At 73.2% G+C, this 114,033-nt stretch carries 98 protein-coding genes, 1 tRNA gene and 1 pseudogene (1 of these 100 only partly in view); 41 read left to right on the forward strand and 59 right to left on the reverse strand.

The window, feature by feature from the left end; genetic code table 11:
- A partial coding sequence (locus tag OP86_RS00950) for a cytochrome P450 (RefSeq protein ID WP_209440320.1) occupies positions 1–1,278 on the forward strand: 1,278 nt, incomplete at its 5' end.
- Positions 1,279–1,443: 165 nt separating this feature from the next.
- The gene (locus OP86_RS00955) at positions 1,444–1,686 is read left to right on the forward strand and encodes a hypothetical protein (RefSeq protein ID WP_033330535.1); all 243 of its coding nucleotides are present in this window, start codon (positions 1,444–1,446) and stop codon (positions 1,684–1,686) included.
- Positions 1,687–1,756: 70 nt separating this feature from the next.
- Here the strand turns inward: OP86_RS00955 and OP86_RS00960 are convergent, their stop codons facing one another.
- Together OP86_RS00960 and OP86_RS00965 are read right to left on the reverse strand one after the other, a co-directional pair.
- The gene (locus OP86_RS00960) at positions 1,757–4,744 is read right to left on the reverse strand and encodes an AfsR/SARP family transcriptional regulator (protein ID WP_051829521.1); all 2,988 of its coding nucleotides are present in this window, start codon (positions 4,742–4,744) and stop codon (positions 1,757–1,759) included.
- 224 nt (positions 4,745–4,968) lie between these two features.
- A complete protein-coding gene (locus OP86_RS00965) occupies positions 4,969–5,481 on the reverse strand; it encodes a MarR family winged helix-turn-helix transcriptional regulator (protein WP_051829522.1) in 513 nt (170 codons plus the stop codon).
- Between the two features lie 251 nt (positions 5,482–5,732).
- Here OP86_RS00965 and OP86_RS00970 point away from each other — a divergent pair, with 251 nt between their 5' ends.
- The 4 genes from OP86_RS00970 (at position 5,733) to OP86_RS00985 (ending at position 10,027) form a co-directional block, all read left to right on the forward strand.
- Positions 5,733–6,932: a cytochrome P450 gene (locus OP86_RS00970; RefSeq protein ID WP_033330537.1), complete on the forward strand. Its 1,200-nt coding sequence runs from the start codon at positions 5,733–5,735 to the stop codon at positions 6,930–6,932.
- A gap of 120 nt (positions 6,933–7,052) precedes the next feature.
- On the forward strand, positions 7,053–7,250 hold the full coding sequence (locus OP86_RS00975; RefSeq protein WP_030060725.1) for a ferredoxin: 198 nt from the start codon (positions 7,053–7,055) through the stop codon (positions 7,248–7,250).
- Positions 7,247–8,446 (forward strand): NAD(P)/FAD-dependent oxidoreductase, encoded by a 1,200-nt coding sequence (locus OP86_RS00980; protein ID WP_030060726.1) that lies wholly within the window; start codon positions 7,247–7,249, stop codon positions 8,444–8,446. The genes OP86_RS00975 and OP86_RS00980 overlap by 4 nt, the downstream gene beginning before the upstream one ends.
- A gap of 258 nt (positions 8,447–8,704) precedes the next feature.
- The gene (locus OP86_RS00985) at positions 8,705–10,027 is read left to right on the forward strand and encodes a cation:proton antiporter (RefSeq protein WP_245231756.1); all 1,323 of its coding nucleotides are present in this window, start codon (positions 8,705–8,707) and stop codon (positions 10,025–10,027) included.
- A 147-nt stretch (positions 10,028–10,174) separates the two neighbouring features.
- Here OP86_RS00985 and OP86_RS00990 read toward each other — a convergent pair whose 3' ends face one another.
- The 3 genes from OP86_RS00990 to OP86_RS01000 form a co-directional block, all read right to left on the reverse strand.
- Positions 10,175–11,338: an agmatine deiminase family protein gene (locus tag OP86_RS00990; protein ID WP_030060728.1), complete on the reverse strand. Its 1,164-nt coding sequence runs from the start codon at positions 11,336–11,338 to the stop codon at positions 10,175–10,177.
- Between the two features lie 54 nt (positions 11,339–11,392).
- Positions 11,393–12,430 carry an agmatine deiminase family protein gene (locus tag OP86_RS00995; RefSeq protein ID WP_051829523.1) on the reverse strand — a complete coding sequence of 346 codons (1,038 nt, stop codon included), beginning with the start codon at positions 12,428–12,430 and terminating at the stop codon, positions 11,393–11,395.
- 182 nt (positions 12,431–12,612) lie between these two features.
- Entirely contained in the window at positions 12,613–13,191 is a 579-nt protein-coding gene (locus OP86_RS01000) for a TetR/AcrR family transcriptional regulator (RefSeq protein WP_033330544.1), read from the reverse strand.
- Between the two features lie 186 nt (positions 13,192–13,377).
- On the opposite strand from OP86_RS01000, the gene OP86_RS01005 reads away from it, so the two are divergent.
- Together OP86_RS01005 and OP86_RS01010 are read left to right on the forward strand one after the other, a co-directional pair.
- Complete coding sequence (locus tag OP86_RS01005; protein WP_030060731.1) at positions 13,378–15,174, forward strand: acyl-CoA dehydrogenase; 1,797 nt, start codon at positions 13,378–13,380, stop codon at positions 15,172–15,174.
- Between the two features lie 73 nt (positions 15,175–15,247).
- Positions 15,248–15,321: transfer RNA gene (locus OP86_RS01010), tRNA-Met, on the forward strand.
- A gap of 773 nt (positions 15,322–16,094) precedes the next feature.
- Here OP86_RS01010 and OP86_RS01015 read toward each other — a convergent pair.
- Positions 16,095–16,322, reverse strand: a complete 228-nt coding sequence (locus OP86_RS01015) for a hypothetical protein (RefSeq protein ID WP_030060732.1) — start codon at positions 16,320–16,322, stop codon at positions 16,095–16,097.
- Positions 16,323–16,693: 371 nt separating this feature from the next.
- Between OP86_RS01015 and OP86_RS01020 the strand changes: the two genes are divergently transcribed.
- Complete coding sequence (locus OP86_RS01020; protein WP_030060733.1) at positions 16,694–16,900, forward strand: cold-shock protein; 207 nt, start codon at positions 16,694–16,696, stop codon at positions 16,898–16,900.
- A gap of 139 nt (positions 16,901–17,039) precedes the next feature.
- Here OP86_RS01020 and OP86_RS01025 read toward each other — a convergent pair whose 3' ends face one another.
- Together OP86_RS01025 and OP86_RS01030 are read right to left on the reverse strand one after the other, a co-directional pair.
- A complete protein-coding gene (locus OP86_RS01025; RefSeq protein ID WP_342447776.1) occupies positions 17,040–18,506 on the reverse strand; it encodes a sensor histidine kinase in 1,467 nt (488 codons plus the stop codon).
- Entirely contained in the window at positions 18,499–19,176 is a 678-nt protein-coding gene (locus OP86_RS01030) for a response regulator transcription factor (protein ID WP_030060735.1), read from the reverse strand. The genes OP86_RS01025 and OP86_RS01030 overlap by 8 nt, the downstream gene beginning before the upstream one ends.
- A 148-nt stretch (positions 19,177–19,324) precedes the next feature.
- Here OP86_RS01030 and OP86_RS01035 point away from each other — a divergent pair, with 148 nt between their 5' ends.
- Both OP86_RS01035 and OP86_RS01040 read left to right on the forward strand, forming a co-directional pair.
- Complete coding sequence (locus tag OP86_RS01035; RefSeq protein WP_157849634.1) at positions 19,325–19,975, forward strand: hypothetical protein; 651 nt, start codon at positions 19,325–19,327, stop codon at positions 19,973–19,975.
- A gap of 105 nt (positions 19,976–20,080) precedes the next feature.
- Positions 20,081–20,830, forward strand: coding sequence for a COG4705 family protein (locus OP86_RS01040; RefSeq protein ID WP_245231757.1), 750 nt, complete (start codon positions 20,081–20,083; stop codon positions 20,828–20,830).
- A 13-nt stretch (positions 20,831–20,843) separates the two neighbouring features.
- On the opposite strand, the gene uppS is transcribed toward OP86_RS01040, so the two are convergent.
- The 3 genes from uppS to OP86_RS01055 form a co-directional block, all read right to left on the reverse strand.
- Entirely contained in the window at positions 20,844–21,614 is a 771-nt protein-coding gene (gene uppS, locus OP86_RS01045) for a polyprenyl diphosphate synthase (RefSeq protein WP_033330617.1), read from the reverse strand.
- A gap of 69 nt (positions 21,615–21,683) precedes the next feature.
- The gene (locus OP86_RS01050; protein ID WP_030060739.1) at positions 21,684–22,469 is read right to left on the reverse strand and encodes a hypothetical protein; all 786 of its coding nucleotides are present in this window, start codon (positions 22,467–22,469) and stop codon (positions 21,684–21,686) included.
- A gap of 227 nt (positions 22,470–22,696) precedes the next feature.
- Positions 22,697–22,996, reverse strand: coding sequence for a PadR family transcriptional regulator (locus OP86_RS01055; protein WP_033330549.1), 300 nt, complete (start codon positions 22,994–22,996; stop codon positions 22,697–22,699).
- Positions 22,997–23,080: 84 nt separating this feature from the next.
- Here OP86_RS01055 and OP86_RS01060 point away from each other — a divergent pair, with 84 nt between their 5' ends.
- Positions 23,081–24,160, forward strand: a complete 1,080-nt coding sequence (locus OP86_RS01060) for a hypothetical protein (protein WP_157849635.1) — start codon at positions 23,081–23,083, stop codon at positions 24,158–24,160.
- A gap of 114 nt (positions 24,161–24,274) precedes the next feature.
- Positions 24,275–24,571, forward strand: coding sequence for a hypothetical protein (locus OP86_RS01065; RefSeq protein WP_030060742.1), 297 nt, complete (start codon positions 24,275–24,277; stop codon positions 24,569–24,571).
- A gap of 95 nt (positions 24,572–24,666) precedes the next feature.
- Here the strand turns inward: OP86_RS01065 and OP86_RS01070 are convergent, their stop codons facing one another.
- Entirely contained in the window at positions 24,667–25,392 is a 726-nt protein-coding gene (locus tag OP86_RS01070; RefSeq protein ID WP_033330618.1) for a helix-turn-helix transcriptional regulator, read from the reverse strand.
- A 432-nt stretch (positions 25,393–25,824) separates the two neighbouring features.
- Complete coding sequence (locus OP86_RS01075; protein WP_033330552.1) at positions 25,825–26,499, reverse strand: TetR/AcrR family transcriptional regulator; 675 nt, start codon at positions 26,497–26,499, stop codon at positions 25,825–25,827.
- Between the two features lie 211 nt (positions 26,500–26,710).
- Here OP86_RS01075 and OP86_RS01080 point away from each other — a divergent pair, with 211 nt between their 5' ends.
- From OP86_RS01080 to OP86_RS01105, 6 genes are all read left to right on the forward strand, one after another.
- A complete protein-coding gene (locus tag OP86_RS01080) occupies positions 26,711–28,195 on the forward strand; it encodes an MFS transporter (RefSeq protein WP_051829524.1) in 1,485 nt (494 codons plus the stop codon).
- 207 nt (positions 28,196–28,402) lie between these two features.
- Positions 28,403–29,197, forward strand: coding sequence for a TIGR03084 family metal-binding protein (locus OP86_RS01085; protein WP_030060747.1), 795 nt, complete (start codon positions 28,403–28,405; stop codon positions 29,195–29,197).
- A gap of 75 nt (positions 29,198–29,272) precedes the next feature.
- The gene (locus tag OP86_RS01090) at positions 29,273–30,643 is read left to right on the forward strand and encodes an FAD-dependent oxidoreductase (protein WP_030060748.1); all 1,371 of its coding nucleotides are present in this window, start codon (positions 29,273–29,275) and stop codon (positions 30,641–30,643) included.
- A gap of 179 nt (positions 30,644–30,822) precedes the next feature.
- Positions 30,823–31,191: a YciI family protein gene (locus OP86_RS01095; RefSeq protein WP_030060749.1), complete on the forward strand. Its 369-nt coding sequence runs from the start codon at positions 30,823–30,825 to the stop codon at positions 31,189–31,191.
- An 82-nt stretch (positions 31,192–31,273) separates the two neighbouring features.
- A complete protein-coding gene (locus tag OP86_RS01100; RefSeq protein ID WP_245231758.1) occupies positions 31,274–32,086 on the forward strand; it encodes an SDR family oxidoreductase in 813 nt (270 codons plus the stop codon).
- Positions 32,087–32,280: 194 nt separating this feature from the next.
- Positions 32,281–33,813, forward strand: a complete 1,533-nt coding sequence (locus OP86_RS01105; protein ID WP_051829525.1) for an MFS transporter — start codon at positions 32,281–32,283, stop codon at positions 33,811–33,813.
- 70 nt (positions 33,814–33,883) lie between these two features.
- Here OP86_RS01105 and OP86_RS01110 read toward each other — a convergent pair whose 3' ends face one another.
- The 5 genes from OP86_RS01110 to OP86_RS01130 all read right to left on the reverse strand — a co-directional run bounded on the left by OP86_RS01110 (position 33,884) and on the right by OP86_RS01130 (position 39,134).
- Positions 33,884–34,081: a ferredoxin gene (locus tag OP86_RS01110; RefSeq protein ID WP_030060752.1), complete on the reverse strand. Its 198-nt coding sequence runs from the start codon at positions 34,079–34,081 to the stop codon at positions 33,884–33,886.
- 11 nt (positions 34,082–34,092) lie between these two features.
- Complete coding sequence (locus OP86_RS01115) at positions 34,093–35,307, reverse strand: cytochrome P450 (protein ID WP_033330554.1); 1,215 nt, start codon at positions 35,305–35,307, stop codon at positions 34,093–34,095.
- Between the two features lie 25 nt (positions 35,308–35,332).
- Positions 35,333–36,523 carry an acyltransferase family protein gene (locus OP86_RS01120; RefSeq protein ID WP_030060754.1) on the reverse strand — a complete coding sequence of 397 codons (1,191 nt, stop codon included), beginning with the start codon at positions 36,521–36,523 and terminating at the stop codon, positions 35,333–35,335.
- Positions 36,524–36,749: 226 nt separating this feature from the next.
- Positions 36,750–37,394 (reverse strand): dihydrofolate reductase family protein, encoded by a 645-nt coding sequence (locus OP86_RS01125; RefSeq protein ID WP_030060755.1) that lies wholly within the window; start codon positions 37,392–37,394, stop codon positions 36,750–36,752.
- Between the two features lie 153 nt (positions 37,395–37,547).
- Entirely contained in the window at positions 37,548–39,134 is a 1,587-nt protein-coding gene (locus OP86_RS01130; protein ID WP_051829526.1) for an MFS transporter, read from the reverse strand.
- A gap of 210 nt (positions 39,135–39,344) precedes the next feature.
- On the opposite strand from OP86_RS01130, the gene OP86_RS01135 reads away from it, so the two are divergent.
- Together OP86_RS01135 and OP86_RS01140 are read left to right on the forward strand one after the other, a co-directional pair.
- The gene (locus OP86_RS01135) at positions 39,345–39,707 is read left to right on the forward strand and encodes a YciI family protein (protein ID WP_030060757.1); all 363 of its coding nucleotides are present in this window, start codon (positions 39,345–39,347) and stop codon (positions 39,705–39,707) included.
- A gap of 4 nt (positions 39,708–39,711) precedes the next feature.
- Positions 39,712–40,962, forward strand: a complete 1,251-nt coding sequence (locus tag OP86_RS01140) for an RNA polymerase sigma factor (protein ID WP_030060758.1) — start codon at positions 39,712–39,714, stop codon at positions 40,960–40,962.
- A gap of 21 nt (positions 40,963–40,983) precedes the next feature.
- Here OP86_RS01140 and OP86_RS01145 read toward each other — a convergent pair whose 3' ends face one another.
- From OP86_RS01145 to OP86_RS01195, 11 genes are all read right to left on the reverse strand, one after another.
- Positions 40,984–42,372, reverse strand: coding sequence for an alkaline phosphatase family protein (locus OP86_RS01145; protein WP_033330556.1), 1,389 nt, complete (start codon positions 42,370–42,372; stop codon positions 40,984–40,986).
- On the reverse strand, positions 42,369–43,535 hold the full coding sequence (eboE, locus tag OP86_RS01150) for a metabolite traffic protein EboE (RefSeq protein WP_033330558.1): 1,167 nt from the start codon (positions 43,533–43,535) through the stop codon (positions 42,369–42,371). The genes OP86_RS01145 and eboE overlap by 4 nt, the downstream gene beginning before the upstream one ends.
- Entirely contained in the window at positions 43,532–44,392 is an 861-nt protein-coding gene (locus tag OP86_RS01155) for a TatD family hydrolase (RefSeq protein WP_030057264.1), read from the reverse strand. The genes eboE and OP86_RS01155 overlap by 4 nt, the downstream gene beginning before the upstream one ends.
- Positions 44,389–45,126, reverse strand: a complete 738-nt coding sequence (locus OP86_RS01160; protein ID WP_030057265.1) for an EboA domain-containing protein — start codon at positions 45,124–45,126, stop codon at positions 44,389–44,391. Before OP86_RS01160 ends, OP86_RS01155 begins: the two co-directional genes overlap by 4 nt.
- Entirely contained in the window at positions 45,126–46,022 is an 897-nt protein-coding gene (locus OP86_RS01165) for a sugar phosphate isomerase/epimerase family protein (protein ID WP_078653537.1), read from the reverse strand. Before OP86_RS01165 ends, OP86_RS01160 begins: the two co-directional genes overlap by 1 nt.
- On the reverse strand, positions 46,019–46,879 hold the full coding sequence (locus tag OP86_RS01170; RefSeq protein WP_033330562.1) for an SCO3242 family prenyltransferase: 861 nt from the start codon (positions 46,877–46,879) through the stop codon (positions 46,019–46,021). The genes OP86_RS01165 and OP86_RS01170 overlap by 4 nt, the downstream gene beginning before the upstream one ends.
- Positions 46,876–48,039 carry an inositol-3-phosphate synthase gene (locus OP86_RS01175; RefSeq protein ID WP_033330564.1) on the reverse strand — a complete coding sequence of 388 codons (1,164 nt, stop codon included), beginning with the start codon at positions 48,037–48,039 and terminating at the stop codon, positions 46,876–46,878. The genes OP86_RS01170 and OP86_RS01175 overlap by 4 nt, the downstream gene beginning before the upstream one ends.
- 44 nt (positions 48,040–48,083) lie before the next feature.
- The gene (locus tag OP86_RS01180; protein WP_209440321.1) at positions 48,084–49,361 is read right to left on the reverse strand and encodes a PQQ-dependent sugar dehydrogenase; all 1,278 of its coding nucleotides are present in this window, start codon (positions 49,359–49,361) and stop codon (positions 48,084–48,086) included.
- A 698-nt stretch (positions 49,362–50,059) separates the two neighbouring features.
- Positions 50,060–51,652: an outer membrane protein assembly factor BamB family protein gene (locus OP86_RS01185; protein ID WP_033330566.1), complete on the reverse strand. Its 1,593-nt coding sequence runs from the start codon at positions 51,650–51,652 to the stop codon at positions 50,060–50,062.
- Positions 51,653–51,706: 54 nt separating this feature from the next.
- Positions 51,707–52,864: an epoxide hydrolase family protein gene (locus OP86_RS01190; protein WP_030057273.1), complete on the reverse strand. Its 1,158-nt coding sequence runs from the start codon at positions 52,862–52,864 to the stop codon at positions 51,707–51,709.
- A 123-nt stretch (positions 52,865–52,987) separates the two neighbouring features.
- The gene (locus tag OP86_RS01195; RefSeq protein WP_030057274.1) at positions 52,988–53,401 is read right to left on the reverse strand and encodes an SgcJ/EcaC family oxidoreductase; all 414 of its coding nucleotides are present in this window, start codon (positions 53,399–53,401) and stop codon (positions 52,988–52,990) included.
- A 276-nt stretch (positions 53,402–53,677) separates the two neighbouring features.
- Here OP86_RS01195 and OP86_RS01200 point away from each other — a divergent pair, with 276 nt between their 5' ends.
- From OP86_RS01200 to OP86_RS01215, 4 genes are all read left to right on the forward strand, one after another.
- Entirely contained in the window at positions 53,678–54,856 is a 1,179-nt protein-coding gene (locus OP86_RS01200; protein WP_030057275.1) for an acyl-CoA dehydrogenase family protein, read from the forward strand.
- Positions 54,857–55,023: 167 nt separating this feature from the next.
- Positions 55,024–56,256, forward strand: a complete 1,233-nt coding sequence (locus OP86_RS01205) for a cytochrome P450 family protein (protein ID WP_030057276.1) — start codon at positions 55,024–55,026, stop codon at positions 56,254–56,256.
- Between the two features lie 20 nt (positions 56,257–56,276).
- On the forward strand, positions 56,277–57,296 hold the full coding sequence (locus OP86_RS01210) for an alcohol dehydrogenase catalytic domain-containing protein (RefSeq protein ID WP_033330569.1): 1,020 nt from the start codon (positions 56,277–56,279) through the stop codon (positions 57,294–57,296).
- A 128-nt stretch (positions 57,297–57,424) separates the two neighbouring features.
- Positions 57,425–58,816 carry a multicopper oxidase family protein gene (locus OP86_RS01215; RefSeq protein ID WP_209440322.1) on the forward strand — a complete coding sequence of 464 codons (1,392 nt, stop codon included), beginning with the start codon at positions 57,425–57,427 and terminating at the stop codon, positions 58,814–58,816.
- A gap of 83 nt (positions 58,817–58,899) precedes the next feature.
- Here the strand turns inward: OP86_RS01215 and OP86_RS01220 are convergent, their stop codons facing one another.
- The 10 genes from OP86_RS01220 to OP86_RS01265 all read right to left on the reverse strand — a co-directional run bounded on the left by OP86_RS01220 (position 58,900) and on the right by OP86_RS01265 (position 69,378).
- Positions 58,900–59,262: a YciI family protein gene (locus OP86_RS01220; protein WP_030057277.1), complete on the reverse strand. Its 363-nt coding sequence runs from the start codon at positions 59,260–59,262 to the stop codon at positions 58,900–58,902.
- 170 nt (positions 59,263–59,432) lie between these two features.
- Positions 59,433–60,146, reverse strand: coding sequence for a DUF2306 domain-containing protein (locus OP86_RS01225; RefSeq protein WP_063832267.1), 714 nt, complete (start codon positions 60,144–60,146; stop codon positions 59,433–59,435).
- Positions 60,147–60,191: 45 nt separating this feature from the next.
- Positions 60,192–60,965 (reverse strand): SDR family oxidoreductase, encoded by a 774-nt coding sequence (locus OP86_RS01230; protein ID WP_030057278.1) that lies wholly within the window; start codon positions 60,963–60,965, stop codon positions 60,192–60,194.
- The gene (locus OP86_RS01235; protein ID WP_051829530.1) at positions 60,958–62,508 is read right to left on the reverse strand and encodes an FAD-binding oxidoreductase; all 1,551 of its coding nucleotides are present in this window, start codon (positions 62,506–62,508) and stop codon (positions 60,958–60,960) included. The genes OP86_RS01230 and OP86_RS01235 overlap by 8 nt, the downstream gene beginning before the upstream one ends.
- Positions 62,509–62,520: 12 nt before the next feature.
- Positions 62,521–63,687 (reverse strand): LLM class flavin-dependent oxidoreductase, encoded by a 1,167-nt coding sequence (locus tag OP86_RS01240; RefSeq protein ID WP_030057280.1) that lies wholly within the window; start codon positions 63,685–63,687, stop codon positions 62,521–62,523.
- 128 nt (positions 63,688–63,815) lie between these two features.
- Positions 63,816–64,658 carry a class I SAM-dependent methyltransferase gene (locus tag OP86_RS01245; RefSeq protein ID WP_209440323.1) on the reverse strand — a complete coding sequence of 281 codons (843 nt, stop codon included), beginning with the start codon at positions 64,656–64,658 and terminating at the stop codon, positions 63,816–63,818.
- The gene (gene hppD / locus OP86_RS01250) at positions 64,648–65,730 is read right to left on the reverse strand and encodes a 4-hydroxyphenylpyruvate dioxygenase (RefSeq protein WP_030057282.1); all 1,083 of its coding nucleotides are present in this window, start codon (positions 65,728–65,730) and stop codon (positions 64,648–64,650) included. The genes OP86_RS01245 and hppD overlap by 11 nt, the downstream gene beginning before the upstream one ends.
- A gap of 14 nt (positions 65,731–65,744) precedes the next feature.
- Positions 65,745–66,002 carry an MbtH family protein gene (locus OP86_RS01255; protein WP_051829531.1) on the reverse strand — a complete coding sequence of 86 codons (258 nt, stop codon included), beginning with the start codon at positions 66,000–66,002 and terminating at the stop codon, positions 65,745–65,747.
- Positions 65,999–67,753, reverse strand: coding sequence for a non-ribosomal peptide synthetase (locus tag OP86_RS01260; protein ID WP_209440324.1), 1,755 nt, complete (start codon positions 67,751–67,753; stop codon positions 65,999–66,001). The genes OP86_RS01255 and OP86_RS01260 overlap by 4 nt, the downstream gene beginning before the upstream one ends.
- A 50-nt stretch (positions 67,754–67,803) precedes the next feature.
- Positions 67,804–69,378 carry a 4-hydroxyphenylacetate 3-hydroxylase family protein gene (locus OP86_RS01265; protein WP_030057285.1) on the reverse strand — a complete coding sequence of 525 codons (1,575 nt, stop codon included), beginning with the start codon at positions 69,376–69,378 and terminating at the stop codon, positions 67,804–67,806.
- Between the two features lie 200 nt (positions 69,379–69,578).
- On the opposite strand from OP86_RS01265, the gene OP86_RS01270 reads away from it, so the two are divergent.
- Positions 69,579–70,916: an extracellular solute-binding protein gene (locus OP86_RS01270; protein WP_030057286.1), complete on the forward strand. Its 1,338-nt coding sequence runs from the start codon at positions 69,579–69,581 to the stop codon at positions 70,914–70,916.
- An 8-nt stretch (positions 70,917–70,924) separates the two neighbouring features.
- Here OP86_RS01270 and OP86_RS01275 read toward each other — a convergent pair whose 3' ends face one another.
- Positions 70,925–72,322: a condensation domain-containing protein gene (locus OP86_RS01275; protein ID WP_033330571.1), complete on the reverse strand. Its 1,398-nt coding sequence runs from the start codon at positions 72,320–72,322 to the stop codon at positions 70,925–70,927.
- Between the two features lie 178 nt (positions 72,323–72,500).
- On the opposite strand from OP86_RS01275, the gene OP86_RS01280 reads away from it, so the two are divergent.
- The 4 genes from OP86_RS01280 to OP86_RS01295 all read left to right on the forward strand — a co-directional run bounded on the left by OP86_RS01280 (position 72,501) and on the right by OP86_RS01295 (position 78,573).
- Positions 72,501–73,742 (forward strand): acyl-CoA dehydrogenase family protein, encoded by a 1,242-nt coding sequence (locus OP86_RS01280; protein ID WP_030057288.1) that lies wholly within the window; start codon positions 72,501–72,503, stop codon positions 73,740–73,742.
- Between the two features lie 97 nt (positions 73,743–73,839).
- Positions 73,840–75,216, forward strand: coding sequence for an FAD-binding oxidoreductase (locus tag OP86_RS01285; protein WP_030057289.1), 1,377 nt, complete (start codon positions 73,840–73,842; stop codon positions 75,214–75,216).
- A gap of 379 nt (positions 75,217–75,595) precedes the next feature.
- Positions 75,596–77,530: a CRTAC1 family protein gene (locus OP86_RS01290; protein ID WP_033330633.1), complete on the forward strand. Its 1,935-nt coding sequence runs from the start codon at positions 75,596–75,598 to the stop codon at positions 77,528–77,530.
- Positions 77,527–78,573, forward strand: a complete 1,047-nt coding sequence (locus OP86_RS01295; RefSeq protein ID WP_051829532.1) for a hypothetical protein — start codon at positions 77,527–77,529, stop codon at positions 78,571–78,573. The genes OP86_RS01290 and OP86_RS01295 overlap by 4 nt, the downstream gene beginning before the upstream one ends.
- Before the next feature lie 70 nt (positions 78,574–78,643).
- Here the strand turns inward: OP86_RS01295 and OP86_RS01300 are convergent, their stop codons facing one another.
- Positions 78,644–79,378: a maleylpyruvate isomerase family mycothiol-dependent enzyme gene (locus tag OP86_RS01300; protein WP_030057293.1), complete on the reverse strand. Its 735-nt coding sequence runs from the start codon at positions 79,376–79,378 to the stop codon at positions 78,644–78,646.
- Between the two features lie 251 nt (positions 79,379–79,629).
- On the opposite strand from OP86_RS01300, the gene OP86_RS01305 reads away from it, so the two are divergent.
- From OP86_RS01305 to OP86_RS01315, 3 genes are all read left to right on the forward strand, one after another.
- Entirely contained in the window at positions 79,630–80,703 is a 1,074-nt protein-coding gene (locus OP86_RS01305; RefSeq protein WP_078653545.1) for a DUF1702 family protein, read from the forward strand.
- Between the two features lie 89 nt (positions 80,704–80,792).
- On the forward strand, positions 80,793–81,770 hold the full coding sequence (locus OP86_RS01310; RefSeq protein WP_078653538.1) for a DUF1702 family protein: 978 nt from the start codon (positions 80,793–80,795) through the stop codon (positions 81,768–81,770).
- A 2-nt stretch (positions 81,771–81,772) separates the two neighbouring features.
- Complete coding sequence (locus tag OP86_RS01315; protein ID WP_209440326.1) at positions 81,773–83,128, forward strand: cytochrome P450; 1,356 nt, start codon at positions 81,773–81,775, stop codon at positions 83,126–83,128.
- Between the two features lie 104 nt (positions 83,129–83,232).
- Here OP86_RS01315 and OP86_RS01320 read toward each other — a convergent pair whose 3' ends face one another.
- Positions 83,233–84,009, reverse strand: a complete 777-nt coding sequence (locus OP86_RS01320; RefSeq protein WP_030057298.1) for a helix-turn-helix transcriptional regulator — start codon at positions 84,007–84,009, stop codon at positions 83,233–83,235.
- 419 nt (positions 84,010–84,428) lie between these two features.
- Here OP86_RS01320 and OP86_RS01325 point away from each other — a divergent pair, with 419 nt between their 5' ends.
- The 7 genes from OP86_RS01325 (at position 84,429) to OP86_RS01355 (ending at position 96,113) form a co-directional block, all read left to right on the forward strand.
- The gene (locus tag OP86_RS01325) at positions 84,429–84,998 is read left to right on the forward strand and encodes a DUF5987 family protein (RefSeq protein ID WP_030057299.1); all 570 of its coding nucleotides are present in this window, start codon (positions 84,429–84,431) and stop codon (positions 84,996–84,998) included.
- Complete coding sequence (locus OP86_RS01330) at positions 84,995–86,650, forward strand: FAD-dependent oxidoreductase (RefSeq protein ID WP_030057300.1); 1,656 nt, start codon at positions 84,995–84,997, stop codon at positions 86,648–86,650. The genes OP86_RS01325 and OP86_RS01330 overlap by 4 nt, the downstream gene beginning before the upstream one ends.
- A 37-nt stretch (positions 86,651–86,687) precedes the next feature.
- Positions 86,688–87,761 (forward strand): carboxymuconolactone decarboxylase family protein, encoded by a 1,074-nt coding sequence (locus tag OP86_RS01335; RefSeq protein ID WP_033330577.1) that lies wholly within the window; start codon positions 86,688–86,690, stop codon positions 87,759–87,761.
- Positions 87,762–88,104: 343 nt separating this feature from the next.
- Entirely contained in the window at positions 88,105–93,966 is a 5,862-nt protein-coding gene (locus OP86_RS01340; protein ID WP_033330579.1) for a type I polyketide synthase, read from the forward strand.
- On the forward strand, positions 93,966–94,460 hold the full coding sequence (locus tag OP86_RS01345; protein WP_051829533.1) for an acyl-CoA thioesterase: 495 nt from the start codon (positions 93,966–93,968) through the stop codon (positions 94,458–94,460). The genes OP86_RS01340 and OP86_RS01345 overlap by 1 nt, the downstream gene beginning before the upstream one ends.
- Positions 94,457–95,077 carry a flavin reductase family protein gene (locus tag OP86_RS01350; RefSeq protein WP_425337747.1) on the forward strand — a complete coding sequence of 207 codons (621 nt, stop codon included), beginning with the start codon at positions 94,457–94,459 and terminating at the stop codon, positions 95,075–95,077. The genes OP86_RS01345 and OP86_RS01350 overlap by 4 nt, the downstream gene beginning before the upstream one ends.
- A gap of 4 nt (positions 95,078–95,081) precedes the next feature.
- Positions 95,082–96,113 carry an NAD-dependent epimerase/dehydratase family protein gene (locus OP86_RS01355; protein WP_033330582.1) on the forward strand — a complete coding sequence of 344 codons (1,032 nt, stop codon included), beginning with the start codon at positions 95,082–95,084 and terminating at the stop codon, positions 96,111–96,113.
- A gap of 107 nt (positions 96,114–96,220) precedes the next feature.
- On the opposite strand, the gene OP86_RS01360 is transcribed toward OP86_RS01355, so the two are convergent.
- From OP86_RS01360 to OP86_RS38980, 5 genes and pseudogenes are all read right to left on the reverse strand, one after another.
- Positions 96,221–98,284 (reverse strand): SpoIIE family protein phosphatase, encoded by a 2,064-nt coding sequence (locus OP86_RS01360; protein WP_030057306.1) that lies wholly within the window; start codon positions 98,282–98,284, stop codon positions 96,221–96,223.
- Between the two features lie 128 nt (positions 98,285–98,412).
- On the reverse strand, positions 98,413–99,783 hold the full coding sequence (locus tag OP86_RS01365; RefSeq protein WP_033330584.1) for an MFS transporter: 1,371 nt from the start codon (positions 99,781–99,783) through the stop codon (positions 98,413–98,415).
- Between the two features lie 111 nt (positions 99,784–99,894).
- Complete coding sequence (locus tag OP86_RS01370) at positions 99,895–100,248, reverse strand: ArsR/SmtB family transcription factor (RefSeq protein WP_033330586.1); 354 nt, start codon at positions 100,246–100,248, stop codon at positions 99,895–99,897.
- Positions 100,249–100,301: 53 nt separating this feature from the next.
- Positions 100,302–100,545: pseudogene (locus OP86_RS34445) on the reverse strand (ABC transporter ATP-binding protein); the annotation flags it as partial.
- Between the two features lie 107 nt (positions 100,546–100,652).
- Positions 100,653–100,745, reverse strand: coding sequence for an Ms4533A family Cys-rich leader peptide (locus OP86_RS38980; protein ID WP_342447777.1), 93 nt, complete (start codon positions 100,743–100,745; stop codon positions 100,653–100,655).
- 156 nt (positions 100,746–100,901) lie between these two features.
- Between OP86_RS38980 and OP86_RS01375 the strand changes: the two genes are divergently transcribed.
- Positions 100,902–101,564: a phosphatase PAP2 family protein gene (locus OP86_RS01375; protein ID WP_030057310.1), complete on the forward strand. Its 663-nt coding sequence runs from the start codon at positions 100,902–100,904 to the stop codon at positions 101,562–101,564.
- A 13-nt stretch (positions 101,565–101,577) separates the two neighbouring features.
- On the opposite strand, the gene OP86_RS01380 is transcribed toward OP86_RS01375, so the two are convergent.
- The 12 genes in view from OP86_RS01380 to OP86_RS01435 are tightly spaced (at most 7 nt apart) and all read right to left on the reverse strand, a layout consistent with a single transcriptional unit that may run on beyond the window.
- Positions 101,578–102,921: a glutamate-1-semialdehyde 2,1-aminomutase gene (locus OP86_RS01380; RefSeq protein ID WP_030057311.1), complete on the reverse strand. Its 1,344-nt coding sequence runs from the start codon at positions 102,919–102,921 to the stop codon at positions 101,578–101,580.
- 7 nt (positions 102,922–102,928) lie between these two features.
- Entirely contained in the window at positions 102,929–103,480 is a 552-nt protein-coding gene (locus OP86_RS01385) for a dTDP-4-dehydrorhamnose 3,5-epimerase family protein (protein ID WP_030057312.1), read from the reverse strand.
- On the reverse strand, positions 103,477–104,697 hold the full coding sequence (locus tag OP86_RS01390; RefSeq protein WP_030057313.1) for a polysaccharide pyruvyl transferase family protein: 1,221 nt from the start codon (positions 104,695–104,697) through the stop codon (positions 103,477–103,479). Before OP86_RS01390 ends, OP86_RS01385 begins: the two co-directional genes overlap by 4 nt.
- Positions 104,694–105,641, reverse strand: a complete 948-nt coding sequence (locus OP86_RS01395) for a glycosyltransferase family 2 protein (RefSeq protein ID WP_030057314.1) — start codon at positions 105,639–105,641, stop codon at positions 104,694–104,696. Before OP86_RS01395 ends, OP86_RS01390 begins: the two co-directional genes overlap by 4 nt.
- Positions 105,638–106,966, reverse strand: coding sequence for an MATE family efflux transporter (locus OP86_RS01400; RefSeq protein ID WP_033330588.1), 1,329 nt, complete (start codon positions 106,964–106,966; stop codon positions 105,638–105,640). Before OP86_RS01400 ends, OP86_RS01395 begins: the two co-directional genes overlap by 4 nt.
- Before the next feature lie 5 nt (positions 106,967–106,971).
- Entirely contained in the window at positions 106,972–108,255 is a 1,284-nt protein-coding gene (locus OP86_RS01405; protein ID WP_030057316.1) for a DUF4910 domain-containing protein, read from the reverse strand.
- Complete coding sequence (locus tag OP86_RS01410; protein ID WP_030057317.1) at positions 108,243–109,268, reverse strand: NAD-dependent epimerase/dehydratase family protein; 1,026 nt, start codon at positions 109,266–109,268, stop codon at positions 108,243–108,245. The genes OP86_RS01405 and OP86_RS01410 overlap by 13 nt, the downstream gene beginning before the upstream one ends.
- A gap of 3 nt (positions 109,269–109,271) precedes the next feature.
- Positions 109,272–109,919, reverse strand: a complete 648-nt coding sequence (locus OP86_RS01415; protein ID WP_030057318.1) for a PIG-L deacetylase family protein — start codon at positions 109,917–109,919, stop codon at positions 109,272–109,274.
- Complete coding sequence (locus tag OP86_RS01420) at positions 109,916–110,728, reverse strand: glycosyltransferase family protein (RefSeq protein WP_030057319.1); 813 nt, start codon at positions 110,726–110,728, stop codon at positions 109,916–109,918. Before OP86_RS01420 ends, OP86_RS01415 begins: the two co-directional genes overlap by 4 nt.
- Positions 110,725–111,960 carry a class I SAM-dependent methyltransferase gene (locus tag OP86_RS01425; RefSeq protein WP_030057320.1) on the reverse strand — a complete coding sequence of 412 codons (1,236 nt, stop codon included), beginning with the start codon at positions 111,958–111,960 and terminating at the stop codon, positions 110,725–110,727. The genes OP86_RS01420 and OP86_RS01425 overlap by 4 nt, the downstream gene beginning before the upstream one ends.
- Positions 111,961–113,232, reverse strand: coding sequence for a glycosyltransferase (locus tag OP86_RS01430; RefSeq protein ID WP_033330591.1), 1,272 nt, complete (start codon positions 113,230–113,232; stop codon positions 111,961–111,963).
- 2 nt (positions 113,233–113,234) lie between these two features.
- Positions 113,235–114,033, reverse strand: the 3' portion of a protein-coding gene (locus OP86_RS01435; RefSeq protein ID WP_051829535.1) for a hypothetical protein. It continues 437 nt past the right edge of the window; only the last 799 of its 1,236 coding nucleotides appear in the window; the start codon falls outside the window, past its right edge — the gene reads right to left on this strand; it ends in the stop codon at positions 113,235–113,237.

Raw genomic sequence — 114,033 nt, forward strand, 5'->3', positions numbered from 1 at the left:
CTCCGCCACCGCCCGTCCCCGCCGCACCGACCGGAGACCAGGACACCCACCATGCAGACCACGAAGACCGCGAAGACCACCCCCGCCCCCACGCTGATGGACGGCTTCCGTCCCGAGTGGACCCAGGACCCGTACGGCCTCTACCGGATCCTCCGCGAGCGCGGCCCGGTCTACTGGGACGACATGATGCGCGCCTGGGTGGTCCTCGACCACGCCGACATCAGCAAGCTGGGCCGCGACGAGCGGCTGTCCGGCGCCCGGGTGGGCGACTTCCACGCCTCGCTGCCGCCCGCCGCCCAGGCCGAGATGGCGCCGCTGGCGCACACCCTCTCGGACATGATGCTGTTCAACGAGCCGCCCCGGCACACCCGGCTGCGCGGCCTGATCAAGCCCGGGCTCACCCCGCGTTTCATCCGCTCCATGCGGCCAGTCATCCAGGACCTCGCCGACTCCCTGCTCGACCGGGTGATGGCGCAGGGCCGCTTCGACGTCGTCGCCGACTACTCCGAGCCGCTGGCCCGAGGCATGATCGCCTCGCTGGCCGGCGTCCCAAACGACGCGGCGCACCTGCTGGAGGACTGGCAGAGCCTGCTGCACGAGCTGTTCAGCCAGTCCACCCGCGAGTTCGGCCGGCTGGAGGGCCTGCGTACCGCCTTCGACCTGGTCGCCGAGAGCCGCCGGGCCGGCCTCGCCACCGACCGCTTCAGCGAGATGATCGCCGGCCAGGTCGCCAAGGAGGACTTCACCGACGACGAGGTGTACGCCAACTTCCTGCTCCTCATCGACGCCGGACAGGCCACCACCACCCACCTGATCGCCAACGCCGTCCTCGCCCTGATCCGCAACCCCGACCAGGCGGAGCGGCTGCGCCGCGAGCCCGAGCTGTCCGCCAACGCCGCGCACGAGTTCCTGCGCTACGACAGCTCGGTGCAGTTCACCACCCGGATCGCCACCGAGCCGATCGAGGTGGGCGGCGCGCGGATCGAGGAGAACCAGGCGGTCATCCTGGTCCTCGGCGCCGGCAACCGCGACCCGCTGCGCTACGAGGACCCGGACACCCTGGACGTCGGCCGCCGGGCCAACGACCAGCTGTCCTTCGGGCACGGGATCCACTACTGCCTGGGCGCGGCGCTGTCGCTCGCGGAGATCGACATCGCGATCTCCACGCTGCTGCGCCGCACCGAGGACCTGCGGCTGGTGAACCCCGAGGTGGACTGGCTCGACAGCATCAACTTCCGCTTCCTGCGCAACCTCCCGGTGGAGTTCCGGCAGGTCTAGGACTGCCGGAGGGCGTGCTGGGGGCGGCCTGGTGGGGGCCTGGTGCGGGTGCCGCTATCCGCGCCCCGGTGAGCGCCGGTTATCGGGCGGATATCGGCGACTGCGACGCTCATCGCACCGCAGGACACCGCAGCAAACCGCAGCACACCGACCGGGGAGATTGACATGAAGAGCGTCCGCAACCGCATCGCCGTCCGCCTGAGCGTCGCCGCGCTGACCGTGCTCGGCGGTGCGGCGGCCGTCGCGGCGGTGTCGGGCACCGGGGCGGCCGCCCCCGCCGGGGTGACGGTCTCCGTCGCCGACGGTGCCACCGGCGGGGGCACCCCGGCGCCCACCACCCCGCCGAGCACCCCCGGCGACGTCTGGAACAACACCTCGTCGGTCACCCCGCCGAAGACCACCTCCTGACCCGGACCCAGGGCGTGTCTTACGGACCCTTGCCGGGCCCGCTGATCCGACAAAATCCACAAGACGCGCCCTAACCGGCGGCCGACTCCGCGGACTCCGCCGCGTCCAGGCCGGCCAGCAGGCCGCGGACCAGCTCGCCGTCGGGCAGCGCGAGCCGGTCGAACAGCGCCTCGGCCCGGGCCAGGTGCTCCCGGGCCTCCGAGGCCCGGCCGCGGGCGGCCAGCGCCCGCGCCAGCACCACCAGGGCGTGCCCCTGGTCCCGGTCGGCGGTCAGCGCCTCGCACTCGGCCACCGCCTGCCGGGCGCCCGTCACCGCCTCGGCGCCGCGGCCCAGCCGGCGCAGGGTGTCCGCCAGCCGGTAGCGGGCCTGGGCCTCGCGCAGCGCGAGGCCGGTGGAGCGGCAGAGCTCCAGGCACTCCCGGAAGGTGGCCGCCGCCTCCTGGTAGGACTCGGACTCGTGGGCGGCGAGGCCCAGCACGAAGAGCGCGTACGACACCCCCGGCAGGTCCCCCTCGGCGCGCAGGGCGGGCAGCAGGTCCCGGCAGACCCGCGCCCCCTCGGCGGGCGAGCCGCCGCGCACCCGGGCCATCGCCGCGTTCAGCAGGGTGACGGTCCGCCCGGTGTGGTGGCCCAGCGCGACCGCCAGTTCGTGGGCCTCCTCGCTCAGCCGCACCGCCTCCTCGAAGCGGTGCTGGAACTGGGCGAGGAGGCCGAGGTCGTTGAGCACCTGCTGGAGGATCACCCGGTCGCCGACCTCGCGGCAGGCCTCGGCCGCCCGGCGGCAGTGCTCGGCGGCCTCGCCCAGCCGGGTCGCCTGGACGGCGAGGTTGCCCCGGATGAACTCGGCCCGGCCCAGCGAGTGCCGGTCGGCCCGCCCGGTGGCGGCCGCGGAGACCGCCGCCGCGGCCACCGCCAGCCGCTCGTAGCGCGGGTCGGCGTCGAACGGGCAGAGCGCGATCAGCAGGTCGGCGGCGGTCCGCAGGTCCTGCGCCGAGCTGCCGGGCGCCGTCGCGGCCTGCATCGCGGCGATCGCCGTGTCGAACTCCTCGCCCACCCAGCGGGCGGCCGCGTGCGGGGTGTCGAAGCGCAGCCCGGGCAGTTCCGGGGTGCGCAGCGCGGAGCCGATCGGGTCGCCGGGCACCAGCTGCTGGAAGGCGGCGGTCGCGGTGGCGAGCAGGAAGTCCAGCTGCCGGCTCAGCGCCGTCCCGGAGTCCACCGCGTCGTCCGGCTCGGTGAGTTGGGAGGCGAACACGCGCAGCAGCTCGTGGTAGCGGTAGCGGCCGGCGTGGGTCTCGCTGACCATGCCCGCGTCGACCAGGGCCTCCAGCAGGTCCTCCGCCCGGCGCTGCTCCACGCCCAGCACGACGGCCGCGACCGGCACCCCGATGTCCGGCCGGCTCACCGCGGCGACCACCCGGAACGCCGTCGCCTGCTCGGGCGTCAGCTGCCGGTACCCCCATTCGAAGGCGCTGGCCACCGCGAGGTCGCCGAGCTGCAGTTCGGTCATCCGGTGCTGCTCGGCGGCCAGCCGGTCGGCCAGCCGGGCCACCGACCAGGACGGGCGGGAGGCGAGCCGGGAGGCGACGATCCGGATGGCCAGCGGGAGGCGGCCGCAGTAGCGGATCAGCTCGCCGGCGGCCGCCGGGTCGGCGTCGATCCGGTCGTCGCCGGCGGCCTGCGCCAGCATGCCGGTGGCCTCGTCCACACTGAAGACGTCCAGGTCGACCTGGACGGCCGTGGCCAGCCCGAACAGCCGGGTCCGGCTGGTGACCAGGACGGCGCAGCGGGCCGAGCCGGGCAGCAGCGGGCGGACCTGGGCCGCGTCCCGGGCGTTGTCCAGCAGGATCAGCACCCGCCGCCCGTCCAGCAGCGAGCGGAACAGTCTGGAGCGGTCCTCCAGGGTCTCGGGCACGGCGCCGGGGGCGACGCCGAGCGCGGTGAGGAAGCTGACGAGGAGCACGCCGGGCTGGGCGGGCTTCGGCTGGTCGCCGCGCAGGTCGACGTAGAGCTGGCCGTCCGGGAACCCGGCGCGCAGCCGGTGCGCGACGCGCAGGGCGACGGTGGTCTTGCCGACCCCGCCCATGCCGGAGATGGCTGCGATCGGCAGCACGGTGTGGTCGTCGGTGTCCTGTACGGCCTTGCAGAGCGCCGTGTGCAGCGCCTCCAGCTCGTCCGCACGGCCGGTGAAGTCGGCGATGTCGGCGGGCAGTTGGGCCGGAACCGGGACGGCCGGGGCACTCGCGGCGGCGGCCCGGCCGGTGGCCGGGGGCTCCGGTTCGGGTGCGGCGGCGGGCAGCAGGGAGGGGTCGTTGCGCAGGATGCGCTGGTGCATCGCCCGCAGCTCCGGCCCCGGGTCGATGCCGAGTTCGGCCGCGAGCAGCCGGCGGACCCGTTCGAACACCGCCAGCGCGTCGGCCTGCCGCCCGCTCTGGTAGAGGCCGCGCATCAGCAGCACGTACGGGCGTTCGCGCAGCGGGTGGTCGGCGTTCAGCTCGCGCAGCACCGGGACGGCGCGGCCCTGGTCGCCCAGCTCCAGGTCCAGGCCGCACTTCTCCTCCAGCAGGCTGATCCGCAGGTCCTCCAGGCGGGCGCGGTGCTGCTCGGCGAGCGGGCCGGGTATGCCGGCCAGCGGCTCGCCGTACCAGAGGTCCAGTGCCTCGTCGAGCAGCTGCCGGGCCCGCGGGTGCTCCTCGGCCTTCCTGGTCGCGGCGAGCGCGGCGGCGGCCAGCGACTCCACCCGGACGGCGTCCACGTTGTCGGCGGGCAGCACCGTCCGGTAGCCGTCGCCCACCGAGGTGAGGATCGCCGGTGCGCTGCGGTCGCGTTCGAGCGCCTTGCGCCAGCGCCAGGCGTAGGTGCGCAGCATGGCCGAGGCGCTGGCGGGCGCGGTCGGCCCCCAGACGGCCTCGATCAGCTCGCCCGCGCTGGCGGCCCGGCCGTCCCGCAGCAGCAGCGCGGCCATCATGGCCTGCTGCAGCGGTGAGCCGACCACCAGGGCCTCGTCGTCCCGGTGCGCCGCCATCGGTCCGAGCAGGCGGAAGCGGATGGGCTGGGTCATGAGCGACAGTCCCCCCTAGAACTGAATCCCCTAGAACTGAATCCCCTGAGCGGCGCGCATCCCCCGGTCGTCCTGACCTGCGCGATTTCTCCCCTGCGACAGCTGCTGCTGCGCATGAGGAAGATAGTCGCTGCAAGCACCCGCGGACCGGAAGGGGTTCGGGGCCAGTGGTTCGGTGACGCTCGTTCGGGCAGCGGTGAGGGCGGCGGGGATCCGGAAGCCGGTCAGGCCTGGCGGGGCGGGTCCGCGTCGTCCTCGGACAGTGCCGTGGCGCGGACCCCGTGGACGTACCGTTCCACCAGATGGCGCAGGACGGAGACGGTGGCGGCGACGTCCGGCTCCGGGATGCCGTCCAGCGCGGCGGTGAGGCCGGTGATGTTGGCCTGTTTCAGGCGGTCGAGCATCGCGCGCCCCTCGGCGGTCAGCGCGACCTGACGGGCCCGCCGGTCCGCCGCGTCCGGGGTGCGCTCCACCAGCTGCTGGTTCTGCAGCCGGTCGATCTGCCGGGTGACGTGGGAGGACTTGACCAGCAGTCGGGAGGCCAGGTCGCCGACCCGGCTGGCGCCCTCCGTCTCGGCGAGCGCGCGCAGCAGGTAGACGTCCGAGCGGGCTGCGGTGATGCCCGCCCGGGCGGTCTGGCGTTCGTGCTCCTGGGAGCGGGTCAGCAGGTAGGCCAGCGAGGCCAGCACGGCCTCCAGGTCGGAGGTGGCGGTCCGATGATCGGTGGCGTCCGGCATGGAGGAACTGTAGCGATCCGGTGCGGGGTGCGGCCCCGGTACCGGCCGGTGACCGGTTTTCGGACAGATTGGGCCGTCATCCGGTAGGCCCTTTCGTCACCACGGACCGCGAGTTAGCGTGACGGTGAGTTAGTTGCTTAGGGCATGTAAATGGTCCGGAACTGCTCCGCGACGCCGCGGCGCCAACCGCCCGGCACCGCCGGCACCCGGTTCCGAGACCGACACCCCCAGCTCCGAGAAGGGAGCCCCTGATGGCCACTGCCGCTCAGACCCCCCGATTCGTCCACCCCGCCGCCCGCGGCGGCTGCCCCTTCGACCCGCCGCCCGCCTACCGGCAGGCTCAGCAGGACGAACCGATCAGCCGCGTGTCCCTGTGGGACGGCACCCCCACCTGGCTGGTCACCCGCCACGAGGACGTCAAAGCGGTGCTCGGCGACGCCCGCTTCAGCTCGGACGCCACCCGCGCCGGCTTCCCGTTCATCAGCGCCGGCGCCCGGCAGCTGAGCACCGGTCAGCCCACCTTCATCCGGATGGACGACCCGGAGCACGCCCGGCTGCGCCGGATGCTCACCGGCGAATTCATGATCAAGAAGGTCGAGGCGCTGCGCCCCGAGATCCAGCGCATCGCCGACGACCTGCTGGACCGGATGACCGCCGGACGCACCTCCGGCGACCTGGTCCGCGAGTTCGCGCTCCCGCTGCCGTCCCTCGTCATCTGCCTGCTGCTCGGAGTCCCCTACCAGGACCACGACTTCTTCCAGGAGTGCAGCCGCGTCCTGCTCCGCCGCGACGCCTCCGCCGAGGAGGTGAACGCCGCCCAGCGCAGACTGGCCGACTACCTGGTCGGGCTCACCGAGGCCAAACGGGCCGAGCCCGACGACGGCATCCTCAGCCGCCTGGTCGCCCGCGGCGAGCTGGACACCCAGGAGATCGGCGCGATGGGCCGGCTGCTGCTGATCGCCGGACACGAGACCACCGCGAACATGACCGCGCTCTCCGTCCTCGCCCTGCTGCGCAACCCCGACCAGCTCGCCCGCCTGCGCGCGCACCCGGAGTCCGTCGTCGGCGCCGTCGAGGAACTCCTGCGCTACCTGACCATCGTGCACTCCGGACTGACCCGGGTCGCCACCGAGGACGTCACCCTCGGCGGGGTCCGGATCGGCGCCGGAGAAGGCGTGACCTGCATGGTCAACACCGCCAACCGGGACGAGCGGGAGTTCCCGGACGGCGACGCCCTCGACCTGACCCGCGACGCCCGCCGGCACCTGGCCTTCGGCTTCGGCGTCCACCAGTGCCTGGGGCAGCCGCTCGCCCGCCTGGAACTGCAGATCGCGCTGAACACCGTCCTGCGGCGGCTGCCCGAACTGCGCCTGGCCGTACCGTTCGAGTCCATCCGCTACCGCGGCGAGATGCTCGTCTACGGCGTCCACGAGCTGCCCGTCGCCTGGTGACCGCCGCCTGGTGACCGCCGGCACCGCGACCGGCCCCGTCCGGTCGCGGTGCCGACGGAGTCCCCCCACATACCCAAGACCCCTGCACGGCCCACCCGGCCGTGTGGCGAAAGGAAACCCATGCTCGTCCACATCGACCAGGAGAAGTGCTGCGGCGCCGGCAGCTGCGTGCTCGCCGCCCCCGAGGTCTTCGACCAGCGGGACGAGGACGGCATCGTCGTCCTCCTCGACGCCGAACCCCCGGCCGACTCCCACCAGGCCGTCCGGGACGCAGCCGCCGTCTGCCCGGCCGCCGCGATCCGGCTGGAACAGGCGTGAGCGCACCGCGCGCGGTGGCCGTCGTCGGGGCCGGCGCGGCGGGGCTGCACACCGCCGAAGCGCTGCGCCGGGCTGGCTACGACGGCCGCCTCACCCTGATCGGCGCCGAGGACGAGCCGCCGTACGACCGTCCGCCGCTCTCCAAACACCTGCTCGGCGGGCAGTGGCCGCCCGAGCGCCTGGCCCTGCGCGGCCCGCAGGCGCTGGACGAACTCGACCTCGACCTGCGCCTGGGGGTACGGGCCGAACGCCTCGACCGGCGGGAGCGGGCGGTGCAGCTGTCCGACGGCGGGCAGGTGCGCTGCGAGGCCGTCGTCCTCGCCACCGGCGTCCGGCCCCGCCGGCTGCCGGGCGCCGAGGCGCCGACGGCCGGCGCCCACGTGCTGCGCACCCTCGCCGACGCCCTCGCCCTGCGCGCCGAACTGCAGGCGGGCGCACGGCTGTTGGTGGTCGGCGGCGGACTGCTCGGCGCCGAGGCGGCGGCCACCGCCGTCGGGCTCGGAGCCGAGGTGACCTGGCTGGTGTCCACCGCCACACCCCTGGCCGGCGTCCTGGGCGCCGAGACGGCCGCACTGCTCACCGACCTGCACCGCGAGCACGGAGTGCGGATCCGGCGGGGCGTGGCCACGGAGGTCCTCCGGCACCGGGGCCGGGCCACCGGCGTACGGCTGACGGACGGCACCGAACTGGCCGCCGACGTCGTCCTGATGGCCATCGGCTCCGTACCGGACACCGACTGGCTGGCCGGCAGCGGCGTCCGGCTGGACGACGGCGTGGTCTGCGACGCCCACTGCGCCGCGGGCCCCGGCATCTGGGCGGCCGGCGACGCCGCCGCCTGGCCCGACCCGCGCACCGGCCGCCTGCGCCGCCTCGAACAGCGCACCAACGCCACCGAACAGGCGCTGTGCGTCGCCCGCAACCTGCTGGCCGGCCCGGACGGCGCGCGCCAGGCCTACGAGCCGGTCCCGTACCTGTGGACCGACCAGTACGGGCTGCGGATCCAGGCCTTCGGCAGCCCGGGCGGCGCCGACCGCTTCGAGCCGGTCGACGGCAGCGTCGCGGAGCGCCGCTACGCCGCCGCCTGCGTACGGGACGGGCTGGTCCGCGGGGCGGTGGGCATCGCCTCCGCCCGGGCGCTGCGGCAGTTGCGCGCGCAGGTGGCGGCGCACGCACCGTGGCAGGGCGCCCCGGCCTGAGCCGGGCTGGTGGGCCCAGGGCGTCACCGAAGGCCGGTCGCGGACCGCCGCGGCCGGCCTTCGGCGCTGTGTCGGGGGCGGCGAGGCCGATCGCGCATCCGGGGTGCCCCGTCCTTCCGATGGTTCTTCCCGGTGGTTCTTCGCTCAGGACTGAAGAACCGTCACTCCCCGGGGGCGCGACGAGAGAATTCACTGCCGTGAGCGCGTTCACCATGCGCCGCTGCTCTCCCAACCCGCCTACCGACCAAGGGAGTCGCCGTGCCATTGGCCGCTGGACCGGTCGCGCCGCTCGCCGCCCACGACCTGATGGTCTTCCTCCTCCAAGTGGGCCTGCTGCTCGGGCTCGCCGTCCTGCTCGGACGCCTGTTCACCCGGCTCGGGCTCTCCGCCGTCGTCGGCGAACTGTTCGTCGGCGTGCTGCTCGGGCCGTCGCTGCTCGGACACCTCGCCCCCGGGTTCTCCGAGTGGCTGCTGCCGCACGACCCCGCCCGCTTCCACCTCCTGGACGCCTTCGGGCAGATCGGCGTCATCCTGATGGTCGGGGTGACCGGCCTGCAGATGGACCTCGGCCTGGTCCGCAAGCGCGGCGCCACCGCGGTACGGGTGAGCGTCCCCGGGATCGTCGTCCCGCTCGGCCTGGGCATCGGGCTGGCCTTCCTGCTGCCCGACTCGCTGCTCGGCAGGGTCTCCGACCGCAGTACCTTCGCCCTGTTCGTCGGCGTCGCGATGGGCGTCAGCGCGATCCCGGTGATCGCCAAGACCCTGATCGAACTGGGCCTGCTGCACCGCAACATCGGCCAGCTGACCCTCTGCGCCGTCACCGTCGACGACATCGTCGGCTGGCTGCTGCTCTCGGTCGTCTCGGCGATGGCCACCGTCGGCGTCTCCGGCGGCCAGATCCTGCACTCGGTGGCCAACCTGGTGGTCGTCGTGGTGCTCGCCCTGGTGCTGCGCCGGGTCGCCAAGGCGGCCGGGCCCCGGCTCGTGAACGGCGCGGCCGGACCGTCCGTCCTCGCCCTCCTGGTCGCCGCGCTGCTGCTGGCCGCCGCCGGCACCCAGGCGCTCGGCCTGGAGGCCGTCTTCGGCGCCTTCCTCTGCGGGCTGGCCCTGACCGGCACCCCGCTGGCCGACCCGACCCGGCTCGCCCCGGTGCGCACCGTCGTGGTCTCCGTCCTCGCCCCGGTGTTCTTCGCGACCGCCGGGCTGCGGATGGACCTCACCGCGCTCACCCGGCCCACGGTGCTGCTCGCGGGCCTCGCGGTGCTGACGATCGCCATCATCGGCAAGTTCAGCGGCGCCTACCTGGGCGCGCGGATCAGCCGGATGAGCCACTGGGAGGGCCTGGCGCTCGGCGCCGGGATGAACGCCCGCGGCGTGATCGAGGTGGTGGTCGCCATGGTCGGCCTCAAGCTCGGTGTGCTGAGCCAGGAGATGTACACCGTCGTCATCCTGGTCGCCATCGTCACCTCGCTGATGGCGCCCCCGCTGCTGCGCCGGTTCATGGCGCGGATCGAGGAGACGGCCGAGGAGCGGCTGCGCGAGGACGTGCTGAACCCGAAGGAGCTCGCCGCCCACCTGTGAGCACTCGCGGCGCCCCGGCTGACCACTCGTCATGCCCAGGCCGGGGCGTGCGTGAGCAACCGCCGGGCCCGGCACCTCTGTTGAGAGGTGCCGGGCCCGGCGCCGTGGGGCCGGCCCCGGGGTACGCCCGGGCCCGGCCCCGTTCGGTCAGCCGAGCGCGGGGACGTCGTGGGTGGCGCAGTGGATGCCGCCACCGCCGGCCGCGATCGCGTCGATCCTGACGGGGACGATCTCCCGGCCGGGGAAGTACTGCTTCATGATCTGCTGCGCCCGCTCGTCGGCCCTGGCGTCGCCGAACTTCGGCAGGTAGACGCCCTTCGTGCCGATGTAGAAGTTCATGTACGAGGAGACGAAGGCGTCACCGCGCCCGGTGATCCGGTCCGGGTCCGGCTGCGGGAGCTCCACCACCTGCAGCTTCCGGCCGGTCGCGTCGGTGGCGTCCTTCAGGACGGAGCGGGCCTGGTCGGCCGAGCGGGACCAGACGTCCGGCGGCGTGCCGGGGAAGGCCTGGTCGAGCAGGACCACGCCGGGGGCGACGAAGCGGGTCAGGCAGTCGACGTGGGCGTCGGTGATGTCCTTGCCCCGGACGCCAGCCAGCCAGATCACCTTGGTCACGCCGAGGACGCGCTTCAGCTCGGCCTCGACCTCGTCCCGGCTCATGCCCGGGTTGCGGTTCCCGTTGACGACGGAGCTCTCGGTCACCATGAGGGTGCCCTGGCCGTCGGTCTCGAACGAGCCGCCCTCGGCGACCAGCCGGGTCTCGATCCGCTCGACGCCGTACGTGGCCAGCACCGTCCGGGCGACCTTGGCATCGTTGCCGCGCTTCTGCTTGCCGCCCCAGCCGTTGAAGTTGAAGTCGACGCCCTTGACGTTGCCGCCCTCCTCGACGAACACCGGCAGGGTGTCGCGGGCCCACAGGTCGGCGACCGCGATCGGCACGACCTCGACGGCCGAGCCGCAGGCCTGCTGCGCGGCGTCCTTCTGCTCGGGGCGGGCCATCAGCACCACCGGCTCGCGGGCCGCGATGGCCTGGGCCAGGCCGGCGACGTCGCGTCGGACGTCCGGGAGCTGCTCGCCCCAGACGGTCTCGGAGGCGGGCCAGGACATCACCGTGCGCAGGTGCTTGTCCCACTCGGCGCCGAAGCGGCGCACGCCGGGGGTGCCGCCGGGCTGCGGCGGGGGCACGGCGCCGTCGACGTCGCCGACGCCGTCGGGGGCACAGGCGGTGAGGCCGAGGGTGAGGGCGCCGACACCGACGCCGACACCGGCGAGGGAGCGCATCAGGGCACGACGGGACAGGGCGTTGGTCATACGGGAACTCCGGCTGAGGGGGTCTGGGCTTCGGATGAGGGGGGGACTGCTCGGTTACGGCAGCGGCTCGTGCATGGTCGAGCAGTGGATGCCGCCGCCCCCGGCCATCAGGCGGTCGACGTCGATCTGCACCACCTCGCGGCCGGGGAAGGCCGCGGCGAGCGCCTCCTTGGCGGCCGCGTCCTTGTACGCGTCGCCGAACTGGGCGGTGATGACGCCGCCGTTGACGACGTGGAAGTTGAGGTAGGAGTCGACGAACTTCGAGCTGCGGGAGCGGACGGTGTCCGGGCCGTGCACGGGGACGACCTGCAGGCGGCGCCCCCGGGCGTCGGTGGCGGCGGACAGGATCGCGAACTGCCCGCGGGCGTCCCGGGCCCAGGCGTCGTTGCGGTCGGCCGGCGGCAGCTGCACCATCACCACGCCGGGCCGGACGAACCGGGAGGTGACGTCCACGTGGTCGTCGGTGATGTCCTGGCCCTTGATCCCGGGCAGCCAGATCATCGTGTCGGCCCCGTAGGCCTCCAGGACGGACTCCTCGATCTCGTCCCGGCTCATGCCGCGGTTGCGGTTCTTGTTGACCAGGCTGCTCTCGGTGGCCATCACGGTGCCGTCGCCGTCGGTCTCGATCGCGCCGCCCTCGCCGACGAAGTCCGCGTAGGTGTGGCGCAGGCCCCGGCGGGCGGCGATGCGCTCGGCGGCCTTGGCGTCGTCGTGGTGGACCTGCTTGTTGCCCCAGCCGTTGAAGTTGAGGACCACGGCGTCCAGGCCGCCGTACCCGTCCCGGCGGAAGACCGGCGCGATGTCGCGCATCCACAGGTCGTCGGTGGGGACGTCGGTGGTCACCTCGACCGCGGAGCCGCACCGGGACTGGGCCTTGCCCGCGGTCCAGTCGTCGGGGGCGCACATCACCACCGGCTCGAACTCGGCGATCGTCCGGGCGATCAGGGCGATGTCCTCCTGGACGCCGCCCAGGCGCAGCCCCCACACGCCCCGGCGGGACGGCCAGGACATCCAGGTCCGCGCGTGCGGGACGTCGTCCGCCGGCACCCGGGGGTACGGCTCGGAGGAGTGGTCATCGCGGTAGTGGCTCATGAGGGTCTCCAGATCGTGCGACGGTGCCCGGGGATGCACGGGGCCGCCACGTCCCACTCTGCACCTTCCTGCCCGTTCAGGCTCGCACTGACTGAAAAATCAGTCAAACCTGCGGGCGTGCCATTGACGCATCCTTGACGCCTGCGGTGCGGAGCGTGACGGCCCACCGGCCCGCGCCGGGCTCAGGAAACGAGCCGGGACACCTCGGCGTCGATCGCGTCGGCCATCAGCGTCCGGGCGTGCGCCAACGGCAGGCTGCCGCTGAGCCAGCGCGTGCTCAGCCCCTCCAGCAGCGCGGTCAGCCGCTCCGCCGCGCCGGCCAGCGCGACCGCCGAGGACATCGGCCGTACGACGCCCAGCAGCTCGGCGATCTCCTGCACCCAGATCCGGGTCGCCCGCGCCAGGTCCTCGCGCAGCGTGTCGTCGAACACCGCGCTCGCCCGCAGCTCACCCCAGGCGGTGCTGTTCTCCCGCACCTCGACGGTGTCCTGGAGCTCCAGCAGCAGCGTCTGCTCCAGCTCCTCGCGGGCCGTCAACGGCGGTGCGTCCGCCGCGCGGTCGGTCGTGTACCGCTCCGCCCGGTCGTTGATGAACTCCAGCGTCTGCCGGAGGATCCCGGTGCGGTCCTTGAAGTGGTAGTAGATGAGCGCGGTGGACACACCCGCCTCGGCCGCGAGCTCCTCCACTCGCAGCCCGCGCACCCCCCGCCGGGCGATCACCCGTGCCGCTGCTTCCAGGATCGACGTTTTTCGACTGGCCACGATCCACCACCTTACCCGGGCACCCCGGCCCGATCGGACCCGCGGTCTGAAGGGACGGTCAGCCGACGGCCGGCCGCCGGGGAGACCGGGGGGCGGTCCGGCGGGGTGTCGACGGTGCGGCGGGCGGGAAGGTCCCGGTTGCCGCCGTACCCCTGCCCACCGCCCCTCCCGATCGGATGCCCCGCCTTGGACTCCCTCCTGCTCTCCCGCCGCGACCTCGCCTTCCTGCTGCACGACTGGCTGGACGTCACCTCCCTGACCCGGCGCCCCCGCTACGCCGACCACGACCGGGACACCTTCGACGCGGTGCTGGAGCTCAGCGAGACCATCGCGACCCGGCACTTCGCCCCGCACAACAAGAAGAACGACGCCGAGGAGCCCCGCTTCGACGGCGAGCGGGTGCACATCATCCCGGAGGTGAAGGAGGCCCTGCGGGTCCACGCCGAGGCCGGCCTGGTCGGCGTCTCCATGGACCACGCGGTCGGCGGCCAGCAGCTGCCGGTCGTCGTCGCCAACGCCTGCCGGGCCTGGTTCCAGGCCGCGAACATCGCCACCTCCTCGTACCCGCTGCTCACCGTCGGCAATGCCAACCTGCTGCTGGCGCACGGCAGTCGGGAGCAGATCGACACCTACGTGCCGCCCATGGTCGAGGGCCGCTTCTTCGGGACGATGTGCCTGTCCGAGCCGCAGGCCGGCTCCTCGCTGGCCGACATCACCACCCGGGCGGTGCCCGCAGCCGACGGCACGTACCGGATCACCGGCACCAAGACGTGGATCTCCGGGGGCGACCACGAACTCGGCGAGAACATCGTCCACCTGGTGCTGGCGCGGATCCCCGGCGGCCCGGCGGGCGTGAAGGGCATATCGCTGTTCATCGTGCCCAAGTTCCTGGTGGAGCCGGACGGCACGCTCGGGGAGCGCAACGACGTCGTCCTGGCCGGCCTCAACCACAAGATGGGCTACCGCGGCACCACCAACGCCCTGCTCAACTTCGGTGAGGGCCGCCACACCCCCGGCGGCGCCCCGGGCGCCGTCGGCCACCTGGTGGGCGAGGCCCACCACGGGCTGGCCTACATGTTCCACATGATGAACGAGGCCCGGATCGGCGTCGGCCAGGGCGCCACGGCACTCGGCTACACCGGCTACCTGCACGCCCTCGACTACGCCCGCACCCGCCCGCAGGGCCGCCCGCTCGGGCACAAGGACCCGAACGCCCCGCAGGTCCCGATCATCGAGCACGCCGACGTGCGCCGGATGCTGCTGGCACAGAAGAGCTACGTGGAGGGGGCCCTGGCGCTCGGCCTGTACTGCAGCCGCCTGCTCGACGAGGAGGCCACCGCCGAGCACGAGGCCGAGCGGGCCCGCGCGCACCTGCTGCTCGACGTGCTGACGCCCATCGCCAAGAGCTGGCCCTCGCAGTGGTGCCTGGCCGCCAACGACCTCGCCATCCAGGTGCACGGCGGCTACGGCTACACCCGCGAGTACGACGTCGAGCAGTTCTACCGGGACAACCGGCTCAACCCCATCCACGAGGGCACCCACGGCATCCACGGGCTGGACCTGCTCGGCCGCAAGGTCGTCATGGACGGCGGCGCGGGGCTGGCGCTGCTCCTCGACACCCTCGGGGCGACCGCCGCCCGGGCCACCGCGGCCGGGGGAGAGGCGGCCGAGCTGGCCGGCGGCCTGGAGCGGGCCGCGGCCCGGATCCGGCGGACCACCGCCGCACTGTGGTCGACCGGGGACCCGGCGGCCGCGCTGGCCAACGCCACCGTCTACCTGGAGGCCGTCGGCCACGTGGTGCTGGCCTGGATCTGGCTGGAGCAGTTCCTCGCCCTCGGCGACGGCACGGACGCCTTCCACGAGGGCAAGCGGCAGGCCGCCCGGTACTTCTTCCGCGTCGAACTCCCGCGGACCGGCCCGCAGTTCGACCTGCTCGACAGCCTGGACCGGACGGCGGCGGAATGCCGGCCGGAGTGGTTCTGACCCTTCCCGGGCCACTGCGGCCGGAGAACCGATTTCGCGTCGGCGGATTCATCGCCTAAGGTGGAACCACCGACGCGGGGTGGAGCAGCTCGGTAGCTCGCTGGGCTCATAACCCAGAGGTCGCAGGTTCAAATCCTGTCCCCGCTACTAACGGAAGCCGGGGCTGACGCGGAATTCGCGTCAGCCCCGGCTTCGTTGTTTTCCGGGCCCCCTGACCGGCCCCGTCGGGCCCGACGGCTTCCGGCCTTTTCCGCCGGGTCAGCCGGCCGTGGCGGGGGCGGCTATCCGCCCCAGGAGAGCGGCGAGTTCCCGGGGCATGGACAGGAACGGCGAGTGGCTGCTGGGCAGTCGGTGGACGGCCCCGAGCGGGTGGCGAGCTCCTCCTGCCGGGCCGGTTCGAGGGCCCGGTCCCGGTCGCAGACGATGTAGGTGGACGGCACCGTGCGCCAACCCGCCGTCGTCACCGGCTCCATGAGGGAGCGGACGCTCTGCGGGGCCAGCCGCGCCACCGCGCGCTCGGCCTCGCCGTCGGGGACGTCGCCGAAGAGGACGTGCCGGGCGTCGTCATACGGCGGGGGCGGAGCTGGGCAGGTCGACGGCCTGCGACCGCCAGCCGTCGGCGTCGAGGGCGGCGCGGACGGCGTCCCAGCACCAGGCTCCGTGCCAGGCCCCGTGGACCAGCAGGAAGGTGGGGCGGTCGGTGTCAGCGGTCAGCGGTCATACGGGCGGACCTCCGTTGTCCGGGGCACGGGCAGCGGGGGACGGGCAGCCGGATCGGCCGCCGCGGCCGGCCCGTGCCCGCCCGACGGGGACGCCCCACCCCTCGCACGAGGGTAATCGCTCGTGCCCGCCGTGGTTCTGACGCCCCGTACGGAGGGAGCGGGAGGCGGCGTCGGGGTGCCCGGCGGGTCGTCCGTCGATCAGAGGACGAACATCGCGGCGTAGGGCGGGGTGATCCGCACCTTTCGCGCGCCGAAGTCGACGATGACCGAGGCGTTGCCCTCGTCCTCGATTTCGATGACACGGCCGAGACCGTACTTGTCATGGGTGACGCGGTCGCCCACGGCGAACCGCTTGGGCGGCGCGTCGGGCCTGGCCTTGAAGGGACTGGTGGGCAGGGGGCGCCGGACTGCCGGTGTTTTCCTCACCCTGGTCAGTATGCTCTGAAAATCGGGGGAACGGGTCGCCCTGGGGGATGGAAATCCCGACCGGGTCGAAGTGGGCCGACGGAGCGCTCAACTGCCCTACGGGGTCGGCTTGTTGCGGCCCGGGTCGGGTCGGCGGGGCCGCCTCCCGGCGTGGGGCGGAAAAAATATTCACCCGGAATATCCCTCCGGGTGGGCCTGAGCCTGCTACAGTCGAAGCAGTTGCAGTAGTGGTTCCCATGAACTTTGTGTGCGCCTGCTGATTGTTGCAGGCGCATTTTTGTTTTCCGGCTCTTTCCGGTGGGTTCTCATCGCGGCGACTCGAAAGTCTGCATGGTGCAGACATTCGAACGGTCTCTCGAAGGAGATTTCTCATGGCTACCGGCACCGTGAAGTGGTTCAACTCGGAAAAGGGCTTCGGCTTCATCGAGCAGGATGGCGGCGGCGCCGACGTCTTCGCTCACTACTCGAACATCAGCGCCAGCGGTTTCCGCGAGCTGGTCGAGGGCCAGAAGGTCGAGTTCGACGTCACCCAGGGCCAGAAGGGCCCGCAGGCGGAGAACATCCGCCCGCAGCAGTAATTGGTTTCACCCCCGGCGTTTCGTCCGGGATCGAGGGGCCCGCACCGTGCACTGCGCACGGGGCGGGCCCCTCGGCCGTGTCCGGGGCCGTTCGGCGGCGGCCCGCCCCGTGCCGCCCCGCCCTGCCCCGCCCCGGGCGTCAGGGTGCGGTGGCGAGCGGGAGCCGGGCCCGGAAGGTGGTGGGGCCGGGGGCGTCCAGGACGGTGAGGGTGCCGCCGTGGATGGTGGCGATGTCGCGGGCGATCGGCAGGCCCAGGCCGGTGCCGCCGTCGTCGCGGCTGCGGGCGTCGTCGAGGCGGGTGAAGCGTTCGAAGATCCGCTCGCGATCGGCCGGCGGGATCCCGGGGCCGTCGTTGGAGACGTCGAGGACGGCTTCGCCGGTGGCGTCGTCCCGGCGCAGCCGGACGGTGACGTCCTGCCGGGCGTGCCGCTGGGCGTTGTCCAGCAGGTTGGTCAGGAGCCGGCCGAGCCACTGGGGGTTGCCGGGCACCGTGATGTCGGCCGCCGTGTGCAGGACGACGGGAGTCTGCAGACAGGCCCTGGCGCGGACGGTGGTGTCGACGAGCTCGGCGAGGTCGACGCCTTGGCCGGGGCGTTCCTGGCCGGTGGCGTCGAGGCGGGCCAGCAGCAGCAGGTCGGTGGCCAGGGCCTGGAGGCGCTCGGTGTCCTGGAGGGCGCCGGCGACGAGGTCGGCGCGGACGGCCGGATCGGGGACGGTGAGGGCGACCTCCAGCTGGGTGCGCAGGACGGTCAGCGGGCTGCGCAGCTCGTGGGAGGCGTCGGCGATGAAGCGGCGCTGGCGGGTGCCGGCCGCTTCGAGGCGTTCGAGCATGGCGTTCATGGTGTGGGCGAGCCGGGCGATCTCGTCGTCGCTGCGCGGTTCCGGCACGCGCCGGGCGAGGTCGCGGTCCCCGATGGCGGCGACCTCGGCGCGGATGGCCTCGACGGGGCGCAGCGCGCGGCCGGTGGCACGCCAGGTGAGGGCGGCGGTGGTGAGCAGCAGGAGCCCGCTGAGCGCGGCGAGGGCCGCGGTGGTGACGTCCTCCGCGGCGTCGACGGTGCGCAGCGAGGCGCCGACGTGGATGGTGACGGGCCCGGTGGGGGAGGCCGCGGTGACGGTGGTGACGCGCTGGTGGTGTTCGGCGCCGAGGGCGTGCACGTTGTAGCTGTTGTGGCCGCCCCTGGTGCGGGTGGGGGCGAGCGGGGGCTGGCCGGCGATGTTGCCGCTGGCGGCGAGGACGCGGCCGGTGGCGTCGATGACCTGGATGAAGTCGGTGCCGTGGTCGAGCGGCAGCTGCGCGGTGAGGTGGCCGTCCGCGGCGAGACGGGCGATGGCCTGGGCCTGCTCGCGGGCGCCGGTCTCGACGGTGCGTTCCAGGTTCGCGCGCAGCAGCAGGAGGACGGCGGCGGAGGCGGCGAGGAGGACGAAGGCGACGCTGGCGCAGGCGGCGAGCGTGGTGCGGGTGCGGACCGAGCGGGGGGCGAGCCGGTGGATCAGGGCGGCGATGCGGGGGTGCCGGGTGGCCCGGCGCAGGGCGGCGCGGGCCCGGTGGCGCACCGTGCGGGGCGGCGTCGGGCGGTCGTACGGCGCGGTCCGGTCAGCCACCGTCGGCCGCCAGCCGGTAGCCGGCCCCGCGCACGGTCTGCACTGCGGCGCGCCCGAACGGGGCGTCGATCTTGCGGCGCAGCGCGCTGATGTGGACCTCGACGGTGTTGGGGTCGGCGTCGGGGCCGCTGTCCCAGACCTGGTCGAGGATCTCCCGCTTCGAGACGGCCTCGCCGGCCCGGCGGGCGAGGTGGTCCAGCAGCGCGAACTCGCGGGGGGTGAGGGGGATCGTGGTGCCGGCGCGGGTGCAGGTACGGGCGGCGGAGTCGACGACGAGGTCGCCCAGGACGGTACGGCGCGGGGCCCGGCTGCCGATCCGGCGGGCGAGGGCGTTGAGGCGGGCGACCAGGACGACGAAGGAGAAGGGCTTGGACAGGTAGTCGTCGGCACCGGTGTCCAGCGCCTCGGCCTCGTCCCACTCGCCGTCCTTGGCGGTGAGCATGAGGATGCCGACGTCGCTGCCGCTGGCGCGCAGCCGGGAGCAGACCCGGTAGCCGTTGAGGCCCGGCAGCATGATGTCGAGGACGATCACGTCGTAGGCGTGGTCGGTGGCCTTGGCGAGACCGGACAGGCCGTCGTGGGCGACGTCGACGGTGAAGCCCTCGGTGGTCAGCCCGTGCTGCAGGGCCATGGCCAGACGGCGTTCGTCCTCTACTACCAGTACGCGCATGCCCTCCAGGGTGGCAGGTCGCGGCGGGCGCAAGCTGAGGGCCCCTTCAGGTCTTCAGCTGATCTTCAGCAAGGGCCGGACATGCTGTCCCGACCATGATCCGGGCACAGGGCCCGGGCACCGGGCCGGGAAGCAAGGGGTGGGCGCAGTGAGCGAGCCCATGGAGTTCGAGCAGCCGCAGGGTCAGCCGCAGGGCCGGCCGGAGACGGAGCCCGCCGGCAAGGCGCGCGGCGCGCGGCGGTGGCTGCGCGGGCGTCCGGTGCGGTGGGTCGCGGCCGGCGCGGCGGCGGTCGTGGTGGCCGGTGGCGCGGCGGTGGCGGTGCACCACGTGGCCGAGGGCCACGGCGACCGGAGGGAGGCCTCGGCGGCCGACCACGGTCACGGTCACGGTGGGTACGGCGAGGGCGGGCGCGGCGAGTCCGGCCGGGGTGAGTCCGGCTGGGGCGAGTCCGACCGGGGTGAGAAGGGTCACGGCGGGAACGGCCAGGGCCACCGCGGCGGACACGACGGCCGGGACGGCGGCCGTGAGGACGGCGACGGCGCGCGCGGCGGGGAAGGCACCCGGGGCGCCGGCCGGACGGCTCCGGCGCCGCTGCCGTCCACCGATGCGGCGGACGCGGTGGCGAAGGCCGCGGCGGCGGTGTCCGGCGGAAAGGTGGAGTCGCTGTCCCCGGCCACCGAGCAGGGCGGCGGCCGCGCCTGGCAGGCCGTGGTCGTCGGCCCGGACGGCGTGCGGCACCTGGTGACGGTGGACGGCACCAGCGGCGCGGTCACCGGCAACACCGTCCTGGGCGGCTGAGGTCCACCCGAACCCATGTGTCCGGGCGCGGCCGAGCCGCGCGCCGGGGAAGGGAGCGCCGTGAGCGCCACAACGGCCCCCCAGGGGGCCCAGCACCGTCAGCCCGTGTCCGCCGGCCTCCTGCGGAGCAAGGTTCCGCAGGTGACGGCGGTGTTCTGGGTCGTCAAGATCCTCACCACCGGCATGGGCGAGACCACCTCCGACTACCTCGCCCGGGTGCTCGGGCCGGTACCGGCCGTCGCGTCCGCGGGCCTGCTGCTGGCCGCCGCGCTGGCGGCGCAGGCCCGGGCCCGCCGCTACGTGCCGGCCGTGTACTGGGCGGCGGTGGTGATGGTCAGCGTGTTCGGGACGATGGCCGCCGACGTCGCGCACGTCGTGATCGGCGTGCCGTACGCCGTCTCCACCGCCGCCTTCGCGGTGGCGCTGGCGGTGGTGTTCGGCCTGTGGCGGCGGCTGGAGGGCACGCTGGCGGTGGAGTCGGTGGCCGGCGGCCGCCGGGAGGTCTTCTACTGGTCGGCGGTCATGGCCACGTTCGCGCTGGGCACGGCGGTCGGCGACCTGACCGCCGCCACGCTGGGCTGGGGCTACCTGCCGTCCGCCCTGCTGTTCGCGGCCATGATCGCGGTGCCCGCCCTCGTCCACCGGCTGCTCGACGCCCCGCCGGTGCTCACCTTCTGGTGGGCCTACGTGCTCACCCGGCCGCTGGGCGCGTGCTTCGCCGACTGGGCCGGGGTCAGCCACGAGCGGGGCGGCCTCGACCTGGGCACCGGCCCGGTCAGCCTCGTCCTCGGCGTCGTGATCGTGGGCCTGGTGCTGTGGCTGAGCGCCGACGACCGGCGCCGACAGCGCGGGTGAGGGCGGGCCCGCCTCAGTGGCCGTAGCGGCGGTCCCGGGCGGCGAAGCTGCGGATGGCGCGCAGGAAGTCGAGCTCGCGGAACGCGGGCCAGTGGGCCTCGCAGAAGTACAGCTCCGAGTAGGCGCTCTGCCAGAGCAGGAAGTTCGACAGGCGCTGCTCGCCGCTGGTGCGGATGACCAGGTCCGGGTCGGGGCGGCCGGCGGTGTAGAGGTGCGGGGCGACGTCGTCGACGCTCAGGGTGTCGGCGAGTTCGGTCAGCGACACGCCGGCCTCGGCCCGGACGTACATCAGCTCGCGGAGGGCCTCGATGACCTCCTGCCGGCCGCCGTAGCCGACGGCCAGGGTGACGTGCGCCCCGGTCGTGCAGGTGCGGGTGGCCTCGACCGCCTCCTTGAGGGCACGGGCGGTGCTGTCGGGGAGGATGTCGGGCAGGCCGGCGAGGTGGACCCGCCAGCCGGCGTCCGGCCTGGTGAGCCGGCCGGCCACCACCTGCTCGATCAGCCGCATCAGGAAGGCGACCTCGGAGTCGCCGCGGCGCTGGAGGTTCTCGGTCGAGCAGAGGAAGACGGTGACGTGCCGGATCCCCAGGGCTTCGCACCAGGACAGCACTTCCTCGATGTGCTCGGCGCCCGCCTGGTGGCCGAGGCTCGGATCCGCCATGCCCTGCTCCCGGGCCCAGCGGCGGTTGCCGTCCACGATCAGGCCGACGTGCCTGGGCAGTGGGCCCGCCATGACGCGGCGGCGCAGGCGGCGGGTGTAGTGGGCGTGGAGCAGGTCAGGCATGATCACCGTCCAAAGGGATTGGTACGTCCGGGAGTTCGGGCGCCTGGGCGTTCGGGCGGGTGCGGCGGTTCAGCCGGCCGAGGGCAGCTCGCGCAGGTCGCGCAGGGTGCCCGCGCACACCGCCGTCAACAGCAGCAGACCCACACCGACGGTGGCACCGAGGACGTGCAGCGCGCCGCCGGCCACGGAGACGCCCAGGATGGTCGCGCCTCCGGTCGCGCTGGCGGCGGCCAGCGTCCACACGCCGAGGCGCAGCCGCCCGGCGTGCGGCGGTACGACCGCGTCCGCGCCGACACCGGTGAAGATCCGGGGGATCTGGATCGCCCCCAGGCCCAGGGCGGTCCACCAGCCGGCGAGCACGGCGGTGCGCAGCGTGGGCGGTGAGGCCGCCGCGTCGACGCCGTGCACCAGCACCACCACACTCGCACCGAGCGCCGCCGGAACGGCGAGCCGCCGAACGGCCCAGCGCAGCAAGGTGATTGTGGCCCCCAGGGTCGGCCTCGGCCTGGGGGCGACGAGGGCGATCCCGAGCAGCAGCAGAGTGGTGCAGCCGTGCATGATCCCGCTGCGGACGCCGTCGGCGGGCAGCGGGCCGCCCTGCTCGGCCACCAGGTGGCCGAGCAGCCAGGCGGCGAGTGCGACCGTGATGCCCATGGTCGCCACCCGCCGTTGCCGCTGGGCCGGGGAGTCGGCGGGCCAGAGCGCCGGGTGCAGCCACATGTCGGCGATGCCGGCGACCAGGTTGGGCCACGACTTCCAGCCGGCGCCCCGGGCCTCCTCCTCCACCATGGCGCCCCAGCGCTCGCGGAAGGCGTCCGGGTAGAGCCGGACCAGCGTCCGGGCGACGACACTCATGCGCCCACCTCGCTGCGCTCGCCGGTCGCTTCGCGAAACACGCACCTCTTGACGGTTCTCTCGCTGCGCTCGTTCACGTGCCCACCTCGCTGCGCTCGCCGGTCGCTTCGCGAAACACGCACCTCTTGTCGGTTCTCTCGCTGCGCTCGTTCATGCGCCCACCTCGCTGCGCTCGCCGGTCGCTTCGCGAAACACGCACCTCTTGTCGGTTCTCTCGCTGCGCTCGTTCATGCGGGGTTCACCCCCAGGCGGCGCAGGCCGGCGTCCGCGACCCGGGCCATGGTGCGCAGTTCGCGCTCCAGCACCTCCCGGCCCTGCGGTGTCAGCCGGACGGGGCGTTGGCGTCCCTGGCCGTCGAGCGGCTCGATGAGCTGCTTGGACTCCAGCCGGGTCAGCGCCCCGTACAGGCTGCCGGGCCCGAGGCGTTCCCCGGTCAGTTCCTCGATCGCCGTGTTGATGGCGTATCCGTGCAGTGGTCCGTCGGCCAGGGCGCAGAGCACCAGCGTCTGGGCATCGTTGGCTTGCATGCCGATCCCTCCGTTCTGACGCCGCACCATACTACGTGCCGTGAAGTACGTGCCACGTATTACGCGGTGTGTACCATCGCCGCCATGCATGAGAATGTGACGCACCATCACCCCGCGGTCCTACCCGTCGGGCACCGCGCTCGCCCGGCCGCCGCCGCGGCGCTGTGGACCTCCGCCGCGGGCGCCGGCGTCTTCACCGCGTTCGCCTACGCCACAACGCAGTTGCGCGCCGTACGGACGGGCAGTCCCTGGCAGGGCGACCCGTACGACACGGTCGTGACGTTCACGATGTTCTTCGTCCCGCTGCTCGGCGCGCTCGGCCCGGTGCGGGCGCTGCTGTGCCGCCGCGACGAACCGCTGCCGCTGTACCGGGTGGAGCAGATCCTGCGGGCCGCGCTGGTCTGCACGCTGCTCGTCGCGGCGACGGCGGCCACCGACTGGGCGGCCGTCGCCGCCCGCGCGGACCGCGAACTCTGGAACCGCGGTACGCCCTGGCTGATCGGCTCGCTGGTGCCGCTCACGGCGGTCGCGGTCGCGGGCCTCCTGCTGCAGCGGCGCGCGGTCCGACTGCTGCCGAGGGCGTCGGACGAGGGCCGCCGCCCTGCGGACGGGGACTGGCTCGACGACGTCCTGCCCCTGCTGGACGTCCTGGCGCGCCCCTCGCGGACGGCTCGCGGACTCGCCGTCCGGCCTGTCCGGGGCCGCGGCGGCGCGATCGGCTTCGTCCGCGCCCGCTTCACCGTGCTCGCCGCGGCGGGCGCCCTCGGTGCTGGCCTGCTGGTCGCCACCGGGCTGGCGGTGGGGGAGGGTTGGCAGGGGCCGCTGCTCTTCGCCGTCGAGACCGCCGTGTTCGCGGGCGGCACCTTCGCCTTCCTGGAGATCTGCAACGGCGTCCTCCGGTTCGCCGTGCCGAGCGCCGTGTCGGGAGTGCGGCGAGCCGCCCGGATCGGTGCCACCGCGGGGGCGGCGGCGCTACCGGTCGCGCTGGCGCTGCGGGACGCGCTGTGGCGGGCCCTGGGGCTCGGCGGCCGGGTCGACTCCATGGGCGGGTGGGCCGCCGTCGCGCTCGCCGGTGCGCTGCTGACGGGCGCGATCGCCTTCGGCGCGGCGATGACGGGGATTCCGGGCCGCTCGTTCCACCGCCGGGGTAATGGTGGGACGTAGTCGATCCGGTCGTCGAATCGGATGACCTGGGCCGAGAGGTCCCTTCCGCCGTGGCCGCCGGCGCCACGCGAGGGGGCCTCTCGGCCGTTGTGTCACACCGGATGGGGTCATCACATGCGCTTGATCGCGTGGGATCGCGAATTCAAGGTCCGGGTTTACGGGTTCGGCTATTCCGGGCTCCTGTTCCGGAACGCGCCGAGGTTCGGCGCCGAAGAGAGCATCGAGGTCCTCTTCTCCAATGTGCGGCACATGAGCATTTCGCCGGACCTGCCGAGCCTGTTGATCGACCGGGTCGAGACGCCGGAGGAATCGGGTGGACTCGGCATCGGCATAGCCGTCCCGTCCGCACCCGAGGGGTTGTTCGCACTGAATTCGGGTGCCGTCGCATTTCGGGCCGTTCCGGGGGGGTGAAGTGACGGGTGAAGTGACGGGTGAAGTGATGCGGTCGGATCACTGAACGGGGTACTGCCCCGACGAGGTGGACGCGCCCGTCGCGACGGTGGGGTTCAGCCGGTGCTGGGGACGGCGCTGCTTCCGTTGAAGGCCGCTGCCCGGACGTCCAGGAGGGCGAGGAGGACCGGGGGGTCGAGGGCGCGCACCGGGCGCAGGCGTAAGCCGAGTGGGCGTAACGGTGTGTCCAGCCGGATTTCGAGGGGGCCGAGGGAGCCGACGGAGACCTCGCCGGTGAGGACTTCGTCGAAGGAGGCGGGGACGGAGTGCGCGAGGAGGTACCAGGTCCCGGCCGGCACGCGGTCGAGGAGGAACGTGCCGGGGCGGGGGAGGACGGTGCAGGCCACCGGCCGACCCTCCGGGATGCGGGTGGGGAAGAGTCCGACGAAGACACGGCCGAGTTCCTCGGCGACGGAGGCCCGGATCTCGCCGCGGACGGTGGTGAGTTCGGTCGGTGGGGTCCGGCGCCGGGAGTCGATCTCGATGCTGGTGGTGAAGCCGCGTAACTGGCGGAACATGGTGGGGGAGGTGCCGACGCTGCTGGCGAACCGTGAGCTGAAGGTGCCGACGCTGCTGTAGCCGACGCGATGGCTGATCTCGGTCACGGTGTAGGTCGTCTCGATGAGCAGGCGTTTGGCGGCTTCGATGCGGATGGCTGAGAGGAAACGTCTCGGCGAGACGCCGGTCACCCGTTGGAATTCCCGGGAGAAGTGGAATTTGCTGTAGATTGCTGCCTGTGCCATGTCGTCTATGGTCAGTATTTCGCCGATGTTCTCGTGCATGACCTCGATGGCCCGAGCCACGGCCTGTTCGATAGCGGGCTTCAAAGCGACTCCAGGTTCTCCCGTACCGCTGGTCGACAGAGACTCCGCTCCGGTATCGAATTATGGGACGCCGAGGTTTCGGGTGCCCCTCGGGCTACCGGAGCCTGCGAGGTTTCTCACTCCCTTCCGTAATGCGATGGTGACGCAGAGTGGCGTCACAATAACTGATGACCTTAGCAGGTGGGCATGTCAAGTTCAACGGATGCCCAGTGCCTTCATTTGGCAAACTCGGGGGCGCGATACTGGCTGGTATATGTTTGAAATACTGCAGCAATTCAGGAGATGCGACGGAGGGGGGTGTTGCGGCTGGTACGTGTGGGGAGGGTCGCACCCTGAGGGAATCGGTGCGACTCCTGGGAAATGCCGACGGCGGTCAGGTGGCCGTCGCCGTCACGCGGAATCGTCCGCCACCGGGACCAGCTCCTCCTGCAGCCGTCGCGCGGACTCCGCCACCGATCCGGTGGCGGACTCCCGAAGGTCGCCGACCCCGACCATCAGCCCCACCAACTGCGCCTCCAGCAGGCGGTCGGCGTCCCAGGGCTCGGTCAGGTAGCCGCCGAGCTCCAGCACGACCAGGCCGTGCACCGCCGACCACATCTGATGGGCCACCAGCTCGGCGTCCTGCGCGTGGAACCGCCCGGCCTCGATGCAGCGGGCGGCGCACTCGGCCACGCCGGCCAGCGTGTACCGGCCGTACTGCCGGTCCTCCTCGTCGAGGGAGAATCCGGCCAGCGAGGAACCGCCGAACATCACCGCGTACAGGTGGGGGTTGGCCAGCGCGTTGCACCGGTACGCGCGGCCCAGCAGCGCCAGGTCGCTCACCGGGTCGTCGCTGAACTCGACCCCGGTGAAATAGTGCTGGAGCCGGGTGAACCCCTCGTGCACCATGGCGCGCACCAGCCCGCGCATTCCGTTGAAGTGGGTGTACAGAGCCATCGTCGAGGTGCCGACCTCGCTCGCGATGCGGCGGGCGGACAGTGCCTGTGGCCCTTCCTCCGCCAGCAATCGGGCGGCGATGTCCACCAGCGTGGGACGGGCAGTGGGATCCGAGCGACGCGGACTCATCCCCCCAGTGAAGCAAAACGCCGTTATGGCAGAGCCGTTCGCGGTGCACAACCCCCTGATCCCCGCACGATGCGAGAAGCGGCCCTCCGGGCGCCGCCCGTAGCTTTCCAGTCACCTGATGCACCATTCCAGGGTCGGGCGAGGGCCGGAGCGGGTACGTCGACGACCCATCGCGCCGGCCGTCACCCCACTGGTCAAACGGAGGCCGCCCTTGTCCACCACAGCCCCCGGCAGGGCCACCGCTGCCACCCTGCTCCTCTCCCTGGGCGGCGTGATCGTGCTGGTCTCCTCCGCAGTGGCCTTCCAGCACTCCTTCGCGATGGATCCCGCGATGCCGATGGACCACATGTCGGCCGACCCGGGACGGAAACTGCACGGCATGGCGCTCTCGGACATGCCGGAGATGTTCACCGCCGTCGCCGGCCTGCTGCTCGTCGTGGTCGGCGCGGCCCTGCGCGGGCGGCCGAAGGCCGACGCGGCCGACACCCGGACGAGCCGGCGCGGCCGGCTGCTGATCGCCGCCATCGGCACGGCCGCCCTCACCATCGACATCAGCAAGACCTCCACCCTGGGCTTCGTCATCCCCGGCATGCGGGCCGAGTACGGCCTCGACCCCCGGACGGCCTCCCTGCTGGCGGTCAGCGGACTGAGCGGGACGGCGGTCGGCGCCGTGCTGTTCGGCGTGCTCACCGACCGGATCGGCCGGCGCAGCTCCTACCTGATCGCCACCCTCGGCTTCACCGCCACCAGCATGTGCGGCTCGATGCCCACCTTCCACGGGAACCTGGTGATGTGCGCCCTGATGGGCCTGGCGGTCGGCGGCCTCGCCCCGCTGCTGATCACCCTGCTCACCGAGACGGTCGGCGGACCGGTCCGCGGATCGGTGGTGGTGGCGCTCTCCGTCGTCGCCACCGCCGTCGGCTACCTGATCGCCGCCGGCTCGGCGCTCTGGCTGGAGCCGGTGTTCGGCTGGCGGATCCTCTGGCTGATCGGCGCCCCCACCGGAGCCGCCCTGGCCCTCCTCACCCCCTTCGTCCCCAACCGCGGCTCCGCCCGCGCCCCCGCGGCCCGCCGCACACCGGTCGTCCAGCACCTCCCCAACTCCTCGCGGACCCTCACCCACGGCCTGCAGCGCGCCTTCGCCACCCTGATCGGACTGCTCACCTTCGGGCTCAGCACCTGGGTGCCGAGCCTGGCCAGGATCGGCGGGGTGCCGGTGCACACCGCCAACCTGATGCTCACCGTGGCGGCGGTCGCGATGATTCCGTGCGCCCTGCTGCTGATGGTCGGCTACCGCCGCTTCGGGCCGACGTCCATGGCGGCGGGCCTGGCCACCGCCACCGCCGTGCTGCTGGTGGCGCTCACCGCCAGCGGCGCGGTGGCCAAGGTGGGCTGGATCTGCGCGGGCGCGCTGGTGGCGGCGCTGTTCTCGGTCAACTCGATGGCCGCGATCTTCCTCCCGATCGCCGCCGACCTGGCGGACCCGGAGCGGCGCGGCCGGACCACCGGCCTGGTCTCCCTCTTCAACCGGCTGGGCGGCCTGACCGGACCGCTGCTGCTGGCGAGCCTGGTCTCCTCGGCCTCCGCCGTCCTGCTGGCGGTCTCCGTCCTCGCCCTGCTGTGCGGCGCGGCCGCCTGGTACATCAGCCGCCGCAGCCGGCTCGCCGCCGTGGCCCTCGCCCCGGCGGCCGACTGACCCGGCGGCCGACTGACCGCCGCACCCCGCCGGGGCGCCGCCGCCGTGCGTGCGCCCCGGCGGGGTGCGGGTGGGAGTGCAGAGCACGGAAGGAGAAGCTTGCCCGGCTCCGGGCGGATGATACTGGATTTGCCCCGATTGAGCGCTCTGCCTTGAGTGTTGACGGTGCATCAGATATCCGGATCCGCTCGACGGAAGGGAACAGAGATGGCCGACTCGCAGGACGTGATCTCCGCACTGGTGGCAGAGGGCGAGGCCGTCGAGGCGCTGGTGGCAGACCTGGCGGACGCCGACTGGGCGCGCCTGACACCGGCGCCCGGCTGGACCATCGCCCACCAGATCGCCCACCTCGCGGCCACGTTCAAGCTGGCCGGAACGGCGGCGGGCGACCCCGAGGCGTTCAAGGCGCTGGCCGCCGGCATCGGACCGGACTTCGACGGTGCGGTGCAGCAGGCTCTCAAGCCCTACCTGGCGGCGAGCACCCCGCAGATCCTGCTGGAGCGCTGGAACGCCGAGCGCCGCTCCGCCGAGCAGGCGCTGGCGGCCGTCCCGGCGGACCGGCCGGTGCCGTGGCTGGTCCGCCCGCTGACCGCGCCCGTCCTCGCCGCCGCCGGGATGATGGAGCTGTTCGGCCACGGCCAGGACATCGCCGACACGCTCGGGGTGCGCCGCGAGCCCACCGACCGGCTCCGCTACCTGGTCGAATTCGCCGTCCGCACCTGGGACTTCGGCTACCAGGCCCGCCAACTGGACACGCCCGAGACGGAGTTCCGCTTCGAGATCACCGCCCCCTCCGGCGCGCACTGGGAGTTCGGCCCGGCCGACGCGCAGCAGCGGATCAGCGGCCCCGCCGTCGACTTCTGCCTCCTGGTGACCCGGCGCCGGCACCGCGACGACCTCGCCCTGACGGCCCGCGGCAAGGACGCCGACGCCTGGCTCGACATCGCCCAGGCCTACCGCGGCCCGGCCGGCCCCGGCCGCACACCCGGCCAGTTCCGCTAGCCAGTTCCGCTAGACACGCCCAAGGGCGCCGAGCGCCGTGTCCGGAACCGAGAGAATCCGAGAGAAGGAGTCGTCATGGGCACCCGTACCGACGAATGTGCCGTGGTTCTCGGCGGAAGCATCGCGGGCCTGCTGGCGGCCAGGGTGCTCTCCGAGTCCTATCCCCGGGTCGTCATCGTCGAACGCGACAAGGTCCTCGGGACCCGCGGGCCGCGCCGCGGAGTCCCGCACGGCAACCACGCCCACGGGCTGGTCGCCCGGGGCCACCAGATCATGGAGTCGCTGTTCCCCGGCCTCACCGAGGAGTTGATCGCCGCCGGGGTGCGGCCGGGCGACTTCAGCGGCGACATCCGGTGGTACTTCAACGGGCTGCGGCTGCGGCAGGCCCGCACCGGCCTGCCGTCCGTGCCCGCCACCCGGCCGGTGCTCGAACACCACCTGCGCGAACGGGTGCGGGCGCTGCCGGAGGTGACGTTCCTGGAGGAGCACGACATCATCGCCCCGGTGGCCGACGCCGCCGGACGCCGGGTCACCGGGGTCAGGGTGCAGCAGCGGACCCCGGGAGCCGAGGAGCGGACGCTCTCCGCGCACCTGGTCGTCGACACCACCGGCCGCGGCTCCCGGACCCCGCTGTGGCTGGCCGAACTGGGGTACGACGCGCCGCCCGAGGAACGGATCGAGATCGACCTGGCGTACACCACCCGCCACTACCGCCTCGACAAGGACCCGTTCGGCAGCGAGATCGCCATCATCCCGGCCGCCACGCCCTCGCACCCGCGCGGAGCCTTCTTCTACCGGGTGCCCGGCGACGACAACCGGGTGGAGCTGTCGGTGACCGGGATCCTGGGCGACCACCCGCCCACCGACCCCGAAGGGTTCCACGCGTACGTCCGCTCGCTGCCCGCCCCCGAGATCCACGAGGCGATCCGCGACGCCGAACCCCTCGACGAGCCCCTGCGGTTCCGCTTCCCGGCCAGCGTCCGCAGGGACTACCACCGGCTGGAGCGCTTCCCCGAAGGCCTCGTCGTCATGGGCGACGCGGTGTGCAGCTTCAACCCCGCCTACGCCCAGGGCATGACCTCGGCCGCGTTGCAGGCCCTGGTGCTGCGCCGGCACACCGCGGGGCGGCGGCTGCCGCGCCACCAGGCCTTCTTCCGGGACGTCGCGCGGGAGATCCGCGCCCCCTGGTCCTTCGCCGCCGTGTCCGACCTGGGCTACCCCGGGGTCAAGGGCCACCGGACGGTGCAGACCGTCCTGGTCAACCGGTACGTCGCGCTGGCCCAGCGGGCCGCGGTCCGCGACGCCAGGGTCACCGACGCGCTGGTGCGGATCGCCGGGCTGGTGGCCTCCCCGCAGTCCCTGATGCGCCCGCGCACCCTGCTGCGCGTCCTGCTGGCGGCCCGGCGGCCGGTGCCGCCCTCGGCCTTCGGCGGACCGACACCGTGAAGCCCCCGGCCGACCGGCACCGTGGAAGCGGTCGGCCGGCCGGCACCGTGGAAGCGGTCGACGGCCGTCCGGTTGGGCAAGGAAAAAGTTTTTCGCGACCATGTCGAGAACGGCGCCACGGCGCCGACTGAGAAGTGGAGGGGGCGCAGCAGGCGCCTCACGTCGCTAGGAGCGGAACCATGAAGTACCTGATCATGATGTACCCGAACGCCGAGGTCCTGGACGCCCTGTCGGAGGAGGAGCGCAACGCCGTCTTCCAGGGACACGGCGGGTTCATGGAGAAGATCAAGGAGACCGGCGAGTTCGTCGGGACCCTGGCGCTGGCCGGCCCCGACCAGAGCGCCGTGGTGCGCGTTCGCGGCGGTGTGCCCGCGGTGACCGACGGCCCGTACGCCGAGGCCAAGGAGTACGTGGGCGGCGCTTACATCATCGAGGTCGCGGACCTGGCGCGTGCCCACGCCGTCGCCGCGATGATCCCGGACGCGGCGGTCGAGGGCCTGGGCATCGAGGTCCGGCCGATCGTCTACAGCGAGGGCGCGTCCGCCTGACCCGGTTGCCCGGGGGCCTCGGGGCCCCCGGGCTCCCCTCTTCTTCGGCACTCCGTACGGTCTGCATCGAGAGGACGAGCACATGGACGAGCACATGGACGAACACATCAAGGTTCCGGAGCTGCTCCGCGACAAGGTCGTCGTCGTGTCGGGCGTGGGTGCCGGGCTCGGTCGGACGCTCGCCGTGCGGTGCGCCGAGGCCGGGGCCGACGTCGTGCTCGCGGCACGTACCTCGTCCTACCTCGACGAGGTGGCCAAGGCCGTCGAGGAGACCGGGCGCCGTGCCCTGGCGGTGCCCACCGACATCACCGACCAGGCCGCGGCCGAGGCGCTCGTCGCCGCCGCGCTCGACCGGTTCGGCCGGGTCGACGCCCTGATCAACAACGCGCTGGTGGAGCCGCCGCACACGGAGCTCAACGACACCGAGACGGAGGACATCCGCCGCAGCATGGAGGTGGGCGTCTACGCGGCGCTGCGGCTGTCGAAGCTGTTCACCCCGGCGCTGCGGGACAGCCGCGGCTCGATCGTCATGGTCAACTCGTCGGTCCTGCGGCACTCCAAGCGCGCCTGCGGCGCCTACAAGATCGCCAAGGCGGGGCTGCTCGCGGCGGCCCAGGTCCTCGCCACCGAGCTGGGCCCGGAGGGCATCCGGGTCAACACCGTGGCGCCGGGGCCGATGTGGACGGAGAAGGTGAAGGACTTCATCGGCGGGCTCGCCGCCATGCGCGGCATGTCGCTGGAGGAGGGCTACCGGGAGGTGGCCGCCGACATGGACCTGCGCCGGCTGCAGACCCCGGAGGAGACCGCCGACGTGGTGATCTTCCTCGCCTCGGACCTGGCGCGCGCCGTCACGGGCCACTGTCTCGACGTCAACTGCGGCGAGTACCACCACTGATCACCACTGATCACCACTGACCGCTACTGAACACCGGCTGCCGACACCGTCGGCGGCCGGTGTTTCTCGCGTCCGGGCACCCCCGGGAAAAAAGATTCCCGAGAAAGTTCCCGGAACCGGCGCAAGAATCGGCCGGCTGTCTCGACAACGTAGTGAACGGCATTACGACATGAGCGAAGGGAAGCGACAAGGCCATGTCCGTCACTACAGCGGAGACAGACCTCCCACGCACGAGCGCACGGCCCTGGCTGGCACTCGCGATCCTCGCACTGCCGACGTTGCTGGTCGCGCTCGACTCGAACGTCCTCTTCCTGGCGCTGCCCAGGCTCACCGCCGACCTCGGCGCCAGCAGCGTCCAGCAGCTGTGGGTCACCGACGCCTACGGCTTCATGGTCGCCGGCCTGGTGATCACCATGGGCTCGATCGGTGACCGGATCGGGCGCCGCAAGCTCCTCATGGCGGGCATGGCGGTGTTCGCGCTCGCCTCGCTGGCCTGCGCCTGGGCGACCAGCCCGATCATGCTGATCGTGGCGCGCGGCGTGCAGGGCATGGCGGGTGCGACGCTGATGCCCTCCACCCTCGCCCTGATCACCAACATCTTCCGCGACGACAAGCAGCGCGGGAAGGCCATCTCGATCTGGGCCACCTGCACCTTCACGGGCGCCGCGCTCGGCCCCGTGCTCGGCGGCGTGCTGCTGGTGCCGTTCTGGTGGGGCGCGGTGTTCCTGCTGGCCGTCCCGGTCGCGGCGGTGGTCCTGATCGCCGGGCCCATCCTGCTCCCGGAGTTCCGCCCCGAGCAGGCGAAGCGCCTGGACTTCGTCAGCGTGGTGCTCTCCCTCCTGGGGATCCTGCCGGTCGTGTACGCGATCAAGGTGCTCTCGCTGGGCAACGGAAGCCCGGTGCCCGGTCTGGTGGCGCTGGCCGTGGGCCTGGTCTTCGGCACCGCGTTCGTGCGCCGGCAGCTCAAGGGCGATGACCCGCTGCTGGACCTGCGGCTCTTCGCGAACAGCTCCTTCACGATCATGCTGACCGCCCTGGCGCTGGCCGGGATGGTCCTGGCGGGCACCGCCCTGAACGTCACCCAGCTGCTGCAGACGGTGCTCGGCTTCTCCCCGCTGGCCTCGGCCCTGTGGTTCGTCCCGATGGGCCTGTGCATGGCGGTGGGGACGATGTCCACGCCGGCCCTGATGCGGTCGATCACGCCGCGGACCGCGATCACCGGCGGCATGCTCCTCTCCGCGGTCGGTGCGGCGGTGCTGATCCTCGTGAACGGTGAGCACGGCGCCTGGCCGATCGTGCTCGGCACCGCGGTCATCGGCCTGGGCGCCGGCCCGATGTTCGCGCTCGGCATCGGCCTGGTGGTGGGCTCGGTGCCGCCGGAGCGCGCGGGGTCCGCCGCGTCGATGGCGGAGACCGCGAACTACCTGGGCGGTGCGCTCGGTCTGGCCGTCCTCGGCACGATCGGCTCCGCGGTCTACAGCAGCGACATGAGCGGGGTCGGGTCCGACCAGGCGCAGGAGACCGTCGCCGGGGCGGCCGCCGAGGCGGCGCAGCTCGGGGCCGACGCCTCCGCGGCGCTGCTGAAGACGGCGCACGCGGCGTTCGTCAGCGGGCTGAACACCGTCGCCGCCGTCTCCACCGGGGTCTTCGCCCTGCTGGCCGTCCTGGCGGGGATCTACTTCCAGCGGGCCGCCCGCAGCAGCGCCGGCAGCGGCAGCAGCGACTGACCTGACGGGACCGGAGAACGACGGAGCCGGCGCGGGGCCCTCGGGCCCGGCGCCGGCTTCTTCGTTGTCGCTAGCCCTCGGTCAGGGACAGCGTGCGCGTCGGGCAGTCGTCGACCGCCGCTCGCGCGCCTTCCAGCGCGTCGCCGGTGACCTGGTCGACCAGCACCACGACCGTCCCGTCGTGGTCGTTCTGGTCGAACAGCTCGGGCGCGGCGAGGAAGCACCGGCCCGCGCCGATGCAGCGCTCCGGATCGGTACGGATCCGCATGGGTTCCCCCTTCACCAGGTGACCGGCAGCGTGTGCAGGCCGTAGTTGACGTGGTACTCCTTGAAGCGCAGCGCGTCGACGGGCTCGGCCAGGCGCAGTTCGGGGACGCGGGCGAACAGCGTCGCCAGCGTGACCTCCAGTTCGGTCCGGGCCAGGTGCTGGCCCAGGCACTGGTGCGCGCCGAACCCGAAGGCCAGGCTGCGGTCGACGCGCTCGATGTCGAAGGCGTCCGGGTCCGGGAACCGCTTCGGGTCCCGGTTGGCCGCCACCGTCAGGCCGAGCACGCCCTCGCCGGCCGCGATCGTGACCCCGCCGATCTCGACGTCCTCCAGGGCCACCCGGGAGTTGGCGATCTCCGCGATGGTGAAGTAGCGCAGCAGCTCGTCGACCGCGGCCGGCCAGCGCGACGGGTCGGCGGTCAGCGAGCGGCGCAGCTCCGGGCGTTCGAGGAGCAGCATGGCGCTCAGGCCGACGACGTTCGCGATGGTCTCGTGGCCCGCCATGAGCAGCATGAACGCCATGCCGACGAGGTCGCGGTGGTCGGGGACGCCCGGCTCACCGCGCCGCGCCGCCAGCCGGCCGAGCAGGTCGTCGGTCGGCACCCGTTCCTTGCTGGTCACCAACTCGTCCATGTAGCCCATGAGTTCGGCGGTGGCGTGAGCGCCGGCCTCGGGGGTGCCGGCGTTCATCAGGATGTAGGAGGTCCGCAGGAAGAACTCGCGGTCGGCGAAGGGGACGCCGAGGAGTTCGCAGATCACCAGCAGCGGCACCGGGTTGGCGAAGGCGTCGATGAGGTCGGCGGGGCGGGGCCCGGCCAGGAGCCGGTCGACGTACTCGTCGGTGATCTCCTGGATCCGGGGCCGCAGCCGGTTGATGCTGCGCGGGGTGAAGTCTCCGGCCACCGCGCGTCGGGCCAGCGTGTGGTCGGGCGGGTCCATCCCGACCAGTGAGGTGGAGAACTCGGGCGGGGGGACCTGGTGGTCCATCATCAGCGGGTACCCCGGGCGGCGCAGGTCGGAGCTGAAGCGGTTGTCGCCCAGCATCGCCTTGACGTCCTCGTAGCGGGTCGTGGCCCAGGCGAGCTTGCCGCTGGGCAGCTTGATCCTGCTCGGGGTCGGACGGTCGAGGAGTTCGCGGTAGCCGTCCGGCAGCGCGTACGGGCAGGTCCGGCGGATCGGGTAGGACAGGGGCTCGGGGTGCTCGGTCATCTCGGACGGGTCGGCCATGGCGGTCTCCGATGCTCGCGGGCGGTCAGGTCTGCGGCTGGGGCTCCGGTTTCGGGCGGTTGGCGGCGGGTCGGGCTGCCGGGCGGCTCCAACGGCGCATGGCCGGCAGTTCGACGGTCCTGTGCAGCACCCAGGCGAGCGCGACGATCAGGACGTAGAGGCCGATGACGAACAGGACGGCGACGGGCGTGCTGAACGCGGTCGGGGTGTACGAGTGCGCGTAGCCCACGAGTTCACCCGCGAAGGCCGCGTGCACCGCGAACATCACGGTGATGTGGATGATGTAGAAGGCGAAGGACAGCTCCCCGAGCCACACCATGGGGCGGGTGCTGAGGACCGTGCGCTTGCCGGAGAGGTCCCTGGCGGCCAGCGCGCCGATCAGCAGCGCGGCCGGGACGGGGTAGAACGCCGCGATCCCGAAGGGGATGGGCAGGTGGTACAGCAGCAGGAAGGCGGCGAGGTTGAGCAGGACGGCCGGCAGGATGCGGATCTTCGGCCACCGGCCGGAGGCGACGATCCGGGCGAGGAACATGCCGATCACGAAGTCGATGCAGCGGACGGGCGGGAAGAAGTACAGCGCCCACAGCTGGGGCCAGGAGCCCAGCGGGTAGAAGTGGCTCGGCGGGAAGCCCGACAGCAGCGGGTAGCTGATCGCCGGGAGCAGGATGGCGGTCGCGCCGAGGCCGATGATCCAGGACCACAGCGCCCGGTTGTCGAGGCGCCTGATCAGGCGGACCAGCAGCGGGAACATCGCGTAGCAGAGCATCTCCACCGCGAGCGTCCAGGTCGCGCCGTTGAACTGGTACATGATCAGGTCCTGGGAGGGCCACCAGTTCTGCACCAGGAAGAGGTTGGCGATCGCCGGCCCCCACCGGATCGTCTCGCCCGCGGCGGCGAACTGGGTCAGCGCGACGGCCGCGATCAGGACGTGGGAGGGGCCGATGCGCATCACCCTGCGCCGCCAGAAGCCGGTCGCCGTCTGGCCCGGCTTGGCCGACCAGGTGAGCACGAATCCGCTGAGGACGAAGAAGAAGGAGACGGCGAGGAATCCGATCCGGCCGTTTCCGGTCAGGGTGTTGAAGACGGAGAGGGCGTCCGGGTCCTTGAACGCGCCGAGGACGAGCGCGTGGCTGGCGAAGACGAAGACGACGGCGATGGCGCGGAGTCCCTCCAGTGACGGCAGTGTTGCCGCACGGGTGGGTGACGGTGCGTTCATGTGCAACCTCTTTCTCCCGGGGCGGGGAACGTTCGGGCGGTACCTTCCGATCTTTCGCTGGGCGGCGCGCGGCGCGGCGCCACTCGCCAGTAAGTCGGAGCCGGACGGAGGGATTCGACATCGTCTTTTCTTCCAACGTGCTGCCCGACGGGGGTTTGAACGACCGACGGCTGTGGCCGGGGCGGGAGCCCCGGCCACAGCCGTCGGTCGTCGTACGGGTCGCTGGTCACCGCCTCCAGAACAGCAGGTGGGTGACGCCGCTCGGGCTGGGCACCGTGTCGAGGTGGAAGCGGTCGAGCAGCTCGGTGTGGCTCCGCCAGAGACGCTCCCCCCGGCCGATGTCGACGGGCGCGACGGCGATGTGCAGGGTGTCGATCAGGTCGGCGTCCAGGAACTCGCGGACGGTGGTGACCCCGCCGCTGATGCGCACGTTCCGCTCCCCGGCGGCCTGCTTCGCCTGCTCCAGGGCCTCGGCGGGCTTCGCGTCGATGAAGTGGAAGGTGGTGTCGGCCAGGGTGAAGGAGGGGCGCTCGTAGTGGGTGAGCACGAACACCGGCGCGTGGAACGGCGGGTTGGCCCCCCACCAGCCCTTCCACTCGTGGTTCTCCCAGGGCCCGCGCTGGGGGCCGAACTTGTTGCGTCCCATGATCACCGCGCCGGGCGGGCGGGCGTGGTCGCGGGTCAGGTAGTCGTCCAGGCCGCGGGTGCCGCCGGGGTCGGTGCGGTTCACCCAACTCGCCGTGGCGCCGGCCCAGGAGAAGAGGGGGGACGGATCCGCATGGCCGAAGGGCCGTTCCAGCGACTGCCCCTCACCGGCGCCGAACCCGTCCCGTGACACGTTGAAGCACTGCACCGATACCAGCTGCGACATGCCGTCCACACCTCTCCTCGTGGGGCGCGTCAGGCCAGCCGTGCGGTGGTCATCCGTACGGTCGGGCGCCCGCCCTGCCAACGACCGTCGCGCAGGCGGGGCACGGCGTGGTGGTCCGTACGGGTGAGCGCCGCACGCCCGGGCCAGCCGTGGTCAGCCGGTCGCGGGGAGGGAGCCCTCGCTGTGCTCCGGGGCGGGGCCGGCCGGCGGCCGGCCGGTGGGCGGCACGTGCCGGAGCAGGGCGGTGACCAGCACGGCGGTGGCGACCAGCAGGACGCCGGCGATCGTGACCACGGTGTGGAGCTCGCCGGCGAAGGCCGCCCGGGCGGGGGTGAGGAGCGCGTCGGCGGCCGGGCCGGACAGCGATCCGGCGGCCTCCCTCGCGCCGGAGAGGGAGTCCTTCGCCGCCCGGGCGGCGTCCGCGGGCAGGCCGTCGGGGAGGCGGAGCGCGCCGCGGTAGACGGCGGCGCCGACGCTGCCGAGGGCGGCGATGCCGAGGGCGAAGCCGAGTTGGCCGCTGGTCTCGTTGAGGGCGGCCGCGGAGCCGGCCTTCTCCTGCGGCGCGGAGCCCATCACCAGGCCCATGCCGAGGGTGACCATCGGGCCGGAGCCGAGGAAGACCACGGCGAAGCCGGCGATCAGCACGGCCGGGCTCGATCCGGGCTCCGCCCTGGTGATCACCGCCATGCCGAGCGTGCAGAGGACCAGCCCGCCGCCGATGAGGTAGGCCGGGCGGTAGCGCTGGCCGAGTCTGGGGGACAGGGCGAAGCTGACGGTGTTGGAGGCGATCGCCGGCAGCATCCACAGGCCCGCGTGGAACGGGTCGAGGCCGTACAGCAGTTGCAGGGCCTGGGTGACGAAGAACATCACCGCGCCGGTGAGCATGGTGCCGAGGAACAGGCTGACCAGCGCCGCCGTGAAGGCGCGGTGGCCGAACAGGCTCAGGTCGAGGAGCGGGGCCGACAGTTGGCGCTGCCGGTGGACGAAGAGGATGCCGAAGCCGATGCCGAGCAGCACGCCCGCGATCGGCGTCGGATGCCAGCCGTCCTGGGCGATCTCCTTCAGCCCCCAGATGGCGGGGAGGACGGCGGCCAGCGACTCCAGCACGCTGATCAGGTCCAGGCGTCCGGCGTCGGGGTTGCGGAACTCGGGCAGCAGGACGGGGCCGAGCACGAGCAGCAGCACCATCGCGGGCACGCCGAGCAGGAACGCCGAGCCCCACCAGAAGTGGGCGAGCATGGTGCCGCCGACGATCGGGCCGACGACGGCGCCGCCCGAGAAGCACGCGCTCCAGATGCCGAAGGCGGCGCCGCGCTGTCTCGGGTCCCGGAACATGGTGGTGATCAGCGAGAGCGTGCCCGGCGCGAGGGTGGCGCCGGCGATGCCGAGCAGGGCGCGTGCGGCGATCAGCATGACCGGGTCGACGGCGTACGCGGCGGCGACGGAGGCGAGGCCGAACGCGCCGGCGCCGATCATCAGCAGCCGGCGCCGGCCGATGCGGTCGCCGACCGACCCCATGGTGACGAGCAGGCCGGCGAGCATGAACGGGTAGATGTCGGTGATCCACAGCTGCTGCACGCCGCCGGCCCGGAGGTCCTGCGCCAGGCTGGGCAGCGCCAGCAGCATGACGAAGACGTCGATCGAGACCAGCAGGGCGGGCAGGGCGAGGACGGCCAGCCCGATCCACTCCCGCCGTCCGGCCCGGGTCGCGGGCGTGCCGGGGGGTGTGGTGTCGCTCATCACGGGGTCCTTCCGGATTTCCGGGGCACCCGGTGTCCGCGGGCGCCGTCACACCGGTACGTCGGACCAGGCGACACGGTCTCGACGTCTGCGGCGGAAACCCGGACGGGGCGGCGCGATCTCGGCTTGGATGTCGAGGGCGGGCCGCCCGCGGCGACGTCTCAGGTAGAGAACACCTGTCGGCCGCGCGAGGGATCAAGGAATGATGAGATGAAGTACATGCTGCTGATCCACATGGACCCGGTAGTCTGGGACGGCCTGTCCGAGAGAGAGCGCAACGCCGTCTTCTCCGGACACGCCACGTTCCAGCAGAACATCCTCGACTCCGGTGAGATGGTGATGACCCAGGCGCTCGCCGATCCGTCCGGCAGCGCCACGGTCAAGGTCCGCGACGGCCGGCCCGCTGTCACCGACGGCCCGTACCTGGACGCCAAGGAATTCATCGCCGGCTACTACCTGGTCGACTGCGCCTCCAAGGAACGCGCCGTCGAACTGGCCGGCCAGATCCCCGACGCCCGGTACACCGGCATCGAGGTCCGCCAGGTCGTCTTCGAAGCCGATACGGAGAGTTGAGCAGATGAACCCTGACGCCCGGGTCGAGGACCTGCTCCGATCGCTGGCACCGCAGGTCCTCGGCGCGGTCGTCCGCCGCTACGGGCACTTCGACGCCTGCGAGGACGCCGTCCAGGACGCCATGCTGGCGGCCGCCGTCCAGTGGCCCGAACAGGGCGTCCCCGGCAACCCCCGGGCGTGGCTGATCACCGTGGCCGCCCGCCGGGTGATCGACGGGCTGCGCAGCGAGCAGGCCCGCCAGCGCCGGGAGGCCACCGCCGCCGCGCTCACCCCGACCGACGAGACGGTGACACCCGGCCCGGGCGAGGAACCCAAGGCGGCCGAGCAGGACGACATGCTCACCCTGCTCTTCCTGTGCTGCCACCCCTCGCTCACCCCGGGCTCGCAGGTCGCGCTCACCCTGCGGGCCGTCGGCGGCCTGACCACCGCGCAGATCGCGCACGCCTTCCTGGTCCCCGAATCGACCATGGCCCAGCGGATCAGCCGGGCCAAGCAGCGGATCAAGAGCACCGGGCTGCCGTTCCGGATGCCGCCCGAGAGCGAGCGCACGGAACGACTGGCGGTCGTGCTCCAGGTGCTCTACCTGATCTTCAACGAGGGCTACACCACCACCAGCGGCCCCGACCTCCAACAGCCCGAACTCGCCTGCGAGGCGATCCGGCTCAACCGCGAGCTGCACCGGCTGCTGCCCGGGGAGGGCGAGGTCGCCGGCCTGCTGGCGTTGATGCTGCTCACCGACGCCCGCCGGCCGGCCCGCACCCGGCCCGACGGCAGCCTCGTCCCGCTCGCCGAGCAGGACCGCTCCCGCTGGGACCAGGCCGCGCTCAAGGAGGGCCTGGCGCTGATCGCCGAGACCCTCCCGCGGATGGTGACCGGGCCGTACCAGGTGCAGGCGGCCATCGCGGCCGTGCACGGCGAGGCCGCGCACGCCGACGACACCGACTGGCCGCAGATCATGGCGCTGTACGAAGTGCTGGAGCGGATGTCCCCCGGCCCGATGGTGACGCTCAACTACGCGGTCGCCGCCGCGATGGTCCAGGGCCCGGAGGCCGGGCTCGAACTGCTCGCGACCCTGGAGGCCGACGGCCGGCTCGCGGGCCACCACCGGCTGTCCGCGGTCCGCGCCCACCTGCTGGAGATGAGCGGGGACCTGGAGGCGGCCCGGAAGAGCTTCCGGGAGGCCGCCAAGCGCACCGGCAGCATTCCCGAGCGCCGGTACCTGGAGAGCAGGGCCGACGGGCTGGGCGATCGCTGACTGGCCGTCAGTTCTGTTTGGTCAGTTCGCCAAGCCCTGGAGTTTCAGCAGGAGTTCGGCGACATCGGTGGCGTTGATCGCGCCGGTCGCGTCGAGGGCGGCGCTCCAGGACGGGTCGGAGCAGATCAGCACCGGGCCGTCGGCGGGCGAGTCCGGTAGCCGGCCGTGCGAACCGCGGACCCAGGAAGGGTCCAGCGGCACCACGTCCATGGCGTAGCGCAGGCCCAGCTTCTTGCGGGCCAGGCCGAGCGCGGCCCTGGCCTTGGCCAGCCGGTCCGCCGGGTCGAAGAACAGCTCGGCCGGGTCGTAGCCGGGCTTGCGGTGGATCTCGACGGACCGCGCGAAGTCGGGGGCCCGGGCGTCGTCCAGCCAGTAGTAGTAGGTGAACCAGGAGTCGGGGGCCGCCACCGCCACCAGCTCGCCGGAGCGGGGGTGGTCGAGCCCCTGGCGGGCCTGGTCGGCGCGGTCCAGCACCTCGGCCACGCCCGGCAGCCGGAGCAACTGGTCTCGCACCTTGGGCAGATCGGACTCGTCGGGGACGTAGACGTGCGCGATCTGGTGGTCGGCGACGGCGAAGGCCCGCGAGGTCCACGGGTCCAGGTACTCCATGCCGGCCTGCGTGTACACCTCCAGCAGGCCCTCCCGGCGCAGCTCGCGGTTGATGTCCACCGGGTGGCGCACCGGGGTGATGCCGTACTCGCTGAGCGCGATCACGGTGGCGCCGGCCCGTTCGGCCTGCTCCAGCAGCGGGGCCAGTTCGGCGTCCACCGCACGGGCCGCGGCCAGGGCCTGTGGGGAGTCCGGGCCGAAGCGCTGGAGGTCGTAGTCCAGGTGCGGGACGTAGACCAGCAGCAGATCGGGCCGCTCGGTGCGCAGGATCCGGCGGGCCGCCGAGACGATCCAGCGGCTGGAGGCGATCCCGGCGGTCGGGCCCCAGTACTGGAAGAGCGGGAACGGCCCGAGCGCGTCGGTGAGTTCGTCGCGCAGCGCCGGCGGCCGGGTGTAGCAGTCGGGTGATTTGCGGCCGTCGGCGTGGTAGACCGGGCGCGGGGTGACCAGCAGGTCGGTGCCGGCGCCCATCGCGTACCACCAGCAGACGTTGGCGACCCGGTAGCCGGCGTGCCGGGAGCGCGCCGTCTCCCACACGCTCGGGGCCCGGACCAGCCGGTTGTGCTGGCGCCAGAGATGGATCTCGCCCAACTCCCGGAAGTACCAGCCGTTGCCGACGATGCCGTGCTCGGCCGGCAGCCGGCCGGTGAGCAGGGTGGACTGCACGCTGCAGGTGACGGCGGGCAGCACCGTGCGCAGCGGGGCGGACCCGCCGCGCTCGGCCAGCCGGGCGAGGTTCGGCAGGTGGGGCAACAGGCGTGGGGTCAGACCGACCACGTCCAGCAGGACCACGGGTTTCAACCGTCCACCCTTTCGCTGACCAACTCGCGTTCTGCCCAGACGAGTTCGGCGGCTATCCCGGCCGGGACACCGGCCGGCACCCCGGCCAGGGCGCCCGCCGGGGCGCCGGTGCTCTCCCCGGGCAGCACCGGCCAGGTGTAGGTCTCGACCTCGATCACCGGGCGCTCCCCGACCGCCGCCACCGCCCGGCGGAGCACGTCGGTGGTGGCGCGCAGCGGCGCGGGCGGCCGGGCGTGCAGGGGCACGTGGAAGTGCACCCGCCAGGGCCCCCGGCCGGGCAGCCGGTCCAGGGCCTCCGGCAGGTCGTCGGCCGCGAGCACCCGCCCGGAGCCGTCCAGCTCCCGCACCTGGTGGAGGTAGCGCGGCTCGGCGTAGCGGGCGAGCAGCCTTCGCGCCTCCGGGGCGCCCGGGTCGTCCAGGTGCAGGGCCGCCGAAGCCTGGATCCTGACCACCCGCAGGCCCGCCCGCTCCACCTCGGCCACCGTCCGCTCCGGGTCGGCGAAGGAGACCGCCAGGTGGCAGGTGTCGAGGCAGAGGCCGACGAATTCGAGGTCCGCGCGGGGGGCGAGCCAGCGCACGGCGTCCGAGACGCTGTCCAGGACGCAGCCCGGCTCCGGCTCGACGGCCAGCCGGATCGGCCGGCCCGCCCGGCCCGACACCGTGCGCAGCACGGCCGCGGTCCGCCGCAGCGCCTCCTCGGCGGCCCGGTCCGCGGCGGCGGACCACGGCCGGCGCCAGCCGAGCGGCAGGGTGGAGATGCTGCCGCCGTCGGCGTCGTCGGGCAGCAGCCCGGCCAGTACGGTCGCGCAGTCGGCGGTGTAGCGGGCCCGGTCGGGTTCGGTCCAGTCCGGCCGGTACACCGCGTGCTTGACCACCCGCCGGTGGAAGCCCCCGTACGGGAAGGCGTTCAGGGCGAGCACCGCCAGCTCCCGGGCGTCCAGTTCGGCCCGCAGCCGCCGGAGCAGGGCCGGGTCGGCGGCCAGTTCGGCGGCGGCGTCGGCGGCCAGCCACAGGCCCAGCCCGAGCCGGTCGAACCCGGTCCGCTCGCGGACCGGGACGGCGCAGGTGTCGAGTTGGCGGAGGATGCCGGGCAGGTCCTCGGCCGGATGGACGTTGGTCGAGTAGCAGAGCCGGTCCGAGGGCCGGTCCGCGAGCCGGTTCATGAGCCGCCCCGCAGTACCGAGTTGCCCTCGAAGGAGGCCGCGCCGGTGTCGGCCCGGAGCTGCTCGTCGAGGATCAGCCGCCCGCTGCGGCCGTAGAACTCGACCGGGTTGCGCCACAGGACGGTGTCCACGTCCGCTTCGGTGAAGCCGGCCGCGAGCATCGCCCGGCCGACCAGGTGGGGCTTGAGCGGGTCCGAATTCCCCCAGTCCGCGGCCGAGTTGACCAGGATCCGGGCGGTGCCGTACTCCTTCAGGACGGCGACCATCCGCTGCTCGTCCATCTTGGTCTCCGGGTAGATCGAGAAGCCCATCCAGCAGCCGGAGTCGGCGACCATCGCCACGGTGACCTCGTTGAGGTGGTCCAGCACGACGGCGCCCGGGTCGATGCCGGACTCGCGGACGACGTCCAGGGAGCGGCGGGTGCCGGCCTGCTTGTCCCGGTGCGGCGTGTGCACCAGGGCCGGCAGGCCGTGGTCGAGGGCCAGCGCCAACTGGTGCGCGAACGCCTCGTCCTCGGCCCTGGTCATCGAGTCGTAGCCGATCTCGCCGACCGCGACCACGCCGTCCTTGCCGAGGTGGCGCGGCAGGACGTCCAGCACCTCGACGCAGCGCGGGTCGTTGGCCTCCTTGGGGTTCAGGGCGATCGTGCAGTTGTGGTTGATCCCGAACCGGGAGGCCCGGAAGCGCTCCCAGCCGAGCAGGCTGTCGAAGTAGTCGGTGAAGGAGCCGGGGCCGGTGCGGGGCTGGCCGAGCCAGAAGGCCGGCTCGACGACGGCCCGGACGCCGACCTCGTGCATGTTCCGGTAGTCGTCGGTGGTGCGGGCGGTCATGTGGATGTGGGGGTCGAAGATCCTCATGACCGGGAGCCCTCCGGTCCGCAGTGCTCCGGTCCGCAGTCCTCCGGGAGCGGGGGGACGAGGGACAGCAGGACGGTCATGCCGAGCAGCGTCCGCAGTTCGGGGTCGATCTCGCGGTCGGCCGCCCGCCGTTCCTCGGCCAGGTCGTGGGCCATCCGCAGCAGCTCGGAGTCGGTTCGGGCGACCAGGTCCGACACCGCTCCCAGCGTCACCCCGGTGAACAGGCACTTCAGCACGCCGTGGCGCCACTGGTCCTGGCTCAGGTGCCGGCCCGCGAACGGGCCCATCGCCGCCGCGACCAGCCGCGGATCGTTGGTGCGCAGGCCGTCGGCGACCAGCTCCAGGCCGACCCGGTGCACGCTGTCCGGCAGCAGCGGCAGGGCGCGCAGCACCCCGCGCCGCTCGGCGTCGTCGCCGTGCCGGTAGAGCTTCTCGACCTCGGAGGCCAGGACGGCTCCGGGCAGGGTCTCGGCCAGTACGGTGAGCAGCCGGCCCCGGGCCCGGTCGTCGACCGTGCCGTGCACCAGCCCCTGCGGGTCGGTGTCCGGTCGGACCGGCTCGCGGCCGACCATCCGGCCGGCCAGCGGGAACTCCTGGTGGATGGTGCCCGGCCACTCGCGGACCCGGCGCTCGGCGTCGGCCAGCCAGTCGTGCTGCGGCTCCGGCAGCGTCGTCGGCCGGCTTCCGCCGTAGACGCTGGTTTCGAGCCAGGGGTGTTCCTCTTTGTAGGCCATCACGGGAGGTCTCCGATCGTGGACGACGCCGGTGCACCCGTGTGCAGCGGCGGAACGGAAACGGTCTGCATGGCCCGGCGGATCGCCGCCAGGGCCGTGCGTGCGGTGTGCGGTGCGGCGTGACTGTGCCGGGGCAGCTCGACCGCCGCGACGCCGGCGTAGCCGATCCCGTCGAGGGCGGCCAGCGTGGCGGCGAGGTCGAGCTCCCCCTGCCCGAACTCCAGGTGCTCGTGGACACCCGGGAGCATGTCGTCCAGTTGGACGTTGACCAGCAGCCCGGCCGCGCGCCGGACGCACCCCGCGGCGTCCACCGGCTCCACGGCGACGCAGTGCCCCACGTCGAGGGTGATGCCGAGGCAGTCGGGCTCGCCGAGCTCGCGGCGCAGGTCGAGCGCCTGGTCGAGGTGCTGGACGACCATGCCGGGCTCGGGCTCCAGGCCGAGCCTGACCGAGCGGCGCTGCGCCTCGGCCAGGACCGGGTCGAGGTGCGCGACCAGCCGCGCGCGGTTGGTCGGTTCGTCCACCCCGGGCTCGCTCACGCCGGACCAGAAGGACAGGCAGTCGGCACCGAGGGCCTCGGTGATCCGCAGGGCGCGGAGCAGGAAGTCGATCCTCGGCCCGGCCTCCCCGGACACCAGCGTGGGGTGGTGCTTGCGGTACGGGTCCAGCAGGTAGCGCGCGCCGGTCTCGACGACGCAGCGCAGACCGGACGACGACAGCAGTGCCGCCACCCGGTCGGTCTCCCGGGCCAGGTCGGGGCCGAAGGGGTCGAGGTGGTGGTGGTCGAGGGTGAGGGCGACCGACGTGTAGCCCAGGTCGGCGATGACCCGGATCGCGTCGGGCAGCCGGTGGTTGGCGAACCCGTTGGTGCCGTATCCGATGGCGACGGCGCTCATGTCGGGCTCCGTCGGGCCGACAGCCGGCGGGCGAGCGGCAGGGCGGTCAGCACCAGCGCCGCGGCCGGCAGCGAGCCCAGCCGTGCGGCCAGCCCGGCCTGCAGCGGGACCATGCCGTGGATGCCGGCCACCGTCGCGCTCCGTACGGCCGCCGCGCCTCGTGGGGCCGCGAGTTGGGCGGCGCCGGTGGTGGCCGCGTACCCCAGCGCGCAGAGCGCCCCGGCCGAGCGGTGCCGGACCGAGGCGGCCCGGCCCGTGCCGGCCAGCAGTGCGGTGGAGGCGGTGGCGGCCAGGGCGATCCGGCGGTCGGCGGGGCGGCCGCCGTGGACCTCGCCCCGGGAGAGCGCGGTCACCCCCAGGGTGTGGGTGGCCAGGGCCAGGGCCGGGGCCCCGGCCGCCCGCCAGTGCGCGGATCCGGCGCCGAGCAGGACGTCCAGGCCGCGGCAGGCCGCCATGCCCAGCGGCGCGGCCCGGGTCGGCTTCAGCACGGTGTCGTAGGCCCACACCGCCGCGGTGAGCGGGACGGCGATCCGCAGCGCGTCGGTGCCGCCCGCGAGGCCGGCCAGGGCCAGCCCGGTGACGCCGAGGCCGGCGGCCGCCGCGAGCGCCGCCCGGGGCGCGATCCGGCCGGACGGGATGGGGCGTTCGGGACGCTCCAGCGCGTCGACCGCCCGGTCCGCCCAGTCGTTCAGCGCCATTCCCGACCAGTGGAGGGCGACCGAGGCGAGCGGCAGGGCGAGGCGCCTGCCGCGCAGCGGACGGCCCGCCGCGACCGCGCCCGCGACGGTGTCGCCGAGGACGGTGAGCGCGGCGGGTGCCCGGACCAGGTCGAGCCAGGTGCGCGCGGCGATGCTCATCGGGCCACCGCGATCCGCCGCGCCCAGGACACCAGTTCCTGCTCCTGCTGGGCGAGTCGGTGCTCCTGGCTGCCGAGCGGGTCCTTGAAGAAGAAGGCCAGCGCGCCGAGCGGCCCGGTCTGGCCGGCCGCGTGCGCCCCGGCCACCAGGCGGGCGAGGTCGAGGACCAGCGGCGCGGCCAGTGTCGAGTCGTAGCCGTCCCAGCTCAGTTGCAGGCTCATCGCGGTGCCCAGGAAGCCCTCGAAGGAGACGTGGTCCCAGGCGACCTTGCGTTCGCCGAGGTCGGGCACGTGGTCGATGTGCAGCGGCGCGGTGACCTCCTCGCCGAGCAGCGCGGCCAGACCGCGCGCCTTCGCCGCCAACTTGCCCTGCGCGCGGCCCTCCTGGCCGAGGTTGGCGCCGTCCCCGCCGCCGAGCAGGTTGGTCCCCGACCAGGAGCGCACCCGCAGCCCGCGGGCGAGGAACATCGGCGCCAGCACGCTGCGCAGCAGGGTCTCGCCGGTCTTGCCGTCGCAGCCCGCGTACGGCAGGCCGCGCCGGTCCGCCAGTTCGGTGACCGCCGGGATGCGCAGGCCGGGCGACGGGGTGAAGTCGACGTAGGGGCAGTCGGCCGAGAACGCGGCGTACGCGGCGAGGGCGGAGGGGCCGAGCACCTGCCGTCCGGCCCGGCCGAGGGCGTGTTCGAGGGAGGTGAGGTCGGCGAGTTCGGGGGCCGGGGGGAGCGGGGGTTCGGTGGAGGACACGTTGACCACCACGACCCGCTCCAGGCCGTTGGAGCGCCGGAACTCCGCGATGTCGTCGGCGAGTCGGCCGGCCGCCTCGGCCTGGGTGGCCGGCGCGTCCGCCGGGTCGTAGCCCCGGCGGATCTCCCGGTCGGCGGCGTCGAGTTCCTCGGCGACCGCCGACGGGAGCCGGCCGGGAAGCACACCCGCGGCGGCGAGCTGCTCGGCCCGCTTGCCCAGCGGCGTGGGGACGAGGTCGTGCCCGCCGGTGACCAGCTCGGACCAGCCGGGGAAGACGGCCGGATCGAGGTCGAGCCGTTCGCTGACGCTGCCGGTCGCGGGGACGAGCCCGGCCCGCAGGGCGGCGAGGCCGCAGACGGCCGTGGTGGCCACCGATCCCCTGCCGCCGATCAGCCAGAGTCCGCTTCTGCCTGCCATGGTGCAACTCCCTTGGGTTCGGACGGAGATGACGGAGCCGGGGGTCAGCGGTCCCAGCCGGTCCAGCGCCAGAGCCGGCCGGTGCCCTTCCGGGCCTCGACGCCGTGGTCGGTCATCTCGAACTCGCCGAAGTCCAGGATCAGCAGCGTGTCGTCGCCCGGGACGAAGCCGACGTCGATCGGCCGGTGCAGCGGCGGGCCGGCGGGCAGGCCCCGGGTGGACCAGTCGGTCGGGTCGACCAGCAGCAGGTCGCGGCCGAGCTGCGGACCGCCCGGCGGCAGGGTCATCGGCGCCTCGTCCCCGAACAGGGTGACCACCAGTTGCCCGGCCAATGGCGACTGCGGCGGGGCCACGGCGAACTTGGTGGCCGCGACGTGGGACTCGAAGTCGAGCACCGGCCGTTCGGGCGCGGGGAGTTCGTCGTGGTTGGCGAGCAGGAAGGTCGGCTGCGGGCCACGGGTGGGCTTGAACGCCGGGTCCGTCACCGGGATGCCGCCGACGAAGTCCGGCCAGCCGTACCAGGCGCCCTCGCGGACCTCGAACAGCAGGTCCGGGGCGTTGCCGATCGGCCGGCTGCCGCGGTCGTCGGCGCCCTGGTCGACCGCCAGCAGCCTGCCGTCCGGCAGGAAGCCCAGGCCGAAGGCGTTGCGCATCCCCCAGGCCACCAGCTCCAGGTTGCCGCCGTCGAGGTCGCAGCGGAGCACGGCCGCGCTGCACGGCAGCCCGGCCGGTATCCGCTGCCCGGGGCTGGTCGGGGTGCCGAACGGGACGAAGGCGCCGGTGGTGGTCCGCGCGCCGGGTCGGCCGGCCAGCGGGTCGTCGGTGGTGACGTTGACGCCGGTGAGCACCACGTCGAGGCCGGGGACGTCGTACGAGTGCGGAAGCCGCCCCAGCCAGCCGAGTTCGTAGGCGTCCAGCCCGATGATCCCCAGGTTGGACATCGCCCCCTGGGCGAAGTACAGCTTGCCGTCCCGGCCGGCCACGGCCATGTCGATGTGGTAGTTGCCGGGCCCCGGCATGCCGTCGACGATGACCGTCCGCCCGCCGTCCGGGCCGATCCGGGTGATCCGGCCGGCCCCGCCCTCGGAGACGTAGAGGTGGCCCTGGTGCCAGAGCAGTCCGGTCACCGGGGCGGCCAGGCCGTCGGCGAGCAGGGTGCGCGACGAGGTGTCGGCTCCCGGGCCCAGCCGCCAGACCCGGCCGCCCGGAGCGGCGCCCCCGAAGGGGAGTCCGGACTCGGCCAGGTAAACCTGGCCCTGGTCGTCGAAGGCGAGGCTGGTCGGGAAGTCCAGTCCGTCGGCCATTACGGTCGGTGATTGCACCACGGCTCCTCCACGGTCGTGCCCACAGAAGATCAGCCGCCATCGTGCGTCGGCGACGGGTCGATGTGTAGCAGCGTCCGGAAAGCATGGTCAAGAACCGTCCGAGCCCGCGGAGCAGGCCGGACGATCACCGGTTTGGTCGGGGAACGCACAGGTCGGACCGTATACGGAGGCCATCGGAAGCATGCCGGATCGGGCCGCTCGGGCCTGCTGTGCACCGCACGACGAGAGAAGGCCCGGGTGCTTCGGCGCAGCGGTGACGGGCCTCGCGCGGACACCGTCCGCAGGCGGTCCGGAGCCCTGGCTGAGGGCTTCCGGTCACTCTCGGTGGTCCCTGCTGGGCTCCTTTGCCGGGGGCGGCGGGGGACGGCGGCCGCCGGGGAGGGCGTCCACTCCATCCCCGACGGCCGCGCGGTGTCGAGGCACGGGGTCCTCGACCGCCGGGGTCCAGGCCCGGCACTTGGTAGACGGAGCCGGGCGCCGCGGATCGACATCGGGCGGGAGGAAATTTTCGGAGATCTTCCGGTGCGCCCTCGTCCGGTGCGCCGGCGTTCGGGAGGCCGGCGTTCGGGAGGGCGGCGCTCGGGGTCGGGGCACACGCACGACGGCCACCGGCGCGGCGTGGGACGCCGGGCCGGTGGCCGTCGGGGTTCAGATCAGTGCGTCAGTGCGTCAGTGCGGCGGTGTGCGGGAGGGGGTCAGAGCGAGTAGGCGATCAGCTCGAACTGCGAGGAGGCCGAGAGCCCGGGAGCGCCCGCACCGACGAACAGCGTGTTGCCGCTGATGGCCGGGAAGGAGATGATCCCGGCGGGTGTCTTGTCGCACCACAGCGTCCTGCCGGTGGCGGTGTCGAACGCGAACACCTGGCCGTCGAAGCTGGAGGTGAAGACCACGTCGTTGGCCACCGTGGCGGCGCCGAGCGCCATTTGGGGCAGGTCCCGCTTCCAGAGCACCTTGCCGGTCGACACGTCGGCGGCGGTGAGGCCGCCCCGGCCGACGCTGTAGTCGGGCAGCTGGAGCCCGCCGCGGGAGTCGAGCTTGCTGGGGGTGTCGACCCACGGCACGAACAGCCGGCCGCGGGCGAGCGCCATCGGGGTCTCGATGCCGCCGAGGATGCCCGGCATGACGGTGGTCGGGGTGTCCGGCAGTGGGCCCTCGTCGTTCAGGTGGGTGCCGACCGACAGGGTCCACAGCGGGGTGCCGTCGTCGGCCCGGTAGGCGAAGACCTTGCCCATCTTGCCCGCGGCGAGCACGACTTCCGTGCGCACCCCGTTGATCGGGGTGGTGGTGACGATCGGCGGGTCCTGGAGGTCGTAGTCACGGATGTCGTGCGGCGCGGTCTGCTGGTACCAGAGCAGCTTGCCGGTCCTGCTGTCGAGTGCCAGCAGGCAGTTGGTGTAGAGGTTGGGGCCCGGCCGGCTGCTGCCGTTGGGGTACTCGGGAGTGCCGGGGAGCGGGGCGGGGTTGGCGATGGTGAGGAAGAGCCGCCCGTGCGAGTCGAGGGCCGGTGCGTACCAGGTGCCGCCGCCGCTGTTGATCTCGGGATGGCCCCAGAGGTCGCCGTCCTTGATCGTGTTGAAGTTCCAGCGCGGCTTGCCGGTGGCGGTGTCCAGCGCCCAGATGGTGCCCATGGAGCCCGGCACGTACTTGCCGAAGGTGTTCGGGACGGTGCTGACCACGACGGTGTCCTCGTACACCTGGGGCGCGACGTCGATGCCGCCCTGGCCGGCGGCGATCAGCTCGCGCGACCAGACCGTCCGGCCGGTCGCCGGGTCGAGGGCGAAGACGCCGGTGAACGTCGTCCCGAACAGCAGGCCGTGGGAGTACGCCACGCCGTTCGGCCCGACCGTGGGGCTGTCGAACGTGTGCTTCCAGCGGACCTTCCCGGTCTCCTTGTCCACCGCGGTGACGTCCGAGTCGAGGTTGATCAGGTAGACCGTGTCGCCCACCACGACCGGATTGGAGGCCATGATGCCGGCGAAGGTCGGCTTGCCCTCCAGGGGCAGCCGCCACTTCACCTTCAGGTCCTTGACGTTGTGGGAGTCGATCCCCGTCCGGGTGACGTTCCTGGTGTTGGTCAGATCGCCGTTGGAGAGGGGCCAGTCCCGTGCGCGGTTCCCGTGGCCGTGGCTCTCCGCGACGGTCGTCGGGTCCGGCGCGGCCTCCGGGCCCGGGGCGGCCATGCCGGGCCCGATCGCCAGCACGAGCGCGGCCAGTGCCGTGAACCCGGCCCAGCCGGGTGTGCGGCGCCGGCGACGCCCGACCCCGCGGGTCTTGAGGATGATGGACAAGTCAACTCCCTTTCTGATCGGTTCGGTTGGATTCGGTGCCGGGGTGTCCGAGGATCACCGCACCTGGCGGGCGAAGGTCCGGACGTCGCCGACGAACAGCTCGGGCTGCTCCAGTGCCGCGAAGTGCCCGCCGCGGTCGAACTCGGACCAGTGGCTGAGAGTCGGGAGGATCTGTTCGGCCCACTGGCGGATCGGCCGGACGGCGTCCTCGGGGAACACGGCCACCCCGACCGGCGCGGCCAGCGGCCAGGGGCCGGCCCAGGTGCGGACGAAGTCGACGTCGAGCCGGTTGGACTCGTAGTAGAGCTGGGCGCTGGAGCCCGCGGAGGCGGTGAACCAGTAGATCGCGGCGTTGGTCAGCAGGCGGTCGCGGCTCACCGCGTCCTCCGGAACCGACTCCGCGGCCGTCCACTCCTTGAACTTCTCGACGATCCAGGCGAGTTGCCCCACCGGCGAGTCGGTCAGACCGTAGCTGAGGGTCTGCGGCCGGGTGGACTGGATCTTCCGCCAGCCGGCCCCGTCCTGCTCGAAGTTCGCGGCGAACTGCAGCCGGGCCAGGTCCGACTCGGCCAGCTTCGCCAGTTCGGCCGGGTCCTGCGGCGGGAAGGTGGCGAGCATGTTGAGGTGCACGCCCGCGACGTGCTCCGGATCGGCCAGGGCGAGCTGGAGCGAGACCGGCATGCCCCAGTCGCCGCCCTGGACGAGGTAGCGCTCGTAGCCGAGCCGCTGCATCAGCTCGGCCCAGGCCCGGCCGACCCGGGCGGTGTCCCAGCCGGTCTCCTGGGGCCGGCCGGAGAAGCCGTACCCGGGCAGGGCGGGGACGACCACGTGGAAGGCGTCGGTGGGATCGCCACCGTGCGCCCGCGGATCGGTCAACGGCCCGATGACGTCCAGGAATTCGGCCACCGAGCCGGGCCAGCCGTGGGTGATGACCAGCGGCATGGCGTCCGGCTCGGGCGAGCGCACGTGCAGGAAGTGGACGTCCACGCCGTCGATCTCGGTCAGGAACTGCGGGAACAAGTTCAGGTGCTCCTCGGCCTTGCGCCAGTCGAAACCGGTGCGCCAGTACTCGGCCAGCTCCTGCAGATAGCCGAGCGGCACCCCGCGCTCCCAGCCCACGCCCGGCAGCTCACCGGGCCAGCGGGTCGCCGCGAGCCGGCGGTTCAGATCGTCGAGGGCGTCCTGCGGGATGTCGATACGGAAGGGGCGCATACCGGGTCCTCTCGGTGGGCTGGCGGGGCTGACAGGGCTGACGGGGCTGACGGGGCTGATGCGGGCCGGCGTTTCGGCGGTACGGACGGCGTGCCGGGAGCGGCGGCTCCCGGGCTCCCGGGCTCAGCCCGCGATGGGGGTGTTCTGGTACGAGGCGATCCGCCAGTCGCCGCCCTCCTTGGCCAGCACCCAGGTCGCCCGGATCGCCCGCTCGGCCGTCACCTCGGTGTCACCGGGGGCCAGCACGCCGCCCCGGGTGACCAGCACGGCCACGTCGTCGGCCAGCGCGCGGATCGACGTCGGCTCGCCGGTGACCCGGGTGCCCTTGAACGGGCCGGCGAAGGCCTGCGTCATGAAGGCGCGGATCGCCTGACGACTCGTCAGATAGACGTCCCCGGGCAGGATCAGGGTCGCGTCCTCGGTGAAGACCTCGGCGAAGCCGTCGGCGTCGTGCTGCGCCCAGGCCGCGACGATGAGCTCGGGGACGGCGCGCAGCGCGGCGGCTTCGGAGGCGTTGGGCGAGGGAGTGGCGGACATGGTGTTCTCCTTCTCCGGTGGTCCACGGCCGCGATCGCGCGGGCCGCGGTGGCGGCCAGCCTCACACCCGGCCGAGGAGTGCGACAACTCCTTGATTGCGATGGTCCGTTGGCTCCGGTCGCCGCGAGGTGACGGCCGCGGCGGCCGCCCGGGCGCCGCAATCAGGGAGATGCGGGCACCCCGCCCGGGTGCCAGCCTCGACAGGGCCGATCAACGACCGCGGCCCGGACGGTCAGCCGTCCCCTGCCGGGCCGCCCACCTCGGAGGAGCCCCCGGATGACAGCCAAGGAATCCCCGTCGAGGGAAGAACTCGTCAGCCGTGCAGCAGAGTTGGTGCCGCTGTTGCAGAAGAACGCGGTGTGGCACGAGGAGAACCGCCGACTGTCCGACGACACCCTGGCCGCCCTGACCGAGTCCGGGCTGCTGCAGCTCCGGGTGCCGGTCCGCTACGGCGGCTACGAGTCGGACATGCGCACCGTCGTGGACGTGATCGCCGAGCTGGCCCGCGGCGACGGCTCCACCGCCTGGGTCATGTCGGTCTACGCGATCAGCTCCTGGATGGCCGGCCTGTTCCCGGACGAGGTCCAGGACGAGATCTTCACCGGCCCCGGGGTGCGCGTCAGCGGCATCCTCAGCCCGACCGCGGTGGCCGTCCCGGCCGAGGGCGGTGTGCTGCTCAACGGCAAGTGGTCCTTCAACTCCGGCGCGCTGCACAGCAGCTGGAACACCAACGCGGCCGTGCTGATGACGCCGGACGGGCCGCAGCCGATCATGGTGGCGGTCCCGCTGGCGGAGCTGGAGATCGTCGACGACTGGCACACCATCGGCCTGCGCGGCTCCGGCAGCGTGACCACCATCGCCACCGACCTGTTCGTCCCCGAGGCCCGCGTGCTGCCGATGGTCCCGGTGCTCCAGGGCCGGCACCGCTCCGTGGCGAACGCCGAATCGCCCATCTACCGGGCGCCGTTCATGCCCACCGCCTGCGCCACCGTGGCCGCGCCGGCCCTCGGGCTGGGCCGCGCCGCCAGGGAGGCGTTCTTCGAGCGGCTTCCCGGCCGGAAGATCAGCTACACCGACTACACCGACCAGGCCCAGGCCCCGATCACCCACCTCCAGGTGGCCGACGCCATCACCAGGATCGACGAGGCCGAGTTCCACGCCCACCGCGCCGCCGCCCTGATCGACACCAAGGGCCCCACCGGCGAGGAGTGGACCCTGGAGGAGCGCGCCCGGATCAGGCTCGACCTCGGCGGGGTCTGCTCGCGCACCAAGGAGGCGGTGGACATCCTCAACACCGCCAGCGGCGGGTCCTCGATCTACACCACCGTCCCGATCCAGCGCATCGAGCGGGACGTCCAGACCCTCAACCTGCACGGCATCCTCCACCCGAACACCAACCTCGAACTCTACGGGCGGATCGCCTGCGGCCTCGGGCCCAACACCCTCTACCTGTAGGCCTGTCCGGGCCTGCCCGCCGGGCAGGGCCGCAGCGACGGCGGCCCTGCCCGCACCCCTGCCCGAACGCGCGCCCGCACCCCTGCCCGAACGCGCGCCCGTACCCCAGGCCGGAACGCGCGCCCGTCCCCCTGCCCGTATCCCGTACCGACAGCCCGGAGGCCGCCATGGAAACACCCGCCCCCGTCGTCCTCGACCCCGCTGGACGTGACATCCACGCCGAGGCCGCCCGGATCCGGGCCAACGGCCCGGTCGCCCGGATCGAACTGCCGGGCGGCGTGCTCGCCTGGTCGATCGCCGACCAGGAACTCGCCCGGCAGGCCCTGTCCGACCACCGCCTCTCCAAGGACCCGCGGCAACACTGGACGGCCTTCGCCGAGGGCCGGATCGGCGAGGACTTCCCGCTCATCGGCTGGGTGCTGATGGACAACCTCACCACCCGGTACGGCGCCGACCACACCCGGCTGCGCCGGCTGACCGCCAGCGCCTTCACCCCGCGCCGCGTCGAGGCGCTGCGCCCCGAGGTCCAGAAGGCCGTCGACGAGCTGCTGGACGAACTCGACGGCTGCGCACCGGGCGAGGTGGTGGACCTCAAGGCCCGCTTCGCCCTGCCGATGCCGGCCCGGGTGATCTGCGACCTGTTCGGCGTGCCGGCCGAGGACCGCGCGCGGATGCTGCGCGGCGGCCAGGTGAACACCGACACCACCATCTCCCCGGAGGAGTCGGCCGCCAACGTCGCGCAGTGGCACCGGGAGATGGAGGAGTTCGTCGAGGACAAGCGCCGCAACCCCGGGGACGACCTGACCAGCGACCTCGTCCAGGCCCAGGAGGAGGACGGCTCCCGGCTGAACGGCTCCGAACTGGTCGGCACCCTGCACCTGTTGCTCGCCACCGGCACCGAGCCCGTGATGAACCTGCTGGCCAACGCGACCCGCGCGCTGCTCACCCACCCCGACCAGCTGGCGCTGCTGAAGAGCGGCAAGGTGAGCTGGGCGGACGTGATCGAGGAGACCCTGCGCGCCGAGGCGCCCGTCGCCCACCTGCCGTTCCGCTTCGCCGTCGAGGACATCGAGCTCGGCGGTGTCACCATCGCCAAGGGCGATCCGGTCCTGATCAACTTCGCGGCGGCGGGCCGCGACACCACCGTCCACGGCGACAGCGCGCACACCTTCGACGCCGCCCGGCCGAACAAGGAACACCTCTCCTTCGGCCACGGCATCTACCGCTGCATCGGCATGCCGCTGGCCCGGATGGAGGCCGAGATCGCCCTCTCCGCGCTGTTCCGGCGCTTCCCGGACCTCGAACTCGCCGTCCCCGCACAAGATCTGTCGCCGCAGGTCACCTTCATCATGAACGGCGTGCAGACCCTCCCGGTCCGCCTCACGCCGCAGAGCCGCTGACCGGAAGGGTGGTCCGAACCATGTGGGCAGCTGTCGTACCCGAGGTGAAGGCGCGCTGGGAACTGCGCGAGGTCCCGACCCCGAAGGCCGGGCCCGGTCAGGTGCTGATCCGGGTCCACGCCTGCGGGGTCTGCCACAACGACCTGTGGGTCAGCCAGGGGGTGTTCCCCTTCCCGCCGCTCGACCCGGTGGTGGTCGGGCACGAGGCGGCGGGGGAGGTCGTCGAGGTCGGCCCGGGCGTGGCCACCCGCCGGGTCGGCGACCGGGTGGGCACCACCTGGGTGCAGTCGACCTGCGGCCGGTGCGAGTACTGCCGGCTCAACCTCCCGCTCACCGGGCAGTCCGGAATGAACTGCCGGGAGTCGGTGATGAGCGGCCTCACCGTGCAGGGCGGCCACGCCGAGTACGTGGCGGTGTCGGCCGAGAGCACGGTGCTGCTGCCGGACACCCTCTCGTACGAGAACGCGGCGCCCGTCCTGTGCGCGGGATACACCGCGTGGAGCGCGCTGCGCGCCGCCGACCCCAAGCCGCACGAGCGGGTCGCGGTCCTCGGGATCGGCGGACTCGGCCACCTCGCCGTGCAGTTCGCCCACGCCGCCGGCTTCGAGACGGTGGCCGTCACCCGCTCGCCGGACAAGCACGCACTGGCCCGGACCCTCGGCGCGGACCACGTGGTCGCCGACGGCGAGCAGCTGCGCGCGGCGGGCGGCGCCGACGTCGTCCTGGTGACCGGCACCTCCTACCGGGCCGCCACCGAGACCCTCCAGGGGCTGCGGCCGAACGGCCGGATCGTGCTCGCCACCATCGACCCGGTGGACTCCTTCACGATCCCGCCCACCAGCCCGTTCTGGGCGCAGCGCCAGCAGGTGATCGGCTCCACCCACAACGGCCTCGACCAGCTCACCGAAGCCCTCGACCTGGTCGCCTCCGGGGCGGTCACCCCGATGGTCGAGACCTTCCCCAAGGAGCGGGTCGCCGAGGCGCTGGACCGGGTCGAGCGCGGCGAGGTCCGCTTCCGCGCTGTCATCAGCTATACCTGACGGACCGTCATCAACACTGTCACCAAAGGTTTTCCGACCGTACCGACCGATCTGGGGAGGACACCCTGTACAGGCGACGATTTCTGGGCCTCGCGGGCCTCGCGGCCGCCACCGGCGTGGCGCTGCCGGTGAGCGCACTGGCCCTGGGGGACCCGGAGCCGCCCGGGCAGCCCGGCCGGGGGAGCGCCAAGGGGCCGTTCTCCGTACGGATGCCGGTGCCACCGACCCTGCGGCCGGTGGCCCGGACGGAGGACACCGACGTCTACCGGCTCGACATCCTGCCCGCCGACCTCGAACTGCTCCCCGGCGTCCGGACCCCGTGCCTGACCTTCGGCGGCAGCTTCGTCGGCCCGACCATCCGGGCCAAGGAGGGCCGCCGCGTCCTGGTCACCTACCGCAACCGGCTGCCCGAGACCGCCAACGTGCACCTGCACGGCGGCCACGTCCCGGCCGACAGCGACGGCCACCCGATGCAGGTCATCGACCCGGGTGCCGAGCGGCGCTACGAGTACCCGAACCGCCAGCCCGGCGCCACCCTCTGGTACCACGACCACAGCCACCACCTGGAGGCCGAGCACGTCTACCGCGGCATGCACGGCTTCTACCTCATCGAGGGCGAGGACGAGAGCCGCCACCGCCTGCCGAGCGGCGAGTACGACGTCCCGATCGCCATCCGCGACGCGCAGTTCGACCCGAACGGCGGGCTGGTGCACGGGGACCCGGCGGCCCGGAACGTCATCCTGGTCAACGGCCGCTCGAAGCCGTGGTTCCCGGTCGCCGCGCGCAAGTACCGCCTGCGCGTGCTGAACAGCTCGACCCTGCGGTTCCTGAAGCTCAACTTCGGCTCCCTGCCCGTCCACCAGATCGGCTCGGACGGCGGCCTGCTGCCCGCGCCCGTCGACCGGACCGGGACGGACTTCCCGCTCGCCGCCGGTGAGCGGATGGACCTGGTGGTGGACTTCTCCGGGCTGGCCGTCGGCAGCAAGGCGATGCTCACCAACCAGGGCCAGTTCACCGGCGACGACCGGATCGAGCCGGTGCTGTGCTTCACCGTGGACCGCAGGGAGCGCGACCGCAGCAGGCTGCCCGGCGCGCTGCGCCCGCTTCCCGAACTGCCGCCGGCCACCGTGCACCGCGAGCTGACGCTCTCCTTCGACCTGAACGGCACACCGGTCGGCCTGGTCAACGGCCTGCCGTTCGACGCGGACCGGGTCGACCAGCGGATCCGGCGCGGCACCACCGAGATCTGGACGGTCACCAACGGCGACAGCGCCACCAAGTACGGCCCGATCCAGCACTCCTTCCACATGCACCTGACGGAGTTCCGGGTGCTCGACCGGGACGGCCGGCCGCCGCTGCCCGGCGACATCGGCCTGAAGGACACCGTGCCGGTCCCGCCCGGCACCTCCGTCCGCGTCCAGGCGACCTTCGGCGACTACCTCGGCCGCTACATGTACCACTGCCACATGCTGGAGCACTCCTCGGCGGGCATGATGGGCCAGATGGAGATCGTCGACTGATCCCGCCGGCCCCGCACGAAGCGGCGGGCCGGGCCCTCGGTGCCCCGGCCCGCCGCTTTCGCGTCCGCGGGTGACCCACCCGGTCACATCTCCAGCCCCTGCTCGAACATCACCTGACGGACCTCGACACCGGTGTGCCTGGCGTCCGGGATCAGCCCGGCCAGCTCGATCGCGCGCTCCCTGGTCTCCACGTCGACCAGGTAGAAGCCGCAGACGAACGCCGTGCCGCCCAGGTACGGGCCGTCGCTGCGCACCGGGGCGTCGTCGCGGACCCGGACGGTCGTGCTCTGCTCCGGCACCGCCAGCGCGTGCGTGGTGACCAGCTCGCCGGACTCCTTGATGAGCTTCATGAAGTCGCCGTGGCCCGAGTGGACCTCCTGCTGCTCGTCCACGGACAGGCCGTCCCACAGCACCGAGTCCATGTGCATCACGAGCAGGTACTTCATGATTCTCACTCCTTGGGCCGTGACCGCCGGGCGTCTCCCGAGGCCTCCACAGGAGACGTCGGAGCCGACGGCCCGTTCTCGACGTCCCGGGCCCGTCTTCGGCGAGGCCGGGACACACGTGCGCGGCCGGCCGTGAGGGTTCACGGCCGGCCGCGGGGAGGTCGTCGGGTTCAGCGCACCAGTTGGGCCGCCCGGGGGCCGGTCCGCTCCAGCCACCAGTGGGCGACCAGCAGATTGAGCACCCAGCCCGCCCAGTTGGCGATGTCCAGGAGCGTCGGCAGGTCGATCCGCAGGCCCGGGACGTGCGGCATCAGCTCGACCACCACCCGGCCCCAGCTGGTGCCGAGGGCCATCGCGAAGCTGTAGACCATCCAGCGGCGGTGGTCGACGAACCGGCGTTGCAGCGCGGCCCTGAGCCCGAGCACGGTGGTGAGCAGCCAGAGCACCCCCATCATCGCCAGCCCGATCCGGCCGCTCGGCGCCGTGGAGTAGGGCAGCAGCACCAGGGCCAGCAGCCCGCCCGGCAGCGCCCCGGCGAAGATGTACACCCGGCCGCTGATCCGGTGCACCCTGGGGTGGTGGCGGCGGATCCACGGGAGGACCTGGAGGAAGACCGTCACCAGCGAGATGTTGCCGAAGACGACGTGCCCCACCAGCACCGCGTAGTGCGCGGGGAAGGACGGGTCGAGCGGGATCCGGGCCTGCCCCGGGCCCCCGGTCAGGTAGCGGGGGAAGGCGTACAGGAGGTTGAACACCACGAGGACGGCCAGTGCCGCCACCCATGGGCTCTGCCACCAGCTCGGCCGGGCCGCGGCCGCCCCGGCGGGTCTCGCGCGCACCGGTCCGGCGGCCAGCGCCCCGGACGGCTCCGTGTTCTGTGTCACCGATGATCCTCGACTTCCCTGTTCGGTCCGGACGGTTCAGTGGTGTCAGTGGTGGTACTCGCCGGCGTTGACGTCCAGGCAGTGGCCGGTGACGGCACGGGAGAGCGGGGACAGCAGGAACAGCACGGAGTCGGCGACCTCGTCCGGCTCGGGCAGCCGGCCCAGGTCGAGGGTGGCCGCGATCTCGTCGTAGATGTCCTGCACGGTGACGTCGCGCTGCTTCGCCCACTGGCCGAAGCCCTCGCGCAGCGCGTCCGCCCAGATGTAGCCGGGGGCGACGGTGTTCACCCGGATCCCCTGCGGGCCGAGCTCGGTGGCCAGGCTCTGCGCCAGCGACAGCAGGGCGGCCTTGCTCATCTTGTAGCTGCCGAAGAGCCGCTTGGAGTGCCGGATCACCGCGGAGTTGATCATCACGACCGACCCCCGGTGCTCGGCCAGCGCGGGGGAGAAGAGCCGGGTGAGCCGCAGCGCGGCGTAGACGTTGGTCTCGAAGCCCGCGCGGACGTCCGCGAGGTCGACCTCGCCGAGATCGACCAGCGGGGGCACCGCGAAGGCGTTGTTGACCAGGGCGTCGACCCGGCCGAAGGTCTGCGTCGCGGCCTTGACCAGGGCGGCGGCCGACTCGTCGTCGGTGATGTCGGTGGGCACCGCCAGCGCCCGGCGCCCGGTCTGCTCGACCTCCTCGGCGATCTCGGCGATCCGGGACTCGGTGCGGGCGGCGAGCACCACGTCCGCCCCCGACCGCGCGGCGCGCAGGGCGATCGCCCGCCCCAGGCCGGGGCCGACTCCCGAGACCACGACGACCTTGTCCTCAAGCATCCTGCGCCTCCAGCAAGTCCGGCTGTTGATGGGGTGGTTGGATCGACAGTGCGTGGCGGAACACGTTCCGGGGGTCGTACCTCCGCTTGACCTGCTGCAGGCGCGGGTAGTTGGCGCCGTAGTAGAGCGCCGACCAGGGCACCCCGGAGGTGTTCCAGGCGGGATCGGCCAAGTCGGCGTCGGGGTAGCCGATGTAGGCGCCGTCGGTGCGCTCGTCGGAGACGGGGACGCCGCCCGTCCCGGCGTGCACCTCGCGGTAGAACTCCCGGACCCAGGCGATGCAGGCCTCGTCCTGGTCCGCGGACTGCCAGACGCCGCCGCCGTAGAGCACCTTGAGGATCGAGTCCCGCTGGGCGGTGGCGGTGGCGTCGGGGGCGACGGTGTTGACCTTCCCGCCGAAGCCGGCGACCACCAGGCAGGACATCGGGTTGATGTGCTCAGGGTCGCTCAGGTAGCGCCAGATCACCGCGAGTTGGCGATCGGTGAAGCCCTTCCGCAGATAGCCGGCCTTGTCCTTGTAGCGGCCCCTGGGGTCGTTCGGGAAGCTGTACGAGGGCAGCCAGGAGCTCAGCCAGGGCGCGACCTCGACGGTGTGCACCGTCGGCTCCACCCCGACCCCGGCGGTGACGGACTCGTAGTGCTCGGCCAGCACCTTCTCGGCGTCCGGCCCCTCGTGGTCGATCACCGCGACCATGCCGAAGGCCCCGGAGTTGCGGTGGGTGACGATCAGGTTGCTCCACAGGCCGGCCGCCGGCGACACGGCGTCGTTCTCCTCGTACCAGGTGCAGTAGTTGCGCAGCAGGGTGGCGAGGGCCCGCTCCGTCATCTCGGCCCAGGGCCACATCACCAGCCGCTTCCACACCCGGGCGGGTGCCTTGGGCAGCAGCTCGCCCGGCTCGGCGGAGTCGGCCCCCGGGGTGCGCAGCCAGTACCTGGTCACCACGCCGAAGTTGCCACCGCCGCCGCCGGTGTGGGCCCACCAGAGTTCGCGGTGCGGGTCCTCGGGGTCGGCGGTCGCCACCACCGCCCGCGCCCGGCCGGACTCGTCGACGACCACCACCTCGACGGCGTGGAGGTGGTCGACGACCAGGCCGTCCCGGCGTGAGAGGGGCCCGTAGCCGCCGGCCGCGAAGTGCCCTCCGACGCCGACGTCGAGGCAGGTGCCGGCGGGGATCGTCACGCCCCAGCGCTTGAAGAGCGTCCGGTAGACGTCCCCCAGCAGGGCGCCGGAGCCGACCTCGATGGCGCGGCGCCCGGGGTCGTGGGCGATGCGGTTCAGCTGGGACACGTCCAGCAGGACCTGCACCTCGGGGTTGGCGGTGAAGTCCTCGAAGCAGTGCCCGCCGCTGCGGACCGCGATCCGCCGGCCCGCCGCCACCGCTTCGTCGACGGCCGCCACCACGTCCTCGGTACTGGCCACCAGGCGCACCTGGTCGGGGCGTCCGACGAAGCGGTGGTTGTAGCCCTGGACGAGGTTCTCGTACCTCCGGTCCCCGGGGGTGATCACCACCGGGCCGGTCGGATCAACGGTCTTGTCGGTCATGCCCGTCGGCCGCTATCGGGCCGTCGGGGCGGGGGCGGCGGTCGCGGCGAACAGGTCGGGCGCCACGTCGCGGGCCATGGCGGTGGCCGACTGCCAGCCGATCTCGTGGGCGTTGCCGACGCCGCCGCAGAGCAGGACGAAGCGCCGGAAGCCGCCGGCCACCAGCGCGTCCAGCTTCGCCCGGACGGTCTCGACCGATCCGACCAGGGCGAAGGGGTTGCGCAGGTAGGACTCCGCGGGCGCCTCGAACACGCCCTGCACGCCGGTGTCGCCCTCCTTCGCGAGCGTCTCCAGCGGGCTGTCGTCGGGAGCGGCCCCGGCCATCCGGGCCAGGAACCCGCCGGCGGCCGAGATGTGCGACATGAAGCCGTCGCGGACGATCTCGGCGGCCTCGCGGTCGGTGTCGGCGATCACGGTGAAGCAGCTGGCCGCGGTGTTCGCCATGGACAGCTCGTGGCCGTGCTCCTTGCCGATCTCGAAGTAGCGGTGCAGGCGGGCGACCATCTCCGCCACGCTGATCTTGGACATGCCGCCCGCGGCCGGGTCGAGGTTCAGCCCGGTGAAGACGTTCCAGCCGCGGCGGGCCGCGGTCGCGAGGGACTCGTCCGTCTCCGCCGCCACCCACAGCGGCACCTGCGGCTGGACCGGCCGGGGCCACACGGTGACCTTGGCGACCTCGGCCTCCTGGAGGAAGGCCGCCGTGGTGGGCGTGAGGTCGGCCGGCGCGACCGGGTGGTCGATCCGGTTGACGGCCCCGTCGATGAGGTCGACGTTGTGCTCGAAGACGGCACGGTCCCCGCGCCGGCCGAGGCCGATCTCCAGCCGCCCGCCGGAGAGCACGTCGATCATGTTGAACTGCTCGGCGAGGTGGAGCGGGTGGTGCAGCAGGGCGAGGTTCACGCCGGAGACGAGCCGGGCCCTGGTCGTCCGCGCGGCGAGCGCGGCCAGCATGACGTTCGGGTGCGGGGACAGCGAGGACGGGCCGAAGTGCTCCGGCACGCTGAGCCCGGCGTAGCCGAGGCGTTCGGCCTCGACGCAGTGTTCGAGGTAGCTCTCGTAGAGCTTGGCGCCCAGTTTGGGGTCCCACTCCTCGGGTGCGCGCGATCCGGTCGGCGCGTAGGTGAGGTTGTCCCAGTAGACGAACTTGACGATGTCCGGGTCCTCGGAGAGTGTGCTCATGCCGGTGGTTCCCCTCTGTTCGCAAGGCTCGCAGTGGATGTGAATCAATCTAGCCAGGCCGCGTGGGCATGCCATCTTCCAGATTGCCGGTGCGGCCCGGCCGGAAGTGACGGTCCGTCAGGCACGCCTCAGGGGGCGTCCGGTCGCTCCAGGGAGCGGGCCAGTGCGAGGGCGTCCGCGCGCACCTGGCCGCCCAGCCGGGGCCGTTGGCCGGTGTCGGAGTACTGCCGGGGCCGGCTGCCGGCGGTGCGCCGCAGCACGGTCACGCTGTTCTGCCGGAGCTTGCGGCTCTCCAGCAGGTTCAGCACCTCGAACTCGCCGGGCTTGAGCCGCTGGGTGTCGGCGATGTACTCCAGGATCGCCTCGCCCTCGGGGTAGGTCATCAGGTAGTGCATGACCACGATCCCGCCGTCCGGATCGATCAACTCCCAGAAGTTCTCGAAGAAGTAGAGGCAGTCCCAGGCGTCCACCCAGGCGAAGTCGATCGGCCGGAACTCCCCGGGGAGCCGCCCGACGGCCCCGCGCATGTCGGAGTTGACGACGGTGACGCGCTCGGCGAGGCCGAGTTCGGTCAGCACGTCCGTCACCCGGGCCGCCGAGGAGCCGGGGTCGGAGAGGTCGTCGACCGCCACGAACCGGGGCCGGTACGGCTCGTGGTAGGCGGCCGGCAGCAGCAGCGCGGGCTCGCTGTCGATCCACGCCTCGTCCAGCTCCCAGCCCTGGGCGAGGTACGGCTCGGTCTTGCGGACCAGCGCGGGCGCCTCGGCCTCGGCGAGTTCCTCCGCCTCCGCCAGCGCCTTCGCCAGGAACGGGGTCGTGTACCCCATGCCGACCTCCAGCACCCGGCGTGGCCGCAGCAGGTGGACCAGCTGGGAGAGCAGCGGCGCCACCACCTCGGTGCCCATGCCCGGGACCCGCAGCCGTTCCACCGCGGCCCGGAACCGCCCGTCGGAGTTCGCGTCAGACGTCATCGCGGTTGCCCCTGCCCTGGTGGTGCTCGACGGCCTCGTAGAGCGCCTTGATGTTGCCGCTGCCGAAGGTGCGGGCGCCCATCCGCTCGATGATCTCCAGGAAGAGGGTGTTGCGGGGGTGCACGGAGCGGGTGAAGATCTGGAACAGCTGCCCGTCGTGGTCCTGGTCGATCAGGATGTTCAGCCGCTCCAGCTCCGGCACCGCGTGCCGCAGCGGGGTGAGCCGGCCCGGCAGCAGCCGGTAGTACGTCTGCGGGGTGCCCAGGAACTCCACGCCCCGGGCCGAGATCCCGCCGACCGAGCGCACGATGTCGTCCGTGGTGAAGGCGATGTGCTGGACGCCCGCGCCGCCGTGGTCCTTCAGGAAGGAGTCCAGGTGGCCGCTGCCCTTGGACTGGTCCGGGGCGATCAGGGTGAGGGTCACCGCGCCGCTCTGCACCACCTTGGTGATCATCACCTGCCCGTCGACCTCGATGCGCTCGGTGAAGGTCGGTTCGAAGTCGAGGACCTCGCGGTAGAAGGTGATCGCCGGGTCGATCTGGCCCGGCTCGACGCAGATCGCGAAGTGGTCGACCTCCAGCAGGCCGCAGTCCGGCCCGGTCGGACCGGTGGCGGTCGGCGACAGGCCGGGGAGCAGACGGGCGTCGCCCCCGGCGGGCCGCTCGACGAAGGTGTGGGCGATGTCGCCGACGCCCATGATGGTGGCGGTCACCAGCTCGCCGTGCACGGCCGGCGCGGAGACCGGCCGGGCACCGCGCCGCACCGCCGTCGCGAAGGCCGCCCCGGCGTCCGGGACGCGCAGCGCGATGTCGGCGACGCCGTCGCCGTGCTTCTCGACGTAGGCCGCTCCCGGGTGGTCGCCCACCAGGGGCTGGCTGAGCAGCACCCGGATTCCGTTTCGGCCCAGCGCCACCGAGCGCAGCTCCCGCGACTGCGGGGGCGAGGCCGCGTACACCTCGAAGCCGTACCCCCCGACCAGCCAGTCGGTGGCGACCGTCAGATCGGCCACGTAGCACGTGATGTGGTCGAGGATCAGGCCGCCGAAGGTCGCCTGACTCGTGTCAAGGCTCATGTCCAGACTCCTCGTCAGTTGTCGGGCTGCCCCTGGGGGCGCCCGCTGAGCCCGCTCGGGCCCAGGTCGGTCCAGTGCACGTTCACGTAGGAGAGGGAGGCGGCCCGGTCGGCCGGGCCGTACGCGGCCGTCCAGCCCGCCGGCACCGCCACGGCGGCCGGCCAGAGCGAGTGCCGGCCCTGCGCGTCGACCAGGACCAGGAACTCGGCGTCCTCGACGTCGAAGGGGCTGGTCGCTCCCGCGCTCGTTCCAGCGCTCGTTCCGGCGCTCATTCCCGGACTCCTTCCGGCCGGCTCAGCAGGCCCTCCAGGGCCGCCACCGACGGCACGTCGAAGAACTCGGTGACGGTGAGCTCGACGTCCAGCGCCGCCCGGATCCGGCTGACCAGCCGCATCGCGGTGAGGGACTGGCCGCCCAGCTCGAAGAAGCTGTCGTCGACCCCGACCTCGGGCACGTCCAGCACCTCGGCGAAGAGCGCGCACAGCTGCCGCTGGCGCTCCGTCGCCGGCGCCCGGCGGGTCGAGCCGGCCACCGGCTCGGGCAGCGCCCGCCGGTCCAGCTTGCCGTTGGGGGTCAGCGGAAGGGCCGGCACGGCCACGAAGGCCGTCGGCACCATGTACGCGGGCAGCAGCTCCGCCGCGTGCGCCCGCAGCGCCCCCGCCTCGATCCCCTCGGACTCCGGGACGTAGTACGCCACCAGGCGCCGGTCACCGGACTCCGACTCCCGTGCCACGACGGCGACATGGGCCAGGCCGGGGTAGCGCGCCAGCACCGCCTCCACCTCGGCGGGCTCCACCCGGAAGCCCATCACCTTGAGCTGGTCGTTGGCCCGGCCGAGGTACTCCAGCCCGCCGTCCCGGTCCACCCGGACCAGGTCCCCGGTGCGGTACATCCGCTCGCCCGGCCCGTCGAAGGGATTGGCCACGAAGCGCTCGGCCGTCAGGTCGGGCCGGCCGAAGTAGCCGCGGGCCAGGCCGCGTCCGGCGATGTGCAGCTCTCCCACCCCGCCGGCCGGCACGGGCCGCAGCTGCGCGTCCAGGACGTGCAGCCGGACGCCGTCCATCGGCCGGCCGACGCCCACCGGGCCGTCCGCCCGGTACGGGGCCGTCATCGGCGCGCTGGTGCTGAACAGCGTGGCCTCGGTCGCGCCGTACATCGCCCGCACCACCAGGCCGGGGTTGTGGTCGAGCACCCGCCGGACGGCCGCGGGCGCGATGACGTCGCCGCCGGTGAGCACCTCGCGGACCCCGGCCAGGCAGCCCGGGTCCTCCTCGGCCAGCACCCGGAACAGCCCGGCGGTCAGGTGGATGCCGGTGATCCGCTCCTCGGCGATGAGCCCCCGCAGGGCGTGCACGTCGAGGTCGCCCGGCGGGGCCACCACGATCCGCCCGCCGTGCAGCAGCGGCACCCAGAACTCGTACGTGGAGACGTTGAAGGCGTACGGCGCCACCATCAGCACCCGCTCGTGCCGGCCGTCCGCCCAGATCGAGTCCAGGGCCAGGCCGAGCGCGTCCCGGTGGGCGATCGCGACGCCCTTCGGCTCCCCGGTCGAGCCCGAGGTGTGGATCACGTAGGCGAGCCGGTCCGGGTCGTCCGCGAGGGCCGGGGCCGTCGCGGGGTGGTCGGTGAGCCCCTTCTCGCCGTCGACGACGACCACCTCGGCGCCCTCCGGCAGCCCGTCGCGGCGCATCGCCTCGTCGGTCAGCAGCACCGGCGCCGCGCAGTGCTCCATGATCCACTGCTTGCGCTGCAGCGGGTAGGCGCTGTGCAGCGGCAGGTAGCAGCCGCCGGCCTTGAGCGCGGCCAGGATCGCCACCACCAGGTCCGCGGAGCGCTGCATCAGCACCGCGACCGGGGACTCCTCCCGGACGCCGAGTTCCCGCAGCCGGTGCGCCAGTCGGTTCGCCCGCTCGTCCAACTCGCGGTAGCTGAGCTGGACTTCGCCGGACGACACGGCGATCGCATCCGGTGTCCTGAGCGCCTGTTCCGTGAAATGCCCCTGAAGGGAAGGGGAAGCCACCATGCCCTCCGATCCTCGTCGATTGGTTGTCGGCCGGCTGTCGGCGCCGGGGCTCAGCTGTCGAGCAGTCCTTGGACGGAATCCCGGAGGTCGGCGAAGGAGTTGAGGTCGGGTACGGTCCACCCGTTCAGGTCGTACTCCGCCAGGCACTCGTCGACCAGGCCCTTGTAGGAGTCCAGCTGGCCGTTGGCGAGCTGGGCGAAGAGCAGTTCGATCCGGGTGTTCTCGTGGTTTCCGGCGTAGTTGCGCTCGTACAGCTCGTGGCGCCCGCCGAACTCGCTGCCGACGGCGTCCCAGAGCAGCTTCATCACCTTGACCCGCTCGACCGCGTCGACGCCGCCGGAGCCGCGCAGGAACCGGTCCAGGTAGGGCCGGATCTCCGGATTGTCGAAGTCCTTGGCGCTGGAGTTCGTGTAGATCAGCCCGCTGGCCACGTCCTGCAGCACGATCTCCCGGATCCGCGGGTAGCCCGTCTGCATGAACCACCGGTAGGCCAGCCCGTACTGGGAGTTGGGCAGCACCGCGCCGTTGCGCCAGGCGACCGGGTTGCGCGCCGCCGCGTCCGACAGGCCCCAGAACAGGTTGCGCCAGGCGAGCACCTCGCCGAGCCGGCTCTGCACCCCGCGGAAGTCGCTTGTGCCGGTGATGTCCAGGGCCTTGGCCAGCAGCCCGGCGATGAACTCCAGCTTCACCGCGAGCCGCGTGCAGCCGTGGAAGGTGAACCGTTCGATGAACCCGGACTGGCCGGTGAACATCCGGATCTTCTCCGGCTGCCCGTAGATGAAGACGTTCTCCCACGGGATGAGCACCTTGTCGAGCACCAGGATGGTGTCGTTCTCGTCCAGCCGGGACGACAGCGGGTAGTCGAAGGGGCTGCCCATCACCGCCGCCGTCGCGGTGTAGGACGGGCGGCAGATCAGCTTCATCCCGGGCGCGTTCATCGGCACGGTGGCCACCAGGGCGAAGGTGCGGTCCTTGATCGGCAGGCCGTGGTGCGCGATGAAGTTGTAGTGCGTCAACGCGGAGCCGGTCGCGACCACCTTCGCACCGGAGACCACCAGGCCGGCATCGGTCTCCCGCTCGGCGTGGATGAAGACGTCGGCCACCTGGTCCGGCGGCAGGCCGCGGTCGACCGGCGGGTGGACGATCGCGTGGTTCCAGTACAGCACCTTCTCCTGCGACTCGGCGTACCAGCGCCGGGCGTTGTCCGCGAACGGCTCGTAGAAGTCCGCGTTGGCGCCGAGGGTGCCGAGGAAGGACGCCTTGTAGTCGGGGCTGCGGCCCATCCAGCCGTAACTCATGCGCGCCCAGGCGGCGATGGCCTGCTGGTCGCCGACCAGGTCGTCCGCGCTGCGCGGGGTGGTGAAGAAGCGGTGCGTGTAACCCTCGCGACCGCTGTCGGTCGGGGTGGTCAGCACGCCTTGGTACTGCGGATCGTGCAGGGCGTCGTAGAGCCGGGCCGTCATCCGGACCGGATTGTGGAACGCGGGGTGCGCGGTGACGTCCTTGACCCTGTCGCCGTAGAGGTAGATCTCCCGGTCGTCGCGAAGACTCTCGATGTATTCCGAACCGTTCAGCGGGCGGGTCCCGGGTGGATTCCCGGCGGCGGTTTCGGGGGCTTCGGCCATCAGACGCCTCTCCTTGCTGGCGGTTCACCGGACGAACCGAGCCTGACAGTCCGGGCGCGGTGGCCGCTTCTCCCGACGTGCGCGCTTGGTCAGGGCTGTCTTCGGACTCAGCAAGAACGGAGGTGCCGCTGCCCAGCGGCCCACGGAGCATGAGCATCTGGATTGCCAGGCCGCAGGAAAGCCGCAGGAAGGACTCCGGAATGAGCAAGCGAATCGACATCGACATCGTGGTGCCGCTCTACCCGTTCATGCCGTATTTCCTCGACCGGACAAGGGAGTTGGCGGAGACGTTCACGGCCGCCCATCCCGAGTACCGGATCCACGTCACCGGCGCGGACTGGCTGTCGGTCCCGCAGGCGGTGGCCGACGCCGCCCTGAAGGACGGCGCGCCGACCATCGCGCAGTACTTCTACACCTCGACCCAGGACGCCCTCGACGCCCGACGGCCCGACGGCTCACCGCTGTTCACCTCGGTCGAGCGGGCGATCGCGGGGCGCACCGAGATCCTCGGCGAGCCGGTCGTGCTCGGCGACGTCACGGCCACCGCCCGGCAGTACTACCGCCACGACGGTGCGGTGGCGGCGATGCCGCCGCTCACCTCCACCACCCTGCTCTACGCCAACACCACCCTGCTGGAGCGGGCCGGGATCACCGACGTCCCGCAGACCTGGGCCGGGATCGAGGCCGCCTGCCGGGCCGTCGCCGCGCTCCCGGGCGGCCCGGAGCACGCGATCACCTGGCCCAACCACGGCTGGTGGTTCCAGCAGTCGGTGGCCCAGCAGGGCGCCCTGCTGGCCGACCACGACAACGGCCGCTCCGGCCGCGCCGAGAAGGTGTACCTCGACTCGGAGGCGATGCTCGCCTACGTCGAGTGGTGGCGCGGGCTGCACCGGGCCGGCCTGTACCGCTACCACCCCAGCCGGGTGAACACCGAGGTCGACTGGGACGGCAACTTCCGGGCCTTCGCCGACCAGCAGGTCGCCTTCGTCCTCACCACCTCGGTCGAGGCCGCCCGGATGGCCCAGGCCGGCCGGGACGGCGGCTTCACGGTGCAGACCTGCCGGATGCCGTACAACGACCGGGTGCCCTACGCGGGCAACGTGATCGGTGGGGACGCGCTCTGGCTGGCCGCCGGACTGGACGAGCAGACCCAGGACGGCGCCCTGGCCTTCATGCAGTACCTGAACTCCCCGAGGATCGCGGCCGACCGCCACCGGGAGACCGGATTCATCCCGGTCACCGGCGGGGCGATCGAACTGCTGGAGCAGGAGGGCTGGTTCCGCGACAAGCCGCATTTCCGTACGGCGCTGGACCAGCTCGGCGCAACCGCCGGCACCCCGGCCGCCCAGGGGGCGCTGCTCGGGGAGTTCGCCGCGATCCAGGACGTGCTGACCACCGCCATGCACGACGTCCTGGTCACGGACGTGGACCCGCGCGTCCGCTTCGCCCGGGCGAACGCGCAGGCCCAGCACCTGCTCGACCAGTACAACGAGGCCTGCCGGGGGCTGCGCCCCCGGGGCCCCGTCCGGGTCGGCTAGGGCAGGTCCTAGAAGGTCCGGGAACGCTCGGGGCGGAGCTCCAGCGGTGCGTCCGGCGCGCCGACCAGCTCCCGCAGCACCTCGCGGAAGCGGTCCACCTGCTCCGCCACCGAGCGTTCGTCGTAGAGGTTGCTGTTGTACTGGATGCCGGCGACGACATCGCCGGCCGGGTCGAGGTTGAGCGTCCACAGCGCGCCGTTGGGCACGTCCGAGCCCACCGGCTGCGAGGTGAGCCGACGCCGCACCTCGGTGTACTCCAGGTCCCCGATCAGCTCCCCGTCGAGCAGGAACGGGAACGGGAAGACCTGGAAGACGCAGGCGGCCCGGCCGTCCTCCAGCGTCGGCAGCATCAACTCCGGTGCCTGGGCGAGGATCTGCCCGAACGGGATGTCGTGGGCGTAGGCCTCCAGGCTGGTGGTGCGGATCCTGGTCACCACCTCGGCGAAGTCGCGGGCCCCGGCGAGATCGGTGCGCAGCGGGAGGAAGTTGAAGAACGGCCCGACGGTGTGGTGGAACCGCTCCTCGCCGCGCCCCGGCGAGAAGGTCGGCACCACCACGTCGGGGTTCCCGGTGGAGCGGGCGACCATCACCGCGAACGCGCCGAGCAGCACCATGAAGGGCGTGCTGCGCAGGGCCTGGGCGATCTCCACGGCCCGCGCGGTCAGTTCGGCGTCGACGGTGAAGCGGTGCACGGCGGTGGACTCCGGCAGCCCGGTCGACTTCGGCCGGTCGGTGGGCACCGAAAGGATCTCGGCGCCGGCCAGCTGCTTGCGCCAGAACGCCCGCGCCCCCTCCAGCGCCGGATCGGCCGCGAACTCCCGCTGCCAGTCAGCGAATTCGCGGTACGGCAGAGCGGTCGGCAGCTCCGGCTGCCGGTGCCCGCGGCGCTCGGCGTAGCGGACGGCGAGATCGCGGATGATCAGCCGCACCGACCAGCCGTCGGCCGCGGTGTGGTGCACGACCAGGGCGAGGACCGCGTCGTCCTCGTCGAAGCGGAGCAAGGTGCCCTGCAGCAGCGGGAGTTCGCGGGCGCTGATGGTGCCCGACTCGACCTCGGTGATCAGCTCCTCCACCGCCCGGTCGCGCGCCGCCGGATCCGCTCCGGGCAGCTCCCGCAGCTCCAGCCGTACCGGCGTGGGCGGATGGATCTCCTGGTGGCGCTCGTCCGCGCCGCGGACGATGGCGGTCCGCAGGGCCTCGTGCCGGACCACCACGTCGTCCAGGGCCAGTTGCAGCGTCCCGACGTCGACCTTCCCACGCAGCCGCCAGCCGTGCACGATGTGGAACCGCGGGCCGAACGGCCCCTCCTCGTCACCGCGGTCGAAACCGCAGAGGAACTCCTGGTTGAAGGAGAGCGGCCGTGTGGTCTCCTGGCCTTCCGACCACGGCTTCGCATCGGGACTCATGGGGAATTCCTTTCGCTGGGACCGGTCGATTCGCCCCGGAACCGTAGCAACTGCCCTCCCGCGGTGGTTCTTCGATCGTGCTGGCAATCGGGGAGGTGCGGCCCGGCCGTCCCGCGCGCGACGCTGGCCGGGAAAGTCCAGCTGACACCCGGTCGAACCGCAGAGGAGCTGCGCCGCCATGACGCTCGCCACGAATGCCGCAGGGCCCGGTTCGCCGCTGCCCCCCGAGTCCGTTCCGACGCCGGGCGAGCTCATCGCCAGGGCCGAGGCCATCGCCCCGCTCCTGGTGCCCCGGCAGGCCGAGACCGAACAGCGCACCTACTACGCCCAGGACACCCACGAGGAGTTCGCCGCGGCGGGCTTCTACCGGATCCTCGTCCCCAAGCGGTACGGCGGGTACGAACTCGGCGTCGACACCTTCCTGCGAGTGGCGATGACCCTCGCCCGCGGCTGCCCGTCGACGGGCTGGATGTACTGCCTCGGCGCGACCCACGCCCTCCCGGCGGCCTCGCTGTTCGGCGAGCGGGCGCAGGCCGAGCTGTTCGCCGGAGGAGACTTCATCTGCCCGGCCACCATCGTGCCGAGCGGCTCCGCCGAGCGGGCCGAGGGCGGCGGCTGGAAGGTCGACGGCACCTGGAACTACTGCTCGGGCTCGCCGTACGCCACGCACTTCATGGGCCACATCCCGATGCCCGGCGAGGACGGCGAGCCGCCCGCGCCGATGCTGTTCGTCGCCCCGCGCAGCGAGTTCCGCCGGCTCGACGACTGGGGAGGCCAACTGGGCCTCAAGGGCAGCGGTTCGCACAGCATCGTGATCGAGGACGGGCACGTCCCGGACCACCTCACGCTCCCCAGGACGCACATGAGCGAGGTCGTCGTCGACGAGGGCACGCCCGGCTACCGGCTGCACGGCAACCCGGAGTACGGCGGCGGCTCGCTCAGCTTCATGGTGCTGGAGGTGGCCTCGCTCGCCGTGGGCATGGCCCAGGGCGCGCTGGACGCCTACGGGGAGCTGATGGTCGGCCGCACCACGCTGTTCCCGCCCGTGGTCGCCCGGGCCGAGGACCCGGACTACCAGTTCTGGTACGGCGAGGCGGCGGGCATGATCGCCACCGCCGAGGCGGCCGTGCTGCAGGCGGTCAGGCAGTGGCAGGACCTCTGCGCGCAGGGGCCGGGCGCCTTCACCCGGGAGGAGGACCTGCGCATCGCCACCATCTGCCGCGAGGTGATCCGGCTCTGCTGGCACGCCGTGGAGGGGCAGCTGTTCCCGACGGCGGGTTCGAGCTCGGTGCGGCACGGCGAGCGGATCGAGCGGGTCTGGCGCGACCTGTCCACGCTGCACAGCCACTCCGGGATCGGCGTCTTCCTGTCCGCGGTGACCACCCGGGAGCTGGCCCGCGCCCGCTTCGGCGTCAAGTAGTCCGAGCGGCCCGAGTAGTCCGAGCAGCGAGAGCAGTCCGACCAGCCAGAGCAGTCCGACCAGCCCACGTACCCATTCCAGAGCGGGAGTTCGAGCCATGACCGAGACCGAGCAGGCCGTCGCGCTGCCCGGGGAGCCCGCCTTCGCCGCCGCGAGCGCCGTGTTCAACCTGGCGGCGCCGGTCCGGCCCGCGGCGGCGGTGACGGTCCGTACCGTCGAGCAGGTCCGGGCGGCACTGCGCCACGCGGAACGCGCCGGGCAGTGGGTCCGGGTGCACACCACCGGGCACGCCTCCTCCTCGGCGCGCCCGATGGACGACACCCTGCTGATCCGCACCGAACCGGCGGGCCCGGTCGAGGTCGACCCGGTGGCCCGCACCGCCCGCATCCCGGCCGGAACCCGCTGGGGCGAGGTGGTCGAGGCGGCGGCGAAGTACGGACTGGCCGCGCCGCACGGCTCCTCGCCGACGGTCGGTGTGGTCGGCTACCTGCTGCGCGGCGGGATCAGCTTCTACGGCCGGCGGGCCGGGCTCGCCGTGAACAGCGTCCGGGCCGTCGAACTCGTCACCCCGGACGGCGAGTTCCACCGCGTCTCGGCGGGCGCCGACCCCGAGCTGTTCTGGGCGCTGCGCGGGGGCGGGGGCGGCCTCGGCGTCGTCACCGCGATCGAGCTCGGGCTGTTCCCGGCCGCCCGGGTGGTCACCGGAGCGGCCTTCTGGCCCGCCTCGCACGGCCCCGAGCTGCTGAACCGCTGGCTGCGCTGGAGCCGCAGCGCACCCGAGGCCGTCACCACGGCGTTCCGGGTGATGAACCTGCCGAACGTGCCCGAGATCCCGCCGGCGCTGACCGCCGGCCCGGTGGTGTGCCTGGCCGGCGTGGTGCTCAGCCCGACCGACGGCGACCGGGCGACCGCCGAACGCCGGGCCGCCGACCTGCTCGGCCCGCTGCGCGCGATCGCCGAGCCGGTGCTGGACACCTGGTGCACCACCACCCCGCCCGCCGTGGTCCGCACGCACATGGACCCGACCGATCCGGTGCCCGTCCTGGGGGACCACCTGCTGCTCTCCGACCTCGGCGAGGACGGCGCCGGGGCCTTCCTCCGGGTGCTCGGCGAGGGCTCGGGATCGCCGCTGGTCAACGCCGAACTGCGGCAGCTCGGCGGCGCGCTCGCGGTGCCCGATCCGGCCGGCGGGGCGCTGAGCCACCTGGACGCCGCATTCGCCTTCACGGCGGGCGGTCTGGCGGTCGACCCGGGCACGACGGCGGCGATCCGGGCGCACTGCGCCGAGGCCCGCGCCGCCCTGGCGCCCTGGGACACCGGACGGACGGCGCCGACCCTGGTCGAGCGCCTGGACCAGCCGCAGCGGCACCTGTCGGCCGCCGCCGTCGAGCGGGTGGACGCCGTCCGCCGCCGGGTGGACCCCTCCGGGCGGCTGCGCCACGACGTCCCGCCGGGGGCCTCCGCCCTGCACTGACCACGGGCCGGTCGGCACCGGTACCGAAAGCGCCCGTGGAAACGCCCTCCGCAGCTCCTGCGGAGGGCGTTTCGTCATATCGGGGGCCCGGCATTCGGACGGGAAAACACTTGGCAAAATCCGCGGTGGGTCGGTGAGCAATGTGAGAGAAGCCTTTTCGGGGGCCCGGCGTACATGCTCGTGGAGTAGACCTGCGCGTGAAGTGGGATTCACCGTCGCAATTCGGGAGCGCGGATTCCAGGGCCCGGGACTTTCCTGTCCGGCGGAGCCGGCCGCGTCATGGAACTCGAATGCGATTACAGGGTCGTATGCGATCTGTCGAGAGGGGAACGCGGTGGCATTCCGTGAACGATTCCGCAGACTGATACCAGGCCTGGTGGTGGTGCTGGTCGCCGCCTCGCTGTTCTTCGCCGCCCGGAGCTCGGTCGCGGTGGCCGGGGCGGAGGAGACCGCGAAGCAGTACGGCTTCAAGGAGATGCCCATCGCGATGCCGCCCGGCTACGACCAGAAGCCGATGAGGACGGTCCGGGACGTCAACCCGGCCTACCAGAAGATCCGTTCGTGGATCTCCTCGGTCGGGGCCAGCATCGCGATCAACGACCTCACCGGGCACGGCGTGGCCGACAGCATGTGCATCGTCGACACCAGGACCGACAGCGTCATCGTGACGTACACCCCGACCGCCAGGCCGGCCGACCGCTTCACGCCGTTCGTCCTGGACGGCTCGCCGCTGCCGATGGACACCACCATGGCGCCCACCGGCTGCACGCCCGGCGACTTCAACGGCGACGGCCGGATGGACCTCCTGGTGACGTACTGGGGCCGCACGCCGATCCTGTTCATGGCCAGGTCGGACGCCGCCGAGCCGTCCCCGAGCGCCTACGCGGCGCGGGAGCTGGTGCCCTCGGAGTCCCTGGACGGGAAGTACCACGGGCCGCGGTGGAACACCGACGCGGCCTACGTCGGGGACCTCGACGGCAGCGGACACCCGTCGATCGTGATCGGGAACTACTTCCCCGACTCCGACGTGCTGGACCCGCACGGCCTCAACAACGTCTCGATGAACAACTCGCTGTCCAGCGCCAAGAACGCCGGCGGCGACCACGTGCTGCGCTGGCAGCAGGCCACCTCGGGCCCGGCGCCCACGGCCTCCTACGTGGAGGAGAAGGGCGCCATCCCGTGGGACGCGTCGACCGGCTGGACGCTGGCGATCTCGGGCGCCGACCTCACCGGTGACGGACTGCCCGACCTGTACGTCGCCAACGACTTCGGCCACGGGCACCTGCTGTACAACCGGTCGACGCCCGGGCAGATCAGGTTCACCGAGGCCAAGGGCGAGCGCACGCCGACCACCCCCAAGTCCTTCGTGCTCGGCAACGGCTCGTTCAAGGGCATGGGCGTCGACTTCGGCGACCTCGGCCACGACGGCAGGTTCGACATGGTGGTCAGCAACATCACCGTCGCGTGGGGCCTGGAGGAGAGCAACTTCGTCTGGATCAACCGGGCCAAGGACGAGGCCGACATGCGGAGCAAGATGGAGCAGGGCGTCGCGCCGTTCACCCAGGAGGCCGAGGAGTACGGCATGGCCTGGACCGGCTGGGGCTGGGACGCCAAGATGGGCGACTTCCTCAACAACGGCGACCTGAACGTCCTGCAGGCCACCGGCTTCGTGAAGGGCAAGATCGACCGCTGGCCGTGGCTGCAGGAGATGGCCATGACCAACGACGACCTGCTGTCCAACCCCGCGATGTGGCCCAACGTCCAGCCCGGTGACGACATCGCCGGCGACGAGGCGATCGCCTTCTACGCCAAGACCTCCGGCGGGAAGTACGCCAACATCAGCTCGCAGCTGGGCATCGCGGTGCCCACGCCGACCCGCGGCATCGCCACCGGCGACACCACGGGGACCGGCGCGCTGGACTTCGCCGTGGCCCGCCAGTGGGGGCCGCCCGCCTTCTACTGCAACACCTCGACGAACCTCGGCGACTACCTCAACCTGCGGCTCTACCGGCCGACCGGCGAGGACGGGTCGGGCCAGGGCCTGGTGAACACCGGGGCGCCGGCGTACGACGCCAAGGTGAGCGTCACCACCCCCGAGGGCACCCAGGTCTCCCAGCTCGACGGCGGCGGCGGCCACGGCGGCTACCGCAGCTTCGACGTGCGCTTCGGTCTCGGCTCCCACCACGGTCCGGTCAGCGTCCACCTGACCTGGCGCGACGCGAAGGGCCAGCCGCACGAGACGACCAAGGAGTTCACGCCCGGTACGCACTCCCTCATGCTGACCAGCGACGTCCAGGAGGTCCCCAACCGATGAGCGTGACCGCGCAATCCCGGCCCGGCGCCCCCGCGGCGCCCCCGCCGCCCGCCCCCGCGAAGCCGAAGGACCCGCGCTACCTCGCCCTGCGGAACTTCGCGATCTCCATCAGCGTGTTCAACACCTTCGGGTACACCCTGCTCGGCTTCGAGCAGCCCTGGCTGTGGGCGTTCATCGCGGTGTTCACCGCCTACGCCTGCGAGATCTGCTTCGAGCTGATCAGCGCCTGGGCGCAGCGGCGCGGGCCGCGCTTCCTCGGGAACGGGGCGCGCGGGGTCTACGAGTTCCTGCTGCCGGCGCACATCACGGCGCTCGCGGTCAACATGCTGACCTACGGGAACAACCAGCTGCTGCCGGTGATCTTCGGCGTGGTCATCGGCGTCGGCGGCAAGCACGCCCTGCAGGCGCCGGTCGCGGGCCGGATGCGGCACTTCATGAACCCGTCGAACTTCGGGATCACGATGTCGCTGGTGTGCTTCGGCTCCTGGTTCAGCATCGCGCCGCCGTACCAGTTCACGGAGAACGCGAACACGTTCTTCCGGATCATGATCCCGCTGATCATCGCCACCGCGGGGACGGTGATCAACGCCCTGCTCACCAAGCGGACCCCGCTGATCGTCGGCTGGCTCGGCGCGTTCGCCATCCAGGCCTTCGTCCGGCACTGGATCTGGGACGTCGCGCTGTTCTCCGCCCTCGGCGCGATGACCGGTGTCGCCTTCGTGCTGTTCACCAACTACATGATCAGCGACCCGGGAACCACACCGATGAAGGCCTGGCCCCAGTTCATGTTCGGCTCCGCGGTCGCCACGGTCTACGCGGTCCTGATGGTGTTCAACGTGGTCTACACGCTGTTCTTCGCCACCACGATCGTCTGCGGCCTGCGCGGGCTCGGCTGGTGGGTCGCGCACTGGATCAAGCGGTCCCGGGAGGCGGGCGGCGCGTACACCCCGGGTGGGACGGCCGTGCAGCAGCAGGCCGGTGGAGCCGGCGCCGTACCGCTGGGCACTCCGCGGCCGGCCGGGGCCCCGACGCCCGGCGCCTGACACCGCAACGGCTCCGTGGCGCTGCCCCGTTCGGGCAGCGCCACGGAGCCGTTTCCGATGACGCCTACGCTCAGGCGAGAACGGCCTCGACGGGCACCGTCGGCGGGTGGAACGGGCCCCAGGTGAAGGCGGGCAGCCAGGGCTCCGGCGCGGCGCTCCACGCCAGGGAGGCGATCTGGGCGAGCGAGCGCCGGCCGGTGAGCGTACGGAGCAGGTCGTGGCGGTGCCCGCGCAGCACGGCGGCCGGCTCGCCGTCGCCGGCCGTCCAGGCGGCGCCCGGCGCCTCGATGCGCACCGCCGGAAGCCCGTGCGTGCGCACCGCGTTCGCGAAGCCCCGGACGACCAGGTCCAGCGAGGAGGGGTAGGACGGGTGGTCCGTGACCACCGGCACCCCGAGCGCGCCGCGCAGGTCGAGCTCGTGGGTGAACGCGTCCATCATCAGCATCGTGTGCCTCAACTGCGGTGCCGTGGTGACCACGTGCTCCACCGGGCCGTCCAGCCGCGACCACTCGGCGAGCAGCTCGCCGAGGCCGCCGTCGGGGTCGGCGTCGGGGTCGGCGTGCGGGACCTCCCACAGGTTGCCGGGCGCGTCGGCGGCCACCGTCCGGCAGACCTCCAGCAGGTGGCCGACCACGTCCCGGACCGTCCACCCCGGACAGGCCGGGACGGGAACGGCGGCCGAGCCGGGCCGATCGCCCAGCAACCCGGTGATGTTCTCCCGGGAGCCGCGGTAGGCGAGATGGTCGGGCGCCCGCTCCCAGAGCGGCCCGGGCGCTGCCTCGACGTTCGGCCGATGCGTACTCATGCGAGTTCTCCTTCGGTTGGGCGACCTTGCCGGGAGACGGACCGACGGCGGCGCCGGAGCCCCGGGCCGTACGGGCCGGTCCCATTGTGGCCGGGGCCGCGGGCGGCGGTCCGCAGGACTCCGGGCGCAGCACGTCCGAAGATGCCCGCCGGGCCCCGGCCCCCAGGACGGCAACCGCGGAGATGCAGGTCGTGACGGTGCCTCAGGACCATGGAGGGACCTACATCCGGGACTTGAGGCAGGGAGTGATCGTGCCGACGACCTTCGGATCGCTGCGCAGACTGGTGCTGACACCCTCACTGGCATCGGTGACCTTCGCCGGGCGGGGCTTCCCGGCGGATCCGACGGAGACCACCGAGCGGCTGGAGGCGGTGCCCCGGGCGGTGGTCTGCGGCTTCGAGTGGGGGATCGACTCCCGCAGCCAGTGGGAGGTCGAGCGCCGGCTGGCCCTGGTCGACCCCGAACAGCGCGGATTCGCCTACGAGGGCGCCACGATGGCCTTCACCGTCCTGGACGCGATGGGCCGGGGCCGGCGCACCCGGGACCTGCTGACCGGCTCCGGGCAGCCGCACATCTTCCTGGCGTACATCGGCATCGGCTTCGCCATGGCGCGGCTGCCGCGGCCGCTGTGGAGCAAGGTGCTGCCGGACCTGACCGGGACGCCGTACCACCCGACGATGAGCTGGCTGGCCGTCGACGGCTACGGCTTCGACCTCGCCTACTTCCACACCCGGCGCTGGGTGGACGAGCAGCGCAGGCCGAAACCGTACCCGTGGCAGGGCGCCCCCGAGTACTTCCAGCGGGCGGTCGACCAGGGCATCGGCCGGGCGCTGTGGTTCATCCACGGCGGCTCGCCGCGGCAGGTCGCCGCCGCGGTGCGCAGGTTCGGCCCGGACCGGCAGGCCGACCTGTGGGGCGGCGTGGGCTTGGCCTCGACCTTCGCGGGAGGCAGCCCGGCCGAGGGCCTGGCCGTGCTGTGCGACGAGGCCGGGCCCTACCGGGCGGAGCTCGCCCAGGGGTCGGTGTTCGCCTCCAAGGCGCGCGCGTACGCGGGCCACGTGCCCGGGCACACCGAGGCGGCCTCGACGGCCCTGACCGGTCTGTCGGTCGAGGCGGCCGCGAAGCTGGCCGACGACTGCGTCCCGGACGGTGCCCCGGCCGCTGCCGTTGCCGGCGGGCTGCCGCCGTACGAACTGTGGCGGGCGAACGTGCGGGCGCACTTCCGCGACACCGGCGACCTGCTCCGGCCCGCCCCGCGCCCGGCGGCCCAAGCGGCCGCCCCGCGTCCGGAGGCCCCGGCGAAGCGGCCGCGGCCGCAGAAGTGACCGCGGCCGGAGGAGTTCCGGGCCGGATTGGTCCGGAGTCGTCCGCGAGACGGATCGGCCGTCCCGCGGAAACCCGAGAGGAGAATGGCGTGGCCAACGCATGGCGGTCGCTCCGACGTCGTGTGCTCACCCCGAGCACGTCCGAAACGCTCCTGGAAACGCGCGGTTTCCACCGGAAGAACCCCGACGCCCAGCACCTCCTGGAGACGGTCGGCGCACGGTTCCTGGAGGGCTACGCCCACGCCGTGGAGGCCCGGTACCCGGCGGAGGCGGAGATCCCGCTGGACCGGATCCCGGTCCAGTTCCGCGGCTTCGCCTACGAGGGCGCCGGAATGGGCTTCGCCATGCTCGACGGGCTGAGGCTGGCCCGCCGCGGCTCGGTGGCCCGCTTCCTCAGCGGCGGGGGCGCCGACCACAACTACATGGTCTACGTCGGCGTCGGCTGGGCGATGGCCCGGCTGCCGAGGTTCTGCTGGCCCGACATCGACGCGATGGACCCGCTGCTGCGCTGGCTGGTGCTCGACGGGTACGGCTTCCACCAGGCGTACTTCCGCACCGCCAAGTACGTCCACGAGCAGTACCGGGACCAGGCCTTCCCCTGGCCGGCCCACGACACCCCGTCGTACGCCGGCCGCGCGATCGACCAGGGCATCGGCCGGGCGCTGTGGTTCATCGGCGGCACCGACGTCGACCTGGTCGCGACCATGATCGAGAAGTTCCCGGAGTCCCGGCGGTCCGACCTCTACGGCGGCGCCGGGCTGGCGGCCACCTACGCCGGGGGCGTGGACGAGTCGGAGCTGTGCGCGTTCCGGGACCGGGCCGGATCCCACCGGTCGATGGTCGCGCAGGGCAGCGCGTTCGCGGCCGAGGCCAGGGTCCGCGCCGGACTGCTGATCCCGCACACGGAGTTGGCCACCCGGGTGTTCTGCGGCATGACGCCCGTCGAGGCGGCCGCCGTCACCCAGGAGCTGCGCCCGGCCCGGCCGGTCCCGGCCGGCGCACTGCCCGGGTACGAGGTGTGGCGCCAGGCCATCGCCGAGCGCTTCACGCACGTCGGGGGGTGCTAGCCGTGGCCGCGACCCGCCGGGTGCCGCCGGGCCCGCCGCGCCGGGCCGCCCCGGTCCTGCTGCGCCGGCTGGTGGGGGACCGGCTCGAACTGATGCGCTCCGCCGCGGCGGAGTACGGGGACGCGGTCCGGATCTCCATGGGCCCCAAGACGCTCTACTTCTTCAACCACCCCGACCACGCCAAGCACGTGCTGGCGGACAACGCCGCCAACTACCACAAGGGCATCGGCCTGGCCCAGGCCCGACGGGCGCTCGGCAACGGCCTGTTGACCAGCGAGGGCGAGCTCTGGCGCAAGCAGCGCCGGCAGATCCAGCCGGTCTTCCAGCACAAGCGGATCGCCCAGCAGGCGGGCGTCGTCGCGGAGGAGGCGGCCAAGCTGGTCGGCCGGCTGCGGGCGCACGAGGGCGGCGGACCGGTCGACGTGGTCGGGGAGATGACGGCGCTCACGCTCGGCGTGCTCGGCCGCACGCTGCTCGACGTCGACCTCAGCGCCTTCGAGGCCGTCGGGCACGACTTCGAGGCCGTCCAGGACCAGGCGATGTTCGACATGGTCACCATGGGCATGGTGCCCGGCTGGGTGCCGCTCTCCAAGCAGCTCCGCTTCCGCCAGGCCCGGCAGTCCCTGCAGGGCGTGGTCGACCGGCTGGTGGCGGAGCGGATCTCCCGTGACGGCGAGCGGATCGAGGGGGACGACGCGCTGTCCCGGCTGATCGTCGCCACCCGGCAGGAGCCCGACCAGCGGGTCGGCCGGCAGCGGATGCGCGACGAACTGGTCACGCTGCTGCTGGCCGGCCACGAGACCACGGCGAGCACCCTCGGCTGGACCTTCTACCTGGCCGACCGTCACCCCGAGGTGGCGGAGCGGCTGCACGCCGAGGCCGTCGAGGTGCTCGGCGACCGCCCGCCCGAGTTCGAGGACCTGCACCGGCTGCGCTACACGGCGCGGGTGGTGGAGGAGGTCGTGCGGCTCTACCCGCCGGTGTGGATCCTGCCGCGGCAGGCCCAGGCCGACGACGAGGTCGGCGGGTACCACGTGCCGGCCGGCGCCGACGTCCTGATCTGCCCGTACACCCTGCACCGGCACCCCCGGTTCTGGGACGCCCCCGAGCAGTTCGACCCGGAGCGCTTCGACCCGGACCGGGCCACGGACCGGCCGCGCTACGCCTACATCCCGTTCGGGGCGGGGCCGCGCTTCTGCGTCGGCAACCATCTCGGGCTGCTGGAGGCCACGTTCACGATCGCCATGGTCGCCCGGGAGCTCCGGCTGGCCAAGGTGCCCGGGTACCGGGTGGTGGCCGAGCCGATGCTGTCGCTGCGGGTCCGCGGCGGCCTGCCGATGACCGTGCACTCCCGCTGAGGCGCCGGTCCCGAGGGGCACCGGTCCCGCAGAGCAGAGCCCCCGCGGTGGACGTCGCGGGGGCTCTGGGGCGGGATGCGGCTGCCGGCTCGACCGTCGCCGGATCACGCGCTGTCGGTGACCGGGGTCCGCTCGCTCAACGCGATCGTCCGGGCGTCCAGCAGGGCCAGCAGGACGGGCGGGTCGAGGACGCGGGCGGGGCGCAGGCGCAGTTCGATCGGCAGCAGCGGTACGGTCGGCCGCACCTCGATCGGTCCGACCGATCCCACCGACACCGCGTGATCACCCGTCAGCACCTCGTCGAAGGCGGCCGGGACGGAGTGCGCGAGCAGGAACCAGGTGCCGGCCGGCACCTGGTCGAGTAAGAAGACGCCGGGGCGGGGGAGGACGGTACACGCGGCGGGCTTTCCCTCCGGCACCCGGGTCGGGAACAGTCCGACGAACACCCGGCCGAGCGCTCCGCCGGCCGGGGGCCGGATCTCGCCCCGGAAGGTGGAGAGTTCGGTGCTGCGGACCAGCCCGCCCAGGTCGACCTCGATCCGGGACGTGAACCCCCCGAGCTGACGGAAGACGGTGGGAGGGATGCCGACGCTGCTGGCGAAGCGCGAGCTGAAGGTGCCGACGCTGTTGTACCCGACCCGGTGGCTGATCTCGGTCACCGTGAACGTCGTTTCGACCAGGAGGCGTTTGGCGGTTTCCAGGCGGATGGCGGAGAGAAACCGCCTCGGCGAGACCCCGGTCATTCGCTGGAATTCCCGGGAGAAGTGGAATTTGCTGTACATGGCGGCCTGTGCCATATCGTCGATGGTCAACAGTTCGCCGATGTTGTCGTGCATGGTCTCGATGGCCCGGGTCACGGCTTGCTCGATGGCAGTTGTCATCACTGACTCCAGCTTCTCTGTTGCACCTGCGGATGAACAGGAATTCCACCTTGCGATGATCGGAATCGATCGGAAACGAAAGTCGCGGCCGCACTGACAGGCCGGTGGTCAGAGGTGCCAGGGCGAGCGAAGGGGGGACCCACCCTTCGGAAAGGCGAAGCTGAAAAGTATCGCCGCCATAGCAAGTGACGACCGTAGCAGCAGGAGCATGTCACCCGCAATGGTCTGGTGGCACGTGCCGTTGGCATGCCCGGCGAAGGGATACCCGGGGAATGACGTTTGAACGGCCTTCGAAGGCGCTCAGCAACACAGGAGATGCAGAGGAGGGCGCATTACCCAGACGATGCCAAAGTCGTGCATGCGAATCGTGGGCGGCCGATGCGCCGGCCCGATTTTCGACGAGTAGCTAGGAGACGCCGATGGGCTCACCTACCCCAGACGGAAACGAATACCGGACCATGACGCTGGAGGCGTTCGCGGACACGATCGTCCCGGGCGAGAAACGCTCCCCCGACGACCGGGCCGTGGCCGGCGCCTCGACCGGAGGCGGCGCCGTGCAGGCAGGCGCCATCGAGCTGCTGGAGACACCCGCCACCGGTCTGTCGAACTCCCTGGACGACTACCAGCAGGCGCTGAACCGGCACGCCAGCGCGTACGCGGACGAGCACGGCCTGCCGCTCGACGACTCGGTACCGCCGTTCGTCGCCCTGCCGTTCGCGGACCGGACCAGCCTGGTGCAGGCCCTGACCGGGACCGGCCACCAGGAGCGCGAACTGTGGGTCCTGCTGGCGCTGTTCGCCAACATGGCCTTCGACACCGCCGCCCACCTGCACACCGCGGACGCGCTCGCGGCAGGCCACCCGGGCCTCACGACGATGGGGTTCATGCAGCCGGGCGACGACGGCCTCTGGCGGTTCCCCGAGTACTCGTACGGCAAGCAGCTGGCCGACCCCCACCCGGGCACCACCTCCTCAGGGAGCCCCGAATGACGAACACCGAGAGCACCGACGTCCTGATCGTGGGCAGCGGCTTCGGCGGCGCGATCGCGGCCTACCACCTGGCGGCCGGCGGCGCGCGGGTCACCGTGCTGGAGCGCGGCCCGTGGCTGGAGGCCGACGACTTCGACCACGACTTCCTGCTCGGCTCCTCGTACACCCGCATCTTCGACTTCGTGGTGGGCGACGGCATGAGCCTGCTCGGCGGGAACTGCGTCGGCGGCGGCAGCGTGGTGTACTTCGCCGCCATGCCGCGCGCGCCGCGGTTCGTCTTCGACCGCCAGGGCAGCATCGGCCGCCGGATGTGGCCGGCGGCCATCGACCGGGACGTCCTCGACCCCTGGTACGACCGGGTGGTCGAGGCGCTGCCCATCACCCAGCAGGACTGGAACGACGTCACGTACGCGGGCGGCTTGTTCGCCGCCGCCTGCGAGCACGCGGGACGCACCGCCAACCCCGTCCCCGCCGCCATCGACCGGGCGAAGTGCACCAACTGCAACTGGATGATGTCCGGTTGCCGCTTCGACGCCAAACGCTCCCTGCTGCTCAACTACCTGCCCGCGGCCCTCGCGCACGGCGCCGAGATCCGGCCGCTGCACGAGGTGCAGCACCTCGCCCGGACGGACGACGGCGGCTACCGGGTGCACTACAACGTCATCGACGACACGGACTACCGGGTGCACGTCGGCAGCGGCACCATCGACGCGAAGATCGTCGTGCTCGCCGCCGGCGCCGGCGCCACCCCGGTGATCCTCCAGCGCTCCGAGGCGACCCTGGGCACGATGCCGCACGCCGTCGGCCGCTACTTCTCCGGCAACGGCGAGCGCCTCAACACGGCCGTCGTGAACGAGGACCGCGCCCGGGACCTGCTGGGCCTCAAGCGCGCGGACGGCCGGGCGTTCCGGGCCAACCAGATCGGCAAGGGCCCGGTCGTGGCGAGTTGGGACAACCTCGACGGCTCCCTGCCGGAACACTCGCGGTTCTCCCTGGAGCAGCTCTACTTCCCCCCGGGGTTCGGCACCATCCTGGCGCAGGTGCCCGACGCCACCGGCCCCAGCTGGTTCGGCGTGGAGAAGAAGGAACTCGTCCGGCAGTGGCAGTCCTGGCTGACCGTCTTCACCATGGTCGAGGACGACAACGAGGGCGTCTTCGGCCCGCCGCCGCCCACCGGCAACGCGGCCCGGATCTCCCAGCAGATGCTCGGACGCGGCACGATCAGCTACCGGCCGACGGCCAACACCCTGCGCGGCTGGGCCGAGTCGGACGCCGTGGTGAAGGACATCCTGGAACGCGACGGGCTGGCCCGCGTCATGCCGTGGACCAACGACCTGGTGGGCGCCTACACCGTGCACCCGCTGGCCTCCTGCCGGATCGGCGACGACCCGCAGACCTCGGCGCTCGACGACCGGCAGGAACTCCGCAACCACCCGGGCATCTTCGTCACCGACGGCTCCGCCGTCCCGGGAGCGCTCACCGTCAACCCCGCGCTGACCATCTCCGCCCTCGCCGAACGCGCCATCCCCGGCATCGTGCGCGCGGCGCAGGAGCGCGGCGTCGACGTCCGGTACGGCGCGCCCTCGCCGGACGGCGGCACCAGCGGCCGGCGCGGCGTGCAGGCGCAACTGCCCGGCCTGATGCGGCGCTAGCGATCGGCACCGGATCGAGCCAACGAGGAGGAGGCTCATGACCACAGCGTTGCTGCGCCCTGCCCTGCGCAGGTCACTGGCGCAGATCCGCCGCGTCACCCCGCCCCGGCCGGCCGGGGCGGGGAAGGCGGTGGCCGGCGTCTTCGCCGAGGCCGAGCGGGAGTTCGGCATGCTCCCGCCGCCGATCGGTCTGCACGCCGCCTCACCGGAGGTGCTCGCCGCCTCCTGGGTGATGCTGCGGGAGACGCTGGTCGCCGCCGGGCGGGTCGACCGCGCGACCAAGGAGGCGGTGGCCGCCGCCGTCTCGGCCGCCAACTCCTGCCCGTACTGCGTGCAGGTGCACGGCGCGACGCTCGCCGCGCTGCTGCCCACGGCGGCCGCCTCCGCCGCGGGCGGTGCGGACGCCGCGGGGGTGGCCGAGGCGGTGGCCGGCTGGCTCCGGGAGACCGGGGGGCAGGGGCACGCCCCGGGCGGGGCGGCGCGGTTCCCCGCGGACGCGGCTCCCGAACTGGTCGGGGTGGCGGTCACCTTCCACTACCTGAACCGCATGGTCAACCTGTTCCTCGCGGAGAGCCCGGTGCCGGCCGGGCTCCCGCCGGCCGCGCGGGCGGCGGCCACGGCCGTGCTCGGCCGGCTGATGCGGCGGGCCGCGCGCGGCGCCCCGCCGGCCGGGACCTCGCTCGACCTGCTGCCGTCCGCACCCCTGCCCGGGGACCTGCGCTGGGCGGCGGGCACGCCGAGCATCGCGGGCGCCTTCGCGCGGGCGGCCGCCGCGATCGACGCGGCGGGTGCCCGCTCGGTGCCGGACGGCGTCCGGGCCCTGGTGGCGGCCGAACTGGCCGGGTGGACGGGGGAGGCGCCCGGGCTGAGCCGCGCCTGGGTCGAGGACGCCGTCTCGGCCCTGCCCGGGGAGCAGCGCCCGGCGGGCCGGCTGGCCCTGCTGACCGCCAAGGCCTCGTACCAGGTCGACGACGCTCTCGTGGCCGAGTTCCGGCACGGCCGGCCCGGCGACACCGCGCTGATCGAGCTCACCTCCTGGGCCGCCCTGACGGCGGCTCGGGAGCTGGGCTCCCGGCTCGCCGAGCGCGTGACGGCGGTCGGCGGCGGCTGACCCCGCGGCCGGCCGTCGGCTCCGCACCTCCGCACCTCCGCACACCCGAGGCTCCCGCCACCGGCGGGAGCCTCGGCGCGTTCCCGGCCGCCCCGACCGGGCCCGCCGCTGCGGCCGGGCCCGGATAATCGCGGCATTAAATCACGGCGTTATCGAATAACGACGTTATCGAATAACGGCCCGATGAAATCACACCGTTATGTAAAAAGCGGGCCCCCGGGCCGGGCGGAAAGCAAACTCGGAGAAGACATTCGGACGGCCCCGGAGGCACCCTTGACCAGTGCAGGTCCGTCGGGTCGGCGAAGAGATTCGACGTCAATTCATCTCCACGGGCGGTGAATACATGAGCAGTGAGCGGATCGCTATCGTGGGAATCGGCCTCCGATACCCGGATGCCAATTCGGCGAGCGAACTGTGGGAGAACGTCCTGAGCGGCCGACGGGCCTTCCGGAGGCTGCCGGACGAGCGGATGAACCAGGCGGACTACTGGTCGGCGGACCGTAGCGCACCCGACCGCCACTACACGACGAAGGCCGCCGTCCTCCGGGACTACACGTTCGACCGGATCAAGTACAGCGTCGCCGGAAGCACCTACCGGGCGACCGACCTGACCCACTGGCTGGCCCTCGACGTCGCCAACGAGGCACTCGCCGACGCCGGATTCCCGGACGGTTCGGGACTGCCCAACCAGACCACCGGCGTCGTGGTCGGAAACAGCCTCACCGGGGAATTCTCGCGGGCCAACATCATGCGGCTGCGGTGGCCGTACGTCCGCCGCACGGTGGCCGCCGCGCTGGCCGGCCAGGGCTGGTCCCAGGAGGACGCCGCCACGTTCCTGACCGAACTGGAGCCCCAGTACAAGTCCTCCTTCCCGCCCATCGACGAGGACTCGCTGGCCGGCGGCCTGGCCAACACCATCGCCGGCCGGATCTGCAACCACTTCGACCTGCGCGGCGGCGGGTACACGGTCGACGGCGCCTGCTCCTCCTCCCTGCTGTCCGTCGTCACGGCCGCCAAGGCCCTGGCCGACGGCGAGCTGGACGTGGCCGTCGCCGGCGGGGTGGACCTCTCGATCGACCCGTTCGAGGTGATCGGCTTCGCCAAGACCGGCGCACTGGCCACCGGCGAGATGAAGGTCTACGACAAGGACTCCAACGGCTTCTGGCCCGGCGAGGGCTCCGGCATGCTGGTGCTGATGCGCGAGCGGGACGCGCTGGCCCAGGGGCGGCGGATCTACGCGAGCATCAGCGGCTGGGGAGTCTCCTCGGACGGCAGGGGCGGCATCACCCGGCCGGAGGCGGGCGGCCACCGGCTCGCTCTGGCCCGCGCCTACGGGCGGGCGGGCTACGGCGTCGAGACCGTCTCGTACTTCGAGGGCCACGGCACCGGCACGGCCCTCGGCGACGCGACCGAGATCGAGGCGCTGTCCTCCGCACGCCGCACCGCCGACCCGACGGCCGCCCCGGCCGCGCTCGGCACGGTCAAGGGCAACTTCGGGCACACCAAGGCCGCGGCGGGCGTCGCCGGGCTGATCAAGGCCGCCCTCGCCGTGCACCACCAGGTGATCCCCCCGGCGACCGGCCACGTCGACCCGCACCCCGGACTGCTCGGCGACGAGGCCGCCATGTACGTGCCGCGCCAGGCGGAACTCTGGCCGGCCGACCAGCCGGTCCGGGCCGGCGTGTCGGCCATGGGCTTCGGCGGGATCAACACCCACGTCGCGGTCGCCCAGGCGCCCGGCCGCACCCGGCGGGAGGCGCTCGACGAGCGCACCACCCGGCTGGTCGCCGGCCGGCAGGACGCCGAACTGCTGCTGCTGGACGGCGCGGACCCGACCGCGCTCCGGGCCGAGGTGACCGGGCTGCTCGACCTCGTGCCGAAGCTCGCCCAGGCCGAACTGGCGGACTTGGCCGGCACGCTGGCCGACCGGCTCTCCGGCGGCCCGGTCCGCGCCGCCGTCGTCGCCGCCTCCCCGGACGACGCCGCCCGCGCCCTCGAACGGCTGCTCGCCCTGCTCGACTCCGGGGCACGGGAGGCGTTCTCGCCCGGCGAGGGGATCTTCCTCGCCCGGGCCAGGACCGCCCCCCGGATCGTCTACCTCTTCCCGGGCCAGGGCTCCGGCCGCGGCGCCGTCGGCGCCATCCGGCGCCGCTTCGCCACGGCGGAGGAGGCGTTCGGCGCGTTCGCCCCGCCCCCCGGCGGCGACCAGGTCGCCACCCAGGTGGCCCAGCCGCGGATCGTCACCGGCTCGCTGGCCGCCCTGCGCGTGCTGGACAGCCTCGGCATCCGGGCCGACGCCGCCGTCGGGCACAGCCTGGGCGAGCTGACCGCGCTGCACTGGGCCGGGGCGATGAGCGAGGAGCAGGTGGTGCGCCTCGCCACGATCCGCGGCCGGGTGATGGCACAGGCCAGCCACGGCGGCGGCGCGATGGCCGGCCTGGCGGCGACCCCGGAGCGGACCGCCGAGCTGTCCGCCGGACAGGACGTGGTCATCGCCGGCTACAACGGGCCCCGGCAGACGGTCGTCTCCGGCCCCGCCGGGGCGGTCGACGAGGTCTGCCGCCGGGCCGCGGCCGAGGGCGTCCCGGCGACCCGCCTGAACGTGTCGCACGCCTTCCACTCGCTGCTGGTCGAGCCGGCCGCGGTCGCGATGGCCGCCGAACTGGCGGGCTTCGACCTCCACGAGCCGGTCCGCCCGATCGCCTCCACGGTCACCGGCCGGCTCCTCGACCCCGGCACCGACCTGCGCGAGCTCCTGCGCCAACAGGTCCTGCTCCCGGTCCGCTTCAACGAAGCCGCCGGTGCGGTGGCCGCCGACGCCGACCTGGTCGTCGAGGTCGGGCCGGGCCGGGTGCTCTCCGGCCTGCTGGCGGAGATCGCGCCCGGCGCCACCGCCCTGGCCGTCGACACCGACAGCGCCTCGATCGGCGCGCTGCTCAGGGTCGTCGGCGCCGCGTACGTGCTCGGCGCCCCGGTCCGCACCCCGGCACTGTTCGGCGACCGCCTGGTCCGCCCGCTGCCCGCCGACGGGGCGATGACCTTCCTGGCCAACCCCTGCGAGGCGGCCCCCGCCATCGGCGCGGGCCTGCTGCCGCCGGAGGACGGGCACGGCGGGGCCGGCGGGCCCAGCCGGGGCGAGCAGGCCGCGCGGCCGACGCCCGCGGACACCGGCGAGAGCCCCGCCTCCACCCTGGAACTGCTGCGCCGGCTCGCCGCCGAGCGGGTCGAGCTGCCGCTGGACTCCGTCACCGCGCAGACCCACCCGATGGACGACCTGCACCTGAGCTCCATCACCATCGGCCAGATCGTCAACGACGTCGCCCGGGCGCTCGGCCGGCCCGTACTCGCCGCGACGCCCAACTACGCGACCGTGCGCCTGGGCGACATCGCCGAGCTGATCGACGAGTTGGCGGACACCGCGCAGGACGGCGCCGCCCCGGCGGGCGAGGTCCCCGGGGTCGCCCCGTGGGTGCGGCCCTTCGCCGTCGAGCACGTGGGCGCCGCGCTGCCGACCCGCCCGCCGTCCGAACTCCCGGCACCCGACGGGGACTGGACGGTGCACAGCACCCCCGGCCACCCGCTGGCCGAACCGCTGCGCACCGCGCTCGCCCACGCGGGGATCGGGCCCGGCGTACTGCTCTGCCTCCCGGCCGCGTGCGGCCCGCAGGACACCGAACTCTTCCTGGCTGCCGGGCGGGCGGCCCTGGCCGGCCCCGAAGGCACCCGGCTGGTCGTGGTCCAACACCGGCTCGGGGCCGGCGGGTTGGCCAAGACCCTGCACCTGGAGCACCCGTCCGTCCCGACCACGGTGGTCGAGCTGCCCGACACCGCCCCCGAGGGAGCGGCCCGCGACGAAGCGGTGGCCCGGGTGGTCGCCGAGGCCGCCGCCACCGCCGGCTTCGCGGAGGTCCGCTACCAGCAGGACGGGCGCCGCACCGTCCCGGTGCTCCGCCCCCTGCAGCCCCGCCCGGCCTCGGCCGGCGCCTCACCGCTCGACACCGGGGACGTCCTGCTGGTCACCGGCGGCGGCAAGGGCATCACCGCCGAGTGCGCCATGGCGATCGCCGAGGACTCCGGGGCGGGCCTGGCCCTGATCGGCCGCGCCGATCCGGCCGCCGACCACGAGCTCGCCGCGAACCTCGCCCGGATGGACGCCGCGGGCCTGCGTTTCCGCTACGCCCGGGCCGACGTCACCTCGCCCGAGGAGGTCGCCGCCGCGGTGGGCCTGCTGGAGAGCGGCCTCGGCCCGGTCACCGCGGTCCTGCACGGCGCCGGCCGCAACGAGCCGGCCGCCCTGGACGCCCTGACCGCCGAGGACTTCCGGCGGACCCTGGCGCCCAAGACCGCCGGCCTGGAGGCCGTCCTGGCCGCCGTCGAACCGGAACGCCTGAAACTGCTGATCACCTTCGGCTCGATCATCGGCCGGGCCGGCCTGCGCGGCGAGGCGCACTACGCGACCGCCAACGACTGGATGACCGAACTGACCGTCCGCTTCCAGGAGCGGTACCCGCAGGCCCGCGCCCTCGCCCTGGAATGGTCGGTCTGGTCCGGCGCCGGCATGGGCGAACGGCTCGGCGTCGTCGAGGCGCTGATCCGGGAGGGCATCACCCCGATCTCCACCGAGAACGGGATCCAGGTGCTCCGCGAGGTGCTCGCCGACCCCTCGGCCGGCCCCGTCCTGGTGGTCAGCGGCCGCGCCGGCGGCCTGCCCACCCTCACCACCGCCCACCGCGAGCTGCCGCTGACCAGGTTCGTGGAGCGGGTGGTCGCGCACCACCCGGACATCGAGCTGATCACCGAGGCCGAACTGACCGAGGGCGGCGACCCCTACCTGAGCGACCACCGGCTCCAGGACGACCTGCTCTTCCCGGCCGTGATCGGCATGGAGGCGATGGCCCAGGTCGCCGCCGCGGTGAGCGGGCACCAGGGCCCGCCGCTGCTGGAGGACGTCGAGTTCCGCCGCCCCGTCGTGGTGCGCCCGGGCGGCTCGACCACCATCCGGATCGCGGCACTGGTCCGCGGCCCCGAGACGGTGGACGTGGTGCTGCGCAGCGAGGACACCGACTTCGCCGCCGACCACTTCCGGGCCACGCTGCGCTACCCCCGCCCCGAACTGCCCGACACACCGGTGCCGGCCGCGTTCGAGCTGCCGGCCGTGCCGGTGGACCCGGTGACGGAGCTGTACGGCAGCGTGCTGTTCCAGGGCAAGCGGTTCCAGCGCCTGCTGGAGTACCGGCGCGCCAGCGCCCGGCACGCGCTCGCGGAGATCTCCACCACCGCCCAGACGCCGTGGTTCGCCGCCTTCCTGCCGCAGGACCAGCAACTGGCCGACCCCGGCACCCGGGACGCGATGATGCACGCCATCCAGTGCTGCGTGCCGGACGCCACGCTGCTGCCGGAGAGCATCGAGCGGCTCTGGCTGGCCGACCGGGCGGACCAGGACGCCGAGTACGTCGTGCTCGACGCCCGGGAACGCTCGCAGGACGGGGACCGCTACGTCTACGACCTCGACGTGCGCACCCCCGCCGGAAAGGTGGTCGAGCGCTGGGAGGGGCTGACCCTGGTCGCCGTCCGCAAGCGCGACGGAGCCGGCCCCTGGGTGCCCGCGATGCTCGGCTCCTACCTGGAGCGCGGCCTGGAGCGGGTACTGGGCGGCAGCCGCGCGGTGGTCGTCGAACCCGCCGCGGAGACCGCCGGCGCGGACCGGGACCGCCGGGCCCGCACCGGAACCGCCGTCGGCCGGGCCCTGGGCCGCCCGGTGGAGCTGCGCCACCGGCCGGACGGCAAGCCCGAACTCGCCGGTGCGCCCGGACGCGAGGGCTGGACGGTGTCCGCCTCGCACGGCGCCGGAATGACCATGGCCGTGGTGGGCCGCGGGCGGCTCGCCTGCGACCTCGAAACCGTCCTGGAACGGACCGCCGAGGACTGGGACGCCCTGCTGGGCACCGGCCAACTCGCCCTGCGGGACCTGCTGGTGACCGAGGCGGGCGACGGCCCGGCGGTGGCCGGCACCAGGGTCTGGAGCGCGCTGGAGTGCCTGCGCAAGGCCGGCGCGACGACCCAGGCGCTGACGCTCGACCGCGTCCACCCGGACGGCTGGGTCGTGCTGTCCGCCGGCGACGCGACCATCGCCACCTGGGTGACCACCGTCAACGACCGGACGGAGCCGGTGGTCTTCGCGGCGCTCGCCGGGAAGGAGAACTGATGTCCGCCTACTACGAGATCCGGCACACCGTGGGCTTCGAGGAGACCAACCTCGTCGGCAACGTCTACTACGTGAACTACCTGCGCTGGCAGGGGCGTTGCCGGGAGATGTTCCTCAAGGAGAAGGCGCCGGGGGTGCTCGCCGAGCTGCAGGACGACCTGAAGCTGTTCACCCTCAAGGTGGAGTGCGACTTCATCGCCGAGATCACCTCCTTCGCCGAGCTGTCCGTCCGGATGCGGCTGGAGGAGCTGACCCAGACCCAGATCCAGTTCCGCTTCGACTACCTGCGCATCGACGGCGGACAGGAGACCCTGATCGCCCGCGGCCGGCAGCGGATCGCGTGCATGCGCGGCCCGAACGCGGCGACCGTCCCGGCCAGGGTGCCCGAGGAGCTGCGCCTGGCCCTGGCGCCGTACGCCGAGGACCCGGCGACCGTCCGGACCCTGGCGGCCGCCCGGGCCGGCGCGCCGGGAGAGACGGGGAGGACGCGGTGATCGAGAACGGCCGGGCCCTGGTCAACACCCAGCCACCGTCCCTGACAGCGGCGGCCCCGGAGCACATCACCGTCCTCCCGGGCACCCTGCGCGAGACGATGGCCCGGTTCGCCACCGGCATCACGGTGCTGACCACGGGCGGCGAGTACGTCCACGGGATGACCGCCAACGCGTTCAGCTCGGTGTCGCTGGAGCCGCCGCTGGTGCTGTGCTGCGTGGCCCGCAGCGCGACCATGCACCAGGCGATCACGGCGACCCGCTCCTTCGCGGTATCCGTACTGGCGGCCGAACAGGAGCCCCTGGCCCGGTACTTCGCGAGCAGGAGCAGGCCGCGCGGCGCCGACCAGTTCGACAGCGTCGACTGGCAGCCCGGCCCGTTCACCGGCGCCCCGCTGCTGACGGGCTCCCTCGCCTGGCTGGAGTGCAAGCTCGCCGAGCAGTACGACGGCGGCGACCACTCCATCTTCCTCGGCGAGGTGCTCGCCTCGGTCTGGGCCGACAACCGGCAGGCGCTGCTGTTCTACGGCGGCGCCTTCCACCGGGGCGTCGGCGGGGCGGGCGCCGACGGGGCAGGCCTCGGCGGGGCCGCGGACGAGACCGGCCGGGCGAGGGGGTGACCCGATGTTGGTGAGCGTGACCGGCGGCACCGGGTTCGTCGGCATCCACTCGGTCGCGGAGACGGTCCGCCGAGGCCACCGGGTGCGCATGCTGGTCCGCGACCCGGCCGCCGCGGAACGGGCCCTCGGCCTGCTGGAGGTGGACCGGGGCAGCGTCGACCTGGTCGTCGGGGACGTGACCGACGAGGGCGACGCGGCCCGCGCGGTGCGCGGCGCCGACGCCGTCCTGCACGCGGCGGCCGTGTACTCCTTCGACAGCCGGCAGTACGCGGCGATGCGCCGGACCAACGAACGGGGAACCGAGACGGTGCTGGCCGCCGCCCGGCGGTCCGGCGCCGACCCGATCATCCACGTCTCCAGCATCGTCGCCCTGCTGCCCTCCGGGGGGCGCCCGCTCGCGGAGCACTCCCCGGTCGGCCGCCCCCGGGATCCGTACATGGCGACCAAGGCCGCCGCCGAGCACATCGCCCGCCGCCACCAGCGGGACGGCGCACCCGTGGTCATCAGCTACCCGCCCGCGCTGCTCGGCCCGCAGGACCCGGGGGCGGGCGACCAGAACGCCCGGCTGCGCAACGTGCTGCGCGGACTGATGCCGATCTGGCCGCTCGGCGGCTTCCCGGTCGGCGACGTCCGCGACACCGCGCGCCTGCACGGCCACCTGCTGACCGCGCCGAGGACGGGCCCGGCCCGGCACTTCGGCCCCGGCTTCCACCTGGACACCCGGCAGTACCTGCGGATCCTGCGCGAGGTCACCGGGCGGCGGCTGCCCGCGGCCTTCCTGCCCGCCCGCGCCATGCTGCCGGTCGGCGCACTCGTCTCCCTGGTCCAGCGCGGATGGCCCTGGCACATCCCCGCGGAGTTCGGCGCCGTCTACACCTGCGCCTGCGCCGCACCGGTCGACCCGGCCGCGAGCACCGGCGGGCTGACGCCGCGGCCGACCGCCGAGACCATGGCCGACACGGTGCGCTGGCTGCACCGGCAGGGGCGGCTGACCGACCACCAGGCCGGCCTCCTCGCGGAGGAGAAGGACCGCTGAGAACCGGCGGCCCCGGTGTGCGCTCCACCGCACACCGGGGCCGCCGTCATGCGTTCAGCCGGTGGACTCCTGGCGCGGGCGTCGGGCCCCGGCCCGCCCGCCGACCGTCAGCCGGGGCCGTCGGTGACCTCGGCGATCAGCAGGGCGACGTCGTCCTCGTCGTCCCGGTGGCGCAGGTCGGTCAGGAGGCGGTCGGCGGTGGCCTCCAGGGGGAGGGGCGGGCCGGTGAGGAGGTCGAGGAGGAGGTCCAGGCGGGCGTCGATGGGCTGGTCGCGGGTCTCGACGAGGCCGTCGGTGTACAGCAGGAGGCGGTCTCCGGTGCGCAGGGCGAGTTCGGTGGTGCGGAAGGCGACGCCGCCGACCCCGAGGGGCGCGCCGGTCGGCAGGGCGAGGAGTTCGGGCGGGCCGGTGGGTCGGAGGTGTACGGGGGGCAGGTGGCCGGCGAGGGCGATGCGGCACTGTTGCCGGTGCGGGTCGAAGACGGCGTAGACGCAGGTGGCGATGATGTCGTCGAGGCCGGCGGTGGTGCGGTCGAGGTGGTGGAGCACCTGGGCGGGGTCGAGGTCGAGGCCGGTCAGGGTGCAGGTGGCGGTGCGCAGCTGGCCCATGGTGGCCGCGGCGTTGATGCCGTGGCCCATGACATCCCCGACGACCAGTGCGGTTCGGTCGCCGCTGAGCGGGATGGCGTCGAACCAGTCGCCCCCGGCCTCGGAGGCGGCCGCGGCCGGCTGGTAGCGGTAGGCGATCTTCAGCCCGGCGGCGTGCGGTGGCAGGCGGGGGAGGAGGTGGCGCTGGAGCGTGAGGGCGGCGTTGCGCTGGCTCTGGTACCAGCGGGCGTTGTCGATGCAGACGGCGGCGCGGGCGGCCAGCTCGCCGGCCAGGATCACGTCGTCCTCGTCGAACGGCAGCGGGTTGTCGGTGCGTTTGAGGTCCAGGGCGCCGAGCACCTCTCCGCGGGCGGTCAGCGGTACGGCCAGGTAGGAGTGCAGGCCGGCCTCGGCGAGGAGGGCGGTGCCCGTTTCGTCGCGGGCGATGCGCGACAGGTCCGGTTCGCGGACGTGGGCGACGAGCACCGGGCGGCCGGTCCGTACGCTCCGGGTGACCAGGCGGTTGGCGTCGTACTTGGCGATCTCCCCGGGCGGGTCGGCGGCGCGGACGGCGGGGCCGGGGCGGGTGGCCGTGACGGCCAGGGCGCGGAAGGTCGCCGGGCCGGTGCCGGGCCCGGCGCTGGTGCGCGGTTCCAGGACGGAGTCGAGGACGTCCACGGCGGCGACGTCCGCGAGCTCCGGGACGACGAGGTCGGCCAGCTCCCGGGCGGTCCGGTCGAGGTCGAGGGTGGTGCCGATCCGGGTCGAGGCCTCGGCGATGAGGACCAGCCGCCGCTTGGTCTTCGCGGCCTCGGTGGCGGCGTGCCGGCTCTCGGTGACGTCCAGGACGGAGGTCGCCAGCCCGATCACCCGCCCGGCCGGGTCGTCCAGGCGGTAGTAGGACACCAGCCAGGCGTGGTCGTGCTGCGGGTCGGCGGGTGTGCGGCCGGTCGTGTAGTGGTCGAGCCGGGGCGTGCCGGTGGCCAGGACCCGGCGCATCACGTCCTCGACGTCGTCCGCGTCGAGGAAGGGCAGGGTCTCCCGGACGGTGCGGCCGATGTGGTGTTCGGCCGGCAGGCCGTTGATGCGTTCCAGCGCCGGGTTGACGAGGACGAACCGCAGTTCGGGGTCGAAGACGGCCAGACCGATCGGGGACTGCGCGACCAGCCGCACGGACAGGGCCAGATCACGTTCGACGCCGCGCAGGACGCCCGCGTCGGTGGCGAGCCCCAGGGCGTAGCGGCCGCCGTGCACGTCCTCCAGGCGCATGTTGCGGAACTCGATCAGCCGGGTGCCGCCGTCCTTGTGCCGCACGGGGAAGACCCCTGCCCACGGCCCGGCGCCGCCCATGACCTCGCCGAACAGGTCGAGGACCCGGCCGACGTCCTCCTCCCGTACGAGCAGCTTCGCCGCGTACCGGCCGAGCGCCTCCTCGGCGCTCCAGCCGAACAGGTCCTGCGCCTGCGGGCTCCACAGGACGATCCGCCCGTCGGCGTCGAGCACCGCCGCGGCGACGCCCAGCACGTCCAGCAGGCCGCCGGGCGCGGACGGCGTCACCTGCGGCGTTTCGGCGGAGCCGTCCATGCTCGGCCTCCTTCTGCCGGGTGCAGGCGGCGTGGCCGCTCCGGGGCCCGTGCGGTGGGGTTGCCTCCTATCGTCTCTCCGCACCGGCCCGCCCGGCAGCCTCGGGACGGGCCCGGGGCCCCGCCGGCTTACACGCCGGCGGTGGGCCGGCCTGCGGCGGGGCGGGGCCAGTGGTCGTGCAGGTGGTCGATGACGAAGTCGTGGCCGTGCCGCCAGCCGTCCGGGGTGTGGCTGGCGCCGGCCAGGTGGGGGTGCCCGGCGGGCAGGTCGTGGTGGACGTGGCCGAGGCTGGCGGGGTCGCGGCGCGGCCAGACGGCGGTGGCGGCGGCGGTGCCGGCCAGCGCGACGGCGCCGAGGACGAGCGCGGTCGCGGGCAGGCCCGCGCCGGCGGCGAGCCAGCCGGCGAGTGGGTAGGTGAGCAGCCAGCAGCCGTGGGAGAGGGAGAACTGGGCGGCGAAGGCGGCGGGGAGGTCGGCGTCGGCGGCGGAGCGGCGGATCACCCGGCCGCCGGGGGTGAGGACCGCGGAGGAGGCGGCGCCGATCGCGGCCCAGGCCGCCAGCAGCGCCGTCCAGGTCCAGGTGTTCGCGGTGGCCGCGGTGACGGCCGCGACGGCGGCGAGCACGAGCGGCAGGGCGTGGGCGGCGGCCAGCATGACGGCGCGGTCGCCGCGTCGTCGCAGCAGCCGGGGCAGCAGGAGCGCCGTGGCCATCGACCCGGCGCCGTACGCCCCGAGGGCGAAGGAGACGGCGCCCGCGCTCCGGTGGAAGTGGTCCTGGACGAGGACGACGGTGTTGACGAAGACGATGGCGCCGGCGGCGGCGACCGCGAGGTCCAGGGCGAGGAGGGCCCGCAGTCGGGGGGTGGCCAGGAACAGCCGGGTGCCGAAGGCGGCCTTGGCGTAGACCCCGCCGGTGCGCTCGACGGGTTTCGGCTTGGGCAGGACGGCGGAGACGACGAGGGCGGCCGAGGCGAGGAAGCCCGCCGCGGTGCCGGCGAACAGCCAGCCGGGGGAGACCACGGCCAGCAGGCCGGCGGCGAGCGCGGGGCTGAACAGGCTCTCCAGGTCGTAGGCGAGGCGGGACAGGGAGAGGGCGTCGGTGTAGTCGCGTTCGGCGGGCAGCACCTCGGGGATGGTGGCCTGGAAGGTGGGGGTGAACGCGGCGGAGGCGGCCTGGAGCAGGAAGATCAGGAGGTAGATCTGCCACACCTGGGTGACGAACGGCAGCGCGACGGCGACGCCGGCCCGGGTGAGGTCCATCGCGACCATGAGGGCCCGGCGGGGTATTCGCTCCGCGAGTGCGCCCGCCAGCGGGGCGATGGCGACGTAGGCGACCATCTTGATCGCCAGCGCGGTGCCGAGGACGGCGGAGGCGTCGTTCCCGGCGATCCGGTACGCGAGCAGGCTCAGCGCGACGGTGGCCAGTCCGGTTCCGACCAGGGCGACGACCTGGGCGGTGAACAGGTGGCGGTAGGTGCGGTTGCGCAGTACGGCGAGCATCGGGCCCGTCCCCGGTCGGTGGAGTGGAGGGACACCACCAGCGTAGCCAACATGTGCGTACTTGTGCACCCATGGGCGGGAAAGCAGGGCAGGGGAGGTCGGCCCGGACGGTCAGTCGTGCGGCGGCAGCGCGCGGATCTGGTGGTCGGCGACGCTCAGGGCCTCGTCCACGAGCCGGCGCAGGTGGCCGTGGCGCAGGGAGTACACCACCCGGCGGCCGTCCTTGCGGGTGGCGACCAGGCCGGCCAGCCGGAGCTTCGCCAGGTGCTGGCTGACCGAGGGGCGGGCCGCGCCGCTCACCTCGGTCAGGGTGGTGACGTCGGCCTCGCCCTCGCCGAGGCGCTGCAGGAGCGCGAGCCGGGTGCGGTCGGCGAGCAGGGCGAGAACACCGGCGGCGACCTCCAGCCGCTCGTCGGCCGGCTCCTGCGAACCGTGTGCACCTGCCAGGTGCGTGCTTACGCTCATGTGCACATCGTAGGGTCCGCGGCGGCGCCGGCCGACCGCGTGCGGTCCGGTCCTCAGCCGCTTCCCACGGAGGCCAGCCGGGCCCGGCGCCGGGCGGCGGCTTCGGTCGGGTCCAGGACCGGTACGGCGGCCAGCAGGCCCTTGGTGTAGGCGTGCTGGGGGGAGTCGTACACCGCGTCGGCGTCGCCCTGTTCCACGATCCTCGCAGACGATCAGCCGCGGCCGCGGTGCGAGCGCCCGGGCGATGCCGACCCGCTGCCGCTGCCCGCCGGAGAACTCGTGCGGGTAGCGGTGGTACGGCGGGCGACAGTGAGGCTTGGGGGGAGGGTGAGCAGCACCGCGCCCGCAGGAAGGGGCGACGCCCCGAGGCGGCGATCATCGCGAACGCGTCGGGACAGGCGGGTTCAGCGACAGAGGTTGTCGGAGACGCAGTGCGTGGCCACGCCGATCAGCGCCAGCTCGATGGCGGCGCACTCGGTCGGGTGACGGTCGGACATGCGGAGAAGACCGTATGACGGTCAGCGGAATGTCAAAGGCCCGACGGCACCCGCCGTACGTCAGTAGCATGAATCCGGCTTCGGGGGCGCTGCGAACAGGGCGCGGTTGAAGAGTCAGTGGCGATCCGTCAATGACCTGTGGCGAACGGATTGTTGGTGGCGTTGACGAGTAGAGGCTCGACTCAGGGCCGCGGGTGGCTCGGGCTGATCGCGGCCCTCGCCGCGCTGGTGGTCGTCGTGCTCGGGGCCCGGTACGCCGGCGAGAGCGAGCCCGGCGCGGTGGACGCGCGGATCGGAGCGGCGGTGGAGGGGGTGGAGTCGCCGTGGCGGCACGTCGCCCGGGCCGCGGACTTCCTGGGGGAGCCCGCGGGGGCGGCGGTGCTGGTCGGAGCCACGGTGGCGGGCTGCCTGCTGCTCCGGCGCCCTCGTGCGGCGGTGTTCGCCGTGGCCGGCGTCGGCCTGGCCGTGGGCGCGGCGACGCTGCTCAAGCACCTGGTGGGGCGCACCATCCACGGCGACAACCTGTCGTACCCGAGCGGGCACACGGCCTTCGCCACCGCGCTCGCCCTCGTGCTGGCACTGCTCGCGACCGGCCGGTTCGGCCGAGACCGAGACCGGCCCGGCCTCGGCGGGGCGGCCGGCACGCCGCTCGTGCTCGCCGCGGCGCTGGTCGCCGGCGCCGCCATGGGCTGGGCGCAGGTCGCGCTGGGCGCGCACTACCCGACCGACGTCCTCGGCGGCTGGTGCACCGCGCTGGCGGTGGTCCCGGCGACCGCGTGGCTGGTCGACCGGGTGGCCGACCGGCGCGCGCGCCACTGACGTCACACCCGCGTCACGCCAGGCGGCGGAACACCGGCTTCACCGCCCGCCCGCCCAGCCAGGGGGTGGGGTCGGCGGCGTCAAGTGCCTTCCGGTACACGGCACATGCCTGGGCCACCACGTCGACGGTGTGGTCGATGTCGGCGTCGTCGAGCGCGCTGCTCACCACGAAGGACGGGGCCAGGACCCCGCCCGCGAGGAGCCGGCGCAGGAACAGGGTGCGGTACTGCTGCGACGGCTGCCGGTTCCCGTCGAGGGTGGCGAAGACCAGGTTGCTGGCCCGGCCCCGGACGACGACGTGATCGCCGACGCCCATGCCGGCCGCGGCCTCGCGGACACCGGCGGCCAGGCGCTCGCCGAGGGCGTGCAGCCGCGCGGTGATGCCCTCCTCGACGTAGGTGGTGAGGACGGCCGTCGCGGCGGCCAGCGAGTGCGTCTCCGCGCCGTGCGTGGTGGACAGCAGGAACACCCGGTCGCCGGGGTGGCGAAGCCCGCCCCGCTCCATCAGCTCGCGGCGTCCGGCCAGTGCGGAGACGGCGAACCCGTTGCCCAGCGCCTTGCCGAAGGTGGAGAGGTCGGGGACGACGCCGTACAGGCCCTGGGCGCCCGCCTCGGACCAGCGCAGGCCGGTGATCATCTCGTCGAAGACCAGGACGCAGCCGTGCCGGTCGGCCAGCTCGCGCAGTCCGGCGAGGTACCCGGGCGGCGGCTCGGTGTGGCCGGCGGGTTCGAGGATCAGGCAGGCGACCTCGTCCCGGTACCGGGTGAGCAGTTCCTCCGTCGCCGCCAGGTCCCCGTAGGGGAACGCGACGGTGAGCTCGGTGGTCGCCGCCGGGATGCCGGCGGACATCGGCGTGGTGCCGATGAACCAGTCGTCGACGGAGAAGAACGGGTGGTCGCCGCAGATGGCCACCCGCGGGCGCCCGGTGACGGCGCGGGCGAGTCGTACCGCGGCGGTGGTGACGTCGGAGCCGTTCTTCGCGAACTTCACCATCTCGGCGGTCGGCACCGTGGCCAGGAAGCGCTCCGCGGCCTCGACCTCCACGATGGACGGCCGGACGAAGTTGCTGCCGCGGTCGAGTTCCCGCCGTACCGCCTCGACCACGCGCGGGTGGGCGTGGCCGAGGCTGACCGACCGCAGGCCGGAGCCGTACTCGACGTAGCGGTTGCCGTCGACGTCCCACACGTGGGCGCCGCGGCCGTGGCTGATGACCGGGGCCAGGTCCTCGGGGTACTGGTCGTCGCCCTTGGCGTAGGTGTGCGCGCCCCCGGGGATCAGGGCGTGCAGCCGCTCGTTCGCCGCCCGCGACCGGGGGAGGCTGAACTCTTCGTTGTCTCCGGTGTCTCCGGTGTCCATGCGGACCTCACTGCTCCTTCGGCTGCAGGGCCTCGGCGAGGCTCGGCGCCTCCCGGTCCCGCTTGGACATCGAGACGGCCGGCAGCGGCCAGGGGATGGCGAGCTCCGGGTCGTCGAAGGCGATCGTCACGTCCTCGGCGGGATCGTGCGGGCGGTCGATCAGGTACGAGACGTCGGTGGTCTCGGTCAGCGCCTGGAAGCCGTGCGCGCACCCCGCCGGGATGTACACGCTCGCCTGGGTCTCGCCGGACAGCTCGAAGTAGGCCTGGTTGCGGTAGGTCGGCGAGTCCGGCCGCAGGTCCACGAAGACGTCGAAGACCCTCCCGTACGAGCAGCGCACCAGCTTGGCCTCGCCGGCGCCGGAGCGCAGGTGCAGGCCGCGCAGCACGCCCCGGACGGAGCGGGACACGCTGTGCTGGACGAAGGCGTCCGGGTCGAGGCCCACCGAGCGGATCACGTCGGCGTCGAAGGTGCGGCAGAAGAAGCCGCGCTCGTCGGTGTACGGCGTCGGCTCGAACAGGTACGCGCCGGCGATCGCCGGGACGTGGGTCGCTTTCACGGGGTCTCCTGCAGGGCTTTGTCGGCCGCGGGGAAGAGGGCCGCGGTCAGGGCGGTGAACTGGTCGTCAAGGCGCCGGGCGGCGTCCAGGTTCCGCTCGGCGAGGGTCTGCCGCAGCTCGGCCGAGCGCTTCTCCAGCTCCCGGAACTGCTCGATCAGCCGGTCCGCGTCGACCTCGCGCGCCGGGTGGCAGTAGGCGCCCAGCCCCATCTGCGCCATGAGCGCGTCGCTCTTCGCCGCATAGCTCAGGGCGAGCGTCGGCGTGCCGACCTTCAGCGCGCAGACCAGGTTGTGGTAGCGGGTCGCCACCACGGCCTCGGCAGCCGCCGTCTCCTCCATCAGGTCGGCCAGCGAGGCCGTCGCGGCGGCGGTGACCAGCGGCGAGTCCACCGCGGCGAGGATCGCGTCGACCACCGTCGTGTCGGCCCCGTCACCGGTGAGCAGTCGGACCGGCCTGCCGTCCTCGACCAGCGCGCGGACGAAGCGGGTCGTCCCGTCGAGGTAGCGCCGGTGGATCTCCTCGGCCCGGGCGCGGTCGTCGTTGCCGCCGTGGAAGTCCATGACGCCGACGCAGACCGGGCCGGGAGAAACCGGGGGCGCGCTCGCGGGCGGCGTCGGCAGGGCGAAGGCGAGGTCCGGGTGGACCTCGTCGCGCGCGGTGTCCACGCCCATCGCCCGCATCGCCTCGCGGGACAGCTCGTCCCGGTACGACCGGTACGCGGCCAGCCGCGCCGACCAGCGCACCAGGGCCCGGGTCGGCCGGTCGGCGATCGGGGCGGCGCCGACGCCGACCAGCGCCACCCGGGTGCCGAACAGCCGGCCGGAGGCGCAGAGCAGGAACAGCGCGTACGGGAAGCCCCAGGGCCGCAGCGGCAGGGTGGCCTCCAGGACGCCCATGCCCGGCACGATCACCACGTCGTGCCGGCGCACCCAGGCGGCGGTGCGGACGGCGTCGACGAGTTTGCCCAGGCCCTTGGCCGCGATGGCGCCCGCCCGCGAGGCGGTCCGGTACTCCCCGCGGTACCAGTGCAGCCGGGTCGTGGGGATCCGGTAGCGGGCCGTGACGACCTCCGGCCCGCCGCACAGCGCGTCCACGGCCGCGGTCGGGTGCACGGCACGGAGGTAGCCGAGCACGGCTTCGAGCGACCCGTCGTTGCCGAGGTTGCCGGAGCCGAGCAGGCCGAACACCCCGACGCGCGCCGGGCGTTGGGGGGTCATGCCTGCCTCCCCTCGCGCCCGGCCACGAGGTCGTCGACGTTGACCGTGCGCGAGGCCGGCTCGACCGGGGCGCGGTCCTCGACCCGCTCGCCGGCGCCCGGGCGCAGCCGGCTGGTCATCCAGGAGACCAGGTGGCGGTTGCAGGCGCTGCGGTCGGCGGAGGAGAGCGGGGCCCGGCAGATCGCCGAGGCGAAGCCCAGGACGTACTCGGCGAGCAGCCGGGGCGTCGGGTGCAGCAGGCCCGCCCGGCGCGGGTCCAGGTTGACGCACCGGGAGCGCTTGGAGGGGTTCGCCCGCTCGGCGCGGGTGGGGTGGTCGCGGCGGAAGTACAGCAGCTCCGGTACTTGATGGAAGCGCCCGTGCAGGGTGATCTCGGCGACGAAGGTGCGGTCCGCGTGGTGGTAGCTGTCGTGCGGCTTCACCCGACGCAGCACGTCGGCCCGCATCACCCCGTAGAAGTCGTCGCCACCGGGCTCGAACAGCAGGCTGCGAAAGCGCACCGGGGCGGACGGCGAGTCGGTGGCGAGCCCGTACTCGTAGGGCACCTTCACTTGGCCGGTCTCGTCGATGACGGCCTGGCCGGAGTGGGCGAGGATCACGTCCGGCCGCTCGTCGAGTGCCTCCACGCAGCGCAGCAGCAGGTCCCGGGCGTACAGGTCGTCGTGCGAGGCCCACTTGAACAGCTCGCCGCGGCACTGGGTGAACACGTAGTTGTGGTTCGGCGCGGCGCCGATGTTCCGGGACAGCCGCAGGTACCGGATCCGCGAGTCCTTCTCGGCGTACCGTCGGCAGATGTCCTGGGTCGCGTCGGTCGAGGCGTTGTCGGAGATGACCAGCTCGAAGTCCTCGTAGGTCTGGCCGAGCAGGGCGTCGAGCGACTCGGCGAGGTACTCCTCGCCGTTGTACACGGGCAGGCCGATGCTCAGCCGGGGATGGGCGGTCATGACGTCCTCATTTCCGGGACTTCGGGGACTTCGGGGTCGTGCCGGTGTTCGCGCAGGGCGGCCCGCAGCTGCAGCCACCACACGGCCGAGCCGCTGACGGTCGCGGCGGCGACGCCCCAGGCCGAGCCGGCCGTGCCGGCCAGGGCGGCCCCGCCGAGCCCGCCGCCGAGGTAGCAGGCGGAGGCGAACAGCTGGCAGCGCAGGCTGCGCCGGGCCGCGGCGAGCGCGCGCAGCCCGGCCGCCGCGCCGCTGCCCAGGCCGGCGCCCGCGACGCCGAGGGTGGCCGGCAGGATGAGCGCCGAGGCGGAGTGCCAGACGTCGCCCAGGACGAGCTCGCCGGCCCGGTCCGGCATCAGCAGCAGCGCCGCCCCCCACAGCAGCGCGGCGACGGCCTGCCCGCCGCCCAGCTGGAGGCAGAACCTGCCGAGCCGCTGCGGTGCCTGCCGCAGCACCCGGGCCGCCTCCGCGACGGTGACCAGCGACAGCCCCATCAGCAGGGCGAGGAACGGGCCGAGCAGCAGCTCGGCGCCCCGGACCGCCCCCACCGCGCCGACCCCGGCGATCGCGCCGAGCCCGTACGCCCGCAGCTGGCTCGCGCCGCTGAGGCTGACGTTCTCGACCAGGTACCGGTAGCCGAGGTCGCGCTGCTCGCGGAGCCACCCGCGGGCCTGCGAGACCCGGGGCCGGAGGCCGGACTGGACGAAGCCGTACCCGGCGGCCACGGCGGCGGACGCGCCCCAGGCCAGCACGAAGGCGGCCACGCTGCCCACCCGGGCCGCCACCAGCATGGCCGGGACGAGCGCGACGCCCTGCGTGAGATCGTTGGCGAACGCCTTGCGCCCGGCGCCGGCGGCGAAGAACGCGAACCGCCAGGAGTCCTGGAGCAGCAGCGCCGGCAGCGCGACGCCGAGGCCGGCGAACGCCGGCCCGACCCGGCCGCCGAGGCCGAGCCCGACCAGCAGGCACACCGCGCCGAGGGCGGTGCCGACGCCGAGCGCGGCGCCCGTCGACCGGGCCGTTGCTGCTCGCCAGGGTGCCTCCGGCACGCCGCTGAAGCGCACCATGAGCGGGTCGGTGGCCAGCCCGCGGGCGACGTTGAGCACCACGCCGTAGGTCAGCCAGGCCAGGCTGAACACGCCGAACGCGGTGACCCCCAGCTCGCGGGCCACGTAGATGCCCACCGCGAAGTTGGTCATGCTGGAGACCGCCTGGTCGGCCAGCCCCCAGGACAGCCGGCCGGCGACGCCCCGCTTGGCCGGTGCCGCCGCGGCCGGTGCCACCGCGGCCGGGGCCGGTGTCGTCGTCTTCTCCTCCTCGGTGGTCATCGGCGTCAGGCCTTGACCAGTCCGGCGCCGTGCAGGGCGTCGGCCGCGGCGGCGACCGTGTCGAACGGCAGCCCGGACCGCTCGGCGACGTCCAGCAGACTGTGCTCGCCGTCGGAGAGGCTGAGCACCCAGAGCATGGCCAGCTGCGCCTGCTTGGCGTCGCTGCGGCCGCCGAGCGAGTCGTACAGCCCGCGCCGCCCCAACTGCGGTTCGCCGTAGGGGCTGAGGTTGAGGTACCGCCGGTTGCGGTCGAGGACGTCGAAGGCCTCGCGGCAGACGGCGAGCGTGTCCGCCATCGCCTCGGGCGAGACGAAGTCCGGGTTGTCCGCCGAGGTGTGGTACTCGGGGTACCCGGCGTACGGGGTGCGGCTGAGCGAGCCGACGCCGAGGTCGAACCCGGGTGAGCAGTACTGCCGCTCGTCGTAGCCGTACGGAGTGAACTCGGCGATGTGGTGCGGCCGTTCGGAGGTGCGCAGGACGTGCCGCAGCACCCGGTCGATCTCCGCGTCGCCGCGCCTGCTCTGCTTGTACGTCAGCCGGCCCCGGTCGCCGGCGCAGGCCAGCACCAGCCCGTGCCTGACCCGCTCGATCCGTTCCGCGTTGCGGGCCAGCCAGGTGATCGCCCCGATGGTGCCGGGCGCGAAGATGAACCGGTAGGTGTAGTAGGGAGTGTGCTGCGCCAGTGCCCGCGCCAGGAACACCGCCACCGCGATGCCCGCCAGGTTGTCGTTGGCCAGCGACGGGTGGCAGACGTGGCAGGAGACGATCACCTCGTCGGGGACCTGCCCGGGGACGACGTGCTCGGCGTAGGTGAGGTGGCCGTCCGCGAGCGTGGAGTCGATGCGCACCTCGTAGTCGCCCTCGGGCAGCCCGTCCAGGGTCTCCTGGGCCAGGCAGAACCCCCAGTCGGCCGTGTAGTAGCTGGTGCGGTACGGCACCCAGGTGGGGTGGTCCGGCAGGGTGTGCAGGTGTGCGCGCAGCTCGGCCAGCGGCATGGTCGCCGCCACCGGCACGCTGTAGCCGAGCACGTGCAGGCTGGAGGCGGCGAAGTCGACGACCCGGTGGCCGGTGGCGTCGGCGATGTACGCGTCCCGGATGTTCCACTCCTGCGGCACCGTCCAGTCGAGCACCTGCGTCCCGGTCGGTACCTCGTGCACCTGCAGCGGAACGTACTCGCCGACGATCTCCAGGGTGGCGCGCACGCCGTCGCCGGTGATGCTCCGGCACAGCGGGTACAGCCGCTCCACCAGCGCGTGCATCTCCTCGCCGACCGCGGTCACCGGCGCCACCGCAGGGTGTCGTCGACGGCGCCGGCCTCGGTCGCCGCGCGCAGCACGGCGAGCCGGGTGAAGCGCCGTTCGAAGGCGTCCCGGGTCAGCCCGAACTCCCGGTAGGCGTCGGCGAGTTCGAGTGCGCCCTGTTTCACCGTCCACTCGCAGTCGAAGCCGGGCAGCGCGGCGCGGAACCTGGCGAAGTCGACCCGGTACGACCGCGGATCGGCGCCGTTCTCCCCGGTGATCCGCACCTTCGCGCCGGACACCGCCTCGGCGACCTGCTCGGCGATCTCGGCGACGGTGACGTTGTTGACCTCGCTGCCGATGTTGAACGCCCGGTCGTGCACCGCCTCCCGCGGGGCGGTCAGCGCGGCCGCGAAGGCCCGGGCGATGTCGGCGGCGTGCACCAGCGGGCGCCAGGGGGTGCCGTCGGAGAGCACCAGCACCTCGCCGGAGAGCAGCGCGTGGCCCACCAGGTTGTTCAGCACGATGTCGGCGCGCAGCCGGGGCGAGTAGCCGAAGGCGGTGGCGTTGCGCATGTACACCGGGCTGAAGTCGTCGTCGGCCAGCGCGTTCAGGTCGTCCTCCACCCGCACCTTGGACTCCGCGTACGGCGTCACCGGGCGCAGCGGGGCGTCCTCGGTCACCAGCTCGTCGCCGCCGGCGGCGCCGTACACCGAGCAGGTCGACGCGTACAGGAAGCGCCGCACTCCGGCGTCGCGGGCCAGCCGGGCCAGCCGGACGGAGGCGTGGTGGTTGATGTCGTAGGTGAGGTCCGGCGCCAGCGAGCCCAGCGGGTCGTTGGACAGCGCGGCCAGGTGGATCACGGCGTCCATCCCGGCCACGTGCTCGGCCGTGACGTCGCGCAGGTCCACCCGCCGCCCGGGCGGGTCCGCGGGTGTCGGGCCGAGGAGGCAGTCCGCGAACAGGCCGGCGTCCAGCCCGACGACGTCGTGCCCGGCGGCCGCGAGGACCGGGGCCATCACGGTGCCCAGGTAGCCCTGGTGTCCGGTCAGCAGTACGCGCATGGGTCAACCCCCCAGGTTGATGACGAGTTTGGTGGCGGAGAAGGCCTCGGCGTAGCGCGCGTGGCATTCGATGCCGCGGATGCGGGCCAGCCCGAGGAAGGCCTCCCGGTCGTACCAGGGCCGGTGCCGCTGCGAGGGGTAGTGCTCCTGCAGCAGCCGCACCTTCTCCTCGGCGGCCTCCGGCGACAGCGGCTGGTACGCCGTCGGGCGGCCGAGGTCGCCGTCCCACTTGACGATCTCGTAGCCGAGCACCAGGTGGTCGCGGAACGCGGTGGTCACCAGCTCCGCCAGGCCGCGGTGGTCCTGGTGCGCGTCCTCGGTGCGCGGCGCGAGCAGCAGGTCCGGGTCGGTCTGCGCGCGCAGTTCCTCGACCGCGGCCTTGGCCTCGTCCCAGTGCGCGGGCAGCCGGCCGTCCGGCAGCTTGTGCACGGTCAGGCGCAGGTCGGCGCCCGGGCAGAAGGCGGCGAGCGCGGCCCGCTCCTCCTGCTCCCGCTCGCTGCCGCCGCCGGAGAGCACCAGCGCGTCGACGCGCAGGCCCGGCCGCGCGCGGCACAGCGTCAGCAGTGTGCCGCCGGCGCCGATGGCGATGTCGTCGCAGTGCGCGCCCACCGCGACGATCCGGTCCAGGCGTCCGGCCCCGAGCCGGATCACGCGGTCCTCACCCCGGAGCCGGTCGCCCCCGTGCCGTCCTTCTCCCACACCGCCCACGGGCGGTCGCCCCGGGCGTAGCCGGCGTCGAGCGCGGCCCGCTCCTTCACGGTGTCGGTCGGCTTCCAGAAGCCGCGGTGCTGGTGCGCCACCAGCCGTCCGCGCTTGGCCAGTTGGGCGCATCCGTCGGCGACCAGGTCGCCGTTCTCCGGGATGTGGTCGAAGACCTCCTGGCGGAGCACGAAGTAGCCGCCGTTCTCCCACAGCGGCATGTCGCTGACCGCGGTGATGCCCCCCACCAGGCCGTCCTCGCCCAGGTCCACGCAGTGGAAGGAGGACTGCGGCGGCACCACCATCATCGACGCACCGGCGTCGCGCTCGGCGAACCGGTCGATCATCTCCGGCAGCGGGGCGTCGGTGAGCACGTCGGCGTAGTTGGCCAGGAACATCTCGTCGCCGTCCAGGTGGTGGCGCACCCGGCGCAGCCGCTCGCCGATCGGCGACTCGATGCCGGTCTGCGCGAAGGTGATCGTCCAGGAGGCGATGTCGGTGGACAGCAGCTCGGTCCGCCCGCCCCGCAGCACGAAGTCGTTGGACGTCGTCTCCTCGTAGTTGAGGAAGAAGTCCTTGATGTGGTGGGCCCCGTAGCCGAGGCACAGGATGAACTCGGTGTGCCCGAAGTACGCGTAGTAGCGCATGACGTGCCAGATCAGCGGCCGCGGGCCGACCATCGCCATCGGCTTGGGCACGTCGTCGGAGGCTCCGCTGCGCATCCGCAGCCCGTAACCGCCGCAGAACAGGACGACCTTCACGGCTTCACCTCGACAATGCTCAGTTCCGGGATGGGAAAGACCAGCCGACCGCCCCACTCGTGCACGAAGGACAACTGCTCGACCAGCTCGGCCCGCAGGTTCCACGGGAGGACGAGGACGTAGTCCGGCCGGTCCACGCCGATCTGCTCGGGCGCCAGGATCGGGATGCGGGTGCCCGGGGTGAACCTGCCGTGCTTGTACGGGTTGCGGTCGACGGTGTACGGGAGCAGGTCGGGCCGGATGCCGCAGTGGTTGAGCAGGGTGTTCCCCTTGCCCGGGGCGCCGTAGCCGACGACCGTCTCGCCGCGCTCCGCCGCCTCGATGAGGAAGCGCAGGAGGTCCCGGCGCACCTTGGCCACCCGGGCGGAGAACTCGGTGTACCCGGACAGCTCCTGCAGCCCGGCGGCCTTCTCCCGGGCCAGCACGTCGGCCACCCGCTGCGTCGGCTCGCCGGCCGCCTCGGCCGGCCGGGCCCACAGCCGGATGGAGCCGCCGTGCGTGGGCAGCAACTCGACGTCCACGAGCGCGAGTCCGCCGCTCGCCAGCGCCCGGATCGCGGACGCGACCGTGTAGTACTGGAAGTGCTCGTGGTAGATCGTGTCGTACTGGTTCTCCTCGATCAGGGTCAGCAGGTGCTGCACCTCGACGGAGACCCAGCCGTCGTCGGCGACCAGGGCGCGCAGCCCCCGGGTGAAGCCGACCACGTCGGGGATGTGCGCGTACACGTTGTTGGCCACGACCAGGTCCGCCGGGCCGTGCTCGGCGCGCACCTCCGAGCCGGTGGCCGGGTCCAGGAACGCCGTGAGCGTGGGCACACCCGCCTCCCGCGCCGCGGCGCCGACGTTCACCGACGGTTCGATGCCGAGGCAGCGGATCCCCCGGTCCACCACGTGCCTGAGCAGGTACCCGTCGTTGCTCGCGACCTCGACCACGAAGGCGTCCGGGCCCAGGCCCAGCCGCCCCACGGCGTCGGCGACGAAGGTGCGGGCGTGCTCCACCCAGGAGGTCGAGTAGGAGGAGAAGTACGCGTACTGCGTGAACGTCTCCTCCGGCGTGATCAGCGGGGGGATCTGCGCGAGCCAGCAGTCGGTGCAGACCCGCAGGTGCAGCGGGTACGCGGGCTCCGGCAGGTCCAGTCGGTCCGCGGCGAGGAAGCTCTCGCACGGCGGGGTCGCCCCCAGGTCGACGACGCTCCCCATCGCCGTCGAGCCGCACAGTCGGCATCGTGGCATCTACTTGCCCCCATTTCTGCCCGCGCGGGTGCCCCGCCGCGAGCCAGCGTTTCCGTTCGCCACCGGCGGCGCGCCGTCCGCGCCGCCGGACCGCCCCGCGATCGCGGTGCGGTACCCCTCCACCAGGCGCTCCAGGCCGACGGCCGGGCTGAACCCCTGCTCGTACCGGCGCCGGGAGGCCCGGCCCATCTCCCGGTTGCGGTCCGGCTCGGCCGTGATCCGGCGCAGGCAGGCCGCGAGCGAGGCCGCGTCGCCCGGCCGGTGCAGCAGCCCGGTCCGCCCGTCCTCGACGAGTTCGACGAAGGCGCCGTGACCGGCGGCGACGGCCGGGACGCCGGCCGCCATCGCCTCCACGACCACCAGGCCGAACGCCTCCAGCCACGTCGAGGGAGCCACCACGGCGACCGCCCGGGCGACGGCCTGCCGGCACTGCGCCTGGTCGTACAGGCCGACGTGGCGTACGTCCGCGCGGCCCGCCGCCCAGGCGGACACCTCCCGCTCCAGCGGCCCCGCGCCGGCGATCACCAGCGGCACGCCCACCCCGCCGTCGGCGGCGAGCTCGTCCCACGCGGCCATCAGCAGCCGCACCCCCTTGGCCTCCGCGAGCCGGCCGAGGTAGAGCAGGTGCTCGCCGGCGCCCGTCCGGCAGGCGCCCGGCTCGGGCACGAAGTTGTGCTTCACCGCCAGCCGCTCGGGCGGCAGGCCGGCCCGCACCAGGACGTCGCGCTGCGCCGCCGAGATGCAGAAGAACCGCTCCACGCCGGACCACCACCGCCGCCGGTTGACCGCCAGGCTGACCGCGAGCGGCACCGTCGCCAGCCGGGAGTTGCGGTAGCAGCCGTGCCGGACGGCGGGCAGCGGTGCCCGTCCGACGCACTCGGTGCACGGCCGGCCGTCCCGCTGCAGCGTGCCCGGCGGGCAGACCTGGGTGTAGTTGTGCAGCGTGGCGACGGCGGGCACGCCCGCGTCGGCGCAGGCGGCCAGCACCGCGGGCGACAGCAGCGGGAAGACGTTGTGGACGTGCACCACGTCCGGCCGCTCGGTGCGCAGCCGGGCGGCGAGCTCGGTCCGGACCGCCGGGTTCCACGGCACCAGCAGCGGCACCGCCACCTTGCCCGGCAGGGACCGGGCGGCGATGTCGTCGCTGCGCCGCTCGAACAGCTCGACCCGGTGGCCGGCCTCGCGCAGCAGCTCCACCTCCTGGTCGACGACCTTGTTCTCCCCGCTCGGCTGCGCCGAGGCGTAGCGGTTGTGCACCACGAGGATGCGCATGGTCAGGTCACCTCCTGTTGCGGTACGCGTCGTCGAGGGACGTCGGGCAGTGGCGGGGGAGCGTCCGCGGCGGGCGTCACCAGCAGCGAGGCGGCCACGGTCAGGTGCAGCAGGTACGGCGAGGCGTCGCCCAGCCCGGCCTCGGTGTACGACGCGATCGCGCAGTAGCTGATCAGGAAGATCGCGCAGGCCCTCGACAGCGACGGCGGCCGCAGCAGCGCGACGCCGCCCAGCACGAGGATGATCGCCGCCACGAGGGCGACGCCGGCCAGGCCCTGCTCGTTGTAGACGGCCAGCCAGCTGTTGTCGATCGGCAGCCCGCCGAACGACTTGTCGCCCAGGCCCGCGCCGAACAGCTGCTCGGTGGTCGTCCGGGGTGCTGCCAGCAGGGCGTCCCAGACCTTGGCCCGGCCGGTGAGGTTGGAGAAGTTCTCCTGGGTCTGCCCGCGCAGGAACCACGCCTGCAGCAGGGAGCTCAACCCCACCGCGGCCACCGTGGCGACCAGCACCGACCAGGTGAAGAACCGGCGGGCGGCGGCGCTGGTCAGGACGAGCGAGCCGATCGCCAGCAGCAAGCCGATGAGCAGGCCGAGGGTGGCCGTCCGGGTGTGGGTCAGGGCGAGCAGGAGGAGCGACGGCACGATGACCACCGCCGCGCTGACCCGGTCGGTCCGGCGGCCCAGCAGGAGCAGCACGGTGAGCCCGATGATCACCGCGGCGTACTGTCCGATCTGCGGCGGGGTGAGCGGCCACAGCGCGCCGACCAGCCGCCCGCCGTAGAGCTCGGGCATGGCCGCGCCC

This window comes from Streptomyces novaecaesareae (genome assembly GCF_000716875.1).
Taxonomy (GTDB): domain Bacteria; phylum Actinomycetota; class Actinomycetes; order Streptomycetales; family Streptomycetaceae; genus Kitasatospora; species Kitasatospora novaecaesareae.

Bases quoted from the DNA above. Each gene is read 5' to 3' on its own strand.
- OP86_RS00955 (WP_033330535.1), top strand. From the start codon at position 1,444: ATGAAGAGCGTCCGCAACCGCATCGCCGTCCGCCTGAGCGTCGCCGCG.
- OP86_RS00960 (WP_051829521.1), bottom strand. From the start codon at position 4,744: ATGACCCAGCCCATCCGCTTCCGCCTGCTCGGACCGATGGCGGCGCAC.
- OP86_RS00965 (WP_051829522.1), bottom strand. From the start codon at position 5,481: ATGCCGGACGCCACCGATCATCGGACCGCCACCTCCGACCTGGAGGCC.
- OP86_RS00970 (WP_033330537.1), top strand. From the start codon at position 5,733: ATGGCCACTGCCGCTCAGACCCCCCGATTCGTCCACCCCGCCGCCCGC.
- OP86_RS00975 (WP_030060725.1), top strand. From the start codon at position 7,053: ATGCTCGTCCACATCGACCAGGAGAAGTGCTGCGGCGCCGGCAGCTGC.
- OP86_RS00990 (WP_030060728.1), bottom strand. From the start codon at position 11,338: ATGACCAACGCCCTGTCCCGTCGTGCCCTGATGCGCTCCCTCGCCGGT.
- OP86_RS00995 (WP_051829523.1), bottom strand. From the start codon at position 12,430: ATGAGCCACTACCGCGATGACCACTCCTCCGAGCCGTACCCCCGGGTG.
- OP86_RS01020 (WP_030060733.1), top strand. From the start codon at position 16,694: ATGGCTACCGGCACCGTGAAGTGGTTCAACTCGGAAAAGGGCTTCGGC.
- OP86_RS01030 (WP_030060735.1), bottom strand. From the start codon at position 19,176: ATGCGCGTACTGGTAGTAGAGGACGAACGCCGTCTGGCCATGGCCCTG.
- uppS (WP_033330617.1), bottom strand. From the start codon at position 21,614: ATGCCTGACCTGCTCCACGCCCACTACACCCGCCGCCTGCGCCGCCGC.
- OP86_RS01050 (WP_030060739.1), bottom strand. From the start codon at position 22,469: ATGAGTGTCGTCGCCCGGACGCTGGTCCGGCTCTACCCGGACGCCTTC.
- OP86_RS01055 (WP_033330549.1), bottom strand. From the start codon at position 22,996: ATGCAAGCCAACGATGCCCAGACGCTGGTGCTCTGCGCCCTGGCCGAC.
- OP86_RS01060 (WP_157849635.1), top strand. From the start codon at position 23,081: ATGCATGAGAATGTGACGCACCATCACCCCGCGGTCCTACCCGTCGGG.
- OP86_RS01065 (WP_030060742.1), top strand. From the start codon at position 24,275: ATGCGCTTGATCGCGTGGGATCGCGAATTCAAGGTCCGGGTTTACGGG.
- OP86_RS01070 (WP_033330618.1), bottom strand. From the start codon at position 25,392: ATGCACGAGAACATCGGCGAAATACTGACCATAGACGACATGGCACAG.
- OP86_RS01075 (WP_033330552.1), bottom strand. From the start codon at position 26,499: ATGAGTCCGCGTCGCTCGGATCCCACTGCCCGTCCCACGCTGGTGGAC.
- OP86_RS01085 (WP_030060747.1), top strand. From the start codon at position 28,403: ATGGCCGACTCGCAGGACGTGATCTCCGCACTGGTGGCAGAGGGCGAG.
- OP86_RS01090 (WP_030060748.1), top strand. From the start codon at position 29,273: ATGGGCACCCGTACCGACGAATGTGCCGTGGTTCTCGGCGGAAGCATC.
- OP86_RS01095 (WP_030060749.1), top strand. From the start codon at position 30,823: ATGAAGTACCTGATCATGATGTACCCGAACGCCGAGGTCCTGGACGCC.
- OP86_RS01100 (WP_245231758.1), top strand. From the start codon at position 31,274: ATGGACGAGCACATGGACGAACACATCAAGGTTCCGGAGCTGCTCCGC.
- OP86_RS01105 (WP_051829525.1), top strand. From the start codon at position 32,281: ATGTCCGTCACTACAGCGGAGACAGACCTCCCACGCACGAGCGCACGG.
- OP86_RS01110 (WP_030060752.1), bottom strand. From the start codon at position 34,081: ATGCGGATCCGTACCGATCCGGAGCGCTGCATCGGCGCGGGCCGGTGC.
- OP86_RS01115 (WP_033330554.1), bottom strand. From the start codon at position 35,307: ATGGCCGACCCGTCCGAGATGACCGAGCACCCCGAGCCCCTGTCCTAC.
- OP86_RS01120 (WP_030060754.1), bottom strand. From the start codon at position 36,523: ATGAACGCACCGTCACCCACCCGTGCGGCAACACTGCCGTCACTGGAG.
- OP86_RS01125 (WP_030060755.1), bottom strand. From the start codon at position 37,394: ATGTCGCAGCTGGTATCGGTGCAGTGCTTCAACGTGTCACGGGACGGG.
- OP86_RS01130 (WP_051829526.1), bottom strand. From the start codon at position 39,134: ATGAGCGACACCACACCCCCCGGCACGCCCGCGACCCGGGCCGGACGG.
- OP86_RS01135 (WP_030060757.1), top strand. From the start codon at position 39,345: ATGAAGTACATGCTGCTGATCCACATGGACCCGGTAGTCTGGGACGGC.
- OP86_RS01140 (WP_030060758.1), top strand. From the start codon at position 39,712: ATGAACCCTGACGCCCGGGTCGAGGACCTGCTCCGATCGCTGGCACCG.
- eboE (WP_033330558.1), bottom strand. From the start codon at position 43,535: ATGAACCGGCTCGCGGACCGGCCCTCGGACCGGCTCTGCTACTCGACC.
- OP86_RS01155 (WP_030057264.1), bottom strand. From the start codon at position 44,392: ATGAGGATCTTCGACCCCCACATCCACATGACCGCCCGCACCACCGAC.
- OP86_RS01160 (WP_030057265.1), bottom strand. From the start codon at position 45,126: ATGGCCTACAAAGAGGAACACCCCTGGCTCGAAACCAGCGTCTACGGC.
- OP86_RS01165 (WP_078653537.1), bottom strand. From the start codon at position 46,022: ATGAGCGCCGTCGCCATCGGATACGGCACCAACGGGTTCGCCAACCAC.
- OP86_RS01170 (WP_033330562.1), bottom strand. From the start codon at position 46,879: ATGAGCATCGCCGCGCGCACCTGGCTCGACCTGGTCCGGGCACCCGCC.
- OP86_RS01175 (WP_033330564.1), bottom strand. From the start codon at position 48,039: ATGGCAGGCAGAAGCGGACTCTGGCTGATCGGCGGCAGGGGATCGGTG.
- OP86_RS01190 (WP_030057273.1), bottom strand. From the start codon at position 52,864: ATGCGCCCCTTCCGTATCGACATCCCGCAGGACGCCCTCGACGATCTG.
- OP86_RS01195 (WP_030057274.1), bottom strand. From the start codon at position 53,401: ATGTCCGCCACTCCCTCGCCCAACGCCTCCGAAGCCGCCGCGCTGCGC.
- OP86_RS01200 (WP_030057275.1), top strand. From the start codon at position 53,678: ATGACAGCCAAGGAATCCCCGTCGAGGGAAGAACTCGTCAGCCGTGCA.
- OP86_RS01205 (WP_030057276.1), top strand. From the start codon at position 55,024: ATGGAAACACCCGCCCCCGTCGTCCTCGACCCCGCTGGACGTGACATC.
- OP86_RS01210 (WP_033330569.1), top strand. From the start codon at position 56,277: ATGTGGGCAGCTGTCGTACCCGAGGTGAAGGCGCGCTGGGAACTGCGC.
- OP86_RS01220 (WP_030057277.1), bottom strand. From the start codon at position 59,262: ATGAAGTACCTGCTCGTGATGCACATGGACTCGGTGCTGTGGGACGGC.
- OP86_RS01230 (WP_030057278.1), bottom strand. From the start codon at position 60,965: ATGCTTGAGGACAAGGTCGTCGTGGTCTCGGGAGTCGGCCCCGGCCTG.
- OP86_RS01235 (WP_051829530.1), bottom strand. From the start codon at position 62,508: ATGACCGACAAGACCGTTGATCCGACCGGCCCGGTGGTGATCACCCCC.
- OP86_RS01240 (WP_030057280.1), bottom strand. From the start codon at position 63,687: ATGAGCACACTCTCCGAGGACCCGGACATCGTCAAGTTCGTCTACTGG.
- OP86_RS01245 (WP_209440323.1), bottom strand. From the start codon at position 64,658: ATGACGTCTGACGCGAACTCCGACGGGCGGTTCCGGGCCGCGGTGGAA.
- hppD (WP_030057282.1), bottom strand. From the start codon at position 65,730: ATGAGCCTTGACACGAGTCAGGCGACCTTCGGCGGCCTGATCCTCGAC.
- OP86_RS01255 (WP_051829531.1), bottom strand. From the start codon at position 66,002: ATGAGCGCCGGAACGAGCGCTGGAACGAGCGCGGGAGCGACCAGCCCC.
- OP86_RS01260 (WP_209440324.1), bottom strand. From the start codon at position 67,753: ATGGTGGCTTCCCCTTCCCTTCAGGGGCATTTCACGGAACAGGCGCTC.
- OP86_RS01265 (WP_030057285.1), bottom strand. From the start codon at position 69,378: ATGGCCGAAGCCCCCGAAACCGCCGCCGGGAATCCACCCGGGACCCGC.
- OP86_RS01270 (WP_030057286.1), top strand. From the start codon at position 69,579: ATGAGCAAGCGAATCGACATCGACATCGTGGTGCCGCTCTACCCGTTC.
- OP86_RS01275 (WP_033330571.1), bottom strand. From the start codon at position 72,322: ATGAGTCCCGATGCGAAGCCGTGGTCGGAAGGCCAGGAGACCACACGG.
- OP86_RS01280 (WP_030057288.1), top strand. From the start codon at position 72,501: ATGACGCTCGCCACGAATGCCGCAGGGCCCGGTTCGCCGCTGCCCCCC.
- OP86_RS01285 (WP_030057289.1), top strand. From the start codon at position 73,840: ATGACCGAGACCGAGCAGGCCGTCGCGCTGCCCGGGGAGCCCGCCTTC.
- OP86_RS01295 (WP_051829532.1), top strand. From the start codon at position 77,527: ATGAGCGTGACCGCGCAATCCCGGCCCGGCGCCCCCGCGGCGCCCCCG.
- OP86_RS01300 (WP_030057293.1), bottom strand. From the start codon at position 79,378: ATGAGTACGCATCGGCCGAACGTCGAGGCAGCGCCCGGGCCGCTCTGG.
- OP86_RS01320 (WP_030057298.1), bottom strand. From the start codon at position 84,009: ATGACAACTGCCATCGAGCAAGCCGTGACCCGGGCCATCGAGACCATG.
- OP86_RS01325 (WP_030057299.1), top strand. From the start codon at position 84,429: ATGGGCTCACCTACCCCAGACGGAAACGAATACCGGACCATGACGCTG.
- OP86_RS01330 (WP_030057300.1), top strand. From the start codon at position 84,995: ATGACGAACACCGAGAGCACCGACGTCCTGATCGTGGGCAGCGGCTTC.
- OP86_RS01335 (WP_033330577.1), top strand. From the start codon at position 86,688: ATGACCACAGCGTTGCTGCGCCCTGCCCTGCGCAGGTCACTGGCGCAG.
- OP86_RS01340 (WP_033330579.1), top strand. From the start codon at position 88,105: ATGAGCAGTGAGCGGATCGCTATCGTGGGAATCGGCCTCCGATACCCG.
- OP86_RS01345 (WP_051829533.1), top strand. From the start codon at position 93,966: ATGTCCGCCTACTACGAGATCCGGCACACCGTGGGCTTCGAGGAGACC.
- OP86_RS01355 (WP_033330582.1), top strand. From the start codon at position 95,082: ATGTTGGTGAGCGTGACCGGCGGCACCGGGTTCGTCGGCATCCACTCG.
- OP86_RS01360 (WP_030057306.1), bottom strand. From the start codon at position 98,284: ATGGACGGCTCCGCCGAAACGCCGCAGGTGACGCCGTCCGCGCCCGGC.
- OP86_RS01365 (WP_033330584.1), bottom strand. From the start codon at position 99,783: ATGCTCGCCGTACTGCGCAACCGCACCTACCGCCACCTGTTCACCGCC.
- OP86_RS01370 (WP_033330586.1), bottom strand. From the start codon at position 100,248: ATGAGCGTAAGCACGCACCTGGCAGGTGCACACGGTTCGCAGGAGCCG.
- OP86_RS38980 (WP_342447777.1), bottom strand. From the start codon at position 100,745: ATGTCCGACCGTCACCCGACCGAGTGCGCCGCCATCGAGCTGGCGCTG.
- OP86_RS01380 (WP_030057311.1), bottom strand. From the start codon at position 102,921: ATGGACACCGGAGACACCGGAGACAACGAAGAGTTCAGCCTCCCCCGG.
- OP86_RS01390 (WP_030057313.1), bottom strand. From the start codon at position 104,697: ATGACCCCCCAACGCCCGGCGCGCGTCGGGGTGTTCGGCCTGCTCGGC.
- OP86_RS01395 (WP_030057314.1), bottom strand. From the start codon at position 105,641: ATGACCGCCCATCCCCGGCTGAGCATCGGCCTGCCCGTGTACAACGGC.
- OP86_RS01400 (WP_033330588.1), bottom strand. From the start codon at position 106,966: ATGACCACCGAGGAGGAGAAGACGACGACACCGGCCCCGGCCGCGGTG.
- OP86_RS01410 (WP_030057317.1), bottom strand. From the start codon at position 109,268: ATGCGCGTACTGCTGACCGGACACCAGGGCTACCTGGGCACCGTGATG.
- OP86_RS01425 (WP_030057320.1), bottom strand. From the start codon at position 111,960: ATGCCACGATGCCGACTGTGCGGCTCGACGGCGATGGGGAGCGTCGTC.
- OP86_RS01430 (WP_033330591.1), bottom strand. From the start codon at position 113,232: ATGCGCATCCTCGTGGTGCACAACCGCTACGCCTCGGCGCAGCCGAGC.